Source organism: Oscillatoria nigro-viridis PCC 7112, from assembly GCF_000317475.1.
GTDB classification, from domain to species: domain Bacteria; phylum Cyanobacteriota; class Cyanobacteriia; order Cyanobacteriales; family Microcoleaceae; genus Microcoleus; species Microcoleus nigroviridis.
Genome location: NC_019729.1, coordinates 1 through 115,343, shown reverse-complemented (window position 1 = coordinate 115,343; position 115,343 = coordinate 1). Strand labels below are relative to the sequence as shown.

Annotated in this window: 100 protein-coding genes and 4 pseudogenes; 48 read left to right on the top strand and 56 right to left on the bottom strand. The window is 45.7% G+C overall.

All coding sequences use genetic code 11. The annotated features are described in order from the left end of the window. Positions 1 to 177: 177 nt before the first annotated feature. The 4 genes from OSC7112_RS00495 to OSC7112_RS00480 all read right to left on the bottom strand — a co-directional run bounded on the left by OSC7112_RS00495 (position 178) and on the right by OSC7112_RS00480 (position 10,273). Positions 178 to 2,184 carry an HlyD family secretion protein gene (locus tag OSC7112_RS00495; RefSeq protein WP_015174077.1) on the bottom strand — a complete coding sequence of 669 codons (2,007 nt, stop codon included), beginning with the start codon at positions 2,182 to 2,184 and terminating at the stop codon, positions 178 to 180. Positions 2,185 to 2,236: 52 nt separating this feature from the next. Further along, positions 2,237 to 5,245 (bottom strand): peptidase domain-containing ABC transporter, encoded by a 3,009-nt coding sequence (locus OSC7112_RS00490; protein ID WP_015174076.1) that lies wholly within the window; start codon positions 5,243 to 5,245, stop codon positions 2,237 to 2,239. 132 nt (positions 5,246 to 5,377) lie between these two features. Beyond that, positions 5,378 to 6,127, bottom strand: coding sequence for a peptidylprolyl isomerase (locus OSC7112_RS00485; RefSeq protein WP_015174075.1), 750 nt, complete (start codon positions 6,125 to 6,127; stop codon positions 5,378 to 5,380). 240 nt (positions 6,128 to 6,367) lie between these two features. After that, a complete protein-coding gene (locus OSC7112_RS00480; protein WP_015174074.1) occupies positions 6,368 to 10,273 on the bottom strand; it encodes a glycosyltransferase in 3,906 nt (1,301 codons plus the stop codon). A 369-nt stretch (positions 10,274 to 10,642) separates the two neighbouring features. Between OSC7112_RS00480 and OSC7112_RS00475 the strand changes: the two genes are divergently transcribed. From OSC7112_RS00475 to OSC7112_RS00460, 4 genes and pseudogenes are all read left to right on the top strand, one after another. Continuing rightward, a complete protein-coding gene (locus OSC7112_RS00475) occupies positions 10,643 to 12,316 on the top strand; it encodes a methyltransferase domain-containing protein (protein WP_015174072.1) in 1,674 nt (557 codons plus the stop codon). Between the two features lie 75 nt (positions 12,317 to 12,391). Further along, complete coding sequence (locus tag OSC7112_RS00470) at positions 12,392 to 13,261, top strand: hypothetical protein (RefSeq protein ID WP_015174071.1); 870 nt, start codon at positions 12,392 to 12,394, stop codon at positions 13,259 to 13,261. A 40-nt stretch (positions 13,262 to 13,301) separates the two neighbouring features. Then, positions 13,302 to 13,766, top strand: a pseudogene (locus OSC7112_RS00465) (Uma2 family endonuclease); the annotation flags it as partial. A gap of 190 nt (positions 13,767 to 13,956) precedes the next feature. After that, entirely contained in the window at positions 13,957 to 15,168 is a 1,212-nt protein-coding gene (locus OSC7112_RS00460; protein ID WP_015174069.1) for an RNA-guided endonuclease InsQ/TnpB family protein, read from the top strand. Between the two features lie 11 nt (positions 15,169 to 15,179). Here the strand turns inward: OSC7112_RS00460 and OSC7112_RS00455 are convergent, their stop codons facing one another. From OSC7112_RS00455 to OSC7112_RS00445, 3 genes are all read right to left on the bottom strand, one after another. Then, the gene (locus tag OSC7112_RS00455; RefSeq protein WP_015174068.1) at positions 15,180 to 15,989 is read right to left on the bottom strand and encodes an MOSC domain-containing protein; all 810 of its coding nucleotides are present in this window, start codon (positions 15,987 to 15,989) and stop codon (positions 15,180 to 15,182) included. A gap of 113 nt (positions 15,990 to 16,102) precedes the next feature. Next, positions 16,103 to 16,402 (bottom strand): putative quinol monooxygenase, encoded by a 300-nt coding sequence (locus OSC7112_RS00450; protein WP_015174067.1) that lies wholly within the window; start codon positions 16,400 to 16,402, stop codon positions 16,103 to 16,105. 335 nt (positions 16,403 to 16,737) lie between these two features. Next, a complete protein-coding gene (locus OSC7112_RS00445; protein WP_015174066.1) occupies positions 16,738 to 17,415 on the bottom strand; it encodes a hypothetical protein in 678 nt (225 codons plus the stop codon). A gap of 448 nt (positions 17,416 to 17,863) precedes the next feature. Between OSC7112_RS00445 and OSC7112_RS00440 the strand changes: the two genes are divergently transcribed. Together OSC7112_RS00440 and OSC7112_RS39180 are read left to right on the top strand one after the other, a co-directional pair. Next, positions 17,864 to 18,343: a hypothetical protein gene (locus tag OSC7112_RS00440; protein WP_041622830.1), complete on the top strand. Its 480-nt coding sequence runs from the start codon at positions 17,864 to 17,866 to the stop codon at positions 18,341 to 18,343. Between the two features lie 12 nt (positions 18,344 to 18,355). Next, positions 18,356 to 18,529: a hypothetical protein gene (locus OSC7112_RS39180; RefSeq protein WP_190274307.1), complete on the top strand. Its 174-nt coding sequence runs from the start codon at positions 18,356 to 18,358 to the stop codon at positions 18,527 to 18,529. A 54-nt stretch (positions 18,530 to 18,583) separates the two neighbouring features. Here the strand turns inward: OSC7112_RS39180 and OSC7112_RS00435 are convergent, their stop codons facing one another. Then, positions 18,584 to 19,087 (bottom strand): hypothetical protein, encoded by a 504-nt coding sequence (locus OSC7112_RS00435; protein WP_015174064.1) that lies wholly within the window; start codon positions 19,085 to 19,087, stop codon positions 18,584 to 18,586. A 438-nt stretch (positions 19,088 to 19,525) separates the two neighbouring features. Between OSC7112_RS00435 and aroA the strand changes: the two genes are divergently transcribed. Beyond that, complete coding sequence (aroA, locus tag OSC7112_RS00430) at positions 19,526 to 20,881, top strand: 3-phosphoshikimate 1-carboxyvinyltransferase (RefSeq protein WP_015174063.1); 1,356 nt, start codon at positions 19,526 to 19,528, stop codon at positions 20,879 to 20,881. A gap of 141 nt (positions 20,882 to 21,022) precedes the next feature. On the opposite strand, the gene OSC7112_RS00425 is transcribed toward aroA, so the two are convergent. Together OSC7112_RS00425 and OSC7112_RS00420 are read right to left on the bottom strand one after the other, a co-directional pair. Beyond that, entirely contained in the window at positions 21,023 to 21,460 is a 438-nt protein-coding gene (locus OSC7112_RS00425; RefSeq protein ID WP_015174062.1) for a CAAD domain-containing protein, read from the bottom strand. 196 nt (positions 21,461 to 21,656) lie between these two features. Further along, positions 21,657 to 22,664 (bottom strand): 2-hydroxyacid dehydrogenase, encoded by a 1,008-nt coding sequence (locus OSC7112_RS00420; RefSeq protein ID WP_015174061.1) that lies wholly within the window; start codon positions 22,662 to 22,664, stop codon positions 21,657 to 21,659. A gap of 385 nt (positions 22,665 to 23,049) precedes the next feature. On the opposite strand from OSC7112_RS00420, the gene OSC7112_RS00415 reads away from it, so the two are divergent. Further along, entirely contained in the window at positions 23,050 to 24,054 is a 1,005-nt protein-coding gene (locus OSC7112_RS00415; RefSeq protein ID WP_015174060.1) for an ion transporter, read from the top strand. Between the two features lie 115 nt (positions 24,055 to 24,169). Here OSC7112_RS00415 and OSC7112_RS00410 read toward each other — a convergent pair whose 3' ends face one another. The 3 genes from OSC7112_RS00410 to OSC7112_RS00400 all read right to left on the bottom strand — a co-directional run bounded on the left by OSC7112_RS00410 (position 24,170) and on the right by OSC7112_RS00400 (position 26,665). Further along, positions 24,170 to 24,904 carry an energy-coupling factor ABC transporter ATP-binding protein gene (locus tag OSC7112_RS00410; protein ID WP_015174059.1) on the bottom strand — a complete coding sequence of 245 codons (735 nt, stop codon included), beginning with the start codon at positions 24,902 to 24,904 and terminating at the stop codon, positions 24,170 to 24,172. A gap of 182 nt (positions 24,905 to 25,086) precedes the next feature. After that, positions 25,087 to 25,743, bottom strand: a complete 657-nt coding sequence (locus OSC7112_RS00405; RefSeq protein ID WP_015174058.1) for an energy-coupling factor transporter transmembrane component T family protein — start codon at positions 25,741 to 25,743, stop codon at positions 25,087 to 25,089. Beyond that, a complete protein-coding gene (locus tag OSC7112_RS00400) occupies positions 25,736 to 26,665 on the bottom strand; it encodes an energy-coupling factor ABC transporter permease (protein ID WP_015174057.1) in 930 nt (309 codons plus the stop codon). Before OSC7112_RS00400 ends, OSC7112_RS00405 begins: the two co-directional genes overlap by 8 nt. 632 nt (positions 26,666 to 27,297) lie before the next feature. Here OSC7112_RS00400 and OSC7112_RS00395 point away from each other — a divergent pair. From OSC7112_RS00395 to OSC7112_RS00345, 10 genes are all read left to right on the top strand, one after another. Next, positions 27,298 to 27,621, top strand: a complete 324-nt coding sequence (locus OSC7112_RS00395; RefSeq protein WP_223300726.1) for a hypothetical protein — start codon at positions 27,298 to 27,300, stop codon at positions 27,619 to 27,621. Then, the gene (locus OSC7112_RS39175) at positions 27,609 to 27,779 is read left to right on the top strand and encodes a hypothetical protein (protein ID WP_015174055.1); all 171 of its coding nucleotides are present in this window, start codon (positions 27,609 to 27,611) and stop codon (positions 27,777 to 27,779) included. Before OSC7112_RS00395 ends, OSC7112_RS39175 begins: the two co-directional genes overlap by 13 nt. 72 nt (positions 27,780 to 27,851) lie before the next feature. Next, a complete protein-coding gene (locus OSC7112_RS00385) occupies positions 27,852 to 28,325 on the top strand; it encodes a hypothetical protein (RefSeq protein WP_015174054.1) in 474 nt (157 codons plus the stop codon). 116 nt (positions 28,326 to 28,441) lie between these two features. Beyond that, positions 28,442 to 28,876, top strand: coding sequence for a ferritin-like domain-containing protein (locus tag OSC7112_RS00380; RefSeq protein WP_015174053.1), 435 nt, complete (start codon positions 28,442 to 28,444; stop codon positions 28,874 to 28,876). Positions 28,877 to 28,992: 116 nt separating this feature from the next. Then, positions 28,993 to 29,955, top strand: a complete 963-nt coding sequence (locus tag OSC7112_RS00375) for an FTR1 family iron permease (protein ID WP_015174052.1) — start codon at positions 28,993 to 28,995, stop codon at positions 29,953 to 29,955. Positions 29,956 to 30,551: 596 nt separating this feature from the next. Then, positions 30,552 to 31,289 (top strand): two component system response regulator RpaA, encoded by a 738-nt coding sequence (gene rpaA, locus OSC7112_RS00370; RefSeq protein ID WP_039886887.1) that lies wholly within the window; start codon positions 30,552 to 30,554, stop codon positions 31,287 to 31,289. 548 nt (positions 31,290 to 31,837) lie between these two features. Then, complete coding sequence (locus OSC7112_RS39170; protein WP_041622295.1) at positions 31,838 to 32,332, top strand: photosystem antenna family protein; 495 nt, start codon at positions 31,838 to 31,840, stop codon at positions 32,330 to 32,332. Further along, positions 32,329 to 32,535 carry a hypothetical protein gene (locus OSC7112_RS39165; RefSeq protein ID WP_041622294.1) on the top strand — a complete coding sequence of 69 codons (207 nt, stop codon included), beginning with the start codon at positions 32,329 to 32,331 and terminating at the stop codon, positions 32,533 to 32,535. Before OSC7112_RS39170 ends, OSC7112_RS39165 begins: the two co-directional genes overlap by 4 nt. A gap of 353 nt (positions 32,536 to 32,888) precedes the next feature. Continuing rightward, on the top strand, positions 32,889 to 33,191 hold the full coding sequence (locus OSC7112_RS40590; RefSeq protein WP_071883958.1) for a hypothetical protein: 303 nt from the start codon (positions 32,889 to 32,891) through the stop codon (positions 33,189 to 33,191). 124 nt (positions 33,192 to 33,315) lie between these two features. Next, on the top strand, positions 33,316 to 33,831 hold the full coding sequence (locus OSC7112_RS00345; protein WP_015174051.1) for a Fur family transcriptional regulator: 516 nt from the start codon (positions 33,316 to 33,318) through the stop codon (positions 33,829 to 33,831). Between the two features lie 245 nt (positions 33,832 to 34,076). Here the strand turns inward: OSC7112_RS00345 and OSC7112_RS00340 are convergent, their stop codons facing one another. Both OSC7112_RS00340 and OSC7112_RS00335 read right to left on the bottom strand, forming a co-directional pair. Beyond that, complete coding sequence (locus tag OSC7112_RS00340) at positions 34,077 to 34,928, bottom strand: Npun_R2479 family HD domain-containing metalloprotein (RefSeq protein WP_015174050.1); 852 nt, start codon at positions 34,926 to 34,928, stop codon at positions 34,077 to 34,079. Positions 34,929 to 35,146: 218 nt separating this feature from the next. Beyond that, a complete protein-coding gene (locus OSC7112_RS00335; protein ID WP_015174049.1) occupies positions 35,147 to 35,350 on the bottom strand; it encodes a hypothetical protein in 204 nt (67 codons plus the stop codon). A 213-nt stretch (positions 35,351 to 35,563) separates the two neighbouring features. On the opposite strand from OSC7112_RS00335, the gene OSC7112_RS39160 reads away from it, so the two are divergent. The 8 genes from OSC7112_RS39160 to OSC7112_RS34245 all read left to right on the top strand — a co-directional run bounded on the left by OSC7112_RS39160 (position 35,564) and on the right by OSC7112_RS34245 (position 43,243). After that, positions 35,564 to 35,707, top strand: coding sequence for a hypothetical protein (locus OSC7112_RS39160; protein WP_190274306.1), 144 nt, complete (start codon positions 35,564 to 35,566; stop codon positions 35,705 to 35,707). A gap of 99 nt (positions 35,708 to 35,806) precedes the next feature. After that, a complete protein-coding gene (rpsL, locus tag OSC7112_RS00330) occupies positions 35,807 to 36,187 on the top strand; it encodes a 30S ribosomal protein S12 (protein ID WP_006632197.1) in 381 nt (126 codons plus the stop codon). 145 nt (positions 36,188 to 36,332) lie between these two features. After that, positions 36,333 to 36,803, top strand: a complete 471-nt coding sequence (gene rpsG, locus OSC7112_RS00325) for a 30S ribosomal protein S7 (protein ID WP_006632196.1) — start codon at positions 36,333 to 36,335, stop codon at positions 36,801 to 36,803. 345 nt (positions 36,804 to 37,148) lie between these two features. After that, entirely contained in the window at positions 37,149 to 39,221 is a 2,073-nt protein-coding gene (gene fusA, locus OSC7112_RS00320; RefSeq protein ID WP_015174048.1) for an elongation factor G, read from the top strand. A 102-nt stretch (positions 39,222 to 39,323) separates the two neighbouring features. Beyond that, positions 39,324 to 40,553 (top strand): elongation factor Tu, encoded by a 1,230-nt coding sequence (gene tuf, locus OSC7112_RS00315; RefSeq protein WP_015174047.1) that lies wholly within the window; start codon positions 39,324 to 39,326, stop codon positions 40,551 to 40,553. A gap of 175 nt (positions 40,554 to 40,728) precedes the next feature. Next, positions 40,729 to 41,046 (top strand): 30S ribosomal protein S10, encoded by a 318-nt coding sequence (gene rpsJ / locus OSC7112_RS00310; protein WP_015174046.1) that lies wholly within the window; start codon positions 40,729 to 40,731, stop codon positions 41,044 to 41,046. A gap of 408 nt (positions 41,047 to 41,454) precedes the next feature. Continuing rightward, a complete protein-coding gene (locus OSC7112_RS00305) occupies positions 41,455 to 42,096 on the top strand; it encodes an LON peptidase substrate-binding domain-containing protein (RefSeq protein ID WP_015174045.1) in 642 nt (213 codons plus the stop codon). 208 nt (positions 42,097 to 42,304) lie between these two features. Further along, the gene (locus OSC7112_RS34245) at positions 42,305 to 43,243 is read left to right on the top strand and encodes a PspA/IM30 family protein (protein WP_015174044.1); all 939 of its coding nucleotides are present in this window, start codon (positions 42,305 to 42,307) and stop codon (positions 43,241 to 43,243) included. 33 nt (positions 43,244 to 43,276) lie between these two features. On the opposite strand, the gene OSC7112_RS00295 is transcribed toward OSC7112_RS34245, so the two are convergent. Together OSC7112_RS00295 and pheA are read right to left on the bottom strand one after the other, a co-directional pair. Further along, positions 43,277 to 43,921, bottom strand: a complete 645-nt coding sequence (locus OSC7112_RS00295) for a pentapeptide repeat-containing protein (protein ID WP_015174043.1) — start codon at positions 43,919 to 43,921, stop codon at positions 43,277 to 43,279. A gap of 50 nt (positions 43,922 to 43,971) precedes the next feature. Next, the gene (gene pheA / locus OSC7112_RS00290; protein WP_015174042.1) at positions 43,972 to 44,919 is read right to left on the bottom strand and encodes a prephenate dehydratase; all 948 of its coding nucleotides are present in this window, start codon (positions 44,917 to 44,919) and stop codon (positions 43,972 to 43,974) included. Positions 44,920 to 45,127: 208 nt separating this feature from the next. On the opposite strand from pheA, the gene OSC7112_RS00285 reads away from it, so the two are divergent. Beyond that, positions 45,128 to 45,706: a DUF1997 domain-containing protein gene (locus tag OSC7112_RS00285; RefSeq protein ID WP_015174041.1), complete on the top strand. Its 579-nt coding sequence runs from the start codon at positions 45,128 to 45,130 to the stop codon at positions 45,704 to 45,706. Positions 45,707 to 45,851: 145 nt separating this feature from the next. On the opposite strand, the gene OSC7112_RS00280 is transcribed toward OSC7112_RS00285, so the two are convergent. The 6 genes from OSC7112_RS00280 to pgl all read right to left on the bottom strand — a co-directional run bounded on the left by OSC7112_RS00280 (position 45,852) and on the right by pgl (position 50,115). Then, a complete protein-coding gene (locus OSC7112_RS00280; RefSeq protein WP_015174040.1) occupies positions 45,852 to 46,304 on the bottom strand; it encodes an FHA domain-containing protein in 453 nt (150 codons plus the stop codon). Next, complete coding sequence (locus tag OSC7112_RS00275) at positions 46,301 to 46,861, bottom strand: hypothetical protein (protein ID WP_150111462.1); 561 nt, start codon at positions 46,859 to 46,861, stop codon at positions 46,301 to 46,303. Before OSC7112_RS00275 ends, OSC7112_RS00280 begins: the two co-directional genes overlap by 4 nt. Positions 46,862 to 47,030: 169 nt before the next feature. After that, on the bottom strand, positions 47,031 to 47,768 hold the full coding sequence (locus OSC7112_RS00270) for a PRC-barrel domain-containing protein (RefSeq protein ID WP_015174039.1): 738 nt from the start codon (positions 47,766 to 47,768) through the stop codon (positions 47,031 to 47,033). 55 nt (positions 47,769 to 47,823) lie between these two features. Continuing rightward, positions 47,824 to 48,315, bottom strand: a complete 492-nt coding sequence (locus OSC7112_RS00265; RefSeq protein WP_015174038.1) for an FHA domain-containing protein — start codon at positions 48,313 to 48,315, stop codon at positions 47,824 to 47,826. A gap of 82 nt (positions 48,316 to 48,397) precedes the next feature. Beyond that, the gene (locus OSC7112_RS00260) at positions 48,398 to 49,189 is read right to left on the bottom strand and encodes a double zinc ribbon and FHA domain-containing protein (RefSeq protein ID WP_015174037.1); all 792 of its coding nucleotides are present in this window, start codon (positions 49,187 to 49,189) and stop codon (positions 48,398 to 48,400) included. Positions 49,190 to 49,395: 206 nt separating this feature from the next. Further along, complete coding sequence (pgl, locus tag OSC7112_RS00255) at positions 49,396 to 50,115, bottom strand: 6-phosphogluconolactonase (RefSeq protein WP_015174036.1); 720 nt, start codon at positions 50,113 to 50,115, stop codon at positions 49,396 to 49,398. A 471-nt stretch (positions 50,116 to 50,586) separates the two neighbouring features. On the opposite strand from pgl, the gene OSC7112_RS00250 reads away from it, so the two are divergent. Beyond that, complete coding sequence (locus OSC7112_RS00250) at positions 50,587 to 51,954, top strand: hypothetical protein (protein WP_015174035.1); 1,368 nt, start codon at positions 50,587 to 50,589, stop codon at positions 51,952 to 51,954. 300 nt (positions 51,955 to 52,254) lie between these two features. On the opposite strand, the gene OSC7112_RS00245 is transcribed toward OSC7112_RS00250, so the two are convergent. The 7 genes from OSC7112_RS00245 to OSC7112_RS00220 all read right to left on the bottom strand — a co-directional run bounded on the left by OSC7112_RS00245 (position 52,255) and on the right by OSC7112_RS00220 (position 57,089). Next, positions 52,255 to 53,421: an LptF/LptG family permease gene (locus OSC7112_RS00245; protein ID WP_015174034.1), complete on the bottom strand. Its 1,167-nt coding sequence runs from the start codon at positions 53,419 to 53,421 to the stop codon at positions 52,255 to 52,257. An 81-nt stretch (positions 53,422 to 53,502) separates the two neighbouring features. Continuing rightward, positions 53,503 to 54,231 carry an LPS export ABC transporter ATP-binding protein gene (gene lptB / locus OSC7112_RS00240; RefSeq protein WP_015174033.1) on the bottom strand — a complete coding sequence of 243 codons (729 nt, stop codon included), beginning with the start codon at positions 54,229 to 54,231 and terminating at the stop codon, positions 53,503 to 53,505. Positions 54,232 to 54,404: 173 nt separating this feature from the next. Beyond that, positions 54,405 to 54,917, bottom strand: coding sequence for an LptA/OstA family protein (locus OSC7112_RS00235; protein WP_015174032.1), 513 nt, complete (start codon positions 54,915 to 54,917; stop codon positions 54,405 to 54,407). Between the two features lie 384 nt (positions 54,918 to 55,301). Next, positions 55,302 to 55,439 (bottom strand): hypothetical protein, encoded by a 138-nt coding sequence (locus OSC7112_RS39155; RefSeq protein ID WP_190274305.1) that lies wholly within the window; start codon positions 55,437 to 55,439, stop codon positions 55,302 to 55,304. 66 nt (positions 55,440 to 55,505) lie between these two features. Further along, positions 55,506 to 55,994 (bottom strand): SMI1/KNR4 family protein, encoded by a 489-nt coding sequence (locus tag OSC7112_RS00230; protein ID WP_041622290.1) that lies wholly within the window; start codon positions 55,992 to 55,994, stop codon positions 55,506 to 55,508. A 144-nt stretch (positions 55,995 to 56,138) separates the two neighbouring features. After that, entirely contained in the window at positions 56,139 to 56,579 is a 441-nt protein-coding gene (locus OSC7112_RS00225; protein WP_015174030.1) for a DUF309 domain-containing protein, read from the bottom strand. Between the two features lie 147 nt (positions 56,580 to 56,726). After that, on the bottom strand, positions 56,727 to 57,089 hold the full coding sequence (locus OSC7112_RS00220) for a ferredoxin-thioredoxin reductase catalytic domain-containing protein (protein ID WP_015174029.1): 363 nt from the start codon (positions 57,087 to 57,089) through the stop codon (positions 56,727 to 56,729). 104 nt (positions 57,090 to 57,193) lie between these two features. Here OSC7112_RS00220 and OSC7112_RS39150 point away from each other — a divergent pair, with 104 nt between their 5' ends. Both OSC7112_RS39150 and cas6 read left to right on the top strand, forming a co-directional pair. Continuing rightward, complete coding sequence (locus tag OSC7112_RS39150; RefSeq protein ID WP_190274304.1) at positions 57,194 to 57,355, top strand: hypothetical protein; 162 nt, start codon at positions 57,194 to 57,196, stop codon at positions 57,353 to 57,355. Between the two features lie 45 nt (positions 57,356 to 57,400). Further along, positions 57,401 to 58,525 carry a CRISPR-associated endoribonuclease Cas6 gene (gene cas6 / locus OSC7112_RS00215; protein ID WP_015174028.1) on the top strand — a complete coding sequence of 375 codons (1,125 nt, stop codon included), beginning with the start codon at positions 57,401 to 57,403 and terminating at the stop codon, positions 58,523 to 58,525. Between the two features lie 84 nt (positions 58,526 to 58,609). Here cas6 and OSC7112_RS00210 read toward each other — a convergent pair whose 3' ends face one another. Further along, positions 58,610 to 60,046: a DUF2079 domain-containing protein gene (locus OSC7112_RS00210; protein WP_150111461.1), complete on the bottom strand. Its 1,437-nt coding sequence runs from the start codon at positions 60,044 to 60,046 to the stop codon at positions 58,610 to 58,612. Between the two features lie 9 nt (positions 60,047 to 60,055). Continuing rightward, on the bottom strand, positions 60,056 to 61,639 hold the full coding sequence (locus OSC7112_RS00205; RefSeq protein WP_015174026.1) for a DUF2079 domain-containing protein: 1,584 nt from the start codon (positions 61,637 to 61,639) through the stop codon (positions 60,056 to 60,058). A gap of 269 nt (positions 61,640 to 61,908) precedes the next feature. On the opposite strand from OSC7112_RS00205, the gene dxr reads away from it, so the two are divergent. Continuing rightward, entirely contained in the window at positions 61,909 to 63,099 is a 1,191-nt protein-coding gene (dxr, locus tag OSC7112_RS00200; protein ID WP_015174025.1) for a 1-deoxy-D-xylulose-5-phosphate reductoisomerase, read from the top strand. Positions 63,100 to 63,327: 228 nt separating this feature from the next. Here the strand turns inward: dxr and OSC7112_RS00195 are convergent, their stop codons facing one another. Beyond that, positions 63,328 to 63,840 (bottom strand): phosphoribosyltransferase, encoded by a 513-nt coding sequence (locus tag OSC7112_RS00195; RefSeq protein ID WP_015174024.1) that lies wholly within the window; start codon positions 63,838 to 63,840, stop codon positions 63,328 to 63,330. Between the two features lie 54 nt (positions 63,841 to 63,894). Here OSC7112_RS00195 and OSC7112_RS00190 point away from each other — a divergent pair, with 54 nt between their 5' ends. Then, a complete protein-coding gene (locus OSC7112_RS00190) occupies positions 63,895 to 64,644 on the top strand; it encodes a pentapeptide repeat-containing protein (protein ID WP_015174023.1) in 750 nt (249 codons plus the stop codon). 15 nt (positions 64,645 to 64,659) lie between these two features. Here the strand turns inward: OSC7112_RS00190 and OSC7112_RS00185 are convergent. From OSC7112_RS00185 to OSC7112_RS00175, 3 genes and pseudogenes are all read right to left on the bottom strand, one after another. Then, positions 64,660 to 65,870 (bottom strand): annotated as a pseudogene (locus tag OSC7112_RS00185) (RNA-guided endonuclease InsQ/TnpB family protein). A 337-nt stretch (positions 65,871 to 66,207) separates the two neighbouring features. Further along, a complete protein-coding gene (locus OSC7112_RS00180; RefSeq protein ID WP_041622289.1) occupies positions 66,208 to 66,408 on the bottom strand; it encodes a hypothetical protein in 201 nt (66 codons plus the stop codon). A 917-nt stretch (positions 66,409 to 67,325) separates the two neighbouring features. After that, positions 67,326 to 67,523 (bottom strand): hypothetical protein, encoded by a 198-nt coding sequence (locus tag OSC7112_RS00175; RefSeq protein ID WP_015174021.1) that lies wholly within the window; start codon positions 67,521 to 67,523, stop codon positions 67,326 to 67,328. A gap of 1,806 nt (positions 67,524 to 69,329) precedes the next feature. Between OSC7112_RS00175 and OSC7112_RS35075 the strand changes: the two genes are divergently transcribed. After that, positions 69,330 to 69,509, top strand: coding sequence for a hypothetical protein (locus OSC7112_RS35075; protein ID WP_015174019.1), 180 nt, complete (start codon positions 69,330 to 69,332; stop codon positions 69,507 to 69,509). A 324-nt stretch (positions 69,510 to 69,833) separates the two neighbouring features. Here OSC7112_RS35075 and OSC7112_RS42290 read toward each other — a convergent pair whose 3' ends face one another. Continuing rightward, complete coding sequence (locus tag OSC7112_RS42290; protein WP_397319621.1) at positions 69,834 to 69,953, bottom strand: transposase; 120 nt, start codon at positions 69,951 to 69,953, stop codon at positions 69,834 to 69,836. An 866-nt stretch (positions 69,954 to 70,819) separates the two neighbouring features. Between OSC7112_RS42290 and OSC7112_RS00165 the strand changes: the two genes are divergently transcribed. From OSC7112_RS00165 to OSC7112_RS00115, 11 genes are all read left to right on the top strand, one after another. Beyond that, positions 70,820 to 71,683 (top strand): calcium-binding protein, encoded by an 864-nt coding sequence (locus tag OSC7112_RS00165; RefSeq protein WP_015174017.1) that lies wholly within the window; start codon positions 70,820 to 70,822, stop codon positions 71,681 to 71,683. Between the two features lie 277 nt (positions 71,684 to 71,960). Beyond that, entirely contained in the window at positions 71,961 to 74,810 is a 2,850-nt protein-coding gene (locus OSC7112_RS00160) for a tetratricopeptide repeat protein (protein WP_015174016.1), read from the top strand. A gap of 24 nt (positions 74,811 to 74,834) precedes the next feature. After that, entirely contained in the window at positions 74,835 to 78,926 is a 4,092-nt protein-coding gene (locus OSC7112_RS00155; protein ID WP_015174015.1) for a tetratricopeptide repeat protein, read from the top strand. Continuing rightward, positions 78,919 to 80,901, top strand: a complete 1,983-nt coding sequence (locus tag OSC7112_RS00150; protein WP_015174014.1) for a tetratricopeptide repeat protein — start codon at positions 78,919 to 78,921, stop codon at positions 80,899 to 80,901. The genes OSC7112_RS00155 and OSC7112_RS00150 overlap by 8 nt, the downstream gene beginning before the upstream one ends. Before the next feature lie 42 nt (positions 80,902 to 80,943). Beyond that, positions 80,944 to 81,585 carry a Uma2 family endonuclease gene (locus OSC7112_RS00145; protein ID WP_015174013.1) on the top strand — a complete coding sequence of 214 codons (642 nt, stop codon included), beginning with the start codon at positions 80,944 to 80,946 and terminating at the stop codon, positions 81,583 to 81,585. A 229-nt stretch (positions 81,586 to 81,814) separates the two neighbouring features. Then, a complete protein-coding gene (locus OSC7112_RS00140) occupies positions 81,815 to 82,549 on the top strand; it encodes a glutathione peroxidase (protein ID WP_015174012.1) in 735 nt (244 codons plus the stop codon). A 203-nt stretch (positions 82,550 to 82,752) separates the two neighbouring features. Beyond that, the gene (locus tag OSC7112_RS00135) at positions 82,753 to 83,724 is read left to right on the top strand and encodes a sodium-dependent bicarbonate transport family permease (RefSeq protein ID WP_015174011.1); all 972 of its coding nucleotides are present in this window, start codon (positions 82,753 to 82,755) and stop codon (positions 83,722 to 83,724) included. Position 83,725: 1 nt separating this feature from the next. Beyond that, positions 83,726 to 84,037: a P-II family nitrogen regulator gene (locus OSC7112_RS00130; protein ID WP_223300725.1), complete on the top strand. Its 312-nt coding sequence runs from the start codon at positions 83,726 to 83,728 to the stop codon at positions 84,035 to 84,037. 469 nt (positions 84,038 to 84,506) lie between these two features. Then, the gene (gene gap / locus OSC7112_RS00125; RefSeq protein WP_015174009.1) at positions 84,507 to 85,538 is read left to right on the top strand and encodes a type I glyceraldehyde-3-phosphate dehydrogenase; all 1,032 of its coding nucleotides are present in this window, start codon (positions 84,507 to 84,509) and stop codon (positions 85,536 to 85,538) included. A gap of 150 nt (positions 85,539 to 85,688) precedes the next feature. After that, positions 85,689 to 86,054: a DUF1823 family protein gene (locus OSC7112_RS00120; RefSeq protein ID WP_015174008.1), complete on the top strand. Its 366-nt coding sequence runs from the start codon at positions 85,689 to 85,691 to the stop codon at positions 86,052 to 86,054. Positions 86,055 to 86,347: 293 nt separating this feature from the next. Beyond that, positions 86,348 to 87,043 (top strand): CsgG/HfaB family protein, encoded by a 696-nt coding sequence (locus OSC7112_RS00115; protein ID WP_015174007.1) that lies wholly within the window; start codon positions 86,348 to 86,350, stop codon positions 87,041 to 87,043. Positions 87,044 to 87,353: 310 nt separating this feature from the next. Here the strand turns inward: OSC7112_RS00115 and OSC7112_RS00110 are convergent, their stop codons facing one another. Then, complete coding sequence (locus OSC7112_RS00110; protein ID WP_015174006.1) at positions 87,354 to 89,672, bottom strand: protein phosphatase 2C domain-containing protein; 2,319 nt, start codon at positions 89,670 to 89,672, stop codon at positions 87,354 to 87,356. Positions 89,673 to 90,817: 1,145 nt separating this feature from the next. Here OSC7112_RS00110 and OSC7112_RS34240 point away from each other — a divergent pair. After that, entirely contained in the window at positions 90,818 to 91,189 is a 372-nt protein-coding gene (locus OSC7112_RS34240) for a hypothetical protein (RefSeq protein ID WP_015174005.1), read from the top strand. Positions 91,190 to 91,403: 214 nt separating this feature from the next. Here the strand turns inward: OSC7112_RS34240 and OSC7112_RS00100 are convergent, their stop codons facing one another. From OSC7112_RS00100 to OSC7112_RS35060, 3 genes are all read right to left on the bottom strand, one after another. Beyond that, on the bottom strand, positions 91,404 to 91,748 hold the full coding sequence (locus OSC7112_RS00100; RefSeq protein WP_015174004.1) for an NAD(P)H-quinone oxidoreductase subunit M: 345 nt from the start codon (positions 91,746 to 91,748) through the stop codon (positions 91,404 to 91,406). 75 nt (positions 91,749 to 91,823) lie between these two features. Then, positions 91,824 to 92,345, bottom strand: coding sequence for a hypothetical protein (locus tag OSC7112_RS00095; RefSeq protein ID WP_015174003.1), 522 nt, complete (start codon positions 92,343 to 92,345; stop codon positions 91,824 to 91,826). 278 nt (positions 92,346 to 92,623) lie between these two features. Further along, positions 92,624 to 94,651, bottom strand: a complete 2,028-nt coding sequence (locus tag OSC7112_RS35060) for a pentapeptide repeat-containing protein (RefSeq protein WP_015174001.1) — start codon at positions 94,649 to 94,651, stop codon at positions 92,624 to 92,626. A 25-nt stretch (positions 94,652 to 94,676) separates the two neighbouring features. On the opposite strand from OSC7112_RS35060, the gene OSC7112_RS00080 reads away from it, so the two are divergent. Continuing rightward, positions 94,677 to 95,474 carry an ion transporter gene (locus OSC7112_RS00080; RefSeq protein WP_015174000.1) on the top strand — a complete coding sequence of 266 codons (798 nt, stop codon included), beginning with the start codon at positions 94,677 to 94,679 and terminating at the stop codon, positions 95,472 to 95,474. 89 nt (positions 95,475 to 95,563) lie between these two features. Here OSC7112_RS00080 and OSC7112_RS00075 read toward each other — a convergent pair. The 11 genes and pseudogenes from OSC7112_RS00075 to OSC7112_RS00025 all read right to left on the bottom strand — a co-directional run. Next, a pseudogene (locus OSC7112_RS00075) lies at positions 95,564 to 96,230 on the bottom strand (transposase); the annotation flags it as partial. A 15-nt stretch (positions 96,231 to 96,245) separates the two neighbouring features. After that, positions 96,246 to 97,358 (bottom strand): IS630 family transposase, encoded by a 1,113-nt coding sequence (locus tag OSC7112_RS00070; protein WP_015173999.1) that lies wholly within the window; start codon positions 97,356 to 97,358, stop codon positions 96,246 to 96,248. Positions 97,359 to 97,471: 113 nt separating this feature from the next. Next, positions 97,472 to 98,200: pseudogene (locus tag OSC7112_RS00065) on the bottom strand (transposase); the annotation flags it as partial. Positions 98,201 to 98,620: 420 nt separating this feature from the next. After that, positions 98,621 to 99,490: a hypothetical protein gene (locus OSC7112_RS00060; protein WP_150111460.1), complete on the bottom strand. Its 870-nt coding sequence runs from the start codon at positions 99,488 to 99,490 to the stop codon at positions 98,621 to 98,623. A gap of 242 nt (positions 99,491 to 99,732) precedes the next feature. Continuing rightward, positions 99,733 to 101,106 carry a sensor histidine kinase gene (locus tag OSC7112_RS00055; RefSeq protein ID WP_015173997.1) on the bottom strand — a complete coding sequence of 458 codons (1,374 nt, stop codon included), beginning with the start codon at positions 101,104 to 101,106 and terminating at the stop codon, positions 99,733 to 99,735. A gap of 108 nt (positions 101,107 to 101,214) precedes the next feature. Beyond that, positions 101,215 to 102,570 (bottom strand): ATP-binding protein, encoded by a 1,356-nt coding sequence (locus OSC7112_RS00050; protein WP_015173996.1) that lies wholly within the window; start codon positions 102,568 to 102,570, stop codon positions 101,215 to 101,217. A gap of 689 nt (positions 102,571 to 103,259) precedes the next feature. Continuing rightward, on the bottom strand, positions 103,260 to 103,826 hold the full coding sequence (locus OSC7112_RS00045) for a hypothetical protein (RefSeq protein WP_015173995.1): 567 nt from the start codon (positions 103,824 to 103,826) through the stop codon (positions 103,260 to 103,262). 61 nt (positions 103,827 to 103,887) lie between these two features. Continuing rightward, on the bottom strand, positions 103,888 to 105,453 hold the full coding sequence (locus OSC7112_RS00040; protein WP_015173994.1) for a hypothetical protein: 1,566 nt from the start codon (positions 105,451 to 105,453) through the stop codon (positions 103,888 to 103,890). Positions 105,454 to 105,687: 234 nt separating this feature from the next. After that, positions 105,688 to 107,064, bottom strand: a complete 1,377-nt coding sequence (locus tag OSC7112_RS00035; protein ID WP_015173993.1) for an oligosaccharide flippase family protein — start codon at positions 107,062 to 107,064, stop codon at positions 105,688 to 105,690. Between the two features lie 182 nt (positions 107,065 to 107,246). After that, positions 107,247 to 108,035, bottom strand: coding sequence for a TIGR03943 family putative permease subunit (locus OSC7112_RS00030; RefSeq protein WP_015173992.1), 789 nt, complete (start codon positions 108,033 to 108,035; stop codon positions 107,247 to 107,249). Between the two features lie 143 nt (positions 108,036 to 108,178). Then, positions 108,179 to 109,258 carry a permease gene (locus OSC7112_RS00025; protein WP_015173991.1) on the bottom strand — a complete coding sequence of 360 codons (1,080 nt, stop codon included), beginning with the start codon at positions 109,256 to 109,258 and terminating at the stop codon, positions 108,179 to 108,181. 562 nt (positions 109,259 to 109,820) lie between these two features. Between OSC7112_RS00025 and OSC7112_RS41535 the strand changes: the two genes are divergently transcribed. Further along, the gene (locus tag OSC7112_RS41535) at positions 109,821 to 109,946 is read left to right on the top strand and encodes a hypothetical protein (protein ID WP_263053569.1); all 126 of its coding nucleotides are present in this window, start codon (positions 109,821 to 109,823) and stop codon (positions 109,944 to 109,946) included. Between the two features lie 452 nt (positions 109,947 to 110,398). Further along, a complete protein-coding gene (locus tag OSC7112_RS00020; RefSeq protein WP_015173990.1) occupies positions 110,399 to 111,859 on the top strand; it encodes a sensor histidine kinase in 1,461 nt (486 codons plus the stop codon). A gap of 205 nt (positions 111,860 to 112,064) precedes the next feature. Here OSC7112_RS00020 and dnaN read toward each other — a convergent pair whose 3' ends face one another. From dnaN to dnaA, 4 genes are all read right to left on the bottom strand, one after another. Then, a complete protein-coding gene (gene dnaN, locus OSC7112_RS00015) occupies positions 112,065 to 113,204 on the bottom strand; it encodes a DNA polymerase III subunit beta (protein ID WP_015173989.1) in 1,140 nt (379 codons plus the stop codon). A 299-nt stretch (positions 113,205 to 113,503) separates the two neighbouring features. Beyond that, a complete protein-coding gene (locus OSC7112_RS41530) occupies positions 113,504 to 113,626 on the bottom strand; it encodes a hypothetical protein (protein WP_263053568.1) in 123 nt (40 codons plus the stop codon). Next, entirely contained in the window at positions 113,623 to 113,769 is a 147-nt protein-coding gene (locus tag OSC7112_RS39145) for a hypothetical protein (protein ID WP_190274303.1), read from the bottom strand. The genes OSC7112_RS41530 and OSC7112_RS39145 overlap by 4 nt, the downstream gene beginning before the upstream one ends. Before the next feature lie 146 nt (positions 113,770 to 113,915). Continuing rightward, positions 113,916 to 115,289 (bottom strand): chromosomal replication initiator protein DnaA, encoded by a 1,374-nt coding sequence (gene dnaA, locus OSC7112_RS00010; protein ID WP_015173988.1) that lies wholly within the window; start codon positions 115,287 to 115,289, stop codon positions 113,916 to 113,918. Positions 115,290 to 115,343 lie beyond the last annotated feature (54 nt).

Sequence of the window (115,343 nt, the reverse complement as noted above, 5' to 3'; positions counted from 1 at the left end):
ATAACTTACAATTTTAATTGTTATGGTGGGATGGGCGTCCCGCCCGTCCAAAAAGGGCGGGCTAGGAAGGCCCAACCCCTACTCCCCACTTTCAAGAGTGTAAGTTATTTAATTCTCATTCCTTACATCGGTAAGGTGCGCAGTGCGCACCCTGCTTATTTATAGCGGTTAACCGAATTACTTAACAGTCTTGAACGTATCCAATTTGCCAGTAAATCGGTTGATAAACATCTGCAAAACAGTCCGCTTGCCGATATTGATATTAGAACTCACGGACATTCCCGACTGCAAATTCACCTCCACTTGATTCGGCTTGTTCTTATTCAAAACAAACTTTTGATTCTTGAGCTTAATTTTGGTTTTGAAAGCGTAGTATTTCCGCAGTTCGGTAGGAGGCTCAGCATCGCTGCTAATCTCTTTCACTTCACCCTCAGCAGTACCAAACTCCATCGCGGGGAAAGCTTCAACATTCACTTCCACAGGCACGCATTGGTATTTCGTCAAACCCAGTTTCTCTCTGTTAACTTCCTTCTCAGGACACACGCAACTTTTCCCTGGTTCGCAGTCAATCTTTTCTCCATCCAATTGTTTGCCGTGATACGGCTCCAACTTATCCCGCTTCTGTCTCAAAGCATCCAATACCAGAGCCACATTGCTGTTTTCCAGGTAAACAACTGCTTCCAGACCGTTTTCGTCATCCAAAACTTTGAGCAGCTTTTCAGTTTGCTGCGCTTCGTAATAAGCTTCTTCGCAGCGTGCTGGGCGCGGTTCGCCCGGTTTCAGCACCGTATTAATAATGGATTGGCATATCGGATCTTTCGCCATATCCAACTTAGCTTTCTCCTTTGTAGAAGGTTTCAAATCGAAGATAACGCCAGATACCGGAGACTTCATCACTTGAGTGTCGCGGTTTTGTTGAGCCTTTTCTAGCTGAGCGTTCACTTCGGAGAGCTTTTTCAAGTTTTCGACTTTGAAGCGGCTTAGCTGAGAATCGCTGCTGGCAATTTGTTTCTGGTTTTCAGCAATTTTGGTATAAAGTTCTTTCGCCCAGGAATCCTTGGTGTTTTTCAACTGTTCTTCGGCGCGGGCGATGGACTCCTGAATGCGCGCTTGCTCTCCTTGCTGGCGCTGTACTTCAGCACTAATTTTTTGAATGTCACCTTGACGCGCGTTAATTTCGCCTCGGCGCGTATTTATCTCACCTCGGCGCGTGTTAATTTCACCTTTACGGGAGTTGATTTCACCTTCGCGCTGTTTGATTTGATCTTGCTGTTTGAGAACGTCGCTTTGGCCTCTGAAAACATCTTGTTCTTGACGTTCTTTTTGCAGTTCAGCGATGGCTCCTTCCTCCACCAGGGGGGCGAGTCGGCCTAGAATGTTTTGATTCGACTTCAATACTTGTTGCGATTTCGCTAACTGTTCTTGGGCCAAATCTCTCTGAGCCAGGGCGGATTTTACTTGCTCTTGCGAAGAAGCTAACTGCTGCTGGGCATAATTTAATTGGTTCTGGGCAAAACCCAATTGTTGCTGTGCGACTATCATTTGATCGCCGGCAGCTTTCTCAGCATCCTGAGCTTGCTTCAGTTGTTTTTCCAACTCCTGAACTTGGCCTTGAGCGGCAGCGACGCGAGACAGAAATTCCGATCGATAATTAACATAAAGTCCTTGCTGGGCTGCATCAAAATTTCCGCTGGCTCCCCGATTGAGGTACAGTTCGTCAATCAAAGCTTGCAGCACTTGATTTTGTGCCGTGAGGTTCTGTCTGTCCTTGATTGTTGATTCTAGGTTAGAAGGAATAGCGCCTTGAATTTTGCCGCTTACAACATCTTCGTAAAATTTATTTTCCTTTTCCAGAGCTTCTTTAGTTTTCTGAATCGATGTTAAATCGGCACTGGGTGCAAGGGGGTTGAAAGTGAGCAGAGGCTGGTTCTTTTCCACACGATCGCCATTTTCAACGTGAAGTCTCACCACAGCGCCCGTAGCAGGTGCTTGGATGTCTCTAGCACCATCTTTGAGTTCCAATTGGCCGACAGCGGGGACAGCTTGCTCTACGCTAGCAAAATAAGCCCAAACTACACCTGAAGTGGTCATCAGCATGATCATCCACAAAAACAAGTGCGACCAAATCGCTGGTTTTTCTAGAATGACTGGTTGCTCAGAAAGTATTACCGATTTCATGGCCATTTGTTAGTTATCTGTTGTTAATTGTTAGTTATCAGTTGTGAGTTGTTAGATATCAGGTATTCGATGACTCTTGTTGTTGGAAGAGGCAGTAGTAACGCCCTTTAAGAGCCATTAATTCTTTATGAGTTCCCCGCTCGACTACAGAACCTTGATCCATCATAATAATTATGTCGGCGTTTTGGATTGTAGTCAGGCGGTGAGTAATGAAAAACACCGTGCGACCGGCGAAAGCTTCTGCTAAGTTATTGCAAACTTGGCGTTCGGAATGGTAGTCGAGGGCGCTTGTAGCTTCGTCCAAAATCAGCAGTTTCGGGTTTTGCAAAATCGTGCGGGCGATCGCCAAACGCTGCCTTTGACCCCCAGAAAGCGACGCACCCCGCTCTCCAACCACCGTATTGTACCCAGCAGGCAAGCCCATAATAAAATCGTGAGCTACCGCTAATTTCGCAGCTCGCACAATCTCATCCGTACTCGCATCGGGATTGCTCAGAGCAATATTTTCCTGAACAGTACAGTTAAACAGCAAAGTATCTTGCAATACCACCCCAAGTTGGCTGCGAAGCGAGTACAGTTCCACCTTAGAAATGTCGTACCCGTCAACAAAAATCCGGCCCGACAGCGGTGGATAAAGACGCTGCAACAGCTTCATCGCCGTACTTTTACCGGAACCGCTTCCCCCCACAATTCCCACAAAACTGCCAGCGGGAAATTCCAAATTCACATTAGCCAATTGCAGTGGGCCGCTCTCCAGAAATCGGAAGGAAACCTCCTCATAGGTAACCTGCCCTTGAATTGCGGGCAGCGGGATATTGCTGCGGTCTTCATCGCTGGTTTCCGTCGGCGTATCGACCACATCCTTGAGCATATCGATCGACATCGAGACTTCTTGGAAACTCTGCCACACGCTCACAAAACGCAGCAGCGAACCCGTCACGTTCCCGGAAATAATTCGGAAAGCAATCAACTGACCCAAAGTAATCTCATTTCCCAGTACCAAATAAGCTCCCACCCACAACTGAGCCAAGTTACCCACCTGGTTTAAAAAGGCGCTAATCGTACCTGCGGTAGTTCCCGTGATAATTGTTTTAAAACTGGCTGTAATGTATTTTGCGTAGCGGCTCGACCACTCCCAGCGGGATTTCAATTCAATATTTTGAGCCTTAACAGTTTGAATCCCGCTGACTACTTCCACTAGATAAGATTGAGAGTCAGCAAAACGCATATTTCTCTGTTTGATCAGGCGCAGCACCAGCGGATTGATTAGAACAATCATCAGCCCAAGTATCGGTACCACTGCCAAAGATACAAACGTTAGCTGCACGCTGTAAGAGAGCATAACGGCGACATAAACCACCGAAAATACCGCATCGAGAACCACTGTCAGAGCTGTACTCGTCATGAATTCCCGAATCTGGCCCATCATGCTGAATTTGTAGACCAAATCTCCGACCCGCCGGTTGTCAAAGTAATTCTGGGGCAGCCGGAGCAAGTGGTCGATTACCTCCGCACTCAATTTGACATCGATGCGGTTTGAGGTATCTATAAACAAAAAGGTACGCAAACCGTTGAGCAGTCCTTCAAACAGGGCAACACCTAACAGAAATGCCCCCAAAATATCCAAGGTGTCAATGCTGCGCTGACCTAATACTTTATCAATAATTACTTGGCTGATTAATGGGTTGGCAAGACCAAATAACTGTACAAAAAACGAAGCGAGCAACACCTCAAAAAACACTGTCTTGTGTTCCATGAGAGCCGGCACAAACCACCAGAAGCTGAACTGCTCTTTTTGTTCGACTTGCGGAGCTTGCAGCAGCAGGACTTCTCCTGATTCTCCCCAGATTTCTTTAAATTGAGGTATCCGCTTCCGCATCAGCCCCTGTTCCGGGGTTGCCATCACCAATTCTTGCTCGGTGATGCTGTAAATAATGGCAAAACTATCTTGCCATTTAATCATTACCGGGGCTTTGATGCGGTTGATGGCTTCTGCTGGCACTTGCGCCAATTGGGGCGTGAGCCCGATGCTTTGGGCGATCGCCCCGCAAGCTTGCATACTGATAGAACCAGCGGTTTTTAACTGATTTTCTAGAACTTTGCGGATGATATCTCGGCGAAATTTGAGGCCGAAATACTTGCTCAACATCTGGAAGCAAGCTAGCGGGCCGTCAATCTGCCCTTTAGCGCGGAAAACAGGGTATCTTGGCGCATCCTTTGGTTGGTCGGTTTTGGGTTCTGGGGGGCGGTCTGGGCCCGGTAGAATCTCGAGCAATTTTCCGGGCGGATTCTGCTGCCCGGGGTCTACTAGATCTGTCGTGCCATTTAATGGGTCTGTTTCGGGTTGGGGTTCTGGGGGTTCCCGGAAACCTACCAAGCGGGCGCCGAGGCGGCCTTCTACTTTTAAGGATTTGGCTGCGTTTTCCACAGAGAAGCGGCTGCCGGTGGGAAAGTCGCCCAAGACGCCGCTGCTGACGAGCCAAACTCGATCGGCATCTAGCTCTTTGGCGAGGTCTTGAGTTTTTTTGTTGCCGTTTGGCACGTTGACAACTGTCGCGTCTTGCCAAGCTTGCAGGGTAAGTTCCTTGAGATTGGAAGTGCCGTCGGCTTGGCGCTGCAACTCCAGGCTCAACAGTTCAAATACTTCGCTCAAGGAACAGTGTTCGCGAAAGGCTTCTCCAAATGTCGGCTGTTTTTCCAGTACGCTCAGGAAATCTTCGGCAGGTAGGACGATCGCAATTACATCTGTAGAGGCGATCGCCGTTTCGCAGGGAACTCCCCTGAGCAAGCCAGCCCAGCCCAGGATTTCCTTCGACTGCACCAAGCGCAAACTTACGTGGCGCTGCGAGCGCTGGTCAAAGCCCAGCAGCCGGGCCTGGCCTTGATAGATAATTGCCACCTGAGTCGGCATTTTTTCCCGTTCAAACAGGGGTTGCCCCGTCCGGTAGCCGAGGAGTTGGCATTTAGCCACCAAGGCTGACAGAGCCGTCTCTGACAGTCGGTCAAAGGGAGGTGTTTGAGCTAGGAAATCCTGAATTTGGGATAGGGAAACAGCGGAAGAAGTCATCCAATTTTAGATTTTAGATTTTAGATTTTAGATTGAATCCACAGATGAATCCAGGGGCTTTTTGTCAGGATGCTACGCTTTTTCAAGTCTCCACGGATAAATCCGGGGGCCCCTGACCAAATTGCTTGATGGTCATGATATTGAAGACACGGAGGAGAGGGGCTGTAGCGGGCCTATTTGCGATATCTGTTCGGCGAGCCAGCTTTCAAATAGTTCGTTAATCAAGTGCAGCCGCATCGATTCATCGAGCTGGGCCGGCATGAACTTTTCTAGTCGAATAATTACCATCCATTCTGCCAGAGGACGCGGCGTCCAGAGTTGATTTGGCTGGCTGACGGACAAAAGTTTGCTGATTGCCGGGTGGGGCTGGCTGAGGGGTACTGGGCCCAACAAGCCGCCTGACTTGGACTCGGGCCCTTCGGAATAGTCGCGGGCCACTTCAGCAAAGGTTTGTTCCCCTTCGAGGATGCGAAAGTAAAGTTCGTTTGCCAGTGCTGGATTTTTGGTGCGTACCAGGGAATAGACTACGTGGTCTAGGCTGGCTTTGCGGGTTAAAAAATAATTATCTACTTTAGGTCTCCAAGTGGCTTGCTTAAATTTTTCGATCAGCAAGGGCCTGACGGCCATCTCTTGAAGTTCTTCTTCCGTCATGTTTTGGCCGCGCAGCCAAGCTTCTTTGGCTTCGGGGGCTGTCAGTTGGTTTTGTGCCAGAAAATTCTCGACGGCGGATTGGCGTTCTTCGTCGCTGCAACTAAAGGATGCGATCGCTTGGTCTACTATTACACCGCGCAAGAATTGCGGCATCAACTGGTACCGCTTCAGGAGCGATGGCATATCCTGAGCTTGCAGTAATTTATCGCCTATTTGAAAAAGTCCTGTCATTTTTTTATCTCCAACTGACTTGCGCTTCCCCTTTTAATTTAGCTGTGGCAGGAAAAGAGCGACAACCACTAACCCCTCAATTTCCCGATGATAGCAGACCGTCAGCGGGCTAGCGCTATTGCTGTCTATTTCTTGACGCTCTACCTAGCGAGGGGTTCCCCGCGGGTCTCAGAATGGTAGTGCCAGAAGGGGAAAGTAGGAGAGTGGGAAAATCTTTCTTCTGCCCTCTTCCTTCTTCCCTCAACATCCATCCGTTAAATCCCGTACACTGCTTAGTTGCTGAACTTCCTTCTTCCTTGACTCTCGGAATAGTCTTTCAAAGAGTGTTCCGAGTTGGGTCGAGCAAGCCCGACTGTCGAGATATTTGGGGTTGGCCGCCATTTTTTGCAGGATTCGATCGCGGTAGTGCTGGCGCAGTTCTGGGTTGGTTCCCAGTGCTGTACTCAGATCTAAATAAGAATTCTCGCTGTCTGCTACCATTTCCGGAAGTAGCAGTTCTTCGAGCACTGCGGCTGATTGTCGCGATCGAGTTGTTTGCCCTTTTCTTGCCACTACAGGCAACCCCACCAACAGCGGTTCTGCTAAGGAGCAGGCACTGCTGTATGGATAGGAGTCTAAATATATATCAGCCAATTCCAGACATTTTATGCAATCTGCGCGAGATGGCAGCGCCTTAATCACAACTAAGCGCTTTTTGTCAATACCGTATTCGGCAAAAAGCGCTCGAATTTGGTTGTAAAAAGGAACCGTCGGATAGTTTTCTGAGCGGGAACTAAAGGGATACAAAACTAAAATAGAATTCGGTACAGCAGCAATAATTTTTGCCCAAGTTTCTCTCAATTCTGGGGTAATTGTCAAAGCTTGAGCGCCGGACACGAACACTACAGATTCGTCGGTGGCTCCCCAACTGCTGCGAGTCGGTTCAACTTTGGCAGGTGCCGACCCTACAGTATAGCTTAAACAAACTCCCGACCCTTCTAAACTAATTAATTTTTCGCGATAATCTGCTGCTGCACCTGCAGGCAATGTCAAATCTCCCGCAATGAAATAATCGATATTTCGGGTTCCGGTGGTGGCGGGGGTTGATGCACCGGTAGCTATTTGCACCCGCGCTAGTCGGTGCAGGCACAGCAGCGCGCTTGGTTGGGAAGTGTCGGTGGTATTGGTGCAGATTAGCAGAATATCTAAATCGTGCGATCGCATTTCTCGAACTTGATTCGGCAAATCTTCTGACAGTTGCACCAGTTTGTCGGCGCAATTTTCGCAATATTTCCCCAGTCGCTCGTCTTGTACCTGGAAATGGTACACGATAATTTCAAATTTGCTTCTGTCTAAATATTCAAAACTCGGAATTGCAGCACGAGTTTCGGATTCATCACTAATTTTATCAAGCAAAAAGCCAACTCGGATTTTATTTCTTTCAGCTTGTCTCTGAGAAAAACTCCATTCTATTTGACAGCCGATATTTTTCAAATAAAATTCCAGAATATCAGCTCGCTGACTCAATATCTCGATCGGATTTCCCTCGCTCAAATACAAAGCTTGGAAGCTCACATTTTTCGCAATAAAAGCCGCCAAATAACGCCAAACTTCTGAATCGGGAAAACTGGCGATATTAGCTGCGACGTACTTGATTAACTGCTGGAAATATTCAGAGTACCTTTCTACTTCCCAGTTTTGTTTAAAATAACCGGGAGACTGAAATATAAATTTCAAAAAATCGTCAAAAAACCACTGGGGAATCGCTGCATTATTATACTCAAGCGGCAACTGATAAGCGTCGCCGTACAGCATCGCCGCGAGGAGATATTGCATCTTCTCAGCAATTTCCCCTCCTTCAGCAAGTTTCGAGGATAACTGCTGGACAAAACTTTGTTCTTCCTCAGTTAAAGTTTCATTTTTGAGGGCGCTATCTAGTAGCAATTTATGAGCTTTACCCATGTCTTTCGAGTAAGCTGTTTCTAATTTTTTCGCTGGCAAATTCAGCCAATATTCAGCTAGCTGTTGGCGGTATAGGCGCAGCGCTAGAAGAGGCTGTTTTGAGGGTAATTTATTGTATTGCTCAAGCAGTGCTGACAATTCCGATAAACTCGGCTGGGTTCTCAATGCCAGCTTTTGGCGGATTGTCTGTTTGATTTGTCGATCCAGGAAACTGTAATCAGGACTATTTAGTAGTTTTTTGTAAAATCTTACTACATCCTTATGATTTTCCCCAGCCGCGAAGTTTTTCCAAGTTTGTTGTTCGGGATGAATCCGCAGTGAGGACAGTTTTTCATCTACAAATCCGATGTGATAGTTCCCCATGATTCGCCACCACATATCTAAGTCTACATACTGAGATAATCCCGAATCAAACAATCCTATTTCTTCAAATACTCGCGCGGCAATTAAGACGGTACTCGGTTCGCCAATTTTGTTGATCGGGTTGTTCAAGCAGTTAGTATCTGCCAGTAATTCTTTTCCTGGCTGAATAGATTTTAAATTCGACCAACTTTTATGCAAATCTTTAATTGATTGGGCTGCTCTCCGCAAAATCGGGTTAGATTCATTGTCAGCTATGGTGATACCGCGCGGGGAAAAAACCATACCTATTTTTTGGTTCTCTTGGGCGAGTGCGACCATTTTTTCAATACATTCGGGGGCGAGCAAGTCGTCTTGAAAGAGAAATTTAATGTATTGACCTTTTGCTTGGGATATGCAGAAGTTCCAGTTTTGTGATAAGCCGTAGTTGCGGTGCAGTACGATGCGGAAATCGACTGATGTTTCTGATTGGAATGATTGGGCGATCGCAATTGTGCGGTCTGTGGAGCCGTCGTCGGATATAATCAGTTCTATGTTAGCGTAGGTTTGGGCCAAAGCACTTTTGATTGCTTCCCCAATAAATGCTTCTCCGTTGTATGTCGGAATGCAGATGCTAACCTTCGGCTGCTCGTTTGGCAGTTCTCCTTTTGATTGACTTTGTTGCTTTGATTGTGGCAAGTTAGCCCTTATTTTGGCAGACTTCGCTGTGGCTGTTCCTGACAGAGGTATGCTTTGAAAGTTATCGGTAATCTCGGCAATATATTCGAGACGTTTTCTAATTTTATTACCTGTAAATTGCGGGTTGAGTAAAGTCTTAATTTCCTCGGCCGCTATCGATCCAATTTGTTGAGCTTCCCGGTAATTGTTGAAGACGTACCGCATTAAGTCAGCAGCGTGTTCGACATCCGCTTGGGCCCAAACATTGCCTTTTTTGTAAGGCCCGCAATCTTTCTCAATTGGGATTAACTTATACTTGACTAAATAGCTGTTGCCGACATTCATAAATTCTGTATTTGATGAATAGCCTGTGGCAATTACGGGTTTGCCGTAAAACATGGCTTCAGCCATTGTTAAGCCAAATCCTTCGCAGCGGTGCAGCGATACGTAACAGTCGCAATTATACAGCAAACCGTTAAGTTTATTTTTGGACAAATACCCGTCTAGATGTTTGATATTTGAAGAATTGGCGATGGCAGACTTTAATAAATTTTGCTGCTCTAAATGTTTGTTGGAATTAGAAGATTTGACAATCAATAATACGCTGTCATCTTCGCCAAAAGCTTGTTTAAATGCTTGAATGGTCGCTAAAGTATTTTTGCGCTCGATGCGGCTGGAAAAGTCGAATACAAACAAGAAAATAAATTTATCTTTAGGTAAATTCAGTGCTTCTCTGTTCAGGGAAGGTGCGGGGAGAGCAATACTGGGCATGATTTTGATAACGGGAATTGGCGAGACTGCGGAAATGGCCTCGGCGCAATAGTTGCTGTAAGTCCATATTTCGTGAAAGTTATTAAATGCTGGCTGCCATTCTGGGGGAAATGCGGGAAGTTCCCAGGCCCAAAAGCCGATATTGTATTTGTTTTCAAAATAGGTGGAACCTGTATGTTTGATAAAGGTTGCAACTTCATCGGCGTTGACTTGAATTAAGTTTACGGGATGGGGATTGTCTTGGCTAAAATTTTGATAGGTGGTGTCTTGTTTGCGGTGGGGACTGCGGGTAAAGTTGTTGATATTGAAGGGAATGTTGGCGGCTTCGGCAGCTCTGATGTTGGCTCTGACACCTTCTCCTACGCCAAATTCGCCGTTAATGTAGCCGGCGATGTTCATTCCTAGATTTGGGTTCATAGTTGATACTGTATTCAGTAAATTGTTGTGTTGATTTTTGGGAAAAAAGCAGAATTAATGGAGTTCCTCAATCGCGCTAAATGAGGGTATGGGTTGAGAATAAATTATAATTTTGCTCGATAGTTGCTAAGATATAGCAATCCTTGTAGGATGGGTGAATAAGATTAAATGAACCGCAGAGGGCGCAGAGAACGCAGAGGAAGAGAAGAGAGGGAAGAGAAAGAGTTGGCAACAGAAAATTTGGTGCTTGACAAATGTGCCGATCGCCATTGTATACTGGCATCGCAATGCTAACCTTCGGCTGGTTGTCTGTCGGCATGGGTTGCTCTGTTTTATTTTACGATCAACTAATCAGGAATTTTAGACAAAGTGATCGATCGCGTCAACCACGACCTGTTGAAGCTGCTACCGCCGGATGCTAAAGTCATTGTTGAAATTGGCTGCGGTACGGGTGCGATGGGCCAAGAGTACAAGCCGATCAATCCTCATTGTCAGTATATTGGCATTGAATGCGATCGAGAAAAAGCTAAAATTGCGGTCGATCGGCTAAACTGGGTGACGGTAGCCGATATTGAAGAAATTGCCATCGAAAGTCTCGACATCGCTCCCGGAACCGTCGATTGCTTAATTTTTGGCGACTTGCTACCCTATCTCAAAAACCCTTGGGAAGTCCTCAAGCAGTACACTGCTTTGCTGAATCCAGAGGGGCAAATTCTCGCCAGAATCCCCAACGTTCAATACTGGCGGCGGATTGTCAATCTGTTGCGGGGACAGTGGGAGAATCCCGACAGTAAGATGCAGCACTGGTTTACCCTAGAAAGTATTAAATCACTATTTGCTCGAGCCGGATTGCAGGTTTATGAATTTCAAGGAAAGGGACACAAAACCGAAAATTTTGTCCGCTTTCAGGAATTGCTCAATCCAATGGTAAATGCTTTAGAGCTCACATCGAGCAGCTTTGCTACGGAAACAGGTGCTGAACATTATATCGCGCGATCGACCAAATCGGCCGTACCTGCGCGCAGACTGCTGATTCAGACTATCATTATGGCTCCTACAGGGTGCGATCGCGTGCGAGTTTTGGAACCGGACAAATTTAGCGCTACAATTCCCGGTGTCCGCACAGTATCCGCCGTGAAAACAGCAGAATTAGTTCCGCCGCTGTCTGGAGAAGAAAAAGTCTTCATCTGGCAGCGGACAATCATGCAATATCCCGGCTATATTCCCCAACTCAAAGAACTCCTGCAACAAGGCTATTTAATAGTAGCTGAAATTGACGACAATCCCGTCCGCCGCCGCGAATACGCCGACAATAATTACCTCAGCTACCGCGGCTGTCACTGCGTTCAAACTTCTACGGAACCGCTAGCAAAAATTTTGCGACAATACAATCCCAATGTTGCCGTATTTCCCAATCAATTAGCCTATCTACCTCCGCCGCGAATTTACCCGGCAGAAGATACCGTCACCATCTTTTTTGGCGCGCTCAACCGCGAAAAAGATTGGCAGCCGATTATGGCAGCGCTCAATCGAGTTTTAATCGCACACAAGCACCGGATTCGAGTTAAAGTAATCCACGACCGCAGATTTTTTGAAGCGTTGGAAATACAGCAAAAAGAATTTGAACCATTTTGCAGTTACGAACGGTATCAAGAAATTATGTACAGTTGCGATATAGCTTTGCTCCCGCTTGTTTCCAACCCGGTTAACGAAACGAAATCCGACTTAAAATTTATTGAATGTGCAGCGCGGGGAGTAGCGGTTTTGGCAAGTCCGACCGTGTACGAACATTCGATTGTCGAAGGTGAAACCGGATTGATTTATAGATATGAAAAAGAGTTTGAAACCAAACTAAATTCGCTGATATCTGACACTTCTCGGCGCCGGGAAATAGCCGCGAATGCTTACGAATGGGTGCGGGACAACCGCTTGCTGTGCGGGCACTACCGGCAGCGGCGAGATTGGTACTTACAAATGCGAGACGAGTTGCCGCGTTTAAATGCTGAGCTGCGCGATCGCCTGCCGGAGTTATTTGGTGACTAAATGCGGTAAGATTTAGAGGGTTATTGTGCGATCGTTCTGTTTTATTGTTTAATTTCTAATTGTTACTCCACACCAATGCGAATTCTATTCACTATTGCTCACTTTTACAATCCCAGCGGCGACGGGAAACACGCTTCCCAGCGAAACGATCCGCAACCGCGACTAAATGCTTTAACCGCTTGCGTGACATCGCTGCAAGCTTTGTACGGCAAATCTCAGTCCATGATTGATATTAGCGAATGTGCAACTATCCCAGCAAATCAATCTCAACAGCACGAAATTGACATTGTTGTTTGCACTACTCAAGGTTATCATCTGTTGCCTCAACTCCCAGTGCAGCCCAGATGTTTTATGCACCACGCTACAAAATGCGAACCGCTGCTGTTGGGGTTTGAGTGTCAAGCAGTTTTGCGAGCGTGTCTTAACAAATACGATTATTTCTGTTATTTGGAAGATGATTTAGTTCTGCACGATCCGTGGTTTTTTAGTAAATTAAAGTGGTTTACGCATCACGGAGGAAATGCCAATTTGCTGCAACCTAATCGCTATGAAATCTCGCCTAAAGGCGCGGTTTTTAAAGCATATGTTGATGGTGATTTAGCAGACTCAGCGACTTCTCCGTTTCAAAATGTAGAGGAGCAGCGGCAGTTAATGGGAAAAATCATGGAACAAACAATCGCTTTCGAGCGGGCGTTGAATCCTCATTCCGGCTGCTATTTTTTGAATGCGGAACAGATGGCACACTGGGCTAAGCAGTCTCATTTTTTGGATAGGGATACTAGCTTTATCGGCCCGCTGGAAAGCGCGGCGACTTTAGGAATTATGCGGACTTTTAGAGTTTACAAGTCAACTCCTGCTTATGCTAATTTTTTGGAGATTCAACATTTTGGAGCGAGTTTTCTGAACTTGATTGGTAATAAGGTGAGAGTGCCGGAAGCAGGATGAGTTAAAATATTCAGGTAAGCTGCAATACTTGAGAGGTAGCATGACCCCGGCAACTGAAAAGATTGTCCTTCCCTCTCCCTTCCCCGACCACACTCAACTGCCAGAGGAAGATGGCACTTTTGTGAAGAATTTTCAGGAGCATCCCCAGAGCATTATTTTGACTGATTCTATCGGGTCGGTGTTGCAAGGGCTTCATCCCGATGGGCAATATGCTATAGGGCAAGACTGTGGCATCTACTGGCGAGAAACTGACCCGCTGGAAAAGGGAGCAGAAGCTCCTGATTGGTTCTACGTGCCGAACGTGCCACCCAGACTAGGAAATCAGATTCGTCGCTCTTACGTGCTGTGGCGGGAATTCATGGCTCCGATGATTGCTTTGGAGTTCGCATCGGGAGACGGTTCACAAGAGCGGGACACAACCCCACTATCGTACTCAGAAGTCGAATCGGCGCAAAGGCCTGGGAAGTTTTGGGTATATGAGCGGATCGTGCGGATTCCGTATTATAAATAATACCCTGAAAACCCCGAGACTTTAGTCCGGGGATGAAAGGGACAAGGAGGCTTTAGCCTCCCAGTCTATTTTCTGAGCTCTCAGGATGGCGCTGTCAAGTAAAACCATGTAAATCTGGGTGAACAACTAGAGGGATATTAAGCCGACTCTGGTAGCATAAGACTATCGTGATGAGGTCGAAGTCATGTTAGTTTTTGAGTTCAAAGCATACGGGAAAAAACAGCAATTTGACGCTGTAGACGAAGCAATTAGAACAGTGCAGTTCATCCGAAACAAAGCACTGCGGTTTTGGATGGAAAACGAAAAAGTTGATAAATACGCATTGAACAAGTATAGCGCTGTTTTAGCTAAGGAATTTCCGTTTTGCGACGAATTGAATAGCATGGCTCGACAATCGAGCTCAGAAAGAGCGTGGTCGGCAATCTCCCGATTCTACGACAACTGTAAAAAGAAAGTCCCAGGAAAAAAAGGATTCCCGCAATTCCAGAAACACAACCGCTCCGTCGAGTACAAAACTACGGGCTGGCGTCTGGCAGACGACCGGAAATCAATCACTTTTACCGACAAGCAAGGAATCGGAAAGCTCAAGTTAAAAGGAACGCGCGACTTACATTTCTCTCAGCGCAGTCAAATCAAACGAGTACGTTTGGTGAGACGGGCAGACGGATATTATGTCCAGTTTTGCATTCAAGTTGACCGTTCTGAAAAGATTGAAATCACGGGTAACACCATCGGGTTAGATGTAGGACTTAAAGAGTTTTACACTGACTCAAATGGCGTTGCAGTTGATAACCCGCGTTTCCTCCGCCAGGGAGAACGCAGGTTGAAGAAATCCCAAAAACGAGTTTCAAAACGAGTCAAGGGTTCGCAAAACCGGAAAAAAGCTAGAGCGATTCTAGGGAAGCGCCACCTCAAAATCAGCAGACAGCGTAAAGATTTTGCCGTGAAGTTGGCAAGATGCGTCATCCAGTCTAACGACTGTGTAGTCTACGAAGATTTGAGGATTAAAAATATGGTGAAGAATCACTGTCTGGCAAAATCGATTAACGACGCTTCTTGGTATATGTTCCGAATTTGGCTGGAATATTTTGGCAAAGTATTCGGAAGAATTACGATTGCCGTACCAGCTAACGGAACAAGTCAAGAATGCTCTAGTTGCGGAACAATTGTTAAGAAAAGTCTCTCAACGCGAACCCACGCTTGTCGGTGTGGATGCGTATTAGATCGTGACTGGAACGCAGCTAAAAATATCCTGAGTCGGGGATTGAGTACGGCGGGGCACGTCGGAACTTGGATCTTAGATCCGAACGCTTGTGGAGAATTGACCGCTACCGATGTTGAAGTAATTCTGCACCGGCAAGTCGATTCTGCGAATCAAGAATCTCCTCGGCTTTAGCCAGGAGAGTGTCAATAATCAGAAGTCAAAACATCGCCGATTTTAACAGTGCCGCTGTTGATAATTTTGGCTAAAACTCCAGTTTGTGCGTGACCGAATTCCTTTTGGAGTAAACTGAGTAGGGAAATATCTCGATCGCCCGTTTCTGGATTCACTTCTATATTGACACAGCGACCGATTCGTGCTGTAACTTCTATGCGCGCCGTGCCTAATTGAAACTGTTTTCCGATCAACTCAAATTCTGACCAAGCTGCCATACCTTCTAACACAATGTTCGGGCGAAATCGGCCCACGTCAATGTTTTGAACAGCAATTTCTGTTAATTGGTCTAATGTGGCTTGACTGAGTAAAGAAATGTGTACTGGTTCTCGATCGGGATAACGAGTTTCGCCGCTGGTGTCGCCGACTAATTGCAAAGGTGCAAACTGCGGGTGTCTCGCTTCTTTTGTGGGTTCAATTGCCGCCAAATATTCTGTGAAAAAACTGCCGATGCGATCGCGCCCCGCTGTTGTGTTCGTTTCTGCCGATAACACTGCAACTCCTTCACGCTTGACTGTTAAAACGGCCGTTTCCGGTTGATAATCACATTCTAAAGCTGCTAACAGAGGCCAATCGTTTTGAACCGCAAAATTTTTTTTGCTCATCCAAGGGACATTTTGGGCGGGCATCTTTGCAGCTTCCAGATTATCTGCAAACATTAAGGCAAAAGCTCGATCGCCCTTAATTCCGTGTCCTGCTGTTAAAGCAAACTCCGACATTTCTTGCGGTGTCAGCCCTTTAATTGGATAAATAAATAACTGTTTTATTGTTGCTAATGTCATAAAATTTTATGAATTTACTACAATTTTAACTTTCACTTTTCCCCCCATTACTAAGGGGAGCTAGGGGGTCAAGCTAATTCAAAAACCTTAATCAAATTGCTATAAAAACCCGATTAAGCTAACAATTCATAGCGGCGGATATCTGGAGGCCCAACGGCCAAACCGTCTAATTTCTGCACGGCGTCTTGAATGTGAGTTGAACCGAGATGTAGATCGAGCAAATCTGCACTTTCCCACTCTTCAACAAAGGTAAAATCTGTGGGATCGGCTTGATTTTGCAGGAGTTCGTATTTAATGCAGCCTTTTTCTTTGCGAGTTGGTTCTATAATGCTCAGCAGCAGAGATTTAAGTTCTGCTACTTTGTCGGGAAACGCCACGAGGCGGGCGACTACTCGCAAGGTTGTTTTGGACATAGGAGAAAAAAGTCACCGATAGGACGATCGAATTTACCGATTTTTGTTTGGCAGACTCAGCAAAACACGATTTTACTTAAAATAACCTACACAGGTCGATCGGTCAATCGATTTTAGATTTTAGATTTTAGATTTTAGATTTTAGATTTTAGAATTAACCCCACGGATGAATCCGGGGGCTTGTATCCTGGATGCTAGCGGTCAACCGCAGTAAAATTAGTCCAGGACGCGCTCATATTTCAGAAACCCGCTTTCTTCCCAAATTCTTCGTTACTAAGCGCAGAGCGTCGTATAAACCGGGTTTCTTGAGATATTTTGGCGAATACCGGAGGAACTCAATCTTTGGGATAAAATCGCTTTTTTTCTGTAGAATATTCCCAGGCGAGATCCTCTGGATCTTTTTCCCGGCTCCACTGAGCAAACTCCGGCTTAAGTTTCCACTTGCCGATCGTAGTTGCGTGAACTTTGAACCTGCGGGAGAGTTCCGTCTGGGTAAAAGAGATTTTGGGCTTTTCAGGAGTCTTGGTTTGAGGAATGGGGAATAAATTTGGTTTTTTATCTTGTGCTTTTTCCCGATTTGTGGCAGGCTCTTGAACAGCTATTCCCGCATTAGGTGTTTCGCTGTGATTGACAGTTGGAGCTATTTGAAAATAATACAAAATTCCGCCTTGTTCCGTCACTTCAAAATCTGCGGCAAACTCAGAAGCTCGTTCGTCGAGATACTCTTGAACCTTTTCTCCGGGGAGTTTCGCATTCATCGCCAAATCCAAAGCCGTCACTCGCCCTTGATTTTCCTTGATCAACTTGTAGAAAACCGAGTCTAAATGAGCGAGTTTATGTTTTTGCTGCTGCTGGTAGAGCCTGCAAGCCCAAGCAATGCCCGCTGTGGTGGCGATCGCCCAAAACATCCTTCCCGACTCGAAACTGGCAACCGCCGTCAAGGAAATAGGCAAAAGCAGGGTAAGATATCCCCAAATGCTTCCCTTTTTTAGGTTATTGCTGTTTTTGACCATAGTTCCTAAACAGGTACGTAGTTTAGCTTAGTAGAGCGTGTCTGAATGCCGCGAAAGTTTTTCGACAGTCGATATATCGATCGACCCGCTGACACACCCAAAAACGGATACTGTGCCGCGTACACTCGCCTTGTGGACAATCCCTAATTTTAGACCAAAGTTCCAGCTCCTTTGATTCTATGTCCCAAGTAAATCGACAATCGACAATCGACAATCGAGTAAAGTTTTTCGACAGTCGATATATCGATCGACCCGCTGACACACCCAAAAACGGATACTGTGCCGCGTACACTCGCCTTGTGGACAATCCCTAATTTTAGACCAAAGTTCCAGCTCCTTTGATTCTATGTCGCAACTAAATCGAAAATCGACAATCGACAATCGACAATCGAGTGACGCACTCTACGACAAAATCCCAGAATCTACTTTTTTTTGCAACCGAGGATTCATGTACTTTTTTCGCAAACAGATTGCCATCCTGCTGATAGTTGTTGCTTGCTGTACGCTGACGGTTAGTTGCAGCGATAGCCGAGCTGTCCAGTGTACTAAGTTTACTAAAATTGTCAACAAAGGCAACGCTCTCATTGATGTTGATAAAGACAGGAATGATGCTGCAACTACCGACAATTTAGCTAAAAATTTTAACCTGATAGCGAATGAACTTGAGGCTCTGCGAATAACAGATCCAACCCTCAAAGAAATTCAGAAGCCATCGGTTAAATCCTTCCAGGAAATTAGTCAAGCACTCGGCGACATAAGCAAAAGTCTTCAGGCTGGAAATCTCGCTTCTACAAGTATAGAAGGTCGAGAGCAAATCCAAACAGCTCAAGCAGATATTATTAGAGCCGGCCAACAGGCGAATCAAGCAGCCGCAAATCAAGACGCTTTGACTAGCAAACTGATTAATTATTGTAAGAGCAATCGCTAAACGCTAAGAGTTTTGAGTTTTGAATGCGTGAGTTTTGAGTTTGAGGAAGGCATCGCCTTCATCTATAGCGGTATTCAAGGAAGTGAGGTACGCGCTATAGAATTCGGAGAAAGACAAGGAAGCGCCGATGCCCTATTTGGCCGATGCCCTATTTGGCCGATGCCCTATTTGGCCGGGAACACCTAATTTACCTGAGAAAGGCTATAGCATCTACTAATTCCCCATTACCCATTACCCAGTTTAGTGATGAATTTCTAGATTCAAAATATAGCGACCGAGTTGCACTTTCTCCGACCACAACTCATATTCTAACCGCAAGTGTTCCGGTTCCGGCTTTCCTGTCAGCGTCAAGTTGCGAGTGAAGTTGCGGAGTCGCAACTGTTCGGGAGTCGCCAGCGATTCGCCCTGAAGCCAATAACGGCTCAGCCCGTACATTCCTCGTTCCCAGCAGTGGCGGTAACTGTATTTGCCGTTTCCTTGCATGGTCATAATGACTCGATAGGGCGAAACTTCTAGCCAGAGCAACCGGGGTTTTGTAGTTGGGGGCAAGATTGTAACTTGCTCGGCAGATTCGTCGGAGCCATCGGAAAATTGGCGATCGATTATTGCTGGTTCGTGCAACAACAAGTGAAAGCGATCGCGGTCTTTTTGATAAAGCGTACCAGCGGTTTCAACAACTGACCACAACGGTAAATCTGTGGATACCAGCGATAAACTTACAGGCTTGCGGTGATGCGTCAGCATAAACAAAAGTGTAGGAGTTGTTGTGGATCGGGCGGTTTGAGATTTTAAGCTTTAGATTTTAGATTTTAGATTAGCTGAGTTCCAAATTCCGGAGCTTTTGCTTAAAAAAATGCAAAATCTACAACTGGCAATCGAAAATCGAAAATTGTTTAGTCACAATTCAATCATCTGGTCGATAACTGAGAGCGGTAGATGAAATCTAAGCAGATACACGGATAATATTGGTAAAATTAAGATGAAATTAAAGTGAAATCCGTGCCGTTGCGTCCGCACTCCCGTGTCGCCGACAAGTGACAGCCGAGTCTCCGGGCGAGTTTAATCAGCCTTTAAGTTAACCGGGCACATTGGGAAAAAACCCGCCTGCCGTACAAAAGACGACTGACTTAGGACTGGGAAAAAGGTAGGATAGCTAACGCCATCCAATCATAGTTTATCTCAATGCAAGCTGACATTATAACTACTACGCTTCTTGACAAAAGCCAAACTTTAAGAATTCAAAAACCTGCCTCGGGCTTGTCGCTGGCGGGGAGGATTCGAGTTCCGGGCGATAAGTCGATTTCTCACCGAGCTTTGATGTTGGGTGCGATCGCCCGAGGTGAAACTACAATTGAGGGACTGCTGCTAGGAGAAGACCCCCGCAGCACGGCTAAATGTTTCTCGCTTCTGGGAGCCAAAGTTTCTGAACTCAACGCGGAACGGGTGACAGTCCGGGGCGTCGGAATTGGCGATTTAGAGGAGCCTGTGGAAGTCTTGGATGCGGGCAATTCCGGCACGACGATGCGGCTGATGTTGGGAATTTTAGCCTCTCATCCGGGGCGTTTTTATGCGGTAACGGGTGACAGTTCTCTGCGATCGCGCCCCATGTCGCGCGTCATTAAACCGCTGCAACAAATGGGAGCGCAAATTTGGGGCCGAAAAAGTAATTCTTTAGCTCCCTTAGCGATACTGGGACAGCAGTTAAAACCGATTCACTACCATTCTCCGATCGCCTCGGCTCAAGTTAAATCTTGCATTTTGCTCGCCGGTTTGATGGCAAGCGGAGAAACTACAGTCACAGAACCCGCTCTGTCGCGGGATCACAGCGAGCGGATGCTGCGAGCGTTTGGAGCCCAATTGAGCGTCGATCCAGAAACTTGCAGCGTGACAGTTACTGGGCCGACACAACTGCAAGGACAGAATGTGATTGTACCGGGGGATATTAGTTCGGCGGCATTTTGGCTAGTTGCTGGGGCGATCGTCCCCGGTTCGGAACTCGTAGTCGAAAATGTCGGCGTCAACCCAACTCGTACAGGCATTTTGGAAGCTTTGGAAATGATGGGCGCCGACATTGAACTGCAAAATCAGCGAGAGGCCGCCGGAGAACCTGTAGCGGATATTTTGGTTCGCAGTTCCGGCCAATTGCGGGGATGCACCATTGCGGGCGACTTAATTCCCCGGCTGATTGACGAAATTCCGATTTTGGCCGTAGCGGCGGTCTTTGCGTCCGGTACTACAATAATTCGAGATGCGGCCGAGTTGCGCGTCAAAGAGAGCGATCGGCTGGCCGTGACTGCTGCGGAACTCAACCGCATGGGAGCTCAAATTTCCGAGTTACCCGACGGTTTAGAAATTACCGGGGGAACTCCTTTGACCGGCGCGGATGTTGACAGCTACACCGACCACAGAATAGCGATGAGTTTGGCGATCGCAGCCCTCAATGCCACAGGTATTACTAACATTCACCGGGCAGAAGCTGCTGCCATTTCCTACCCCGACTTTACCGCCACTTTGCAACAAGTTTGCCATCCAAATTGAGAGCGGGAGAGTGGGAGAAAGGGAGAGGGGGAGAGGGAGGAGTCCGAGATTTGGAGAAGGGAGAGCGGGAAAAATCCTCATTCTTCCTTCTTCCTTCTTCCTTCTTCCGTCTTCCCTCTTCCCCCTTCCTTCAACATCCGTTTAAGAATCTTTACCTACAACTTGTTCTTTTAAAGAATCAATTTCCGTTAACAACTCTTGGCGATCGGAAGCCTTGAGCAGATAGCGGTAAACAAACCAACCCGTATATCCCATGCCAATCAACTCAAAAATTGGAGCTACCAAAGGGACATCGTTAAGAGCACCTAAAACTCCCAGCATTACCTTAATACTAATACCGCCTGCCAAAATTAAACCAACAGTTATGAGGGGCCTTTGGTAGTCAGCAAAAAAATTAGAGAGATAGGCTGGAAGTTCTGACAAAATTGTAATAACTTGGTCTTTAATATCTTGGAACTGGCTCGTCGGTGTTTCTGTGGTTGTCACTGTAGTCATGACCCCCGGTTTGTCCTCCACCAGATCTACTCTCACCACTTCAGTGATTGTTTGTGTCTCGTCCGAAAAGTTAGCTTGTGTCATTGGATACTTACTCCGTTGTCAGGTAAAATTGCAGGCTGTGAATTGCTGCCAGTATAATTCTCCGGCAATTAGCACAGCATCCGCGCTGCAGGGACTAATTGATGAGACTAAGGCAGAGTCTCACAAATTGCAAGCAAAAATAACGATATGACTTGATTGTAAACAATTGCCTTCGCTGCCAAATCGGTCTTTTGACTCATTTTTTCAGTCGATCGAGGTCGATTTGATTGGGGCAAGGGCGTCCTTGTTCAAAGTCGGTGATGTTGCCGATCGTGGTTTCGGCGATATTTTTCAAAGCTTCCTCGGTAAAAAAAGCTTGGTGTCCGGTAATCAGGACGTTTGGAAAAGTCAGCAAACGCTGAAAAACGTCGTCTTGAATGACGTGATTTGACAAATCCTCAAAAAACAGATCCGTCTCTTGTTCGTAAACATCTAAGCCGAGGTAGCCAATTATACCAGATTTCAGTGCTTTGGTAACAGCTTTAGTGTCAATCAACTGACCGCGGCTGGTATTGATCAGCATCATCCCCGGTTTCATTTGCCCGATCGCCTCTGCACCGATTAAATGGTAAGTTTCCGGTATCAGCGGACAGTGGAGGCTGACAATATCAGAGGCGGCGAACAGTTCCGGGAGTGCGACGTATTCCATGCCTAGGGCGAGGCAATCCGGATTTTGGTAAACATCGTATCCCACCAGGCGACACCCGAATCCGTGCAGAATTTTGGCAGTAATTGCGCCAATTCTGCCTGTTCCGACAATTCCCACCGTTTTGCCGTGGAGGTCAAAACCCAACAGGCCGTCTAGGGCGAAATTGCCTTCGCGGACGCGGTTGTAGGCCCGATGGATTCTGCGGTTGAGGGACAAAATCAAAGCGACTGCGTGTTCTGCCACTGCGTAGGGAGAATAAGCCGGAACTCGCAGTATAGTTAGGTCTAAATCCCTCGCTGCTGCTAAATCGACGTGATTGAATCCCGCCGATCTCAGGGCCAGCAAGCGGACGCCTTTTTCGGCAATGCCCAGCAGCGTTTTCGCGTCCAACGAGTCGTTCACGAACGCGCAGACTGCCGGAAATCCAGCAGCCAAAACGCTGGTTTCCAGGTTCAGACGCGGTTCAAAAAAAACTAAATCGTGTTTGCCGCCGACATTCGCTGCTTCCAGAAATGTGCGATCGTAGGATTTGGTGCTGAATACGGCTACCTTCATGATTTTTGCCTGCAAACCCAGTAATAGTTGGAAATTCTTTCCAGATCAACTCTAAATTTTACTAGAACGCCGTTGCCCCAAACAACCCACTTTCCCTGATAAATATTGAATTTCGTAACAAGAGCCTCTCTGAAGAAACCAATTTTTAACTTTAGGCTAACGGGAGCATCTCATATTTGTAAAAATACTGATTCTGGCTCCTGACTTCTGACTTCTGACTCTTTTCTCCTGGCTTCTGACTCCTGACTCCTAACTCCTATTTCTAGCGGAGGGCTGCTTTCATTGAGATGCTCCCAGGCTAACTCCTGCTTAATTTTTTGAATCTAATTGCTTAGACTGTAGTAAAGCGCGAGGGTTAATTGTTCATTTTTTAGGAGAAAATCAGATGCCGAAACAAATCAAAAGTCAAATATATGCAATTTTAGAAAAATCCGAACTCGGCAATTTTTACAGTTTAGCCGACGATATTTTTATCACTTGTTTAATTGCGATCAACGTCGCAGCTTTTATTGCTTCTACTTCACCTACATTGTCGCAAGAACAACAGCTAATCTTGGAAAATATCGAAATTGTTTCATCCTTAGTATTTACCATAGAATATCTTTTGAGGTTGTGGGTGTGTACAGTCGATAGCAGATACAGCCACCCGTTTTGGGGAAGATTGAGATACGGTCTTACACCGCTAAGTCTGATCGATTTAATTTCAATCTTACCGTTTTACTCATTGCTGTTATTTCCTAATTTAAGCTTCGTTAATTTAATTCGCCTACTGCGCTTGTTGCGGTTGCTAAAAATGAGCCGTTATTCAGAGTCTCTCAGAACTCTGGGAGCAGTATTGTACGCTAAAAAAGAGGAGTTAATTGCCACTGCCTTTGCAGTTTTTATTCTGTTAATATTTGCCTCTAGCGTCATGTATTTTGTTGAAAACGAGGCGCATCCAGAAACTTTTGCGAGCATCCCCGATGCAATGTGGTGGGGAGTTGTGACATTAACTACTGTCGGTTACGGTGATATTTATCCAATCACTCCTTTAGGGAAATTTTTAGGAGCAATATTAGCATTTTTGGGAATCGGAATTTTTGCTTTACCTGCAGGACTCATTGCTGCGGGTTTTTCCGAGGAAGTGCAAAGGAAAAAGCAGGAAAAAATGGCGGCAAATTTAGAGCAATCTGCGAATTTTCAAGCGGTCAAAAGGCTCGCGGAAATCGAGGTCGGTTTTGAACAAAAGCAAAGGGCGATCGCGCTGCACGTCGAAAGTTCATCCGAGTTGATGAAAATGTGTGTTCAAACGGCGAAACAGAAGTTAGGAAGTGACTTTAAAAATGAACAAATTATTTGCGATTTAGCTATTCATCTGTACAATGAGGCTGTTCGCAAATTCGAGCTTTAATTACAGCTATATATTGCCTTTAATTGCGACAGAATAGTCAGCAAATAGCTCATAAATAAAGCACTAGCTTGCAGTTATGACGGCTTTATTTACGGCAGGAATGACTAATGGCTAATTACCAATCAGGCGGCAAATTGTAATATTCAAGAGTCGATCGATCTTTTAGCAATTCTTGCGTTTCTCGATCGACCTGAATCTGACCGTCAGCCAAAACTAACGCCCTTTGAGTCGTTTTCCCGATCCAATTCAAATTGTGGGACGCGATCAAAATTACCTCGATCGGCAATTGGGACAAAACCTTAGCCAAATGACGCCGCCACGACGGATCGAGTCCGTTAGTCGGCTCATCTAAGATTAAAATTGCCGGCTCTAATGCTAAAATTGCTGCCAAGGCTGCTAATCTTCTTTGACCTCCCGAAAGTTCGTGGGCCGAACGGTTGGCAAATTCTACTAAACCAAATTCGTCTAATAGCGATAAAGCTCGATCGCGCGCAACTCCCGGCGGCACTCCGTAATTGCGCGGCCCAAACATGACATCCTCTAAAATAGTCGGCATAAATAGCTGGTCGTTAGCATCTTGAAAGCAAAATCCAATCTGCCTGCGCGCCTGCGATAAAGTCGCCTCTTCCAGCTTTTTTCCCTGCACTCTAATCTCGCCCGCTTGAGGCATTTTTAATCCGATCAAGTTTTCGAGCAAAGTGCTTTTACCAGCACCTGTCAGGCCTAGTAGAGCAACTCTTTCTCCCGGTTGCAAGCTAAAAGAAATTCCCCGCAATATTGGCTTTTGTTCGGGATAGCCAAATATTAAGTCTTGCACTTCGATTGTTGGTGCGGATTTGAGATTAGTCATCCGATTTTAGATTTGAGATTTTAGATTTGAGATTGAATAATTTCAACTCGTTCCCAGGCAGATCCTGGGAACGCAGATCTGTCGGCTTTGCCTGCAATTTTCCTCCGCAAGAAGCGAGGCAGAGCCACTGGATATCGATTCCCAGGCAGAGCCGGGGAACCAGTTAAATGCCCAATGCCCAATTACGAATAACCGTAAGAAGCTATTGTTAATCCGGCTACTATTAAAATTGTTATTGTCAGCCAGAGTCGCTCTTTAGGTGTCGATTTTGAGTCGGCGGGCAAACTTCCTTGATAGCCGCGAATTAGCATGGCTGCGTGTACTCTTTCTGCCCGATCGAGACTTCGCAAATAAAGCGCTCCGATCATGGAAGCACTGGCGTAACGCAGCCATCCTCCGGTACCGGACAAGCCCCGGAGTTGGGCAGATATTTTCATGCGGTTGACTTCGGCCAGCAGGATTTCTAAGTATTGTCCTGTTAAAAGTACAATCTCTTGCAAACCTGCTGGTAGGGGTAATCCTTTGAGGGCGATTCCGAAACTGTGGGGTGGCAAAGTTAGCAGGAAGCTGTTCATAATTAGCAGGCAAATTAGGGAACGCAGCAACAGAAAACTGGCGCGTTCCCAACCTTGGGGCAGCACTAATAACGAGAGAAAAAGCAATTCTGCTCCCAACAGTTGCGCTAGGGTTCGCACCGGAGCCCTGAGCCGAAACGACCAAAAAAGTGCGATCGCCCCATAAATTCCCAGCCACAGCCAAGCGCCTGTCTTCAGAAAGCCCATGCCAATCACAATTGTGAGAGACACTCGCAATCGAAAAGGTATGGAGAGTTTAGACATCTTTAGGTTTTACCACCAACTGAGCAATTCCAAAAGCCGCGCCGAAGCTGAAGGCAGATCCTAAAAGTCCAGCAATGCTAGTACCAATAGGCTGTTCTTCTAATCCTTTAACTGTGTAATCTGCTAAAGGAGTGGGATTTTCGATCGCCACAGCTTCTTTATCTTTAAAGCCGTATTTTTCGGCTACCGCTTCTAACCCGTCAGGCCAACTTGAAGCGAACAGCGAAAGCACCCCGGAAATTAATAACACTCCGATTACTGGCACTACCCATTTCTGCAATTGCGGCTGTTCTCCCGGCAGTAAATCCGGCCGCACTTTGACGAGATAAGTTAAAACGCCGCCTGTAATTACCCCTTCGCCAATGCCAATTAAAATATGTACGCCTACCATTCCTGGCAATGCGATATTGAGTCCTACTGTACCAGAAATTGCCAGTTCGATCGCCACACAAATCGAAGCAGCCACGACGCTGAGGGCGGCGGCGAGGCCCGCGGCTAGGGGCAAACGATTTCTGGAACCTCCCAAGAGTTGCTGCAATGGCTGCAACAGCCACCAGCCCACCCAAATCCCAACTAGCCCCATGTTAAAAATATTGGCTCCCAAGGCGGTGATGCCCCCGTCGGCAAACAAGACGCTCTGAATTATAAAAACTGTGCTCATCGCTAAAGTTGCCGCCCAAGGGCTCCCCAACACGACGGATGCGAGCGCCCCTCCCAACAAGTGGCCGCTGGTGCCGCCGGCTACGGGAAAGTTGATCATCTGGGCTGCAAACACGAAAGCTGTAGTTAAGCCCATGATTGGGGCTTGTCGAAGTCCAAGACTGGCGCGGGTTCGATTTAAGGCAACTGCAATTACTGCTGCACTTGCTATGCCGGTGGCAATGGCTACTGGCGGTGAAAGGAAACCATCAGGTATGTGCATTCATGTATCCCAAACGAGAGAACTTCCAACTCTTTAGTCAACTATTTTTTACAAAAATTTAAAACCCCCTCTGGGGGCATTAATGCGATCGAGCGATCGGGGGATTGGCGGCGGGCGATCGCTTATTCCATATAGATTAGCGCCTCAAAAGCAGAATTTTGAGGATGAGAAATTTTACATTAAATCATCCTGAAGAATTATTCGGATATTTTACAAACAACTCGCACATTCAAGCTTTTTGATAAAAATTATCAATATTTGTTTACGGATTCAACTGCAAAATTGAATTCACCGTCAAGCTCAAACAAAAGTATTAAAAAAATATAAAGAATTTACTGAAATTCTATCATTGGCTTTACACTGAACTGTTGATAATAAATAGCATTAAATTTTTAAAGATCGCAGCAGTGAAATTAGCAGATAGCCAGTAAAACCCAAATAATTGCGTGTTGTAGAAACTAAAAAGTGCGAATTATTGCGACTCAATATACTTAGTAGTAGGTTGGCAGTTGTCACTCGCGCCAAAGTGTGATCGGCTTTGCCCGCACGATCTGCATTATCAAGAAACTCAAAATACTAATGCGCTTATTCTCAAGTAATTTTCCGCACAACCGACAGGAGGTTTGCCAGTGGTGCAGCACTCAACCCAAGACTCAACTACCGATTTAGTTCCATCTGAATTTCCCAAACAGTTAGATATCGATCAAGTGTCTGTCTACGGACTTAGCTTTTTATCCGCTGGTTTATTTCTGTTTTTACCTTTAGTTAACCTACTGCATCCGAGCCCTTGGCAGCGCTGGATGGGAACCCTTCACGGCATGGGTGCAATGTTGGCATTAGTGGTAATGGTTTATACGGGACACTTGGCTTTTCCCTTGCAGCAGGTTGCCGATAAAATCTTGCCACAAATGCGTACTTTAGCCTTTTGGTCAACGCCAGAGAGATGCACAAAATAGTTTGGGTTAGCGTCGGAGTTTTAACTCTTTTCTTTATGGCTTTTCCCATCGCAATGTGGCGCGTTAGCCAAAAAGAAAAGTTTCGCGGTTTTCACCTCAAGTCTTTGATAATTGAGGGGCAAAATCCCGCTAATGCTGTTGCTAAGGGGGTGGGCTAACCAGCTATTGCGAGTAACAGTGCGGTTCCGGCTGCAAATAATTCCAGTTTAGCTGTTGACAACCCCAAAAATTTGCCTGACAAGTCTCCAGACGTTGTACGTTTCACTAATACCTCTACTGAAACGGCTATTGCGAGTAGCCCTACAGATTATAATCTCCAAGCTGTACTTCTATCAGCAGGCCAGCAGGAAGTTCAGGCGGTGGATGCAACAAATCAGACAGCAGAAATTACGGATCGCGTAAAACTAGATGAGTTAGATCTAAAAGTCTACGATCGCATCGATCGAAGTTGGCAAACTAGCCCTAAGTTCAATCAAAATCTAGTCTATCGAGTCAGTACAAGTCAAGATGGGGCGATGGCGTTCCGCCCCGCAAGCTACGGCAATTTCGAGCCGCTCAATCAACCAGCCAAGGATTACACCAAAGAAACTCCTTTGCCAAATCTGCTGAAATCTTCCGAAACTAGCAGCAGTAACAGTGCAGCACCAGTCGCTAAGTTTACTGTAGTCTTTGATCCTACGGGAACCTTAGAATTTAACCCCTAGCTCACATACAACATCTCTCCGGTAAAGCGCGCCATCAGCACCTTACTTTTCATTTTTAACTTAAATGTGATATTATAAAAAGCGCCCTCTAAGGCATTCTACATCTAAAACAACAAATGAAAGAACTTGACGAAAAAAGAACTCAGGAACTGCTATGCACCATCATGGAATGGGAACTAGCAGGTGTCGTGCGCTACACTCACTATGCACTAATGGTGACTGGACCAAACCGGATTCCCATCGTGCAGTTTTTTAAAGCACAAGCAACGGAATCCCTACTCCACGCCCAACAAGCAGGAGAAATTCTCACCGGTTTAGAGGGGCATCCCAGTCAGAAAATTGCTCCCATCGAAGAAACCTACAAACACTCGGTGAAAGACTTGTTGGAAGAAAGTTTAAATCACGAGAAAAAAGCGCTCAAAAAGTATAAATCTTTACTTGAAGTTGTGACTGACTCCAGCGTTTATTTGGAAGAATATGCCCGCAATCTAATTGGACAAGAAGAATTGCACCAAGTAGAATTGAAAAAAATGCTGCGGGATTATAGTTGATTTAATCATTGTTATTGGTTGTTGGTTAGTGGTGAGTTGTTATTTCCAATGACCAATGACCGAGGCCCCATGCCCATCCCCCATGCCCCATGCCCCATGCCCCATAATTATAAAAAATGAATTTTAGCGAAGCTGTACCGACTTTTGTAATTACCCTGCGCGAAGGCGTAGAAGCCGCCTTAGTCGTCGGGATTGTACTAGCTTGCCTCAAAAAAGCCGAGCAAACTCACCTCAATTCTTGGGTTTATGCAGGTGTCGCAGCCGGCATTGCTGCTAGCGGTTTTGTGGGCGCTCTATTCAATGGATTGCTGGCAGCACTATCAACATCAGAGCAGCCTTACGCACCAGTAATTAAACAGCTATTAGAGGGCGTGTTGGGGCTTGTGGCGATCGCAATGCTAAGCTGGATGCTAATTTGGATGACTCAGCAAGCTCGCTTTCTCAAAGCAGAAGTTGAAGGAGCAGTTACAGCAGCTTTGACAGAAAATAGCAAGGCCGGCTGGGGCGTATTTGGCTTAATTTTTATTGCGGTACTGCGCGAAGGTTTTGAAACAGTTATATTTGTCAGCGCTCAATTTCAACAAGGTTTGAGTCCCGCTTTGGGAGCTTTGGGCGGTTTGACTGGAGCGGCAATCATTGGCGCGCTACTGTTCAAGTGGGGTGTCAAAATTGATATTCGCCTGTTTTTCAAGTTTATGGGGATTTTGTTGCTGTTGATCGTGGCAGGTTTGGCAGTATCTGCACTCAAACATTTTGACCAAGCGGCTGGGATTTTGTCGCAGATGAATAGCAAGTATGCAGCGATTTGTTTTTATTACGATCGCCTCGCACCAGTCCACTCTTGTATTTTAGGGCCTATGGTGTGGAATGCAGCCGCAATTTTGCCCGATCGACAATTTCCGGGAGTGCTTCTCAAAGCACTGTTTGGATACAGAGATCGACTTTATCTCGTCCAAGCAGCCGCTTACACAATATTCTTAGCCACCATCGGCGGTCTTTATTTCCAAAAACTAGGCTCTAAGGCGAGTGTTCCCAACCAAAATACTCAGCCAGCTCGATCGGAAACTCGCCCTCAGTAGGTATGCAAGCTGTTTTTATCGGTTATTTTGGTGCTTCCAGGGCGAGAAAAAAATTAGCCCCACAGGCAAAAAATTGACCAAAAATTTTCAGGTTGCGGGATTGATTATTTGACTTTTATACGACCGCATTAAATGCTCGCAATACTATTTATTTATTTTATAAATACTTCTATTAAGATTATTTAATAATACCGTCAATACCCCAAAAAAGCAAGCGCTACCCCTCAAAAAGCACAAAAATTTTTTAAGCAAAATTAACTCAATTAAAAAATTTACAGTTAACGGTTAACAGGGTCATGGAAGACGCGGACTACCGTTAGGGCGATCCTGTGAAGCCCCAGGCGCACCCTGCAAAAGTTAAGGCTGTTCTTGCCGACCGAGAATCTGCCCCCAGCAAGATTTGGGGCAAACTGTTTTCTGATATTCGCTCTTATGGCTTATAATTAGTACAAGAATATTTACAGAGCACCGAAAGTTCTTAATCAACCTTATAATCCTTAATGAAGCTTAAAATTACAAAATTGTTCGTTAAAGTTACCTGGAACCCCCAGAAGGCTGTAGGATCTGCCATTCGGTTAGCGGTGAGATAAATAATGATGCCCCGGATACTTGTTATTGATGATGACGCGGCGATCGCCGAACTCGTAGCCGTCAACCTAGAAATGGCTGGCTACGAAGTCACCCAGGCAGAAGACGGCATCAAAGGTCAGGCACTAGCAATACAACTGCTCCCCGACCTGATCATGCTAGACCTCATGCTGCCTAGAGTAGACGGATTCACAGTATGTCAGCGTTTGCGGCGTGACGAGCGCACCTCAGACATTCCCGTCTTGATGTTGACAGCCTTAAGTCAAACTCAAGACAAAGTAGAAGGGTTCAACTCCGGCGCCGACGACTACCTGACCAAACCCTTTGAACTAGAAGAGATGCTAGCCAGAGTGCGAGCTCTACTAAGGCGCACAGACCGCATCCCCCAAGCTGCCAAACACTCCGAAATTCTGAATTACGGCCCGCTGACCCTTGTCCCCGAAAGGTTTGAAGCTGTTTGGTACGCTCAGACAGTCAAACTGACCCACCTAGAGTTTGAGTTGCTGCACTGCTTGCTTCAGCGCCACGGTCAGACAGTCTCTCCCAGCGAAATTCTCAAAGAAGTGTGGGGTTACGACCCCGACGACGACATCGAAACTATTCGCGTACACATCAGACACCTGAGAACCAAGATGGAACCCGATCCCCGCCATCCTCGGTACATCAAAACCGTATACGGGGCTGGGTATTGCCTGGAGTTACCCAACAACGAGCAAGTAGCTGAAGAAACCAAATCCTCTGCTTGAGCTAGAGTGCCAAATGCAACAAGCAGTTAAAAATTCCGCTAGAAAAGCCTGAGAGCAAATGCTCTCAGGCTTGGTTGTTTGGAGTTTGAGATGAATATGTCAACAAGTAGGCATTAACTCTCTTGATTCGGAAAAAAACAATCCCGCACCCCCTCTAACCGTACTTTTAGAGAAGCTTGTCCATGGGAAAGTACCGGATTTCTTTTTCTACCTAGTCTTTTCCGAGAGGATTGGATCGCTACTTAAACAATACTCTAGCCATCATACTCCTTAATAAAATTATTTATCAATAAATTGAGAGCTATTCCTTTAGCTGCTATTTTTGCTAACGAGAAGCAAAATTCCGGTCAAGCGCCAAAAACAGCCATAATCGTGATATGACGATGTTTTTTCCTACTCGTTTACATACCTGAACTCAAATCAGTGAAAATTTTTCTCAAATACCCCTTGACGAAAGCACTAAAATTGTTGATTATCTATATCAATAACCTGTAATTGCTTAAAACTCCCCTGGCATCTTTTTCAAGAGGTAAATCGCCGTGACCAGCATGGCAAAAAAATCCTTCCCAGCCGAAGGAACATCATTTCCCTGGTGGGTGGACAACGCCCGCTTAATCAACCTTTCCGGCCGTTGGCTCCGTACCCACGTCGCCCACGCCGGCTTCATAGTCTTGTGGGCGGCAGCCTGTACCCTATTAGAGCTTTCCCGCTTTAACCCACCATTGCCCATGTACGAACAAGGCTTAATCCTGTTGCCAAACCCAGCCAGACTCGGCTTGGGCGGGGGTGCGGGAGGCAAAATTGTCGATACCGATCCGTACTTCGCCGTTGGCGCGATTCACCTAATCAGCTCAGCCTTTGTCGGCTTCGGCGGCATCTTTCACTCCCTCAAAGGGTCAGCCACCCTCGAAGCAAGAAATTCTTTCTTTGGCTACACATGGGAAGACGCAGACACAATGACCACCATCTTGGGCATCCGCCTAGTTTTGCTGGGTGTCGCTACCTTCTTGTTGGCCAAAGCTATGTATTTCGGTGGTTTATGAGTTTAGCTGACGGAGATTTCCTAGTAGGATCAGTTGCCGCGTTGATTCGGTTGCAGGAAAAAGGGTTGACACGGCTGACGGGTTTGCTGGCGACGCTGGCATTGATTTTGATTTGGGCGATCGCCCTTTGTGTTGGCGATCGCCCAAATCTGGAACAAGACAAGTCATTCTATTGGCATAAAACTCCCGAATATGGGAGTTGATTCCCGAGTGGTTTTGCCATCGGTGGCATCTCTGCTGCTTTTCTCGGCTATTTGCTGCTAGAAAATTTTTTTGGTATAGATGCCATTGTTCGAGGTTTTGTCAATTAACTGCTCGGCTTGCCGTTGACATCGGTCGATCGCCAGCCCGGAGAATTAGAAATTGCGAAACAGACTTTCATCCGCCCAGTTGCTGAAAATCTTTCGTCGCTGTTACAGCGCAGTTACACACAGAAAATCGATGGTGCAATTCCTATTTTTCACCTCCAAACGCCGTTCAGATTTCGGTCAACCTTGAGACAATAACCGTATGACTGTCTTTTTCTAATATTTATGTATCGCCACTTTCATTATTTTTGTGGAGTCTGTCAGTAACATTGCCAGAAGGAGTGCATCAAATCAAGCGCTTGTATCAAATTCCTTGTTATTGGGATTTTTTTACTAAGGACTACCGCCTCACATTTACAGTGCGCCCGTGCGTTGCTTGTATTGAAGATGCGATCGGTTGCACTGACTTTGAACCTAAGACTTGTTTTACCAAGGCCGATCCGCAACATTGCTCTAAACTTCACAAAAATTACGCATCAATACCGAAAACAACTTTTTCAGTTCCACTTTTAGCAAGAGGGATAGGTGGCTATCAGATTACCCTGGACTAAAGGGGGAGTCCAAAATTAGATAGATGATCGCGAAAAATATACTTGAGGAGAATCTCAAAAATATCCCGAATAAATAACAGATAATCCATGACAATCATCGTTCAACTTTTTTATTTTTTCCGACATGAATTTATACAGTGCTAACTCACTCAAAGTCGAACTCAACCAGAGAGGTTGCCGCCTAACTCCCCAGCGAGAAACTATTTTGAGCGTCTTTCAAAATCTGCCACAAGGCAATCATTTAAGTGCGGAAGAGTTATACAGGACTTTGCAGAATAAAGGAGAACGAATAGGCTTGTCTACTGTCTACCGAACCCTGCATTTATTAGCAAGAATTGGAATTTTGCGTGAACTAGAATTAGCAGAAGGGCACAAACATTACGAACTGAATTTTCCCGAATTGCACCACCACCACCACCTGGTTTGCATTCAGTGTCACAAAACCTTTGAATTTAGCGATGAATCCATTTTAAAAATTGGCAAAAAGCAAGTTGAAAAAGCTGGGGTCGAACTGCTTGACTGTCAATTAACTGTGCGAGCTGTTTGTTTGGAAGCGCTGCGGGAGGGATGGCCTTCTTTGGTGCCGAGTAATTGGTTGTGTCCGAGATATCATTCAAAAATTGAGGAGGAAATTAGTTGAGTTGGATGAAATACATTTGGGTAAGGGGGAATTAGTAATTGGTAATTGGTCACTATTGAACTCAGGTAGGGAAATCGCGTTGCAAGTAATGCTAGCAAAGTGATTCTTAGGAAACCAATCTCACCCATTAAAAACTCGCCGTCTTTCGCTTCCCCTTAATACCGCTGCAAGGAATGTTAGCGAAGAAATTATTAGGAAAGCAATCTCACGCATTCAAAACTTGCTGCATTTCCCTTATCCTTCCGTCAAGCAACCTCAGAATCGCCACGTTGGTGTTCCATCCGGAATATGTTAGCGTACAAACTAGCCACAATCTGTTTGCCTTCCTGCGTCAACTGCAAGTAACCTAGAGATTCGCTGATGTGAGGATAAATGCCACTCCAGTAAAACTTAGAGTAGCTTTGCAGCAAATCGCCCGGATGTCGATAGCCCAAAACTTTAGTAGCACCGCTTTCTTCCAACTCGTAAAACAGCGCGCCAATTTTCTGCAAATATTGCGGGTTGCTTAGCTGACCGATCAAATCAGCACCGCGCACTAAACTAGAGTAATTAACTGCATCATCGTCAGTGTTACCGTCAAGCACCGAGAAACGAGTCTGTTCTATATTCTGTTTAATTATCTCCGCATTAATTAGCTTGTGGTTGCCGAAGCGCTCGTCAATGAACAATTTAGCTCTGTCAACTCGGTAAGGAGCTAAGCTAGCCGCGGTTGCACCGGGAGCAAGTGCAATTCTCATGCCATCTTTTCCCGTAGCATACAATCCTTCTGATTCTTGGTCTTGCCGGCAAACTCCTTTGACATATCCGATGTCTTGACACAGCAAAGAAATGATGAAGTGCAGCCAATCTTCGCAGGAAACTCCGCCCTTGCGAATGTGTTTTCCCCGCAAGATTTCTTGACCGACTAAGCTAATGCAAATGGCGTGTTCTACATTGTGATAAAGAGCGTCGCTGTTGGCAATGTTTTCTAACGCCATTGCCCCCACCCAGGCAATAATGTCAGCATAGTCTGATTTGTAGCCTCCATAAGTGCGGCTGTAACCGTTCTGAAGTTGTTCTATGAAAGCCTCAATCAGCAGTTCTGTAGAATTAAACATACCCTGTCCTTTTACCTTAATATTTACTTTTAAGAGCGGTGCATCTATTGGGGAGTCCTCTCATTTTATGGAGGATATTTTAGCTTACAACTCATGCACCCCCTGTGGGTTGTGCTCTGTGGGTGGCAGGTGGGTGGCAATCTCAAAACTCATTGACGCAGCTACGCCCGGGGAGTCACGCAGCAATCTCTCGCCATGACTCAAAATTTCCAAGTAACTCAGTCCATCACTGACACCCATCCCCGCCGTACTGCATACAGCAGCCTGCTGACAATTTTTCGCTCCTCTGAACTTTTTAAACTGTGAGAATTAATTGCGTATTGAATTTGTTGGAACACAGTCCGATCGATCTTACCGGATTTCCAAATGTTCAAGTAAAGTTCGGAAATTTTATATTCAGGAATATAAGCTTTGGTTGTCATCTGCCGTCAACTCAATGTAGATTTCTTATTATCCGGCAATTTTAGATAACTTTATGTGATGTAGATCGGCTATAGACTGTGATGCGATCGCAGGCTGGAGTTAATGCGCCTCTCCTAAACAATGGTAATTCGATCGAAAAAGCGCGATATGGCGATCGTCATAAATTTTTCTGACGGCTGTGACAATCATCATAGTTGCGCCTAAATTATAGGATGTCACATACCATTCGCCCGTTGCGATCGCCCCCGGACAACTGGCAGCAAGAAAGGAAGTTTGAGCGCGGGTCGCGCAAATTTCTTGCCAAAGAAACTCGCGTCGTGTACAATACAGAGTCTGGTATCCTCACTTACCCATAACTATTTTCATTCATCCCGTCCCCCCAGAGGGGAAGGGACTTTCAGTGCGGATACAGCCAAATCACTATATTCAGCAAAAAGCTAGAAATGCCGTAACTCATGCCCACTATTCAGCAACTCATCCGTTCAGCACGGGAACAAACGCAGAAAAAAACCAAATCGCCAGCTCTCAAGAGTTGCCCCCAGCGCCGCGGAGTTTGCACCAGAGTGTACACGACCACCCCGAAAAAACCTAACTCGGCGCTGCGGAAGGTGGCTCGGGTACGGCTGACCTCTGGTTTTGAAGTGACCGCCTACATCCCTGGGATCGGTCACAACTTGCAAGAACACTCGGTAGTAATGATCCGGGGCGGTCGGGTAAAAGATTTGCCCGGAGTTAGATACCACATCATTCGGGGTACATTAGACACCGCTGGGGTGAAAGACCGCAAGCAGGGTCGTTCCAAATACGGGGCCAAGCGTCCTAAAGAGAAAAAATAACACGGAACTCGTCCGCTCGTCGGGGTTGGGAAGCAAAAATAAATCCGATCGCGCCGCTCAATTGCACGCTCGATCGTCATAAATCGAGATGTGATCCCAAAACCCCAAACTCAGTCATTCAAAATCAAAAATCCCAAGTAGAACTATGTCTCGCCGCACAGTTATTCAAAAACGTCCAGTTCCACCAGATCCAACCTACAACAGCCGGTTGGTAAGCATGATGGTGAGACGGATCATGCAGCACGGCAAAAAATCCGTTGCCTCCAGCATCGTCTACGACGCCCTCAAAACCATCCAAGAACGGACAGGGGCTGAACCGTTAGACTTGTTTGAAAAAGCAGTCAAAAACGCGACACCTCTGGTCGAAGTCAAAGCCCGCCGGGTAGGTGGCGCTACCTACCAAGTGCCGATGGAAGTGCGTTCCGATCGCGGTACCACCCTCGCCCTCCGCTGGCTGATCAGATTTGCCCGCGCCCGCACCGGCCGCTCGATGGCCGCCAAGCTAGCCAACGAACTGATGGATGCAGCTAACGAAACAGGCAGTGCTATTCGCAAGCGCGAAGAAACACACCGCATGGCCGAAGCTAACAAGGCTTTTGCTCACTACCGGTACTAACTGCAAAATCGGGCATGGAGAAGAGCGCGATCGTGCGGTATAAAAGCATCGGGTGAGAAATTGGAAAGTGTAAGTTTTGAGTGTTGAGATTGCTTCTCTTGGCGCAGTTGCGATTCGTGAAGCAAACTCAAAACTCCCAAAATCAAAATTGACGCACTCAAAATTCACGCACTCTCTAAATCCTCCATGTCGCATCCTTAATATTTTTGTAAACAAATCTTGCAAAAAATATTAAAATGTAACAATAAGCTCCAGAGACTTTTGTAAGTCGCTGGGGAGTGCAAAATAGGGTTACTGTGTAGTATAGTAGTATTATAACAGCAACACAAGATTAAGGAGGTAGCTGTGGCACGTACCGTCCCGCTAGAAAAAACTCGCAACATCGGCATCGCAGCCCACATAGACGCGGGCAAAACAACAACAACTGAAAGAATTCTGTTCTATTCAGGCATGGTTCACAAAATGGGTGAAGTGCACGAGGGAACAGCAGTCACTGACTGGATGGAGCAAGAGCGGGAGCGGGGAATTACGATTACTGCCGCTGCTATCACCACCAGTTGGAAAGATTACAAAATCAACATCATCGACACTCCCGGACACGTAGACTTCACGATCGAAGTCGAACGCTCGATGCGAGTGCTCGACGGAGTGATCGCAGTGTTCTGCTCGGTAGGGGGAGTGCAGCCGCAATCCGAGACAGTTTGGCGACAAGCCGATCGGTACAAAGTACCGAGGATCGTGTTCGTCAACAAAATGGATCGGATGGGCGCAAACTTCTACAAAGTCTACGCCCAAATTCGCGATCGAATGAGAGCGAACGCCGTACCCATCCAAATCCCGATCGGCAGTGAAGAAAACTTCCGGGGAATTGTAGACTTAGTGCAAATGAAAGCCTATATCTACAACAACGACATGGGAACCGATATCGAGGAAGTAGAAATCCCCGATGAAGTAAAAGAGCTAGCAGCAGAATACCGCACCAAGCTGATCGAGTCCGTAGCAGAAACCAACGACGCCCTCACGGAGAAATACCTTGAAGGCGAAGAGTTAACCGAAGACGAAATCCGCTTGGCCCTGCGTCACGGCACTGTCGAAGGTACGATCGTCCCCATGCTCTGCGGTTCGGCTTTCAAAAACAAAGGCGTTCAGTTGTTGTTGGATGCAGTCATCGACTACCTGCCGTCGCCCTTGGAAGTTCCCCCAATTCAAGGACTCCTGCCCAACGGCGACACCGCAGAACGATTTGCAGACGACAGCGCGCCCCTGTCAGCCCTGGCATTCAAAATCATGGCTGACCCCTACGGCCGGCTGACCTTCGTTAGGGTCTACTCGGGTATCCTCAAAAAAGGCACCTACGTTCTCAACTCCACCAAAGACAAAAAAGAGCGGGTTTCTCGCTTAATTGTCCTCAAAGCCGACGATCGGATAGAAGTTGAGGAACTGCGCGCCGGAGACTTGGGAGCAGCCTTGGGTTTGAAAGACACCTTCACCGGCGACACCCTCTGCGAAGAAGGAGCGCCAGTGATTCTGGAATCTCTGTTTATTCCAGAGCCAGTCATCTCGGTGGCTGTCGAACCCAAAACCAAACAAGACATGGAGAAGCTCTCCAAAGCCCTCCAGTCGCTCTCGGAAGAAGACCCCACCTTCCGAGTCAACGTTGACCCTGAAACCAACCAGACAGTCATCGCCGGTATGGGCGAACTGCACCTGGAAATCCTGGTAGACAGGATGCTGCGGGAATTCAAAGTAGAAGCGAACGTGGGTCAGCCACAAGTAGCCTACCGCGAAACGATTCGCAAATCCGTCCGCGCCGAAGGTAAATTTATCCGCCAAAGCGGCGGTAAAGGTCAGTACGGTCACGTCGTGATCGAACTAGAACCCACCGAAGTCGGCAGCGGCTTTGAATTTGTCTCCAAAATTGTTGGTGGCACTGTACCCAAAGAGTACATCGGCCCGGCAGAACAAGGGATGAAAGAAGCGTGCGAATCAGGTATTGTAGCAGGATATCCCGTGATTGACCTCAAAGCTACTATGGTAGACGGGTCTTTCCACGACGTAGACTCCTCAGAAATGGCATTTAAGATCGCCGGTTCAATGGCGATCAAAGAAGCCGTGATGAAGGCGTCGCCAGTGCTGCTAGAGCCTATGATGAAAGTAGAGGTTGAAGTTCCCGAAGATTACATCGGGAACGTCATCGGAGACCTCAACTCGCGTCGGGGTCAGATCGAAGGTCAAGAGACGGATCAGGGGATAGCCAAAGTTTCTGTAAAAGTTCCACTAGCAGAAATGTTTGGTTACGCCACCGACATCCGCTCGAAAACCCAAGGTCGAGGCATCTTCACAATGGAATTCAGCCATTACGAAGAAGTGCCGCGAAATGTGGCTGAAGCCATCATCGCTAAGAACAAAGGTAACTAACGATTTTGAATTTTAGATTTTGGATTTTGGATGAAATCCAAAGTCTAAAATCTAAAATGTTAAAATCTAAAATCGCTAAAAGAAACAAGGAACAAATCGAGAATGGCACGCGCAAAATTTGAACGGAATAAACCCCACGTAAACATCGGCACGATCGGTCACGTTGACCACGGCAAAACAACTTTGACCGCTGCGATTACGATGACTCTCTCTGCACTAGGTCAGGCAAAGGCTAAGAAATACGACGAAATTGACGCCGCACCTGAAGAAAAAGCACGGGGTATTACGATTAATACTGCTCACGTCGAATACGAAACCGCAACTCGGCACTATGCCCACGTTGATTGCCCCGGACACGCTGACTACGTGAAAAACATGATCACCGGTGCAGCTCAAATGGACGGCGGTATCTTAGTGGTATCAGCAGCAGACGGCCCCATGCCTCAAACTCGCGAACACATCCTGCTGGCTAAACAAGTTGGCGTTCCCAGCTTGGTTGTGTTCTTGAACAAAGAAGACATGGTAGACGACGCAGAACTACTAGAATTGGTGGAACTGGAAGTCCGCGAACTCCTGAGCTCTTACGATTTTCCAGGCGATGACATCCCCATTGTGACAGGTTCTGGATTGCAAGCTCTCGAAGCTATGATTGCTAACCCCAAAATCCAGAAGGGCGAAAATCCCTGGGTTGACAAAATTTACAAGCTGATGGAAGAAGTAGATTCTTACATCCCCACCCCAGAACGCGAAGTTGACAAGCCTTTCTTGATGGCTGTAGAAGACGTATTCTCGATTACTGGTCGGGGTACTGTTGCTACTGGTCGGATTGAGCGCGGCACAATTAAAGTCGGCGAAAATGTGGAATTGGTGGGTCTTAAGGACACTCGCAGCACTACGGTGACTGGTGTGGAAATGTTCACCAAGTCTCTGGAAGAAGGCATTGCCGGCGACAACGTGGGTCTACTGCTGCGGGGGATTTTAAAGACGGATATTGAACGCGGAATGGTGATTGCCAAGCCGAAAAGCATCATGCCTCACACTCAGTTTGAATCTGAAGTGTACATCCTCAAGAAGGAAGAAGGCGGCCGGCATACGCCCTTTTTCTCTGGCTACCGCCCTCAATTCTACGTCCGTACCACTGACGTGACCGGCACGATCGCACAATTCACCGCTGATGACGGTAGCGAAGCAGAAATGGTGATGCCCGGTGACCGGATCAAAATGACTGTTGAGTTGATTCACCCGATCGCGATCGAACAAGGAATGCGCTTCGCTATCCGCGAAGGCGGCCGCACCGTCGGCGCCGGCGTTGTTTCCAAAATCCTCAAGTAGGACTCCGATAACAGCTTAAATAGCAGAAAAGCCGCCAAATTTAATCAGGCTTTTCTGCTATTTAGTGATTAGTCATTACTCATGAGTCCGAAGTTAGCAGTTAGCCCAAAAACAACTGCAAATAGAGGACAGACAACAGACAACAAACTGAACCTCGAAAATTCAAGAAACTAAAATGGCAGCTATCCAACAACAAAAAATTCGCATCCGCCTCAAAGCTTTCGATCGGCGCATTCTAGACGCATCCTGCGAAAAGATTGTAGATACAGCAAATCGGACAGCCGCCACTGCGATCGGCCCGATTCCCCTACCGACAAAACGGCGGATTTACTGCTTGCTGCGATCGCCCCACGTAGACAAAGATTCTCGCGAACACTTTGAAACCCGCACGCACCGCCGCATCATCGACATTCACCAGCCATCGGCCAAAACAATTGACGCTTTGATGAAACTGGATTTGCCCGCCGGCGTAGATATCGAAGTCAAGCTGTAGATTGACTTATCGAAAACTCGGAAAGAAGGAACAAAGATTAAATAAATTGTTCCTTCTTTTTGTTGAAATTTTCCTAGTCATTAGTTATGAGATATTAGTTATTACTTAATAATCAGCAATAATTTCTGCTCCGGCACGAACTTAAATAATTATTCTTAATTAAGGCGAGATCGCTACAAAAACCATCCTTTAGCAGTCGCTATCATCGCCTTCAGGAACACTGAGTTTAGCAAAAAGGTATATTTAACATTTTGACGAAATAACGCCTTTGTCAAGCTGCCAGCACCGGAGATAGCTCGCCGTCGCTCCCGTTGCGAGCGAAAAAGCCCGATCGCTCCTGCCCCGGAATTGCCTTTAATCAGTTAAAGTAAGAAAAATAAGCGCAAGTACCGTCACTTTTGAGCGACAATGGCATCCTCTTCCTCTGTAGCAGTTCGCGAACTCCCCTTATTTCCGTTGCCGGAAGTGGTTCTATTTCCAGGTAGGCCACTCCCGCTGCAAATCTTCGAGTTTCGCTATCGAATCATGATGAATACGATTCTGGAGGGCGATCGGCGTTTCGGTGTACTCATGTGGGACCCCAACCAAAACAAAGTCTCTGCCGTTGGCTGTTGCGCCGAAGTGATTCACTGCCAGCGCCTCCCCGACGATCGCATGAAAATTATGACTCTCGGCCAGCAGCGGTTCCGAGTGCTCGACGCCGTTCGGGAAAAACCGTATTTAGTCGGTCTAGTAGAATGGATCGAAGACGCACCGCCGCAACAAGACCTCAGACCTTTGGGAAAAGATGTCGAACAACTGCTCAGAGATGTAGTTCGCCTCTCCAGCAAATTGATGGATCAGCCGATCGACCTGCCCGAAGACATTCCCAGTTTGCCTACAGAATTGTCCTACTGGGTAGCCAGCTACCTTTACGGCGCAGCGACAGAACAGCAAACTCTTTTAGAATTGCAAGATACTGCTGCGAGATTGGAACGCGAAACCGAAATTTTGACTTCTACTCGCAATCACTTGGCAGCCAGGACTGTACTTAAAGATACCCTCAAGTAGCCAATTTGCCTAGGAAAAAGCACGATCGGTTTGACCTGCATTGAAAAAAGAATTACACGCAAATCATTCGATTTTCGATTTTCGATTTTCGATTGACTGATGAACTAAGGGTTTGGATCGCGCGCTTACAGTTCCATTATTTTTTGGAACTGGTATCTGTTGAATTCTTAACTTCCAACAGGTTCGGATAGGTTCCTTATAGCAGTAAATGCTTGTGTTAGAAAATCACGACCAACCGAAACCATACGATGCAGTTAGAGGCGGTCAACTGCCACCTCCTGTGGGCGGTGTAGTGCTCGGCGGACTAGCAGGAGTGAAACATCGGCTGTCTAGTTCTGTCAGCGAACATCGAATTGCCGCCCTGAGAGAGACATTGAATTACGGCGATGCCGGCTTAAAAATAGTCATCAAGATTTGTCAAAGCGAAACAGGGCCAGTGCAGCGGGCGGCCTGCGATTTGCTTCGACAAAAGCTGAATTCGATCGCCCGCGAAAAATTACAGGCATTTGTAGCTTCAAGTTCAGATTCAGAAGCTGAGTTAGACAGCGCGGAAAAAATATTAAAGCACTCATCCGGTGCAGTCTCAGAAAAAAATTACGATCGGCAAATGTCCGAAGCACAGTTAATATTTGAGACAATTACGCAGCAAATGCAACCAAATTTGTTGCTGTTAGAAGCACTGGTAGCCTCTGTAGAACGGGAAGAATTTACCAGCGAACTGATGAATCTTTGGGAATTATTAATCTTAGAAATTCAGGAACCTCTCAAAGAACTGCGTCAGGCTGTTGGCAGTGCGATTTCCGCCCAACTGCGGATTCAGTGGCTGTACAATCAAGCTGAATCTCAAGCCAACCAGTGGCAGCAGCGAGCTTTGCTAGCTCTTCAGACACAGGATGAAAATTCAGTCCGCCTCGCCGCGGTTCGCAAGCAGGTTCAATTCGATCGCGCTGCAGAACTAAAAATTGACTTAGACTACCAAACTGTGCGAGTAGAAAATCTCAACCGCAACTTGCTGGCTTTGGAAAGTAAGATTGCTCAAGCTAATTCCAAGAAAGAGATCCTCAAGATGCAGCTTCATTTTGCTAAGGTACAGCAGCAAATAGACTTCACTTTCAGCCAAGTAAATAGTATATTTTTTAGTCCTTAGTTGTCTGATTCTGCGGTTATATATTGCGAGATCTCAAACTTGTCTGACGCAAAAATGTATTGTCCCACTGAAAATTGTTTTCTGATCTCGCTTAGCTCCTTCGAGATTAGCGCCGCACAAAAATGCCCCGCTCAAATTAGCACCCCTCAAGTCAGCTCCTCTCAAGTCTGCGCCCTCAAGGTTACTTTCACACAAAAAAGCGTTTCTCAAGTTAGCTTCGATCAGACTCGCTCCCCGCAGTTTAGCCTCGGTTAGATTGGCTTTTTCGAGGTTTGCATTCTCCAAGCAAGCATCTAGGAGATTCGCTTCCATCAAGTTTGCGGCGTACAAGGAGGCTCCGCTCAAATTAACACCAATCATTTTGGTGTCGCTCAAGTTGGCTTTTTCCAAGTTTGCTTCAATCAGGTCAGATCCTGTTAATCTTGCGAAAGTTAGATCTGCATCCATCAGGTTAGCCCCATTGAGGTTTGTCATCACCAGGCAAGCATGCTTGAGCTTGGCACCTATTAAGTTTGCCTCTTTTAGGTTTGCCATAGAAAAATTTATTTCTTGGAGATTCGCGCAGGCTAGATTAATGTGAATTAGGAAAGCTTCTCGCAAAGAAGCCTCTTTCAAGTTGGTTTCATGAAAATTTCTTTCTCCGGCTGCGTATCGCTTGAGAAGTTCATCAGCATTCATCTCCCCAGCCTCCTAAGTTTTACTTAAAAAGTATAGTACATAAAAAGAAATTATACTACCGACAGTAAGCTGTAGCAGCCAAAGATTTTTAAAGTTTCGGTGTGATTTTTTAACTCTTCCAGTGCCGATCGCACAAATGCTTCGCAGGCGTTAGCCTCAACGTCCATAAAGAAAATATATTCTCCGAGCGATCTTTTAGTCGGTCTAGATTCAATCCGACTTAAATTAATACCGCGACTGGCAAATACTTGCAAAGGTTTTACCAGCGCTCCCGGCCTATTGGCAGGTACGCTAAAAGCTAGTGAGGTATGGGTGCAATTAGACGGTGAAGCATCGAGGATCAACTTAGAAGCAGATTGTGTAATGGATTTAAGGGATGAGCGCTCCCCTGGTTCTACGTTGGCGATTTCTCCAAAACTCCTGCTGAGTACCCAAAATCGAGTGTAATTATCGGGATAATCATTAATGGGTTGAGCTAACACTGGCAAATGGTAAAGTTCAGCAGCTCTTGGCGAAGATATCGCTGCTACATTTCTATCTTCCAGATATTGCAATGCTTCCGTGGTAGAATTCGCCGGAATTAATTGAGCTGAGGGAATAAACTGCCCCAACCATACCTGACACTGAGCTAGCGCTTGCGGGTGAGAGTAAACTTTGTGGATCTCGTTAAAATTTTTAGCCTTAGACACTAGCGCGTGGGAAATTGGCAAAACTAAGGCGTGTTGAATGCGGAGTTGATCCAGTCGCCAGAGTGTATCTAAGGTGACAGTCACGCTGCCTTCGATCGAATTTTCGACGGGCACCACTGAGTAGTCAACCTGCCCTACGGCAGATGCCTCTAGTGCTTGAGAAATGGTGGAATAAGGACACAGGGTGCATTCCAAGTTAGTTTCCAGGCTCAACCAATTGACATAAGCTAGAGCCGCTGTTTCTGCATTTGTACCAACAGGGCCGAGATGTGCGATCCTCTTCGAGGGCTGCGCTAACGAAATTTTCATTTAGAGGCAATTTTAGGTTACAAATGTTTGCTTTACTCTCATCAGCTAGGAAGTATGATGAAAAATTATCTATGTCCCGAAAGCTTTTATCGGTGATTTCTCGGTTGACATGGCTGGGTTCGTGACTTAGGGCTCGACGTATGTCACCTTAAAAAAGGTGATACTTTATTAAGATATGCTTAGGAATCCTATATTTTGATATTTTCTCATGTATACCCGCTTTAATGCTTCCCAATTCGTTGAACTCGCCGTACCAGAGGAACGGGTTCCCATTCAACATTATCTGCGCCAGCCGAGGCGACTGGTGAACGCCCTTGTCGATCGAAGTCGCACACAACAGCTAAGCGATGACTGTTTCCGCCTAAAAATGCGACCGTTACAATTTATGATGCTGAGCATTCAACCCACAGTAGACATGAGGGTGTGGGCACAGGCGGACGGCACAATCAATTTGGAGTCCGTCGCCTGCGAAATTCGGGGCGTGGGTTATATCAACGATCGCTTTGCTCTCAATCTCAAAGGAAAGCTTTGTGTACACCAAAGCAGCGGGGTAGCATACTTGAAGGGAAAAGCGGATTTGGAAGTGCAAGTAGAACTACCGCCGCCGTTTTGGCTGACGCCCAAACCCATTTTAGAAACAACGGGGAATGCTTTGCTCAAGAGCGTACTGCTGAGCGTCAAACAGAGGTTGATGTACCAGTTGCTCTTAGATTACCGCCGCTGGGCAAGCAGCGAAAGTGAGCTAATATCGATCGCTCTCCCCCCAATCTTATCTTTAGAAGGGTAAAATCCCACTAGAGGAGCTGTTAATTAATGTGTAGGGATATTTAGGCACAAATCAGGCCACTTACCACAATATTAGTTAGACGCTCGAATTGGGCATCTGTCGCTTTGTTGGAACTAGCCAGCAGGGATAGATAGATAGCTGCCGGTCAGTCAAGATCGATTTGAGTCAGCCCTCCAAGTTCATCGTCTTCGATTATTCCCACGCCCCCAGGCCAAGCTGTTGACCTGTCTTTTGAAACTTCGTCTTTTTGGCGGAGTTCGCGCTGCGGTGGCTTGATTATTTTACCCGGTTGATTCGTTGCGCCCACCCGAATCCTGATTTTTGGCCCGGAATTGCCCAAGCGAATTGTCATCCCGTCCACCAAGGACACCTGAGCGATCGGTCTATCATCTACATAAGTGCCGTTAGCACCAAAATTAATAATTTCCCAGCCATGAGCGTGATTCCACAGTTCTACGTGGTGGCGGGAAACTACAGCGCTGTAAATAATTACATCATTGTCGTTCGATCGACCGATCCGAACCACCGGTTCTGACTCAAAACACCAACTTTGAACCGGGACAGACTGGATAGGATGTAAAAGAGTTAAGGTAATCACTGATGTTTTGACACTCCACCGCCAGACAGAAACGGGGATACTTCCAGAGAGATTTTTTGGTACAATACTGCAATAAATTTGCTTTTTAAAGGCGTCGTCAGTGCGCCACTATCCCATCGCTCTACCGTAAAAGTCGAACTTTTGGCTGCTTGAGGCATTTGAACAAACTTTTGACGGTTAGCTTTTGGCCCAGGCGCAAATTTTTGCTGTCCTCGGTAACAACCAAACACGATGTTATTAATCGGGTGAACTTCCCAGTGATGGACAGCGGTTAAAACCGCTTGATTAATTTGGTCTGTGAGGGAACGATTGTGCCGATGGATGAGCCGCTCAATTCGATCGGCTAAATAATCCTTTTCCCGTTGACGAACCAGAGAATTTAACTCAGACCCGCGCTGGTTGCTCCGCTGATTCGACTTCTCGATCGGGCGACAGTTACTGCTCAACGACTCGCTGTTTATAAAGAAAGAAGTTAACCAATTATTAATCCTGGCGTCTCTCGATAAAATACTTGTTGATTGTATCAAACAGCATAGGTCGTTTTGAGTTGCTAACATTTTCCTTATTGATGCGATACCTTTAAAATACAATGCTTTGAGCAGCACTGGAATTTTGAGCGACAACGCCTCAATCTCTCATAGGGAAAATACCGATCGACCTTCCTCGCGCGCGCCGCCCCAAAATGCGATCGGCAATTAGTCGCAGGGCGAGCGGGAAGGCCAAACTTCAGCTCAAATCTGACTCGGGCGGCTCCGGGTTCGGCTCTGGCGGGACAGATTCTTGCCTTTGCCGCTTCAACTCTGCAACTTTTTCTTGAGCTACATCCCTGACTTCGAGAGCTTTATCTTGAAATTTTTCCGCCAGACTTTGAGCGCCCCGCTTCACGCCTGCCACATTTTTGAGAGTTCTGTCGAAATCTTCATGTAAAAACTCTGCTACCAGACCGACTTTTTTGTGCAGCCCCTCCGCGTACTGCACTGGCTCCGATACAGCAGCTTCAGAGACGATCGCCCGCTTGCTGCCGATGGTCGAAATAGCTGCCACAGGTAACAAGTAAATTCCGTCTAAAACACCGCGCCAGCCGCTCGATTTAAATAGGTAGTGGGTGACTGAACCCGTGCGGACATCAAATAGGTAGTCAACCACTGCACCTGCCTGATTCCCAGCGTCCGTGAGCACCTCAAGCCCGATCGGACAAACAGCTTGTTCCGGCTGATGCAATTCCGGCAGTTCCGGGTTAATGGTGACAAAAACATTTTCCCCCACCGTATCAACTTGCGCCCAAGCGAACCAAGTTTTTTTGCTGCCCAAAAGTCCCGACTTGCAAGTAAAGCCGATCGCCCGTTGGGAGTGAGCATCGAGCCAAATCCGATCTACCCTGCCGACCTCTTCCGCCGTTCTGCGGTCGATCGTGCGGCGGTTGAGCAGTTCGCTGCGCCTAACAATCTGTGGTGATGTACTCATAAATAAACTCCTGAGTGCCGCCTTTGAAAAATGTCGATCGTCCAAAGAAGCCGATTTAATATTCTTCTTCCGAATAATGGCGAGTATTATCTGCCTCGGTTAACTCCTCCTCTTCCCTGGAAGTGCCAACTTCTTTGTGGTCGGGAACAGGAATCGTGCTAATGTGCACGCCGCCCGAGGGAGCGTGAATTTCCTTAGCCTCCCTTGGCTTGACGCTAATTTGTCCTAACTGGACTGAGGACTGATTCGGGCCTACGTTGATTTGAATTTTCGGACCTGAGCGAGCCAAGTGAACGATCAGACCGTCCACAACGGGAACCTTAGCGATCGGCTTACCATCGAGGTAAGTGCCGTTGGTACCTAAATTGATCAGTTCCCAAGTTATGCCGCTGCGCCGCAATTCGATGTGGCGACGAGAAACCACAGCGCTAAAAAGAACGACGTGGTTTTCGGTCGAGCGCCCGATCCGCACGACCTGCTCGTCTTCAAAGATCCAACTGCGGACGGGTATAGACTGGAGTGGATGTAGCAAGGTCAGCTTAATCACATTGGCAGCATTGAGTTTTGGTAGAGCGCCTCAAGATGCGATTTTAGATTTTAGACTTTCGATCGCCCAATCCAAACTCGCTCTAAGAGATTTGAAATAAAAACGTAACCAGGTCTCCTTTGCCCAGAGAGATCCGGTCTCCCGGTCGCAACCGGTGGCGGTTTCCCTTGGGTAGCGGAGTATTGTTGACGTAAGTGCCGTTGGAACTGCCTACATCTTCTAGGTAGCAAGCATCTCCCTCCACCCGGAGATTTGCGTGTACCCGAGAAACTATCTCAGAATTAGCAAATCCCGAAACATCAATATCCGGCGGCACTAAGTCATTTGGCTTGCCTATGTGAACCACAGACAGACTGTGAGGCAATTCCATCGGCGTATTTGTCTGAACGTGCAGCAGGCGCGCCGACTGCTGTTGCAGTTGAGTTTTAGCTACACCTGCTGGCTGTGGGCCCGGAACCGGAGGAGAGATATTTACTGGTGTTGCCACCGATTCAGTTGTAACAGGAACCGAGGGCGAAGGCGGGGGATCTGGAATCGTCGGAATGCTGGCGGGACTTTTTTCCAAGTTGAGCCCCTTATTCAGGGTAACTAGAGGTTCCATTGCCATCAGGGGATCGGGTGGCACTAAATCGGGCGCCGGTGACGATACCACTGTGGGGCCTACAGGCGACGGGGACGGTACTGTTACCTCAACTTCTGGAACTATGGAACCCGGACGCAAGTTAAAGCCACACTGGCCGCAAAATGCTGCATCTGTCTGAACTGCTGCACCGCAGTTCGAGCAACTTGCGGTAACAGGTAAAGGCGTGTAGCAAGCCTCGCACTGGCTGGCCCCGTCGGGGTTCTGGTGATTGCAATTGGGACAGACAATCATCGATTTCTCCTTGCTATCGGCCAGATTTTCAAATCAGCCTCATAAAAATACTCGTGTATATGGTCAAATTTTAACTTTAACCGCCACAATTCTTATATTGCTTCGCTAATACTAGCAACTGAGCTGACGCCGTGACGTTAGCTGTGATGGGCAAGATTGAGTTAGTGATAATGCTGACTGTGTTGGCACGCTTGCGGCCCTGTCGGCTATTTTACTGCTTCGCCAGCCGCCGCATCGAGCAGCCACCAAAGCTCGCCATCTGGTTGAACGAGTCTGGCTGGATAAGTCATTTCGTCGGCTGCGGGGGCAAAAATTTGAGCAAGGGCGGGTTGTTTGCTGGCTCCTGCGACCATGAAGATGACGCACCGGGCCCGGTTGATTAAGGGGACTGTAAAGGTAATGCGGGGTTGACCGTCTTTGTTGCCGACAGTTACTAGGGCGTCGCGGACTTCCAAGGCTGCTGTGCCGGGAAATAGAGAGGCTGTGTGGGCGTCGTCTCCTATGCCCAATAAAATGATGTCGAAAGCAGGAAACTCGCCGTCGGATACTTTGAAGAACTGCTGCAATTCGGTTTGGTGCGCCGCAGCGTCGGCTGCGGGGTCGCCGGCGCCTGTGGGCATGGGGTGGATGTTGCTGGCGGGGATATTCACTCGATCGAGCCACGCGAGGCGCGCCATTCTTTGATTGCTGTCTGGGTGTTCTGGGGGAACGTAGCGTTCGTCGCCCCAGAACACGTGAATTTTGTCCCAAGGCAGGTCTTGGGCACAGAGCGCTCTGTAGAGCGGTTCGGGTGTGCTTCCGCCCGCTGCGGCGATCGTACAAAGTCCGCGTTCTGCTATGGCTTCTGAGATTTTCGACAGCACAATCTCCAGCGATCGATCTATTAGTTGTTCCCGATTTGCTAATACTTCAACTACTTTTTTCATTAATTTCCTCTCAACTTTCCTTGGGTGTTATTCTCAGCAATTGCCAATTTTAGCTTGACATTTTGGTTTGACATTTTGGTTTGAGGTCGATCTGCTGACAGACCAGGCAGCCCGAGCTCCGCATCCCATAATATTTTATCATCTTATGCCCCTTGATTTAAGGAAAGCAAGACATATTTCTACCAGTGCTTTATGGCTTTTCACCAGTTGCATTGAGCTTTCGCAACTTTCAATCAAAAGTTCGATCGGACTCGGAGCATCTCTGCAGAAAGTAAAAAGCGTTTTTTGGGACTCCGATCCGTCCCGCACAGCAAAGTCTATAAATATAGCGAGCCGGACGATCGCACACCGACAGTAAAAGCCGAGATGCTCCCGATCGCCCTTACCCCGGGCTAGCAAAAATAATCAAGATTGATGTGGTAGACTAGGAAAAATAGTTTTAAATCCGCACGATCGGATAGAAGCAAAACTATGTCAATTTTTAAGCAATTTCCTACATCTGTCCGCTATCTAATAGCGCGGTTGCGCCACTGGACGCAACCAGCAGTTTGGGCTCCCTTAGCCGTGCTGTGTGCGGGGGGGTTATTTATCTGGGAGGTCTCTGTAAATCCAGAAAGGTTGAGCATAGATGGCGAAGAAGAACCAGCCTCAAACACTCCAGCTTCGCTATCGGGGCTATCTGCTGAAGATACAGCCATTGCGGCTGAAATCGACAGCTTACCAGTGCTAGTCAATAAGTTTAATGGCTCTACTGCTTCTGAACTGAACGTGTTAAATTCATCAGTAGTAAAAAGCAAAGGTTTATTCGAGGAACTTCGAGATCGGGACTTAGAAACTCCTCAGCCATCTTCAGCCCCCAAGCGGGTAGGAAGCAGCGGATTTTTGCCCTTGCCAAATTTAGCAAATCCTGCTGTCGAGGCCGGAAACAATAACCCCCAAAATTCCAGCTTGCCAAGTTCAAACGCAACATCAGCGTTGAGTTTACCTGGCAGCGGGAGACTGACTTCCGGGATAAAAAAGATCCAGCCTGAGTCTGGGGGTACAGCGACAGCAACTTTATCGCAGGCGTCGAGTGATGCTAATTCAGATAAACAAAACGAAAATTCTCTGCCTGTGAGTCCGCTGCAAGCAGCTATGAAAAAATACGTCGTTGCTGACACTTCGGCAACAGCGACTTCGCCTGAGAAAACAGCAGACTCGGCTACATTGCTCGATCGACCCGCTTCCGATCCGGCTGCCGTAAATGCGACAAATTTGCTCCCAACGACCGCTACAGCTCAAGGTGAAGCAAATCCTGTGAATGTTCCCACAGCACTTCCCCCAATTGTGGCTCCGACAAATACTGCGAGCAAGGAATCTCAAGAATTCTTAAAACCGACAGCTACAGTCCCTGAATCATTGGCCGGGTTAAATTCCAGAGTACCGAACCTCCCCGAAATTAATGCAGGGGCTGCAACGGTGGCTTTGCCGAAAAATCCCTACCAAACTAATTTATCTGGCTCAGGCTTGGCACCTGAAGTTCAACCTGTGGCGCTTCCAGTAGCCATACCTTCGCCAACACCTCTACTTCCAAATGTCGGTCCATCTCCCTTTCCAAGTGGGATTGGGGGAAGCAAGATAATTAGCCCTCAATTCTCTCCCAATTCAGCGAATTCTCAATTTCAAACACCTCCACCGAGTCAGCTTAATTTGCCGGAGCCACCTAACTTTGGAGTTGTTCCCCAAAACACCAATCAGGGCGTGCAGCCCATTCAACCTCAACCTTTTTCTACACCCCGCTCCCTGACTCCGGGACGCTACATTGGCGGTGGCCAAATCAATACTTTTTCTAATCCTTAAATGAAGGAAGTTCGGCCACGAAAACGATATTATCAATTCCCAATACTTAGGCTAGGCGGTTTTTGCCCTTCGACTTCGGTTCTCCTCAGCGTAGTCGAAGGGCAGGGAGCAGAAGGCAATGATATTATGTCCGCTCGATTACCAGAAATCTGGTAGGGGCGGGTAAACCTGCCAATATCTGCCAATAATTGACTATCTCAAAAACCCGCCCGGCCGAGATATTACGGTCAATCGATCTGACATGATATGAAAGGGCAGTACAAGTTCCGAATTAGCCATTTCCAATGTTAGCGGTAAAACTTACCTAGCGGCTGCCCGCACCAACAAAAATCCCCCGATTCCCAAGCCAAACACGATCGGCAGCCAAGCCGAAAGAATCGGAGTCAAAACAGCTTTCACGCCCATAGAACTGGTGATGAAAGAAAATACGTAGTAAGTAAAAATCACAACTACGCTAATACCAAAACTCGTTCCTCGGCCGGAGCGGCGCGGTTGAGTTCCCAAAGCTGCTCCCACTAAACCAAATACCATGCACACGAAAGGAAAAGCATATTTTTCTTGTATTCGCACCTTTAATTTGCGAATTTGCGGTTCGTCGCCGCTGTTTTTAATGATATCCAAACGCTCTAAAGCTTGGGCAATGTTCATTTCCTTGAAATCCCGCGCTCTAGCAGCTAAATCTAAGGGCGTGCGGGGGAGTTGCAATTGCTGGTGTTGAAATCTAACTATATTGCGGTAAGAGCCGTCAGGAGAAACTATATAAGCGGTTCCGTTGAAAAAATCCCAGGTATTTTCTGAGGGATTCCAAGTAGCTGATTCTGAAGAAACGATTTGATTGAGGCCTGGGGTGGAGCGATCGATAATTGTTAAACCTTTCATTTTCTGGCCGTCAAATTGTTCTGCATAAAAAAAGCGGGCGAGGATTTCGTCGCCGCCTTTTTCGGGTTTGCTAAATTCTGTGTAGATAATATTTTTATCTTGAAATGTCGGTTTTTCTCGCTTCAGGGCTCTGTCTAAAGTCAGAGTTGCTCTGTAGCTGGCGGCGGGTACAACTAACTCTTGCAAAGCAAAGGTGAATCCTGCAACAATTAAACTCATTATCACAGCAGGCAGTATCAATCGGTAAACGCTAACTCCGCAACTGCGGAGGGCGATGAGTTCGCTGTCGCTGGACATTCGGCTGTAGGCCATTAAGGTTGCTAGCAGCATTGACATGGGGAAAGCCAATACTACGAAGTAGGGAATTTGCAGGAGAAAAATTTCTATGGCTGCGCCGTAGGGGAGACCGGATTCTGCTACTCTGCGGACTAATTCAAATAAAGCTCCAACTGTGACGGCGACGGAGGTAAAGAGTCCGACGCCAAATAAAAATGGGCCGATTAGTTCTTTGGTAATGTACCAGTCCATTACTGAAATTCTCGGCAGCCAGTTGATGGGATTCAAAGAATTGGATCTTGCTATTTTCATAGTGGCGCTTTCTCGCAGATTGCTCCTCAATTTAAAATCTAAAATCTAAAATTCGGCCGTTTGCTGAATGCCTTCAAAAGACTATCGCACGAAGTTGTCACCTAAGTAATACTGTCGCACTAAAGGGTTGCTGTAGAGTTCTTCTTCAGCCCCGGAGGCTAAAATTTGGCCGTCTCGCATGATGTAGGCTCGATCGGTAATTTCGAGGGTTTCTCGGACGTTGTGATCGGTGATGAGGATGCCGATTTTACGATCGCGCAGTTTGGCAATAATCGTTTGAATTTCGTCTACGGCGATTGGATCGACGCCTGCAAACGGTTCGTCTAAAAATAGGAACATGGGCCCGTCTCGCCCAGCGGCTAATGCTCTCGCCAGTTCAGTCCGCCGCCTTTCGCCCCCCGATATTTGAATTCCCAAACTGGATGCTATTTTTTCTAAGCGAAATTCTTGCAATAGGAAATCGACTCGCTCGCGCCATTCCCAGCGCGGCACTTGAGTTTGTTCTAGGACTAACAAAATGTTGTCCCGCACGCTCATGTTTCGGAAAATGCTTGCTTCTTGAGCGAGATAGCCAATTCCCAAATGCGCTCGCTGGTGCATCGCCAATTTAGTGATGTCTAAATCGTTTAGCCAAACGGTGCCTTGATTGGGTTTTTCTAATCCGGTTGCTATGTAAAATGTTGTGGTTTTGCCTGCACCGTTGGGGCCGAGCAATCCTACGATTTCTCCTTGGGATACCGACAGGTTGACGCGACTGACTACATTGCGTTTTCCGTAGGATTTGTGAATATTTTCGAGTACAATTTTCATTTTCGCTCCCGGCAACCTCTACAAGCTAAATTTCAGACTGCAGCTTTGTGCGATCGAGTCTCAAGTTGATATTTTACTATCTCCAGTTTTTTAATTTACAAAAAAGGAAATTTCGCATCTATCCCAAGTAGTATGTTTTCACCGATGCGAAATTTGGCTGCCACCAGCTATTTTTACCTGGGAGCTGTTCGGGGGCTTGCGGGCGGTTTAATAGCGGGCTGAGGATTTACTGGGGGACGTTGGGAGCCAACTGCATTTTGGGCTGCCGCATCTTGTTCCGGGGCAACCAGATAAACAGATTCTACCTGTCCTGGGTTGTCTGGCAGGGCAATAAACCGCCCTTCGTCGATGAGGTATGTTATGGTTTCGCCGCGCAGGCTGTTGCCCTGCTGCAATACGTAAACATCTCCGCTGAGAATGATCCGGCGCTCGCGGCTGAAATATTGAGCTTGAGCCGCAGTTGCTTGTATTTGGCGGGCTGGATAGTTGATTTGGACGTTGCCGCGGGCTGTCACGATGCCGGTTTTGGAGTCGGCTTCTTGAATGTCCGATCGCACGCTGAGAGTGCGGGGGGGGCCGGCTTGCGGGTAAGTGGGAGAGGCGATCGCGCCTGCCAGAGTGAGGGGCAACAGCAGCGATAATCCTTTGAATATTCGGGAATTGAGTAGTTTAGCGGAGGGCATCATAGCTTACAAGCCTCAAAATTTATAAAATTGCTGAAGGGCATTATCTCACCCCCAGATTTTTCTCTATGGAGATTAGATCTCCCACAGGCGAGAGTTAGGTATTTTATCTTAACGGCCGTGAAAAATTCCCGTGAGGTCGATCGACCTGCCCGAGAGCGTCAACCAATTATCCTAGCAAGACAATAGCCATTTTCACGACGTGTTTGGCTGATTTGCTGGATTTGCAAGTTTTTTGACGGTTGCTCGCCTCGGGAAGTTTCTGGCAAACTCTCTACGTACTAAGGCATTAGCTGTCCCCAGTGAGTTCGGCAAATTTTGATTTATTAGGTTCTTTCTTTAAATTAGTTTCCATCTCATTTGAGCATTCGCGGGGGCTGTATTTTTCTAGGATAGGGAAAGCTGGCGATCGATCGTCCGAAGTTGCGGGCGATAATGCTCCGCATCCCTAGCGCGATCGCATTTCACCTGTCGGTGAAAAATGCAACGTTGTCCATCGCACACCGCAGATAGACTTTGCATCACAACCGATCAACTTTCGGGGGTTGGTGTGCATGAGCGTTATTGTGTGGCGATCGTTCCCACCTTTTTTCAGATATCATCATAACCGTAGAACTTATAGGGAGGTTGCAAATCATTAGATCTTCGCAAATAGAAATCACAGAGTTCCTGAAAAGAGTGAACAACAATGGCTTCCTCTCCTTCATGAGGCAAAATGAACCAACGATTTAGGTCAGATGGATGGAACAGAATATCGTCACCGCTAGAGCTATCAAAGAATGGGACACACTCAATAGCTTGAGCTTGTGTAAGTACATCGGGATTTTTAGCCCAGAACCAGTCCCCAGACAATCTACCACGAACCTCACTAAGATAGCTATCCAAAATTTCCTGTGGAGGAAGTGTTCTTATGCTCAGGTCGGTTTCGCCCAGTCCTAATGTATTCACGAACGCACGGTAATCTTCCGGAAATAGAAAGCCTAGACAATCCTCAATCGCAGATAAATCTTGAATAGAGATGGGCTGTAGCGGTGGAGTCGCTACAACAAACGAAATGCCTCGAAATTCAACTATATCCATACTTTTTAAACTTGATTGAAACCGCTTCAAGGCAACCTCAAAACTACTGAAATCAACAACCTAAGCAGCACAACTTATAATTGTATCGCATCTGCTGTACAACATATGGTATAACCTGAAAATACCGCGATTTTCCCACCCTTCTTACCTACCGTTGGAATCTCCTTTTCTCAATCGGGTTTCACCTTCTACTTTGATAATTCGTGGCAATTGCAAGCCTGCAACTTCTGTACCTGCGAACAACGGCACAAATTCTGCTACTTTTTCCGGGCCAGCTTGTTGCAAAGCGCTCAAAAGTTTAGCACTTTGTCCGAGCAAGTCTTCAACAGCAATTCCAGCATAACTGGGCTGATAATAACTGAGCCGATTTATTCCTTCTCCCAGCAATATTACTGCACCGCGCCAGTTTTGATTTCCTAAGTGATAAAGCGCCACTGCAATTTGCAATATTCCCTGATAAAACCTTTTTTCCGGCTCGTCGGCTTCCATCCACAAAGCCTCTAAAGTATCGTGACAAGCGTAAAATTCTTGGCAGTTAAACTGTTCGATACCTTGGCAAAATTCGAGCGGGATTTCCTCTGTCATTCGATTGGAGATTGGGGATTTTCGAGGGCGGATGTGTGTTTGAGTAGGCGGCGATCGATTGTTTTTTAATAGCTAAGTCTTAAAAATAGGAAAAATAACGACCAGTTTTCAAAACTACTGCCCTTTCACGACCGCCTACTTAACCAATTACATAGTCTCTCTGACCGCTTGAATCTGATCCATTCCTATTTCCTGAGTCGTTCCAGCGAAATCGTTATCTGGCGTCAGAAATAACATACAGTGACACTCTTTGCGCTCGCGCATGGGAATGCAGGGACAGTTCCAGTAGGCGGCTTTTACTTCGGCTTCTTTATCTTCGTAATGGCGACAAGGGCATAAGGGAGCGCCTAGTTCATCTTTGTGTTTTGCTAGTCCTTCTATCACGACAGCAGTGACGGAAGGTTCGGAACAAAAGTAAGTTCCCGTGCGCTTGGCGTAGGTTTCGGAGAAATTCTTCATCGCCTCCAAAGTTTTTTCGTTGGATAGTTTAGATTTTTCTGTTGTGTTCATAGTTTAGGATCGGAGTTGAGGATGCTACGAGCTTTTGACAATTGTAGCGCAGAAGGTGATTTTAAACGCTGGTATATTTCTGTTTAGTTACAAGGAAGAAAACCTTGACAAAGATTGAGTTTTACGGTGTTGGTTTTTTAGTGGTTTTTGTCGATCCCGGAGGCTGCGGGAAACTTGCAGCAGGGCGGGTTTTTGGAGCTACCCAAAGATTTGGGCGATCGATCGCCCTCAACAATCATCCCCCAAAGGGGATAAAAATCGGATAAGATAGCACGGCGCTCTTTCTGTGACGGCTATAGGCACGGCATCTGATGGCAACTTCCCCGAACCGCACCCACACCAAAAAATCTCTTCCTTCTGGGCTGATTTGGCCGGCTGACACCGAGTTAGTCGGATTAGTGTTTGAATTGACTCCCCGCGCTGCTAGCTATCTGTACGCGCAGTATGCTATAGGTTTGCACGCTTGGTTTTTAGGTCAAGTACAGCAAACTGACCCGGATTTATCGCAACTTTTGCACGATGAACAATCAGAAAAAGCCTTTACTATTTCGGGATTGGAAGGTGATTTGCTTCCCGGTGGCAAAGAATTTCAGCTTTTGGGCGATCGAATTTATCGCTGGTACGTAACAGGACTTTCAAAGCCAGTAGTGCAGTGGCTGAGTCAGTGGCTGCAAAATTTGCCCGAAGAGATAGATTTGCGAAATGCTCCGCTGCTAATTCGCTCTTGGGATATTGCTTTTGCTCCCACAACTTACCAGCAATTATTAACAGCAGACCCCCCTTTTTCGCCCACCATCAAACTTAGTTTTGTGACTCCTACAAGCTTTCGCAGCAAAGGCCACCACTTCCCTTTGCCAGTTCCCGAAAATATTTTTCACAGCTATTTGCGCCGCTGGAATAACTTTTCTGGGCTGAATTTTGACCAAGCAGAATTTTTGAATTGGATTGATGAAAATGCAATTATTAGCCGCCACAAATTGGAGTCGCAAAAGGTAGCGGCGGGCAAAAAAGGCATGGTAACGGGATTCACTGGGGCTGTGGAATTTGGGCTAGGGCGATCGGCTCACAATCGCCCTGATTTTGTACAATTATTTTATGCTTTGGGGCGGTTAGCGCCTTACTGCGGCACTGGCCACAAAACAACTTTTGGATTGGGACAAACGCGATCGCAATGGTTGACAGAAGCGCTACCTGAAGTGTCGATACAAAGCGTATTGGCGGCGCGAATAGATGAATTGACACAGAAGTTTATGGCACAAAGAAAGCGTACAGGTGGAAGTCGCGCTGCTGAGATTGCTGAAACTTGGGCGACGATTTTGGCGCGCCGGGAATTGGGGGAATCTTTGTTTGATATTGCGGCTGATTTGGAAATGCCTTATGCAACTGTGAAAACTTACGTGAAGTTGGCCAGAAGGGCTTTGAAAGTCGAGGATTAGCGCGAATTTGTTGACAGTTGACAGTTGACAGTTGACTGCTGACAGTTGACTGCTGACAGTTGACAGTTGACTGCTGACTGCTGGCTAATGATTTTTAGTAAATAGGTATATGTCGTCTCGCTGATATTTTAGTTGAAATTGAGGGGTATTTTTTAGTTGAGTTACTAGGTTTTTAACAAATTCTCGATCGCTCATCCAGCCAGGATATCTGAAGTTCAGCAATACATAATCAAATTCTGCGAGATTTGCAGGCGGCGCGTTAGCGTGAGTTAATTTTACTACAGGGCGATGCGCTAAGTGCGGAGCAATCTGAGCAGTTGTTAAAACACTGCCTTTGGTTTCAACAAGAGAAATTGCCTCTTTGGTAGCTGGCAAAGTGTCGATCCCATTTAAATAAATAGTCCAAAAATAGCCGTATTTCGCTAAAGCTAAGAAAGCAATTAACGACCAAATTACAATGACTCTAGGCAATGGATAATTAGGAATTGGCAATCTATCAAATATAGTCTTTCCCTTGTGCTGATTGCTAGCTGCTAAACTGGAAATTACGGCAACCAACAAAAACGGCAATATCGGCACAGAATATTGATGAATTAAATCCCGCTGAGCGGGGATATCGGAAAGAATATTCATCGCCCACATCGGCACAGCACTAATTAAAGATGACAGATGACGCGGGGACAGCCACCAAATTACTGGTAATAGCAATAAGGCTAAATATTCAAAAGTATCTACAGAAAACAAACGCCCTAAAACTAAATTGGGCTTGACTATTAAATTAATAGCAATTTCAAAAACCGAGTTTCCCAAATATTGATATCGCCCGATCCCCGCGTGTTCTCTTCCCTGATTAAAATACGGTATAACTGCCTGAGTAGCTACCAGGAACCAACCCGCGCCTAGAAATAGAGCTATGAGTCCACACTTGCGTTTTTTGTCAAAACACAACAGCCACAAACCCATCGCAGCCACAGTTAAAGATAGCACGGCTTTGCAGCTCAAAACTAATACAATAGCAGCACAAAACCATAAGGTTTTATTCAGCCTCGCGGCTAAGATTGCTGCTAGCAGTGCTGGTAAAGCAATTACTTCTGGGTGGAAGTCGAAGAGATTGACATTAAATACTGCGGGATAAAGCAGATATAGGGCTGAAATTGCAATTGCTTTTCGTTCGTTTAATCCCGCTTGACGTGCCAAACTCCAACTCGGCCAAGCACCTAAAGCTAGAGAAACAGCTTGCACTAATAAAAGCCAGTGAACATCTGGATATATTTTGTAAAGTAAAGCTAGTGGATAGAAAATAAAAGCGGCATGATCGCCCCAAATATTTATTGCCATTAAAGAGGAAAATGGCGTTTGATTTTGGGATATTAAATAAATTGCTTGGTCAAAAATTGCTAAGTCGAATGCTGTTGACTGAAACAAAGCGTGCCGCGCGCTGCTGGCGGTAAATAAGACTATCGCTGTCGCGCCAATCATTAAAAATACTGGATGAAATTTTAGGGATTTTAAAGTTAGCATTTTATTGGTTTAATTAGCGATTCGTTTAAATAGCAGGACTTCGTTTTTTTGATAAGTTAAGTGAAAATCTGGAGAATTTTTAAGTTGATTTGCTAAGGTCTCACCAATTTTTTCAGTATCGGGCCAGGGATGGCGCAGGTTTAATAATATGTATTGAAATTCAGCTAAATTTGTTTGGGGCGAAATTTGTGAAAGCAATTTTACTATTGGGCGGTGGGCAAAGTGAGGGGCAAGTCTATTATCTGTTAAAATACTGCTTTGCGGTTGAACTTGTGCGGCTGCTTCGCGTGTAGCTTGCCAGGTATCTAGTCTATTTAGGTACAGATAAAAATCTTTATATTCGCCCAGAAATAGGAAAATTAGTAATGACCAAATTATCATGATTCTCGGCAATTGAATTCCCCGCCAAAGTTGAGAAATTCGGAAGTTTTTAATTTGTGGCAGATTGACCCCTGTTAAAAAATGTTGCTTGTTTGCTTTATCCTCTTCCTTGTTGCCTTTTATTTCTTCTCCGTTCCTTCTTTCTGCCTTCGCTATCGCTGCTAAAAATAAAAAGGGAATTACAGGTACTGAATACTGATAGGCTAAGCTGCGTTGAAATGGCAAGTCAGAGAGGATATTGATCAGTAGGGTAGGGAGGGCAGGAATTAGCGCTGTTAGATATTGTAGCCGTAGTTTGCCAGAGAATGGCAATAGCAGCCAAATCACAGGTAAGGTGAGGAGAAATAAATATTTGAATGTATCGAAGGAAAGAATTTTTCCTAATACTAACTGTGGTTTTAATATGAGATTGATGATAATTTCTAGTACGGATTTGCCTAAATAGCTGTAGCGCCCGACTCCAGCGACTTCGCTGCCGCTAAAGAAGGGGATGATTTTCTGGGAAGCTATCAAAAACCAAGCTGCACCGAGCAAAAGTGCGATCGCCCCGTACCGTTGCTTTTTTTCGCAAAAAAACAGCCAGAAACCCATAGCAACAACGGTTAGAGACAACACCGCCTTGCAACTGAGAACTAACAGAATAGCGGTACAAAACCACACAATTTTATTTAAACGCGCCGCCAAAATTGCTGCCAAAAGTGCGGGTAAAGCGATTACTTCCGGGTGAAAATCAAATAAATTGATGTTAAATACCACCGGATAGAGCAAATAAATCAATGCGATCGCACGGGATTGTTCTTGATTTAAACCTGCCAAACGCGCTAAACTCCAGGTAGGCCAAGCGCCAAGGGATAATGCAACTGCTTGTACGAACAGCAGCCAATGCACATCCGGGGAAATTTTGTACAGCAAAGCTAGCGGATAATATATTACCGCTGCGTGATCGCCCAAAATATGCATCCCCATTAAAGAAGAAAAAGGCGTTTGGTTTTGGCCGATCAAGTAAATTGCTTGGTCAAAAATTCCCAAATCGAAAGCAGTTGATTGGAATAAAGCGTGCCGCAAACTGCTACACAAAAAGAAAATTGCCGCAGCAGCAGCGATCGCCCAAACCAAACTCGACGGTAGCTGCGATCGACCTTCCTCTCTATTTTCGGCGATCGAGACGCTGATGTCCTCACTGTCATCAGCAAAATTTTCCCTATTCTGCATGAAATCTGGCACGCTAGTGGTCAATCGATTTTAGATTTTAGATTTTAGATTTTAGATTTTAGAGGCGACCCCACGGATAAATTCGGGGGCTCCTTTCTCGGATACAGGTTTTTTATTTCTGGACGGATGAATCCGGGGGCTTGTATCCTGGATGGTTTCGGTCACTCAAAATATGATTCCATCGAATGTGCTTTCCACGCAATAGTTAACCACTAATTTTTATCCCCGCAATCGTAATATTAGAATAATCCACAAAACATTAAAAAATTGTGAAAGCAATAACTCTTCTCGGCTCCACAGGCTCCATCGGCACTCAAACTCTGGATATTGTAGCTCAATACCCCGATCAATTTCGGATTGTCGGGTTAACCGCCGGACGAAATGTAACGTTGCTGGCCCAGCAAATTCGCCAGTTTAGACCGGAAATTGTCGCGGTTTGCGACGAAGATAAATTACTGGAATTGAAGGATGCGATCGCAGAGCTCGACCCTCAACCTATTTTACTTGCTGGCGAGTCAGGCGTTGTCGAAGTTGCCCAATACGGCGACGCTCAAGCCGTCGTCACCGGCATAGTTGGCTGTGCCGGTTTGCTGCCAACAATTGCGGCTATCAAAGCAGGTAAAGATATCGCCTTAGCCAATAAAGAAACATTAATCGCAGGGGGCCCCGTTGTCAACCCCCTCATCGAAAAATACGGCGTTAAAATATTACCGGCCGACTCGGAACATTCAGCAATTTTTCAGTGCCTGCAAGGTGTTATGGTTGGCGGGTTGCGGCGAATTATTCTCACCGCTTCGGGGGGTTCTTTTCGAGATTTGCCGATCGACAAATTAGCAGGAGTAACAGTAGCCGATGCTTTGAAACATCCGAATTGGTCGATGGGGCAGAAAATCACGATCGATTCTGCTACTTTGATGAATAAAGGATTAGAAGTCATCGAGGCTCATTACTTGTTCGGAATGGATTATGACGACATTGATATTGTCATCCATCCCCAGAGCATAATTCACTCGTTAATTGAGTTGCAAGATACCTCGGTTTTGGCGCAATTGGGATGGCCGGATATGCGATTGCCGCTGCTTTACGCTTTGTCTTGGCCCGAGCGAATTCATACAGATTGGGAACGGCTGGATTTGGTAAAAGCTGGGGATTTAACTTTCCGAGAACCAGACCACGAAAAGTATCCTTGTATGCAGTTGGCTTATGCGGCGGGACGTGCGGGCGGTTCGATGCCTGCGGTGCTGAATGCGGCAAACGAACAGGCGGTAGCGCTATTTTTGCAGGAGAAGATTCAGTTTTTGGATATTCCGAAGTTGATAGAGAAAGCCTGCGACAAACATCAAGTCGATAACTGTGAAAGCCCTGCTTTAGACGATATTTTGGCGGCGGATCGGTGGGCGCGACAGGAAGTTTTGGCAGATAGTATGGAATTGGGCGATCGTATTCTTTCGGTTCGCTAACTGTATCAGCAGACTTGCACTTACCCACAAGCCAGCCGGGGAATTAATTCCCCGTCTCATAGCTAAAGTCGGTTGAAACCGACTGCCCAACCTTGATAAATATCCAGTCCTCTTTCAGAGGACTTTAGCTATGAGACAGGGGTTTTTAACCCCTGGCGGACTAGGCCAAAAAGTGCAAAATATCAGCAAAACCTATAAAAAATTGACCTGATTTTAGTTTTTTATAAACTAACTCCCAACTTTCGCCGCAAAATCAGCCGCACTCATCTTTTCGTACCTTTCAAAAGGTTGGTGAATCCAAGGATTGTCAGCCAAATAATCTACATAATAATCCGGCTTTGCAACAGAACAAGCCTTGTACCAGAGTACAGCAGTCCGAATTTCCTGAATATCCTCGCCGTAGCGACTCTTGAGCCAAGCGATACCTTGCTCTAAACTAATTCCCGAATCTACCAAATCGTCAATCAGGAGAATGCGGCTGCCCAAATTATCGCCCACCATTGTCAAATCGCGGGCAAACTCGATCGCACCCCGGACTTTTCCCTCTGCCCCACCATAGGACGAGGCAGCTAAAATCGCCAGAGGTTTGTCGAAAATCCGCGACAGAGTATCCCCAACCCGCAGCCCTCCCCTCGCCAGACAGACAATTCGATCGAATTTCCACTGAGATTCCTCAATTTTTACAGCCAAATCCTCAATTTTCCGATGGTACTCAGCCCAAGAAACGTAAAGGTCGCTCATTCCTAATATTATTGAAATATCAAAGGTATTATTAATTATTTTGGGGAAAATGACATGGATGCAGAAGAACTTCTCAGACGGTATGCAGGCGGAGAACGGGTTTTTCACAAAGTAGACCTGAGCGGTGCCCATATGTCAAGGACAAATTTGCGCGATATTGACCTGAGTCACGCTAATTTAAAAGGTGCAAATTCGATCGGTCTCACCCTCTACAGAGCTAATCTGTATCAAGCAGATATCAGCCAAGCCAACCTCTCCCAAGCCAACCTCATGTCCGCTAATTTTGGCGAATGCGAAGCGGTGGGAGCGAACTTGAGCGGAGCCATATTGCGGAGTGTCGTCTTCAGCGGGGCCGATTTAACGGGGGCGAGTCTCAGGGGTGCAGACATGAGAGATGCAAACCTTCAGGGGGCAATTTTGATTCAAGTTTATGCAGTTAACGCTAACTTGCAAGGTGCAAACTTGACAGAAGTAAAGCTTTGCGGAATCAACCTGAGCAAAGCAAATTTAACCGATGCGAACTTAACACAAGCTGACCTCAGCCGTGCTAACCTAACTCAAGCAAATCTGAGTTGGGCAAATTTAACGGAAGCAAATCTGGAAAAAGCTGATTTGAAGGGAGCGGATTTGAGCGGAGCTAACTTGAGCTGTGCAAATCTCCATCAAGCAGATTTGAGCGGAGTTTCCCTTAAGGGAGCAAATCTCCGGGGAGCAAACCTGCATCAAGCTTCTTTGCGCGGGACAAATTTGGATGAAGCGAATCTGAGAGAGGCCATGATGCCTGACGGCACCATCTCTGACTAATTGACACTCTCCTGGCTAAAGCCGAGGAGATTCTTGATTCGCAGAATCGACTTGCCGATACAGAATTACTTCAACATCGGTAGCGGTCAATTCTCCACAAGCGTTCGGATCTAAGATCCAAGTTCCGACGTGCCCCGCCGTACTCAATCCCCGACTCAGGATATTTTTAGCTGCGTTCCAGTCACGATCTAATACGCATCCACACCGACAAGCGTGGGTTCGCGTTGAGAGACTTTTCTTAACAATTGTTCCGCAACTAGAGCATTCTTGACTTGTTCCGTTAGCTGGTACGGCAATCGTAATTCTTCCGAATACTTTGCCAAAATATTCCAGCCAAATTCGGAACATATACCAAGAAGCGTCGTTAATCGATTTTGCTAGAGAGTGATTCTTCACCATATTTTTGCTCCTCAAGTCTTCGTAGACTACACAGTCGTTAGACTGGATGACGCATCTTGCCAACTTCACGGCAAAATCTTTACGCTGTCTGCTTATTTTGAGGTGGCGCTTCCCTAGAATCGCTCTAGCTTTTTTTCTGTTTTGTGAATTCTTGACTCGTTGTGAAACTCGTTTTTGGGATTTCTTCAACCTGCGTTCTCCCTTGCGGAGGAAACGCGGGTTATCAACTGCAATACCATTTGAGTCAGTGTAAAACTCTTTAAGTCCTACATCTAACCCGATGGTGTTACCCGTGATTTCAATCTTTTCAGAACGGTCAACTTGCACGCAAAGCTGCACGTAATATCCATCTGCTCGCCTTACCAAGCGTACTCGTTTGATTTGACTGCGCTGGTAGAAATGCAAGTCGCGGGTTCCTTTTAACTTGAGCTTTCCGATTCCTTTTTTATCGATAAAAGTGATTGATTTCCGGTCGTCTGCCAGACGCCAGCCCGTAGTCTTGTATTCGACGGAGCGGTTGTGTTTCTGGAATTGCGGGAATCCTTTTTTCCTGGGACTTTCTTTTTACAGTTGTCGTAGAATCGGGAGATTGCCGACCACGCTCTTTCTGAGCTAGATTGTCGAGCCATGCTGTTCAATTCGTCGCAAAACGGAAATTCCTTAGCTAAAACAGCGCTATACTTGTTCAATGCGTATTTATCAACTTTTTCGTTTTCCATCCAAAACCGCAGTGCTTTGTTTCGGATGAACTGCACCGTTCTAATCGCTTCATCTACAGCGTCAAATTGCTGTTTTTTCCCGTATGCCTTGAACTCAAAAACTAACATGACTTCGACCTCATCACGATAGTCTTATGCTACCAGAGTCGGCTTAACATCCCTCTAGTTGTTCACAAAGATTTACATGGTTTTACTTGACAGCGCCATCCTGAGAGCTCAGAAAATAGACTGGGAGGCTAAAGCCTCCTTGTCCCTTTCATCCCCGGACTAAAGTCGCGGGGTTTTCAGGGTATTATTTATAAGCGGAGAAAATAGAAGTTAAAACCGCAGGGTGCCTGTGGCGCACCCTACATTTAGGCGAATGCCTGATTTTTATAAGGGGATTTAATTCTGCCTTCAAGTGACAGTGCATTTAAAGAGTAGCGGCAAAAATTTAGCACCGAGTTTAATCTACAACTTTCAGCCAGCCCCGGCGAACGGCGTGGAGCAAGCGGTTGATGGCTGTTTGATCTTCTTCGGTAAGACAGTCATTTAACAGGGCTGTCTTGAGCTGTTGTCGGTGAGTGGGAGTCAGCAGACCAGAGTGATATACCTGAAAGACTAGCTCTGCAATAGTAAATTGAGGTAAAAGCGTTTGGGTTTTCATCATCTGTTTTTTTTTTTGAACTCACTCTTGACAGTATTGACTGATTTTCCCAATATTTATGTGATTCAACTACGGGAGTAAATGTGATCGATTGGCTCTTGATGAGTGATTTGTGTCAGCCAGACTTGGGGAGCGGATGTTTCCTCGATAGCCCCGCAACTTGAAACACTAACCCCGTCCCGATTTTCGCTTTTGGCAAATCCGAAATCTCTACTTTTTGTCAAGAGAATGCAACAAATTTATTAATATTTATCTATTATATAGCAATCCTAAATCATTTGTGAATTTCTTACTCCCTCCCCGAACCCGCGGGGAGGGTTGGGGTGGGGTAAAAATTTTACAACTCCTGCAAGAATTGCTATATACAGCGGTTCTCAAGCGTGGTGAGGTATGCCCACTCCAGCCCGCGGAGGCCACTCCAGCCCTATACCCACTCCAGCCCGCGGAGTACCTCATATGAGAGTTCGAAAGGCTATAGATTACTAATGACTGCTAGCTAAATCGATTGGCTTAATTCAACGTAAAACTTTTAGGGTGTTTATAAACACGCTTTACCTACATTTACCTAGTTTCTTGGTGCGGTATTTGTTCCGTGGATATACTTAATAACCCGCCCAAAAACCGATACAAGTTTCCGAAAGGAGCGGCCATCCGCCCCAAATTTTAAGCTCTTGTTCGTGGTTACAGATTCATCTGTGAAGTCAATCTAAAATCTAAAATCTAAAATCTAAAATCGACTGACTGCTTCAAATCAAAAATCCCGGCTTCTTCAAGAAACCGGTTCGAGCTTTTCGATCGCAGTACAATTTTTTTGGAAGAGGGTTAATGGAGCGACCTACTCACGAAAATCTTATTGTTGGCAAAGCTTGACAGGAGAGAAAGTAGAAATACTCATCTCAACTTCCTGTGTGAGGGGACTAATCAGAAATCCTCACCCATCCGCGGCGGATGGCGTGCAGCAGGCGGTTGACTGCATCTCGCGCGTCTTCGCTGAGAGCGCTGTGGCAGAGTACGCGCAGTCCCTGGCTTTCAGTGCGAGTCAGATTGCCTGAATGGGTGACTTGATAGAACAGTTCAGCGATCGCGCCATCAGATTTTAAAGTCAGAGCTTGCATGAAATCTCGTTAAACTCGACTGTTATAATATCGAGCATTTGACAACAGAGTAGGGTGATTGCAGTCGGGTAAGCTGTGCGATCGTTCTTGGCTCGATTTGTGACCGAAGTCTGCCAGTATAGGTGATTTAAATCACAGAAAACTAAAGATCTCGATCGCATAAGCTATGATTGGGGTGGTAGCCTCAAGGTTTGACAAAACCTCAAAAAGTCCTGAGTGCAAGACTTTTAGCGCCCCGCGCCACTGGGCTGCGGGAGTAAGTCCCCTCAACATCGCAGACTGTGGACTTGGATAGCTGTGAAACTTTTGGTCTTAGACAATTGCAGCTTGCAGCTCAGGGCATAAAGTTGCGATCGGCGAGCCACGGCCTGAGATACAATAGTTATAAATACTTCTATCCCATCTACAGGCAGGCAGGTAAAAAAATGATAGTAATTAGCTACTTTTCGATTGCCTTAATCGTTTTTCTTGTGTGGTTCAAAAGTTTTTTGAATGATACAGCGACATCTAAAAAAGACGTGATATCTTGGATAGCCTTAATAATGGGGCCTCTGTTTTGGCCTGTTGTTCTGCCCCTATCCCTTTTGCAAATTACCAGCAAAAAGTCTGTTGTAAAAACTGCTCAATGCGAGCAAGAATTATAATAAATTGTGGAAGTAACTGGCTTCAACACAGTGGCTTATCTCGTCCTAAATTATTCGGCGTGCATCGCTCCTGGCAGCGAGTAATTTATCTTGTTTCATAGTAAAAAATGCAGTAAGAAGGTAGAATCCCATAAAAATTCTGAATCCTAAAACAGTATTTTTTGACCGATATCCAATTCTGCCTTCTGCTTTGTGACGCCGCCCAAAAACGGATACAAGTTTCCGGCAGGAGTCGGCAGCAGCCCAAAATTTTAGGCTCTTATGCAAGCTCTCAGATTCATCTGTGGAATAAATCTCAAATCTCAAATCGTTCCACTGAGCGAGATAGACTCAGCCCTCGCCGAAGGTCTCACGCCGAAGTCTCCCATCGAATGATACCTAATTTTCTGTCACATCGTGAATTAATGGTGCGGCTCAGTCAATCGATTTTAGATTTTAGATTTTAGATTTTAGAATTGAAGCAATGACTTGCGCGAGATAAATACGTTCGGCTCTTTGTCGGATACAGGTTTTTTATTTCTGGGTCCTGAGTCTGGTTTCGGAATGAATCCGGGGGCTTGTATCCTGGATGCTTGATTGTCAAAATTGTTCAGGCAAAATTGTCAGAGTGAAATTGTCGGACAGCAACCACAAGTTTTTTTTCTCAGAAAAAATTATCTGCTACCTCAACCAAGCTCAAAATTAATATGGAATGTAACATGGCCTGTTGCTTGCAAAAATATAACTTCAGACATATTTTCGCCGGCTGCTGACCAATTTAAGAATTTTTATTACCTCCGGCCACTGCGTACAATTCATCGAAGGTGGGAAAATCCTGACGAGGCGTGGAAAAACAGCTAGGATCTTTGCCCTTTAAGCTTTTCCAGCTCCCTTTCTTCAAATCGTAGCAGCTCTCAACAGGAAATTGTAGAGTTCGTTTGCGCCCAAAGTGCCTAACTCTTACCGCAGTTAGATAGACAATTCAAAGGAGAGACTGCAATATAAAATAGGCAACAAAAACTGTTTCAAATCTCAAGTACGACTTATTTTTGGCGATCGGGCCTCAGGAGTGTATAACGGGAGCCAGCTAAATTTTTAGAGGTGCGAGATGTTTGGGAACTTCTAAAAAAAACTGCCGTCACGGTATCCAAATTCGTTATTTGCATAAAAAGTAGGAGTCAAAATGAACGAAGTATCTGAGAAACCAATTTATAGAGTTCTTAATCTATTGTCGCTGCTAGCGCTGACCTACTATGCAGCTACTTCCATCATTTATATTTTCGAGAGTGACGCTCACATCTACAAGTACGACAGCCAGAGCAATTCCAACGCTTCACCAGCGCAACTTACAGCACACCGCTAGGAATAAATAGTACAGATTTTATCTGAATGAATGCCGAACCAAATTTCGGGTAATTTGCTAATCGTTAATGATCGGATATAATTTAACAACAATTAGTAAAAAAATGCTAAAAACTTAATATTTTCACTCACAGGTATTAGCGATCGCATCTACCACAAAAATGAACTATTTAATTGGTTTTCAAAAGAGACCAGAGTGATGAAAGGATCGCCAAGCATTTTCATCATTAAAAGCATTAATAGCTTTAGTAATCGCTTCATCGAGAAGATTTGAAGGTGGATACGCTTCAGGACGGAAAATCGCTTTGATTTTTGCCCACTACAACTAGATGGGAGATAAATCCGGCGAGTATCGAGGTAAGAATTTTACTTGGGACCCGATAGATACCATCAAAAAATTGACGGCTTCAGCATGATGAACAGGTAAATTATCCATAACTACAATTGTGCCAACCCATAACTGCGATTCATCTGTGGACTAAATCTAAAATCTAAAATCTAAAATCTAGTGACAGTACCGTCACAAATCTACCGGCCCACCCTTCATCCCAACTTCACCAAAAGACGATCGCTGCATTGTCTGATTTTCCGGGTGGATGTGGCTCATGGTTGAAATGACGGATTGTGGTTGAAAAACAGGGTTTTTTAGCCAAAATCCTGCATTGAGCGTGAGGGATTTGGCTGGAAACATCCAGGTGATGAGGCTCAAAAGCCCGTCCGGGACTGTGTTGGGACGCAGTTGCGATTAAATAGGGCCTCCAGCGTGCGCGGGCTTGCTGTAAAAGCCAGTTAAAAAAAATTGATCTCTGGGGAACTATTGGCGAAAATCAAAAGTCTGGTCAACTACAGTGTACTTAAAAAAAATCGCAGATCAGTTCCAGCTCCATTGCGGGCGATCGAACTCTCCGGCGATCGACAGTGCCCGCGGGCCCGGTGCAACTTCTCAATCTTGAGAGCATACTCCCATTAAAAATGGTCTCTGTGTATCTTCCGGCTATTGTTTTAATAATGACTAGCCACACCGACGGTCATTATGGTAAACTCGCAAACGTTTAACTGGAATATTTTCGTGTTAGAGGAGGCAGTGGTGGAGTCGAGAGTCAAAAGCAGGAAACAACCGAGATTTGCTGCTCAACGAATACAGGATTCAACTCGCGCTCCGAGGCTCGCTGCTGACAATTTAAATTACATGACAGCTTATAGCAGCCGGGTCAATTAGGGTCTCAACCGATGTCCGGTTTCATTTATTGAATCCCTTTGGAGGGAAAAGTGTATTGTAGAAAAATGATTGATCTTTTAGGAGGAGTGTAAATGACACAGGTAACTAATCCAACACAACCAGCAAGTTCACTACCAGGTGGTGGTGGTGGCGGTGGCTTTACCGTTATCGGCACCACCGGCGACAACAGGTTGAGCGGCAGCCCCGGCAACGATATTATCCTGACTTTTGGGGGCAATGATGTCGTCGCTGGTGGCAGTGGCAACGAGCTGATTATTACCGGAGGCGGCAATGACACTATCGGCGCCGGTGATGGCAACGATACTGTCTTTTCAGGCAGCGGCGCCGATGTGGTCGCTGGCGGCACCGGCGATGACTTCATTTTTGCTGGTAAAGGTGATGACCTGGTAGACGGCGGCGATGGCAATGACTTAATTTCTGGCGACAGAGGCAACGACACCGTACTTGGTGGCTCTGGCAACGATACAGTCTTTGGCGGCCAAGGCAACGATGTTGTCAGCGGCGGGGACGGCAACGACAGCCTGTTCGGCGGTAAAGACAACGATACGGTCAATGGTGGCGCTGGCAATGACTTTATCTCTGGCGACAGAGGAAGTGATGTGCTGACGGGCGGTGCTGGCAGCGATACGTTCTACTTCTTCTCCAGCGGTGGCGATTATGGCGTAGACACGATCACAGACTTTACCCCAGCCGAAGATAAGATCCGCTTGAAATCGGGTGGTGTGTTCGCTGGTTTGGGCACCAGCTTCGAGGCCAGCGAGTTTGTCGTCGTTTCTAATTTCAACGAAGCTACTCCAGGAACAGCCACGACGAACAAGTTGGTCTACGACCCAACAAGCGGTAAGTTGTTCTTCAACGGCACCAACGGAGTGCTAACTGTTGCTCAGTTGCAGCCTAACCTGACGATTACCTCCAACAACTTCGAGTTGTTCTAAAACAACTGGCTGTTGTGGGGCAGCACCGGATAAGATTCGGGGCTGTTCTCACAAAGCCGGTAGTTTTAAAGGATTTCAACCTCACTCTGCCACAAGCGGGGTGAGGTTGAAATATTCAATGCAGGAACTACAGCAGGGGCAGTCAAAAAAGTCGATCGACAGTTATTGATAAAATTAATCGATCGCCCGATCGGGAAAAATATAAATACCAAGTTTTTAAATTAGAATTTCTAGGTTTTACTGAAGCGGTAAAGAAACCGCAACTGCACCGCTAGCAATGAGCACTGAAGAATATATCCGGCAAGCCCGAATTTATTTGAACCGGGGGAAGTTAACTGAGGCGATCGAGTTTTGCAACAAGGCGATCGAACTTCAACCGTTTTCGCCCTCGGCTTACACGACTTTAGGCGAAATTCTCGAAGCTCAAGGCGATCCGACGGCGGCAAGAGACGCTTTTGTGCAAGCTTTGGAGATTTCGCCCCAGTTTTTTCTGGCTCATGCTTATTTGGGTCAACTTTACAGCGACTATGCGTGGCTGGATGAGGCGGTTTTTCACTACCGACAAGCTCTGGATTTGAAACCAGATTGGGCGGCAGTTCATTATAACTTGGGAAATGTTTTTCACAAGCAGGGTAATTTGTTGGGGGCGATCGACTGTTACCGAAAGGCGATCGCCCAAAAACCGGATTATCTCGATGCTTTATACAATCTGGCTGTGGTTTTAGATGAAAATAGTCAGCTCGAAGCGGCAATGGATACCTACCGACAGGCGATCGCTTTGAAGCCGGATTACGTGGAAGCTTACAGCAATCTGGGTGTGATTTTGCTAAAGGAAGATCGGGCTGCTGAGGCGATCGAGGTTTACCAGCGGGCGATCGAGATTAAGCCGGATTGGGCGACGCTGCACAATAATTTGGGTCAAGCTTTGCTGGACAAAAGTCCGGAAAGGGCGATCGCATCTTACCTCACAGCTATTGAATTGGAGCCGGACATGGTTTTGGCTCACTACAATCTGGGGAAAGCGTGGCAATTACAGGGGGAACATTCGGCGGCGCTTGCTTGTTTCGAGCGGGCGATCGAGATCGATTCCGACTATATTTCGGGCTATACAGACGCGGGGTTTTCTTTGATGGTTTTGGGCAAAATTGCTGAAGCCATGCCTTATTTTGAGCGGGCAATAGCTCTGAAGCCTGATTTTGTTGAGGCTTACTGCCGCTTGGGAGACAGGCGGAGAGTTGCGGCGGTAGAAGATGATGAATTGTCAAGGGCGATCGCTGCGTGCGATCGATTTCTCACAGCACTAACTGGAAGGAAGAAGGAAGAAGGAAGTTCGGCAACGGATTTTGTAGCGGATGTAACGGATGTAAAGGATAGAAGGAAGAAGGAAGAAAAAGAAACTATTCCCAATGCCCAATTCCCAATTCCCAATTCCCAAGGTCCTATTCCCAATGCCCAATTACCAATTGCTGAAATCTGCGATAATTTAGCCGAAATTTACTTGCATTTGGGAAATGCTTTAACAGAGTACGGCGGACACGAATCTGCCGCCGCTTATTATCAAAAAGCTTTGCAAATTCAGCCACAGAATGCAGAGATTTACTGGCGGCTGGGAAATTCCTTAGCCCAGCAACAGCGCTTGGGCGCAGCAATTGCAGTTTACCGCATGGCTTTGACGATTCAACCTGCTTTACCGCAGGTTTATTTTGAGTTGGCAAAACTGCTGGAAAAACAGGGGCGCTGGGAACGGGCAATCGATTATTATCAAAAAGTTTTAGAGTTGCAATTGCAGGGGTATGGAGAGCAGAAAGAGTGGAAAAAACAGAGTTTTATCTTGCCAGATAACACTTCTATAAAACCTCCTAAAGGTATTTATTTATCGAGTTGGGATTGGCTGGTTAATGCTAAATTGGATGCTGACAATTATGTGGAATTTTTTTGGCAACCTGCACCAGAAGCAAGTGCAGAAAATATTCCGAATTCCCAATTTGCGAGATCCAATTCCAAATTGGCAAATTCCGATTGTACCGGTTTAACTTGCGGGCTGTGTTTGCAGCGACTTTCTAAGTGGTTCGATCCGGTGCATTTGGGTTGGGGAGTTTGCCGTTTGTCCAACTCGCAACCGATACCTGTGCAGTCGCCCAAGACTTTTGTGGCGGCAATTCCCAACGGGCGAGTTTGGATTGTTCCGCAGGAAAATTATTGGCTGATTTGCAAGGCGATCGCTGTAATTACTCCTGACAATTATTTGTTGGCTGATGTGTCGAGAGATTATCCGGGGTTTTTACCTGGATGCGAAAAGCATGATGTTAGAAAACACAGCGTTTTTCAGTTAGAATCATTTCCAGCTTTAAAGCAAATTGACGGCAGCGTGGCGGTGCTTTCTGGTTTGTCGGGAAACGTCTATTTTCACTGGATGGTTGACGTTTTGCCGAGGATAGAATTGCTGCGGCACAGCGGTAGGGATTTGGCGGAGATTGATTGGTTTTTGGTGAATAGTTGTCAGCACCAATTTCAGCGGGAAAGTCTAAGAATTCTGGGCATTCCCGAAGAGAAAGTCTTGGAGAGCGATCGCTTGCCTCACATTCAAGCAACCGAGTTAATTGTGCCGTCTTTTGCGGGATATTTGGGCTGGCCTTCTGGGTGGGCGATGGATTTTTTGAGGCGCGAGTTTCTCAAGGGAATTATACCGAGTTCGCTCTATCCAAAACGGATTTATATCAGCCGCAGCAAAGCGAGATATCGCAGAGTCTTGAACGAGGAAGATGCGATCGAGGTTTTGGAGAAATTTGGCTTTGTTTCAATTTTGCCTGAGTCGATGTCTTTGGCAGAGCAAATAGCTCATTTTTACCACGCTGAGGTGATAGTTGCTGCCCACGGCAGCGGCTTGACAAATACGATTTTTTGTCGCCAGGGTACTAAAGTAATTGAGTTGGTGTCCCCTCACTATATCAGCCATTATTACTGGGGAATCAGTCAATACTTGCAGTTGGAACATTACTTTTTAGCGGGCGAGGCTTTTGAATGCTATCCTATTAGACAGTTGATGTATCAGAATTCGCTGACTGAGGATATTTTAGTGAACTTGAGTTCGCTGAAAAGGATGGTTGAGGTAGTGGGTTTGAGTTAGTTGGTGTCTGGAGCAAGTTTAATTATGCCCTCGATTGAGAAGATGGAAAAGGCAGCGGTTGATTTGAGTCGGCAAGCAGAAGTTTATTTAGCCGAAGGAAAGTTGAATGAGGCAGTTGCTGCTTGCGAGTCAGCGTTGAAAATTGAACCGAATTTGGGGGCAGCTTGCCAGACGCTGGGAAAGGTGATGCAGGTTCGAGGTGAAATCGAGCAAGCTAAGCAGTGGTATGAAGCGGCGATCGATCGCAATCCAAATTTGCCGGAAGTTTATGCTAATCTCGGCATTTTGTATTCTCAGGGGAAACAGTGGGAAAAGGCGATCGCCCATTGTGAAAAAGCGATTTCGCTAGCGCCGCATTTTGCTGCTGCTTATCGGCAGTTGGCGAGAGTTTGGACGCAGTTGGAGAAGCGAGAAGAGGCGGCAGACTTTTGGTATCAAGCTTTTAATATCGAGCCGAATTGGGCAACTGCTGAGGAGCACGTCACTCTGGGAAATAGTTTTGTTGAATTGGGAAAGTGCGATCGCGCTATGGAGTGTTATTCGCGGGCAATTAAGTTAAACCCGCAACTGGCAACAGCTTATCACAATTTGGGGGAAATGCTGGTCAGGGAGAAACGGTGGGATGAGGCGATCGCCAATTACCGACAAGCCATTGCCATCAATCCAAATTCGTTTGAATCTTACCACAGTTTGGGTAAAACTTGGGCGGAGAGAGGAGAATTAAATCGGGCGATCGCCTGTTACAACAAAAGCCTCGAACTCAATCCCAACTACGCTCGTGCTTACGTGGGTTTAGGTAATGTTTTCGCGCAAAAACGCGACTTTGATGCAGCCATTAAATGTTACCGTCAGACTCTGGAAATTAATGATAATTCCTACTGGGCATACAATTGCTTAGGGGACGCTTTGGCTCAAAAACAACAGTGGCAGGAAGCTATTATTTGCTACCGCAAAGCTATTGCAATAAATCAAAATATTCCTTGGTTTTATGTCAATTTGGGAATTGCCTTAACCTGCGAACAATCATGGGATGAAGCTGTTAGCGCCTACCTGCACGCGGTTCAGCTTGAGCCGAATTTGACGGGAATCAATCAGAGGTTGGGATATGTTTTGCGGAAGCGAAGCGAATCGGGCTTAGACAGCACAATCGCAACTTATTGTCAAGCTATCGAGGTACTTGCCAGCGGGAAAATTTACCACAACTTGCTGGGAATTGAGTTAGATGGAGCAGAGTTTTATATAAATTTAGGCAATAGTTTAGCGAAACAGAAGCAGTTGGAAGGTGCGATCGTATTTTATAGCATGGCAGTGCAAATTGAACCCAATGCTGCGGAAGTTGTCGCCCAACTGAATGATGTTCGGGCCAAACAACAGGAGTTATACGCACAAATTGCCGCTTACCGCCACCAAATAGAAATCGACCCGAGCAATTCTAAAGCTTACAACGATTTAGGAAATATTTTACCGCAATTAGGGGAATTAGAAGAAGCAATTATTTGCCACCAAAAAGCGAGCAAATTGAGGGGTTGGCCTGAGTGTGCGGCGAAAGATTATCAATTTACCCAAGATTGGTTTACCCACAATATTCCTATTTGGCAACGGCATTTGCAGGAATTTACCGGAATTGCGGATTTTCAAGTTGTGGAAATCGGCAGTTTTCAGGGAATGTCGGCTTGCTGGCTGCTGGATAAGATTTTAACTCATCCGACGGCAAAGATTACTTGTATTGATTTGTATTTCCAACAACATTTTAAGGGCAATATTGTTAAAACGGGAGCAGCCGATCGGGTAATTGAATTAGAAGGTTACTCTCAAGATTTGTTAATTAATTTGGCTGCGGAATATTACGATGTTGCTTACATTGACGGCTGTCACAAACCCACCAGTGCTCTGCAAGATGCGATTTTATCTTGGAGGTTGGTGAAAGTTGGGGGATTGATGATTTTTGACGATTACGAGTTTACGTTTCCCGACAGCCCGGAGCAAGATACTAAAATTGGGATAGATGTTTTTTTGGAAATGTTTGGAAGTCAGTTAGAAGTAGTACACAAAGGCTATCAACTGATTGTCAAAAAAATCGGCAATCAAAGTTTGGGCGAAGAGCAAACTCTGTTGTCTCTGGGTTGGGAAAAGTTGGGGGATATTGCGGCAAATGCAGGTTATTTGGATGAGGCGACCGCCCGCTATCAAACAGCGATTAAAATTAAGTCTGGCAACTACTTAACTTACCACAAGTTGGGCAAAGCTCTGCAAGAGAAAAAACAGTTGGACGAAGCTCGGGCCGCTTACCAAGGGGCGATCGAACTCAACCCTAATTTTAGTTGGTCTTACCACTTTTTGGGGGAAACTTGGCAGGCAATGGAGGAACACGACGAAGCCGCTGCTGCTTACCGCAAAGCTATTGAGTTAAATCCCGATTTTTGTTGGACTTACAACAATTTAGGCGATGTGCTGATGGAGCTTTCTGAGTGGGAGGACGCTGCTGTTGCTTACCGCAAGTTAGTTGAACTAAATCCCGATTTTTGTTGGTCTTACGAGAGATTAGGTAAGGCTTTGGTTGCACTGGAAAACTTGGAAGAAGCGGCGGCGGCTTACCGCAAAGCTATTGAGTTAAATCCAGATGATTGTTGGCTGTACAATAGTTTGGGAGAAGTTCTGGAATCACAAGAAAATTGGCCGGAAGCAGCAGTTGCTTTTGGTCGTGCTATCGCTCTAGAACCGGAGCATAGTTGGCTGTACAAAAAGTTGGGCGATGCACTGCGAAATCAAGGGGAATTGGAAAGGGCGATCGCCATTTATGAAAAAGGCATCAATCTCGATCCAAAATCCTGCTGGTGTTACGAAGGATTGGGTTTGAGTTTAATGGCAAAACAGCAGTGGGAACCTGCGATCGCTAATTTAGTTCAAGCCCTGCAAATTAAACCGGATTTGTTTGAAGCTTACGATAATATAGGTTATGCTCTGGAACAACAAGGAGAAGCCGATGAGAGCGATCGGGCAAAATGCAGGAATCAAATCTTACCCTTAAGTGTTCTCAAAAAATACTGTGGGTTTACAGAAGATTTGACCGTTGCAGCAGAATCAAATCCGCACCTCACCTGCATTGACATCCATCCTGCGAGTCAAATCAATTTATCAGATTCCAAAACAATCGACAGCAGCCGCAGATTTTGGGAACATCAAAGTCATTCCAGAAAAGCTTTTGTTGCCGTATTGCCAAACGGACGAGCTTGGGCAGATGTTGTGACTACCGCCGTCATTACTTCAGACAATAAACTTGTTCCTGATATTTCAATGGGTTGTGCTGAATTGGTAATCACTTCCGACAAATTGCCTCCCGCTGAACACCTCGATGGAAATGTGGCTTTTTTGTCGGCTCGCTGGGGTGGAGCTGCTTATTTTCATTGGATGTTTGATGTGATGACGCGATTTGACCTTTTGCAGCGGAGCGGATTGATAGAAACTATAGATAAGTTTGTTGTCAATGCCAGGGATTCTTCCTATCAAACAGAAACTTTAGATACTTTAGGAATTTCTCAAGATAAACTTTTAGAAAGTCGCTGCAATTTACACATTACAGCCGATAAATTAATAGTTCCGTCAATATTTTATGACGGATCGGGAGCCGTTTCAAAATGGAAGTGTGAATATCTCAAACAGACCTTTTTCAATGAAAAACAGCTCCTAAATACAGACTATTCAGAGCGAATTTATATCACCCGCCAACAAGCATCCTATCGGCGAATCCTCAACGATGAAGAGGTAATTAAATACTTAGAAAAAATTGGGTTCCGCAGTGTCAAATTGGAAACGATGTCGGTAGCGGAACAAGCATCGTGTTTGGCTGCTGCTAAAGTAGTTGTTGCCCCTCACGGAGGGGGATTGACTAATCTAGTTTTTTGCAGTCCGGGAACTAAGGTAATTGAGATTTTTTCCCCTCTTTACGTTCCGCATTGTTATTGGATGATTAGCAATTTATGCAATTTGGAACATTACTATTTACTTGGCGATTTGGTGGATGACCAAACTCAGAAATATCCGGGACATAAAGATATGCGGGTGGATTTGAACTCGCTGGAAAAATTACTGACTATTGCAGGAGTTTTGCATGGATAATGACTACCACGATTTGGGTAATTCCCTGCAAGAAAGCGGTCGGTTTGATGAGGCTGTTGCTGCTTACAAAAAAGCTATTGAATTAAATCCAGATTTTTCTTGGTCTTATCACTGTTTGGGCGATGTTTTGCTGAAACTTGAAAAATGGGAGGAAGCTGTCGCTGCTTACAAAAAAGCGGTTGAGTTAAATCCAGATTTTTCCTGGTCATATCACAATCTGGGCGATGCTTTGCTGAAACTTCGGCGATGGGAAGAGGCTGCTGCTGCTTACCGCTGCGAGATTGCACTCAACTCGGATTTTGCTTGGTCTTTTTGCAATTTAGGCGACGCTTTAACTAAACTAAAACAGTGGGATGAAGCTATCGCTACGTATTTAAAAGCTGTTGAAATTGACGGAGATTTGCCGGGAATTTACGATAAGTTGGGATACGCTCTCAGACAAACTGAGTCGGATTTCAACTTAGTGTTAGAACAATCGCAATTGCAAATTACACCGAAAAATGGGGAGTTTTATTTGCAGTTAGGAAAGAATTTAGCCAAGTACGATCGCCCAAAAAGCGCAATTATTATTTACAATTTTTTATTGACAAATATGCCGAGTTGTGCAGGACTGTCAGGGGAATTAGAGGAGTTGTTGCAGCAGCAAGAAAAGTGCGTTAGGGAAGCCCTCGAAGAGGATCGCGCATTAGCCTCATCTCGCGCAACTGTCGCCCAAAAACCTGATGATTGCTGGTCTTATTACAATTTAGGTGCTGTTCTGAGCCACCAAAAATATTGGGAGGAAGCGGCGGCGGCATTTTTCCAAGCACTAAAAATAAATCCCGATCTTCCTTGGTGGTTTTATTACAATTTGTGGGAAGTTTTTGTTAGGCAAAACAAGCTAGATGAAGTTGAGAAATTGTGCCGCGAAGTTGTTGCAGCTAAACCGGAGGCTTTTTGGCCTTATCTGAATTTGGGGGAAGCTTTGACGAGGCAAGGTAAAATTGCCGAGGCGATTGATTTTTATCGAACTGTCAGTTACAAACAAAGTTTTGCATCTATTATCAGTAAGAGAACAGGCAAGATGCCTGTTCCACAAGCAGATACAGGCAAGATGCCTGTTCCACAAGCAGATACAGGCAAGATGCCTGTTCCACAAGCAGATACGGGCAAGATGCCTGTGCCACAAGCAGATACAGGCAAGATGCCTGTTCCACAACAAGAGACAGGCAAGATGCCTGTGCCACAAAATTGGAACTTAAAACCAGTCAAAGTTCCTAACTTTATAATTATTGGTTGTCAGCGGTGCGGCACGACTTCTCTGTATACTTATTTAGCTCAACACCCGCAAATTTTGACTCCGATTAAAAAGGAGATGGATTTTTTTTCGTGGCACTTTGACAGAGGGATTGATTGGTATTTGGCTCATTTTCCGCCCATGCCTTCGGGAGAGCAATTTGTAACTGGCGAAGCAAGTCCGAGCTATTTTGACTCTAGGGAAGCACCGGAACGTCTCTACAGCCTGTTTCCAGAGGCGAAACTGATTGTACTTTTACGAAATCCGGTCGATCGGGCGATTTCTCAATTTTACCGCTTGACTGGCTTAAATTGGGAAGCGCGATCGCTCGATCGAGCAATTAGCGATGAAGTTGAACGGTTGAATCAAAATCCAGAATACATCATCGGCGAAGAACCGGGGAATTATTTAGCTCGCGGTAGGTACATAGAATTTATCAAAAAATGGCGCACTTTCTTTCCCCCAGAACAGTTGTTAATTTTGAAAAGCGAAGATTTTTATGCAGGTGCGGCGACAACACTCAAGCAAGTTTTAGAATTCTTAGATTTGCCGGAATATCAATTATCTGAGTACCAAAATGCTAATCCCGGTTCTTACCAGCCTGTCAATGAATCGGTTCGCGATTGGTTGAGCGATTATTTCCGACCTTACAACCAGGAAGTAGAGGAATATTTGGGGAGGCAATTTGATTGGGAATAAACTTGAGCTAAGATTAGAACAACTTGTAAGGAGGTAATACCGATGCTGACGAGCGAGCTAGATACGCTACTTAAGGAACAAGCACTCCAACGCCAAGATCCTGAAGATCGCTACATTACCGATAGCGCCAACTGGGAACAATACGAGACACTGCTGAATCGGATTGGAGATACAGCGGGATATCGAGTTACTTATTTAGATGGAGTTTTGGAAATTATGTCGCCTTCTCGCCGCCATGAAAGTCGCAAAACTGGCATTGGAAATCTGCTAGAAATTTACTTTGTAGAAGCTGAAATAGAATATTTTCCTTTTGGGTCTACAACTCTGCGACAAGAGGAAAAAAGTGGCGGTACGGAACCGGATGAAGCTTACTGTATTGGGACAGATCAAGAATTTCCCGATTTGGTAATTGAAGTGATTGTTACCAGTGGCAGTATCAATAAACTAGAACTGTATAGAAGGTTGAATGTGCGAGAGGTTTGGTTCTGGCGAAATGACCGATTTTCTATCTACCATTTGCGAGAAGAAATTCCGGTTGAATTCGCGCCCAACTGCGGTTATGAATTAATCACACAAAGCGAATTGCTACCGGGAATTGATATCGATATGTTGAGAGAATGTGTAAAAAATCCTCACCCGTTAGCAGCAGCAAAGGAATGGAGGCAGAATTGCCGACCTACTTAAACTGCAAGTTTTAAATCTGCTAGCTGTCGCAAAGACAATGAACTGAGTTCGCGCCCGCCGTGAGATTGATTCGGACTATGATTCAAACTGTCGTCGCAAAGACAATGAACTGAGCTCGCGCGCGCCCAAGTCCGAGAAAAAAACTCGCCTCCCTTGACAAGTCATACTCGTTATGAGTACGCTATAATAAGCAAAGGAATGGAACCCAAGTACCCAAAAATTTAAAATCATGCTGACGAACCACGAAGGTCAAAGAGTACCCAAAGTCACCTTTCGCACTCGCAAAGACAACGAGTGGGTCGATGTCACCACGGATGATATATTTGCAGGCAAAACCGTAGTAGTGTTCTCGCTACCAGGAGCCTTTACTCCTACTTGTTCGTCAACGCACCTCCCCGGTTACAACGAATTGGCGAAAGTTTTCAAAGAAAACGGCGTAGATGAAATCGTTTGCATTTCCGTCAACGACACCTTTGTGATGAACGAGTGGGCAAAAGACCAAGAAGCAGACAATGTGACGTTAATTCCCGACGGTAACGGCGAGTTTACCGAAGGCATGGGAATGCTGGTAGACAAAACAGATTTAGGCTTTGGGAAGCGGTCTTGGCGTTATTCGATGCTGGTAAAAGATGGCGTGGTTGAAAAAATGTTTATTGAGCCAGAGGAACCGGGAGACCCTTTCAAAGTGTCCGATGCCGAGACGATGCTCAACTACATCAACTCCGCAGCAGCCAAGCCCAAGGTCGTTTCGCTGTTTACAAAAATCGGCTGTCCCTTCTGCGCTAAGGCTAAGGCAATGCTGAGTAAACATGGCTTGGATTATGAAGAAATCGTCTTGGGCCGGGAGATCACAACCCGATCGCTCCGGGCTATGACTGGGGCTACAACTGTGCCGCAAGTATTTATCGACGGCAAGTTGATCGGTGGTTCCGAAGCCCTAGAGTCTTATTTGACTGTTGCTTAGTTAAACACAAATACTTAACCTGCGGGTGCGAAGTGCACGCCTTACTGGTTGTAAGGTGTGCACTTTGTGCCTTTGCCGTATTTGGCGGTATTTATCCCGATCGAGCTTTCGCGTCCAAAGTTCGATCGCTCTATTGATCCATTCTCGTGCCACAATTACTGGGGAAGTAATATTAAAAACGCAAGAAATGGGAGTGAACGATCGTGGATTTGAGTTTAGTAGCGTCAAATATCTTAAATCCACCCATATTAGCTTTTTTCATGGGAATGCTGGCAATTTTTCTCAAATCTGATTTAGAAATTCCAGCCCCCATCCCCAAACTGTTTTCGCTGTACCTGCTGTTTGCGATCGGATTTAAAGGCGGTGTCGAACTGTCCAAAAGCGGAATTGACCAGCAAATCGCCCTGACAATTGTGGCCGCCATGCTGATGTCAATGCTAGTACCAATTTATACTTTTTTAATTCTGAGGATAAAACTCGACTCCTACAATGCCGCAGCGATCGCAGCCACCTACGGTTCCATCAGCGCCGTCACATTTATCACTGCAACCTCCTTCCTCACAGCACAGGGAATCGACTTTGACGGTTACATGGTAGCCGCGCTAGCATTAATGGAATCCCCGGCAATTATAGTCGGTCTCATTCTAGTCAGTGTATTTGGCGGGGAAGAAGGAAAACGCGAAATAGTTTGGCCAGAAGTGTTGCAAGAAGCATTCCTAAACAGTTCAGTTTTTCTGCTGATTGGCAGCCTAATTATGGGCATCATGACAGGAGAACACGGTTGGCAAGTTATGAGTCCGTTTACTCAAGACTTGTTTTACGGAGTTTTGACTTTTTTCTTGCTAGACATGGGGCTGGTTGCAGCCAGCAGAATTAAAGATTTGCAAGAAGCAGGAATTTTTCTGATCTGCTTTGCAATCCTAATTCCGATAGTCAACGCAGTAATTGCTTTGCTAATAGCCAAATTAATCGGAATGCCGCAGGGAGACACTTTGCTGTTTGCCGTATTGTGCGCGAGTGCTTCTTATATAGCAGTACCAGCAGCCATGCGCCTAACTGTTCCCGAAGCGAACCCAAGTCTTTACATTTCAACTGCCTTAGCAGTGACATTTCCATTTAATATCATTGTAGGCATTCCCCTGTATCTATACGGAATCAATATGTTTTGGAGGTGAGATGATGGAGTCAGTCAAAAGAGTAGAAATCATAGCCCACTCAGTAGAACTAGGCAAGATTTTAGACGGTTTAGACAAAGCTGGCGTACCCGGTTATTCAGTGATTCGTGATGTCGCTGGAAAAAGCACTAGGGATCACGTTTCCCGTGATTCATCAATGACGGCGCTGGATAACATTTATGTGCTTGCTTTTTGTTCGCCAGCTCAAGTTTCAGCAGTTGCAGAAAACATTAGACCTGTGCTCAATAAATTTGGTGGGTCGTGTTTTATTTCTGATGCGGTGGAATTGCTAATTACTAGGTGCGTCGGGTAGTCATTAGTGATTAGTCATTAGTCATGATTAATTAGTGATTATACCCATTCGGAAAAGTAGAGCTACATATAGATTGTACGCCATATGTGTATGGACACGGCAATGCCGTGTCCTTGCGCGTATCTGCGACTTTAATCCTAGGCTTTGGTTCCGACAATCGCCACTGGTGATAATGCCAATCCGTTTCGGCTTTTGGATAAGTTTTTTATTACTTTAGCCTGATTTAAAAAAGGCAATTTTGAAAATAATTTCTGTCTATTATAGCACTTTTATACTTTGACAAAAATCAGCCATTAGCCATTAGTCAACGGTTGTTTCAGGATTAATTGCCCTTCCCAGCCGGGGCAGAATTCAGAATTCTTAAGAGATAGAAAAGAATCAGTTGCCAAAATCCGTTAGCGTGGTAAGTTCTAAGCCATAACAGGCGATCGCCCGATCGACTAACGATATTTTCAATAGGAGTTTAAACATGGCTGCATTAAAAGTTGGCATCAACGGATTTGGTCGCATCGGACGGCTAGTCATGCGTGCCGGCATCAACAACCCCAACATCGAATTTGTCGGCATTAACGACTTAGTTTCGCCAGAAAACCTGGCTTATCTTTTCAAATACGACTCCACCCACGGCATTTACGACGGCGAAGTTGAAAGCAAACCAGACGGGATTGTCGTTGACGGACGATTTATCCCCTGTACAGCGATTAGAAATCCTGCCGAATTGCCCTGGGGTAAATCCGGCGCAGATTATGTTGTAGAATCTACCGGATTGTTTACAGATTTTGAAGGCGCATCAAAACACTTGACGGCAGGAGCAAAACGAGTAATACTTTCAGCACCGACAAAAGACCCGGAAAAAGTTGCAACTTTTCTAGTAGGCGTCAACCACCACAAATTTGACCCGGCAAAAGATACGGTTGTTTCTAATGCTAGCTGTACGACTAATTGTTTAGCACCAATTGCCAAAGTTATCAACGATAACTTCGGATTGGAAGAAGGTTTAATGACGACAGTTCACGCCATGACAGCTACTCAACCAACTGTAGACGGCCCCAGCCAAAAAGATTGGCGGGGAGGACGCGGTGCGGCTCAAAATATTATTCCATCTTCGACCGGTGCAGCAAAAGCTGTGACTTTGGTGTTGCCAGAATTGAAAGGAAAATTGACGGGAATGGCTTTGCGCGTGCCAACTCCCGACGTGTCTGTAGTTGACCTTACTTTCAAAACGGCGAAGGAAACTAGCTATAAAGAAATTTGCGAGGCAATGAAAAAAGCTTCGGAGGGCGAACTCAAAGGCATTCTTGGATATACTGAGGATGCGGTGGTTTCGACAGATTTTAAGGGCGACGCGCGATCGAGCATTTTCGATGCAGGTGCGGGAATTGAACTGAATTCTAAGTTTTTCAAAGTAGTTTCCTGGTACGACAACGAGTGGGGTTATTCTAGCCGCGTGATTGACTTAATGCTGTCTATGGCCGAGAAAGACGGAATTTTGAATAATTAATTTTTTGGGGTGTGGCATTTGGGGCGGGCTCGCGTGTCCACCCCACAAACAAATTCCTAGGATTTTTTGTGGAACGGGCCCCAGAGCCCGTTCCTGATCATGTTACTTAATGTGAGTTAAACTTTTTTTGTTTCCGATTCGATCGCGCTCATGTCTGAATTACCACCGCTGAATAACGAAACTATTTGGGCTATCCTCAACGAAGAAATCGACGATGCTGCCGTCAACCGATTAGTGTGGCAGTATCTGGGCTACCGCTGCGATGCCGAGACTGGCAAGTGGAACAGTGCAGGTGTTGCACCCGAGTGGCGTCAAGAATACCCGGAACCGCCGGATTTTATCGATTCTAGGCCGGCGACGGTGAAATTGACTCGATCGACTCCTCCAGAAAACAAGCAGTTGCTGAAGGAAAAATTGGGCTTTAAAGGCTACAAAATTGGGGAATTCGGGCCCCGACAGACTCGCAGGGCGACGATGGCTAATTGGTTGATGGGTTTTATCGAATCTGGGGCGTAAGAGGAATTTTGGATGGCTGTGCGGTTCTTGCCGGCGTTAGAGTACAGAGATATGAGATTTTTTGGCAGGAAAACCCCTAAATCCCTATATAACGATTGAAAGTTTGATTAAACTCTTCCTCTGTTTCTCTGAGTTCTCTGCGTCCTCTGCGGTTAATTCACAAAAATTCCGCCTGTAGAACGTCAAAAAACACTAAAATCCGACAATTCCAACCTCCTCACCCCCAACCCTGACATCGGGCTGTTCCGTAAAGTATTCTAGAGTCGGCACAACACAACTGTGAGGAAAGCTTTATGAAAACAACCACTATATCTCGCTTAACCAGCATTTCTCTCGCTACCCTAATGTTAGCAGGCGTTTCAGTCAACGCTACCGCCACGCCAGCCAGCACCCAACCCCCAACCCAACTCGCCCAAGCTACTGCCAAAAAGCGCCTCGTCGTCATGGATTTCGACTACGGCACCACCAACAGCTATTACACTTCCTACAGGGGAGTCGGCGCGGCCAAAGGCATCAGCGAACTGCTAATCAACGAACTCGTCAACAACGGCACTTATACAGTAGTCGATCGCAGCAAACTCGAACAAGCGCTCAAACAGCAAAATCGCAGCGGCGCGATGGATGCCGGGACAGCAGCCGAAATTGGCAAACAATTAGGAGTTGACGCCGTGCTCATCGGCACCATTACCAAGTTTAATATCGACAAACAATCCGGCGGCGGCAGTTTCATGGGAATCGGCGCCGGTTCACAAAAAACCAAAGCTACCGTTCAAATAGATGTGCGGTTAATCGGTACAGCTTCGGGAGATATTCTTGCCACTGCCAAAGCAGTAGGAGAGGCAGATCAAAGCGATTCTAATATTTCTGTCAGAGGTATCAGCGGCAATTCTGGCAACAGCAATGAAGACTCACTTTTGAGCGCGGCAGTTGACAAAGCCGTATCTCAAATGGTGACTAAACTGGCAGAAGTATCTAAGAAATTAGGTTAGAAATTTTGAAACCTTGTTAGATTTGAGATTGGGAATTTAATAATTTTCCCTCTCAAATCTAAAATTAGGCCAGCTACTTGACCACCAATGGTATCAGTTATATCATGTCCGATCGATTAACCGTAATATCCCGGTCGGGGCGGGTTTTTGAGATTGGAGATTGTTGGCAGGTATTGTTGGTGAACCCTTCATACAAAAATCGCGGTTGCTCGACCGGACATGATATTAATCTTAGTTTTGTTGAGAAATCTGCGTTTTTATTTCTACTAAATGAGAGCAAACTTGCTCAACATACTCAAGCATTAACAGTTTAATTAGCATTGGGATTTGAGTCAGAATTAACAAGGCATTTCCCCTGTTGAGTTGGGTTTAAGACTAGGTTAGGCACTACCTTAGAAATGGCATCTTGTTCTTGAATCCATCCGATTTCCCCCGCTTGCAGCTTGGCGCTTTCTACTTCAACTGTTGGCTTAACCGCCGGGGAAGGCGAGGGAGTGGGAGTTGCCACAGCGGGAGATGGATTCTGTGGGGGTTTTGAAACTGTAGAAAAATCTTTATTTGACTCAGGTTTGGGAGAGTTCGATCGCACACTTTCAGGAATCGAACAAACTTTCAATTCCAACCAATTGCCTTGAGGCGTAAGCTGTTTGTTTGTCACCTGCAAAAAGCTGCCGGCTGGGACTACTCCTTTGACAGTCAACTCACCGATTGCGACTCGCAAATTCAAGCTCTCGCCCTCTTTTTCTACTTTCCCAGCCCCAGAACTTTTAATCTCTATAAACGAGCCGGTTTCTAAAGATTTGACCGGAGAAGGTACAGATTCAACAGTTTTTTCTGGCGTGCTTCTAGCATTAATTAAACCGCGTTTCCCGAAAATCGATTCCCCGGCAGTATCGATCGCGCGACCCACCGGAGGGATGAAAAAATAAGCAAATACACCCCCCAAGCCTAATAAAAATAAAATTTTCAACAGCAGCGAAAATGAACTTTTGCTTTTTTCCTGCTGTAACAACAGCGTTTTTCCTGGAGAATTCCCCTCCCCAAGGCTTGTGCTCTCGGTCAAATCCGTTGGCATATCCTCGCTATCGGAAATTAGTTCGATCGGCGTATCTAAAGGTGCGACAGACAGTTCTGTAAAAGTATTGCCGTCTTCCCTCAAATGTGCTTGACAGTGAATTAAAGCAACAGTGACGTTATCGTGACCGTTTCTAGTATTAGCAATCTCAATCAGTCGATCGCGCGCCTTAGCCAAATTAATACTACCGTCGAGAATTGGCAAAATCTCCGTTTCCCAACATTCCTCAACCCGGTCTTTATCACTCAAACCGTCGGAACACAGCAGCAAAACGCAGTCTTCATCCACCGGAAAACGCTGCACAGTCGGGTGCAAAGTGTTGGACGAAGTAATCCCCAAAGCTTGAATCAGAGCTCCGGCGGCCACTTGTTCCAAAGCATCCCGGTAGAGAGAGTAGCCCAAACGCACCTCGCGGCAAGCCACATTATCGTCGAGAGTAACTTGATAGCAGCCGGTGCGGGTAATCCAGTAAGCCCGACTGTCTCCGACGTGGGCGACGTAGAGTTCGTGAATGTGGGCTAAACCCATAACTAGCGTAGTTCCCATCCGCTGGCGGCCTTGGCGGTGTTCGCTGTCGTTGCGACTGGCTATCTTGTCGTTAGCAGCACAAGCAGCCCGTTCCAGCTTGGAAGTCAGGCTCAACGGGTCCCAATTAGCTTGATGTAGGGGCATTTGCTGCAACTTGTCGCGCAGCACACCAATTGCTTCTTCCGAAGCGACTTCGCCGCCGTCTTGTCCGCCGATGCCGTCGCAGACGATCGCGCAAGCTTCCGCACCCGGGCTTCCTGCGAACAGCGTACCGCTGGGCGGATAGCAAGCATCTTCGTTGTGAGCCCGGGATCTGCCTACATCCGTGCCCGTGGCAATTTCAACGTGACGATCGTAAAATCGGCCGCACTTTGCCAAAGCTTTATCCAACTGGCCCATCAGTTGTTCGCCGTGGCGCACTTGACCGGCAACCATTTGCTGGCAAAGTTGCCTCAAAAAATTGGCAATAGCCGGGTGAGCATCTTCGAGCCACTGCTGCCACAATTTCCCCAACTGCGACAAATGAGGCGGTTTGCGATCGGGCTGCAATTCCAGAAACCGCACCAATTGACCTTCCACCCGCAGCAGTTCCGGAGTCAGCAGTGTCGAAGCCACGCCCTGAGCGATACACGGCTGCCACAACTGGGCCATTTGCCACAGCCAATTGAGCTGGCGCATCGCTGCCGATCCTTTCCAGGAATCCGCCAATTCCGGCATTAAAGATTCCGTCACCTTCAAAATCGGCCCGTTTTCCAGCAGCCAGATATCTCCCGAGAGCTTGCTCATCTTGGAGGATACCAGCCCGTATACTTGAGGTACGTGCAACTGATAGGCAAACAGTCTCAGATAAGGAGTGACAACACTCGGAATGTCTTCGGGCAGTTCCGGCAAGTGTTCGGGTTGAGTATCGACCAGAAGTCGATCGCGCTTGACCAAGTAGCGACCAGCGATCAGATCGCCTGGCTTACACCCTTTGATCCCTTCACCTAAAGCCCATAAGTAGTGTTTTGCCACAGAGTTTTGCATAAGGGTTCCTGACGCCTTTGGGCAAGCGTGCTGATCTGAATTATTTTAGCGATTGAACCTCGACGGGTTGATACGTGGCGATTATTTGACACCCCCGCTTTCTCAACAGACGGAGATTCTTAAGACTTCGCAGTCCTAATATCCTGATTTTTCAGGTTCCCGGGCTCACCACGTTTCCACTGTTATGTGCGTAGCGATATCTCCTGACAATGTTTTAGGCGTGACTTTCCCCCTGTCCAGGGGTAGGTTTTCATGTCTTGTACTGACACACATAGTCTACCATTTTGTTGACCCGCCGAGGAATCTTGCTAGGAGCTTTCACTGTTGGACGATCGCGCGACGCCCAAGTCCTAGGCGTGAAATCACGCTGTTTTCAGCATATTCCTGATAGCGGCGATTTCCGAAGAAATCGCAGCACTCAAGGGAATTGAAATTTTAGACTAACTATAATGGTATGATGCTGCCAGGTAGAAATCACCTGAGCCGACAGGTATAAATAAATATCAATTCTCGGTTTTCTCGCCAACGGTGTTCATTACCTCGTTCCCCAGTTTGGCAAGTTAAGTTAAATTTAACTTGACCCAAAGACGGATACAAGCTCCCAGATTCATCTGTGGAGTACATCTAAAGTATAAAACAGACAATCTCACATCTCACATCGACTGGCGGATGCCAGCCCCCGACAGGAGTCGGGGAGAGCCAAAAACATTAGATATTAGTTCAAGCCCGCAGATTAATCTGTGGAGTCAATCTCAAATCTCAAATCGACCGATCCAAAGACGGATAAAAGCCCCCAGATTCATCTGTGGAGTCCATCTAAAGTATAAAACAGACAATCTCACATCTCACATCTACTGAGGGACCCAAGCCCCCGACAGGAGTCGGGGAGAGCCAAAAAAATTAGATACTTAGTTAAAGCCCGCAGATTCATCTGTGGAGTCAATCTAAAATCTAAAACCTCAAATCTCACATCTACTGAGGGATGCCAGCCCCCGACAGGAGTCGGGGAGAGCCAAAAAAATTAGATACTTAGTTAAAGCCCGCAGATTCATCTGTGGAGTCAATCTAAAATCTAAAATCTAAAATCTAAAATCTAAAATCTAAAATCGACTGACCGGCCTCTGCAAGCTGTTGAGTATTGAACCATGCCCCCACATGATCCCAGCACCTTTCCCAAGAATTTGCCCGATCCGAAGCTGCTGCCTGCTGTTGAAATAGACGAAATACTTACTAGCATTCAACATTCTCACAGTTTCTATTACAAAGTGATGAATCTTGAGGTTTGGGCGCTGGTGGAAACCTTGGATGGGCTGTTTCCCGGCGCTTGGGGTCAGTTTATGGCCAACCGCCAACTTGCAGTTAAACAGTTTTTGGAACGCGAGCGCGTTCCAAAAACTCAGGTTGATGCTGGGGAGGCGGGGGAGAAGTCCGATCGAAGTTGGAAGAAGGAAGAAGCCGGGAATCAGGAGTCAGGGAGTCAGGAGTCAGAAGTCACAAACAAGCAGGAAGAAGAATAAAAGCAGATTTTCCCAATTCTCCCCATCTCCACTTTTCCTCTGTATCCAAGTCTAAATCCCCCTCAATCCCCAAAGCGAGAGAGGCAACAGAACCATCTTTCCCCCCGTACTCCCCTGATTAAGAGCAGTAGGGGGGATCGAAACTCAGCTACAAGCGACATTTATTATGGGTTTCAATCTTAAGTTGACATAAATGCCGATCGCCCGATCGCCCTTACAGGTGAACTTTGGAATCAACTTGAGGCAATCCCATGCTGTAGTTGACAGCGCGGCCGTTGAGATTGTAGCTGATTTGGCCTTTTTGGAGGAGCGATCGTACCAAGTGCTCCAACTCCGAACCGATGCGGCGGAGATTGTACTCGGTCAAATCTTCGCCCTCGTAAGCGTCTACGAGTTGGTCGAATTTGGCCTGTACCTGTTTGACTGACTCGTCGTTCCAGTTAAGTTCGTTATCTGGGTCAATGTCGAGGGTCAAAAGGTCATTGCTGGGTACGAGTTCGTTATCTTCGAGGATGGCGGTGTATATGCGAATATGGCGGGTTGTTGACTTGAGCTGCATGAGTTCTTATGTGTAAAGATTTTTTGCTGAATTAATTGTAATAGCACAGAGATGCGCGGGGAGGGCGGGCGATCGTCAATTTCTCGGAATCCCGAAATATTTTAGTTGTTCGGCAGTCCAATTTTTGTAATATTCAGTTTTCTCTAAAGCATCGGAAGCTGGCTTCAGCTTAGAATTTACTTGAACGGTGAAGCCCGGATAGGGCATCCTCCTAGTATGAAGCCCGTCAATATTAAAATCTTCTTCGGGATGAGTGTGAAAAGCCAGCAAGCCCAATTCTGAAATCCGATCGTTCAATTTGTCTATCAATTCTTTCGTTTGTGGCGCACTAATTGCAGTTTTTTCTGGATTAATTACTAGCATGATTTCATATTCCGAATTGTAAAATTCATAAATTGATTTCATTATGGCAGAATCGCGATCGAACTCAGTCAGCGCTGAAAACCGCTCGATTTTGAATAAAATTTGATTGGCCAAGCGGGCTTTTTTAGTGAAGGGACAAATCGGTAAATCGCTGAAAACTGGATGTGGCAACTCGACAAACTCCGTCATCCATCTGAGGGTAGATTCTATAATTTCCGTGTCGGATTGATTCATGGAAAATCTATGTATTTGATATTTAATACTAATCATAATCTATTTTTGGGGTGAGCCATGCCAGCCATAGGTGTCAATTTAACGCTATTTCCCTCAGTCCGGCAGGGAATGAATTCCCGGCCTCATAGCAAAAGTCCTCTGAAGAGGACTGAAGAACTCATTAGTCCTCTTCATAGGACTTAAGCTAAAAGCCCCGTGGAATTCATTCCCTGGCGGACTTTCGGTTAAATTCACACCAATACATTGCCCGCCTTGCTGTTTAATATTTGCGATCGAATTCATTCGTGAATTGTGCCATCTGGCATAATTGCGCCTGCGAGTTTTGCCTTTTCCAGATTTACCACCCCACTTAGATTCGCTCCCTTTAGGTTGGCTTTTTCTAGGTTTGTACAATTCAAATCTGTACCGCGCAAATCGGCTGAGCTAAGTGTTGCCCCACTCAAATCCACCTGCACTAGACTTGAGCCGCAGAGATTAGCCTCAGTCAAATTAGCCCCACTCAATTTTACTGAGTAAAGCTGTACTCCCACCAGATTTACGCCTGTCAGGTTAGCACCGCTTAAGTTTGCATTGGCTAATTTTGTATCTTTCAAATCGGTTTGGCTCAGGTCGGCCGCAACTAGGTTAGCGTACTCTAAATTTGCCTGTTTCAGATTTGCTCCACTCAAGTTTGCCACAGCTAGTTTTGCACCTCGAAGGTTTGCTTTACTCAAGTTAGCTTCACTTAGGTTTGCTGTAGTTAGATCAGCACCATTCAGATTTGCTTGACTCAAATTTGCTGCACTCAGATTCGCCTGAAGCAGTTTTGCGGCCTCCAAATTGGCTTTGGTTAAGTTTGCACCGCTCAAGTTAGCTTCACTCAGGTTGAAACAATTTAAGTCAACACCAGCTAGGTTTACGTTGGAAAGTGAAGCATCAGCAACGATTAAGTAAGCACCTGCTTTAACAGGGTCAAACCCTGTGGAGAAAATAGTCTGTACGTTGCACAGCGCTTGTTCAAGTTTTGCTCCCTCAAGGTTTGCCCCTTCAAGGTTTGCCTCGAATAGGTTAGTATTACTTAGGTTTGCATTACTCAAATCAGCATTCATCCATTGTGTTTGCCTCAAATTTAAGCCAGTCAAGTTTGCTTTACTGAGGTTAGCCATACTGAAATTCGTACCCGGTGACAAATTAACATCGCTGAGATTTACTCCACTCAAATTAGCTTCACTTAGGCTTGCATAAAGCAAATTTACTTCACTTAAATTTGCATTTATGAATTGTGTTTTGCCTAATTGTGCTGAGCTGAGATTCGCTTTGTTAAGGTTGGCATCACATAAATTTGCCTCAGTCAGGTTAGCACCAGATAAGTTTGATTGATAGAGTTCTGCACCCCTGAGATTAGCGCTACTCAGGTTGACTTGAATCAGGGATTTCCCGCTCAGATTTACTCCAGCTAGATTAACTCCCGTAAAATCTCGTTCTCCCTGATTATACCTTTGCCAAAATTCCTCAGCAGTAATAGGTGGTTCCAGATTTTCTAGTGCAGAATTATCTATTTTTTCCTCTTCCTGAGATTGCACAGTATCTGCATTTACAGGAGTAGCAGCCGGCTGTTCTACTGCTTCGCTAGATACTGGAATCGGTGTCTGAGCGATCGCCTCTTCGCGCAATAACCGATCGACCCGATCGCTAAACCGCCTCACAACCTCAGCATCATCAACCTTTTCACCAGCATTCGAGCTTTTCAGGGCCGCATTCTCAACATAATACTTGTCTACAAAACTTTGCAACCCAGCATTATATCCCTGTCCTACCGCTTGAAACCTCCATTCGCCATTCTTCTTATACAAACGTCCAAATTCTAAAGCCGTTTCTTGGGAAAATATCTGATTTAAATTGTACCGAACCAATTCGCTAAGATTCTCTGAATTGTAAAGCCGGATAAAAGCATTTGTAACTTGACTAAAACTTTGATTCTTTTGCTGTCCCTCGTGAATAGTCACCACAAACACAATTTCCTGAATCGCCGAATTGATTTTACTCAAATCCACATAAACCGTCTCATCATCTCCGTCTATTTGCCCAGTCGCGCTGTCTCCCGAATGCCGCACCGCACCGTCCGGCGAGGTCAGATTGTTGTAAAATACAAAATACTTTTCATCAGGAATGCGACCGTCTGCCGCTAACATAAAAACAGATGCGTCAATGTCGCAGTTTTGTGCTGTCTGGCTGACTTGCCAACCCAGGGCGATCGCAATTTTACTGAAATTAGGAGTTTCTTTAGAAAGATTGAACCTTTCACCCTTAGTTAATTCGATACTCATATGCGATAATTCCCTTACCTCATAAATGGTATTAATTCTCTCATCTATGTTAACCCGATCGCAAATTGGATTTTATCTCGAAGATATCGAAACTCCTATTGGCCGAACCGTAAATTTAACTCTTACCGGACTAATTCTCCTCTCTTCGACCAGCTTCATCGCCGAAACTTACCCGATTTCGGAAACTGTTAGAATTAATTTGCAAACTCTCGATACAGCGCTTTTAGTTGTTTTTGTGTTTGAGTATTTATTGCGGCTGTGGTGTGCCGAAAATCGAGTAAAATTTATTTTTAGTTTTTTTTCAATTATTGATTTGCTGGCAATATTACCATTTTTGCTGGGATTTGTCAACGTTAGTTTTATCCGAATTTTTCGCTGGTTTAGAATTCTCCGACTCATCCGCTTTCTGGAATTGAAAATTTCTATTTTTCGCATCAGCAGCGAAGATGGGGCGATTTTTGCTCGGATTTTGTTTACTTTGCTGGCAATAATTTTTGTTTATTCTGGTTTGATTTATCAAGTCGAACATCCGGCAAATCCCGAAAGTTTTGGAACTTTTTTGGATGCTGTTTATTTCTCGGTTGTCACGATGACCACCGTGGGATTTGGCGATGTTACTCCGATTTCGGAATCCGGCCGTTTTCTGACTATTTTGATGATCTTGACGGGAATTGCTTTGATTCCTTGGCAATTGGGGGATTTGATTAAACACTTAGTTAAAAGTGCTAATCAAGTAGAAGCTGTTTGTAAAGGTTGCGGTTTGTCTGTACACGATACTAATGCTAGATTTTGTAAAATGTGCGGCAGTCAGTTAGATATCTAAGTTGCATAATTAGGGCTTGCTGAAAAAGTTAGAAAACAGCATTTAGAGAGATGAGTGAATTCGAGTTCTCCTCGGCAATATAAGTTTTGTCAATTGTGTGATGGCGAAACATAGCTTTTACCAATGATTGAAGCCAAAAAACATGAAAAAAGGTTTTTGTTATGAAATAGACCGAAAAAAAGCCAAAAAGCCTGCCGTAGCAGGGCAGAAAGATTCATCACCAGAAAAGTTATTGCGATGCTTGTTTCAGAAGTATTATCAAGTTTAGCCATCACTCTACCGAGGCTAAATCTTCTTTTAGCTTCTCCAAATTTCCCTTCAATTAAGTTACGAATTCTCTCGTCTGATTGAGCTTGTTTTTTCAGTGATTTGCTCAGATTTTTGGGAGGTATTCCTAGACGGACACCGCTCATTCTTATGCCGAGTTCTTTGCACCAAGCTCTATTTTCTTGTGTTCGATATATCCGATATACATGAATTGATTCAGGGTAAAATCCGGTGAATTGTTTAAATGCTTCTACTTGTCTTTTAAGGTCTCCTGATTCGTTGAAGTTATCCCAACTAATTCGGTCTAAAAATACGTACCCATTTCGACAACTGGCTGACAGTTTTGCCCCAAATTCAACGGATTTCCCGGCTTTCCCTCTGACGATGGGGCGGATATGTGGTTGCTTAAAACTTACCCCAACTGTCGGGAATACTATGTTCTTTCTTTTCATACATTGACAACTGTTGACGGTAGACTTCTGCCACTACTAAGCTGTTCGACATCTAAACAGCATTAACCAAGTTACCTTTATTTTTTATTTTTCGGTTCCATTTCATAATTAGTCCTCCTTCGTTTAAAAGTTTATGTAACAGTGATTCTAGTTTTTCAATGGATTCAAATAATCTATTAGCAACATATTCCTTGGCAGAATGCCATACTAATTCAACTAGGTTATAGTCAGGGCTATATTTGGGCAAAAACTCTATGATTAGATTCGGCATTTCTGACGCTATTTTCTGCAAAGTCTCGGCTTTTTTATGAAAACTAGCGTTGTCCAAAATTATCACAAACTTACAGCCCTTATCTTTAAAGTCTTCGGCTAAATTTCCTTGCAATATCCACTCGGCTTTTAAATCTTCATAAAAATTTTTTAGCACTGCATAAAAATTAGCAGAATTCCCAGATGGAATAAAATCTACCCATCTTTTTTTATCTGAATATCTCACTCCACCCATGACATTAATACGACCTTTTCGTCGCTCTCCTCTTTTTTTACTTCGAGTCCCTTTTTTACACCAGTTCTTCCTTCTGATTACTCTTAAACTAAATCCACTCTCGTCCCAAAACCATACCTGTAAAAGGTTAGGAGATTCTTTTTCTATTTTTAGATATTCAGCTAATTTATCTTTAAATAAACCCCTCTCTACGGTATCTTGTTTATCCTCTAAGCTATATTTTGCCCAAAGGTAAACATACTTTTTTGACTTTAAAATCCTCCTTACTTGAGTGCTACTCAGTTCAATTCCTGTCTTTTTTCCTAAATATATGGCAAGTCTAGCTGTTGTCCATCTCCCGAATTCATAGCCATATTTCTCAGGTTCTACTTCAATTGTCTCTAGAAGTAAATCAATGTATTCTTCTGTGGCTTTTCGGTAGTTACCCTTCATCCTATCATCTTTAAAACTGTCTAAATTCTCAGGATCACCATGAATACTCCAATAAGCAACTTTTCTTAGAGAACATCCAATTAGTTCAGCAGTTTGAGCTTGTGTATTTCCGTTATTTAGTAACAAAAAAATTAAGGCTCTTTGCCGAATATCTGGATGCTCATGCTCTTTTAATACTTGTTGAAGATTTTCCTTTGTTTCGGAACTTAGAAAGTTTTTAGCAGGCATTCACTTTTTCTGAATATCATTATGTTATATTATACCAATATGCGTTTTAAATGCACAACAGCTTAACAGCATTTTATAATGAGATGTAGCAGTAACTTTAGCTCACCCATTCCCTCTATATTCGTCAAATTTCTTTGGATGTATTGCAGTTGTTTTTTAATTGCTTTTCTTCTTTCTTTTCGTCGTGGCTTTCGCTGTGCCGGCTATGGTTAGGTATTCTTTCCAGGCTCGGTTTCGATATGTCCTCGGTTTTTTTTTACGGGTGACTTAATTTGATTGTGCAGAGCATCTATGATTTTTTCAGTATGTTCTCTTGCTTGATTTAATAGTCCTAAGTCTGTCGGATATTTAATGTCGGCTGGCGTACAGGTGGCATCTAATATTAATTTTCCTTGATTTTTGGGTCCACTTATTTCTGATGACTCTTTTTCGACGAGAACTCCTAGCACTTCGGTCTGCTCTTTGACCATTTTTTCCTTGATTTTATTGACTAGGTTGACACCTATTCTCTCCCTAAAATGAACGAACATGGATGAATCAAATGGTGCGGCATCACTATAGGTTGTCATGCCTATAAAGTATTGTAGGTATGGGTTTTCTCTTATTTGTTCTAGCGTTTCTTTGTCGCTGGTTCCTAGCCTTTCTTTAATTATTAATGCCCCCAATGCCATCCTAAATGATTTGGCAGGCGCTCCTGTAGATACTGTAAAATTTTCGGCATATTCATCTTCAAATTCTGACCACGGAATTATTTTTGCCATGATTACCCAACGATTATTCTCTGATAATTGCCCCTGTCCGTGAAGGTCAAAGTTGGAAGGTGGGGTTGGGGCCCTAGTCAACTTTTCGGTACATGAACGAAAGTGCTGCTGTGCATGGCTTTTGACTAATTTTAGCTCATAGTCTTACACGTTGTCAACGCCGAACGCGAGTCAAAGTCTTTTGAGGTAAGGGTTTTAGGCTTATTCAGCAAGCCCTAATTAATGTTTTACCTCCGATTTTAGAAAGGTACAGGAATTACGCATTATCAGGATGTAGCAAGATTTTGAGATTGCTGCACGACTAACGCTTGGCGATAAAAATACGTTACTTTTGCGTAATTACTGAAGGTAGATAAAAAAAATATCAACTAGGAGAAGACTGTAGAAAAAATTGCTAACTCACTTTGCACTCGCCAAAAAACACCCCACGTGGTATCAATATTCCAGTGATTTTGTGGCTGTGGAATTTGGCTAGTGCTAATTAAACGAGTCGCCTTCCCTTTACTGGTTTCTGAAGATTATCCGGCGCCATCGTCCCACAAAGATTTTGAAACGCTCGAGCAGTGGCGGTTTGGGATAGCCGTAATACAGATCCCAAGGGTGAAAGCCAATCAGTTGGGGTCTACCAGTATTTAGGAATGAACTAATGTCTTTTCTGGCGAGGTAGCGATCGCGAATCTGTCGCAGTTGCTCTCCCCATACATTAACATGAAAAACAGTCCATTCCGGCGTTTCCCAACGAACTAACATATATCGCTGATTCTTTTCCAAAAAACTCTCGATCGCGGCCTCATTAGCAAATCGAAGACTTTCTTTAGTGTACAGAGCATTTTTTGCTACAGCACCGTCGAAATTTTTACCCACATAGCTATCAATTACCTCTATCCATTCAGTCCCTCGGAAAATTGAAAAATTGTTGCTGAACTTCTGAGTTTTTGAGTAACCAGGCTCTAGCGACTGCATATCTGGCGAAGGAAAAGAACCTGTAAACCCAAAGCAGTTGTATTTTTGAACTGTTTGCATTACCTCATCCAGCCAATTCTCGTGACCCTTGCGATAGGGCAGAGTATCGAGTTTAGCGAGTAAAACCCAATCTGTTTTAGCCGCCTCGATCGCCACGCGTATACCCTCTGCATCTGTCTCGCCCACCGATCTCCCGCGCAAGTCTACATACACGAGCTCGTCAATCAGCCCTTCAGCCAAAAGTTCCTGATAAATCGGGGGCGGTTTATCAGCAGGCGACACAGCGAAAATTACTTGTTTTGGCCGCCCCCCCAGAAAAGATAGCCAGTCTTCAAGCACTTCGCGCACCATAATCTGACTGGTACTGAAAGTGCAGAAGGTAAGATTGTTAAAAATAGATTGATTCATTACTTCACCTTAATCATTGGCTACCGCAACGCTATTCGATCGGCAATTGCTGTTTTTCCTAGGTCATAGACCAGCAACAGTCACAGCTAGTCTTAGCTGATCTTAGTATAGACTTACAAATAGTATTTAGCTATAGCAGCAAGCTATTGAAATAGACAGATGGTTGTCTGTGCTTTACGCTCAATATAAATATCTGCTCGATCGCACCTGAATCCAGGCATCTGGGCGCTCGCACTGCGGGATCATAAGGGCAACAAAATTTCAAACTCGGTGCCAATTCCCAACTCCGATCGCATTCTGAACGCACCGCCGTGTTTGCCCGTCACAATTTGATAGCTAACTGCTAAACTGGTTTCTTTGAGGGCGCGTTTTTCAGTAGAGAATGATTCTATGATTTTTTTGTACTTGCTAGGTGACATTCCTGGCCCGTTATCTGATATGCAAATCGAAACCCAGCGAACATGAAGTTTGTCTAAATCCGGCGCAGGTTCGGGGCAGCAGACTTGAGTTGTGATTTCAATTTTAGGCTGGCGATCGGCGTCTCTGAGTCCTCCACCTTTGAACTCTTTCGCCAATTCTTGACCGACTGCTTCGTTAATTAATGTATGAATAGCATTGGTCAATATATTCATAAATACTTGGTTTAGCTGTCCTGCATAGCATGGGACTGGTGGCAGGTAGCCGTAGTTTTTCACTACTTGGATTTCCCTGGTCAAACGACTTTTGAGCAGCAAAAGTATGCTGTCTATGTTGGCGTGCAAGTCGGTGGGTTTGGGATAAATATCGTCGATGTGGCAGAAGTTTTGCAAGCTGGTTGCCAACTTGCTCAAACGTTCTGCTCCTGATTTGATGCTGGCAACAGTTCGGAGGAAATCGTTTTGCAAAAAGTCATAGTCGATCTCTTCTTTGAGCCGTGCTATTTCCGGCGGGGGGTTGGTACAGTATGCGTCGTAAACTGAGAGCAATTCCATCAAGTTTTTGCTGTAGTCGCTGACGTAGGTTAAATTCCCCCAGATAAAGCCTACCGGATCTAAAATTTCGTGGGCGACTCCGTTGACTAAACGCCCTAAACTAGCCATTTTTTCGCTTTGAATCATTTGAGTTTGGGCTCTTTCGTAGCGGACTTGAGTTTCGATGCCGCGAATTTGCCAGTAGGCGATGTTTAGCGCGTGAGGGTCTAAGAGGCGGTAAGATTGGGAGTCTATTTGGACGACGATTGGTTCTGACTGCAATTCGGGCGATCGACGCAGAGCTTGTGGGGCTGCTGCCAAAATGGTTGTACTCTCTGCAACCAATAATATTTCGACGCGAGCGTAACTGTAGAGAACTTTTAGCGGCAGGTGCAAAAATAGCTCGGGGCCTTGGGGTTTGAGCAAATATTCCAGCAGTTGCCTGCGGGATATCATGCCCGCAAACTCTCCTGCTTCCATCAAGACGACTCCCGGCACTAGGGGATGCTGTTCAAACATTTCGGCAACTGCCACGGCCAAGCAGCTCGATTTAACCTGAAAGTCATACAGGGGCAAATCCCAGAGGGTAGACTCTAGCGAAAGGTCTTGATGGCTGCCTTCGGAGAGTGAAGGGCCAATGAGTTTGGAACTGAATTTATTTGCCACTGGAACTTTTAGTTGCCGAAATGCTGGGAAAGTGAAATGAGAACCTACTACTAAGCTACCCTATCATTTCACCGCAGGAGCGAACAACCGAGAATATTCTTAACTTAATCATGTTGTGCCAACTATAGGCAGGAGAATTTCAAATTCAGTATTCTTACCTGGTTGGGATCGCATTCTCAATTGGCCGCCGTGCTTTTCTGTGACGATTTGATTGCAGATAGCCAGCCCCATACCGGTGCCTTTGCCTGCTGGTTTAGTGGTAAAAAAGGTGTCAAATATCTGCTGGTGATTTTCTGGGGGAATGCCGGGCCCGTTATCGGCAATGCAAATTGCGGCCCGCTTGCCGTGTTCGGTTTCTATAACTTTAGTGGTAATTTCGATTTGGGGCTGCCAGTTGTCCCCGCACTGGGCCTGTATTTCTCGATCGGCTGCATACTCTGTCAGGGCGTCTAGAGCATTAACTAACAAATTCAAAAACACCTGACTCAACTGACCGGAGTAGCCGCTAACTAGCGGCAGTTCGCCGTAATTTTTAACTACTTCTATGCTGTTTTTAAAGCGGTTTTTCAAAATTAACAGCGTCATCTCTACGCATTCGTGAATATCTGTCTCCACTGGTTTTGTCTCGTCCATGTGAGAGAAGTGGTGCAGCCCGTTAACTATTTTTAGCAATTGCGAGGCTCCCAACTCCATCCCTTCTAAGGTGATCGGCAAATCTTCTTGTAAAAAATCAAATTCAATTTCTTTTTTAAAGGCATCAATTCGGGGACACGGTGCGGAATATTCTTCTTCATAAATCGACATGAGCTGAAGCAAGTGTTCAAAATAGGACAGCAGAAAAGTTAAATTTCCCCAAATGCAGTTCAGCGGATTTCTGATTTCGTGGGCTACTTCTGCTACAATCCTCCCCAAACTAGCCATTTTTTCTGTTTGGATGAGTTTGGCTTGGGTTTGTTTGTGGAGTAATTTATTTGTTAATTCGTGAATTCTTGATTGAGCGACCATTAATTGGTGTACGTCTAACAGCTTGTAGGTCTGGGGGGCTATTTCTACTACTACTGGTTCGTAAATTAATTCTGCCGATCTGTAAAGACATTCCTGGGCGGCTTCTACTATTAATTTACTGGCGGGAAGTACGAGTTCTTCTGGCTTGGCAAACTTGTACAGCACCTCTATTGGTCGCTTGAAAAACATTTCTACTCCGTAGCGGCAGTTAACTTTTTCAAAAAATAGACGCCTGGATATGATGCCGACAAAATTACCCCCATTTGTCAAAATGACGCCGGGAAGCATGGAATTTTCTTCAAAAGCCTGGGCTACTTCTTTTGCCTGTTGAGTTAATTCAATTTGGCAGTTGGAGAGTGGCAGGTCTAGGAGAGTTGATTCTAAGGAGATGTTCCAAGTACAAAATTCAGGTATATGCAACACTGATAACTCCGAGCTAGTCTCACGCACAGCAAACATAGATGAAACCCCTGTTAAATGTTGTATTGATGGATAACTTAAGTTGCTATTAATTGGTAACGGGTAATTGGTAGCGGGTAGTTGCTAATTTGTCAAATTACAACAGCGCCCGATGGGAAAACCCGATCGCAGTAGCATTGTCTGCTAAAGATTTTGTTTCTAAGTTAATATTAAACGATCGAAGCTTTTGTGGAACTTACGGATCTCTGCTGTAAACTTTTTACCATGATATACCTGCGATCGCGTGTTTTCCGCAAATTTTTAATATTTATAACTAATTATGGTGATAATTTATACCATTTTTCCAGTGATAGAAGGGAATTGGAGAACCGCGAGCGGCTGATCGGTGAATATACGGCGATCCTTTGAGGGTTCGAGGGCCCGGATCGGCCATCGTCCAAGGGGCTGGCAGGCTCCAACTGTCAAGACTGGGGCCCAGACCAAAGGAAGTTCGGCAACGGATTCTCTTTCTTCGGATGTAACCGAATGTAACGGATGGAAGGCTTTAGTTATTCAGGAGAGAAGGAACAAGCAATCTTCCGCAACGGTTTGTGGAATTAAGAACATCCCAACAGTCGGCCGCGGTTGCTATACCCCTCAAAAGAAATGCAACTTTAGGCAAGTTCCGAACCTCGATAGTCATCAGTTTTTTGCAATCTGCAATCTGCAATCTGCAATCTGCAATCGTCTTAGGGTTCCACCTCCGGCCAGAGGCGTTCTAGCTGATACCGCCAAGCCGCGAGAGTGTTTTCGCGAGACTCTCGCCCTAGTTCCATTTCACCCATCAATCCCTCTGCGTAGAAACGGTCTAAAGTCTGAAGGGTAGTTTCCACAGACTGTCCCTGCATCTTCGCAGCTTTGATGATTTGACGGATGCGGCTTTCTATCAAACCGCCGAAAAAGTCGGACAAACCTCGCTCTTGCAAAGCCAGCAGTCTGGCAACGGCGGCTGAGAAATCGGCGGCCGCGAGTGTGGCACAACTGTGCTGAAATACTCCCCACAAAATGTTTTGATGTAAGGCGTAGCGAGTTTCCAGGGTGGTGTCAAAGTTAGCTTCTAGGAGTCGATCGAGAAATGGTTGAGCTTCCTGGGCATCGGCGATCGGCAGCAAAATCCGCAGCCAACTCCCGTCTTCTGAAAGGAGGACTAACAGGCGAAAATTGGGGGTCTCTACTTGCCAAGAAGTGGCGGCAGGCATCTCAACAGTGTCACCAAATAAGTCTTTGAGGCTATTGCTAATTTCTTCGGGAGTCATGATGATTTTAGATTTTAGATTTTAGATTAGTCAGCACTGCGCTCTCAAATCTCAAATTGAGTTAGGGTAGCCAGCGGGGGTGGTAGCCGGCAAAGGGAAGTTCCTCTGGCTGTAGTTTTGCGGGAGAACCGTCTGCAGGTATTTCTACTAAGGGTAGCAGCCAGAGGCGGCTGGTGGCGATCGACTGTCCGCTATCGTTGCGGGGACTGTCTGCTACTGAGGGAGTTGCTGCTGTGACTGATTGGTCGAAAATTAATGCCAGCCCGTCGGGAGATAAACTGATTTGGGTATCTAATTGGTTGGGCAAAATCAGCAGCGGTTTGATGGTTCCTACCAAACGAGTACCCTCTTTTTTGAGGTCGATGGTGGCGATGAAAGGCTGTTCTTTGTAGCTTTCTGTTTTGAGGCGTTGGGCTAAGAAACAGTAGAGACGCTGAACTTGGTTGTCTTGGTTTTTGCGGGGGTCGAAATAAACGGCCATAATGCTGCCGGGAATACGCAATATTTCTTGTTCTACACCTTGGTTATCTAAGATGAAAAGCGATCGAGTAAAGTCGCTGTTGTATTTAACATAGGCGGCGGCGGAGTTGTCGCGGGCCATGCCCAATACTTGTTCGTATTTTGGCAAAAATTCTACTGGGTCTGCTTCCGGTTTGAGGGGGACGATCGCTAATCCTTGTTTTTGAGATATTACCATCGATTTGCTGTCGGGGCGAATCATAAAATCTCCGCCTTGTTCATTTTCCAAGCGTCGGGGCGCCACTTTTTCTTCCACAATCCAAGGACTGAAATCGCCGGGATTGCTGCGGTTGACGCGCTGGACAACTATGATTTTTCCATCGGCTGAGAGGTCGAATTTGAGGTTTTGGTAATCTTTGGAGTCTAATATTTTGTCGATTCTACCGACTGGGTATTTTTGTTTAGTTCCTGAACCCGATTGGGGGTTGAGGCCGGTGGTGACTGTGAATAGTTCTTGATTTAGGGTGCCGCGAGTACGGGCGATCGATCGATCTGTGGCGGAGAATAAAATGCGATCGCTCTCAGCATACGGTTTAAAATCGGTAACGACTAAATCTTTGGGAGTCAGCGGTATGGGTTTCGAGTCGCTGCTGGTGAGATTGACTAGCATTAATCTGCTTTCTGTTTCGCCTTGGACGCCGATGTAAGCAAAAGCTCGATCGCGGCTGCGAAAGGAACTGCTAAACGGTTGCATTGGCGTTCCTTTATTTTGGTTGTTTTCTCCGAAATACTTGTCGGTTGCTCCGGCGAGTTTGACTGTGTAGGTAACGCCGTAGGGTGCTGGATCTTGGAGGGTGTAAGCCATGCGTCTTCCCGCCCAGCTAAATTTACCGGGGAGGGGGGGTTCTAGCTTTAAGTTTTCCTCGACGGTGGAGTGGTTCATCGGTCGAAAGAATGTGAGGATAAAGCCAGTATCTTCGGCGCCGATTTGTTTGTTTTCCCAGGTAAATTCTCGCACTCTGGGTGCTGTGCGATCGCCGCTCAGCAGCAGCAGTCCGATTAAGACGCTCAGCACTAGCATGAGGAAGATGGCCGTGCGGTCGATCGGCTGTTTGAATGGCCCAATAGCGAAGCGTGAAGGATTAATTTTTTTCTTAAAAATACTCACAAATCTTTCTCTCCTACTTTCTGCTGAAAATTCACTCCCAAATTTTCCCTCTTAATTTTTACACTTATGGGCCCATTCCTAACACTCACCCAGCCATTTTTTTACCACAGTAAATGGCTGCAACGAGTTATTTTCCGTAACAAACCTAGTTTTTGAAACTTGTGGTGCCTCCAGGACTGAATGAAACTTAATATCTTAATTAGGTGGGACACGCTGCAGTTTCAACAGGTTTGTTTACTGAAACAGTTGATTGATGGGGATTAAATCCATCGGTGATATTTTATCGATCGGCAGACCCAAACCAAAAGCGACTCTACACCAAAGTAGACTTGCCAGCACCCCTACAAACAGTGCTGTGAATTGCATATCCTGCCAAAAACAAGTTAGTCCTTCTTTCCACAAACCGTAGTTAATTACTGCATAGGTAGGAAGGTCGCCGAGAGCTACAGCAATCACGGCACCTAAATTACCTTTTAAGTGGTATCCCAGCGGTATACTTATACATAGATTCACCAAAGTCAGCAGATTGGCCATAGCTGGGTACTGAGACTTTCCTACGGCTAACAGACAACCACCCATCATACTCGAGATGGTGGTGTGCCAAATACCTAAAGCCAAGATAGGCATCATCCAAGATGCCGCCGCATACTCTTTTCTGTACAGTGTTAAAATTAACTGATCTCCGAAGCTCACAAAAATTGCTAAACCTACGGCTAACGGTATTAGAATTAGCTGGCGGTTGTTAAGTATCTTCGCGCGCAACTCCTCCCGCGGCAACTCTGCCAGCATAGAAATCGAGGGAAAAATCACCCTGCCGCTAAGGGCCATGATGACCTGGCGCGGCATATCGCCGAGAGTAAAAGCGATGCCATAAATCCCCAACATTGTTAAAGTAAAGATTTTCCCAAGGATGAGTCGATCGGCTTGAGAACACAAGAAAAACAAAGCCGTAGACAAAAATATCCATTTCCCATAAGAAAATATTTCTTTAGCTGCTTCTTTATCCCAAGCAAAGCGGTTTGACTTGCCGGGAATCAAAAAATGGCTCCATACTACCTCGATTAAAGCTGAAGTAAAGCCGCCTGCAACGATCGCCCCGATGCTGCGATCGAACCATGCCCAGACAATCATCACTGTAGTAGAAACAATCTGTATGACCAACTCAAAAATTACTACTTTCTTCACTGACATTTTGCGTTCTAGGCTGGCAGTGGCAGTGGATTTAAACCCTCCTATTAGGGAATTTATACCTATTACGGGAATCAACCACAGGAGACGGGGCTCTCCATAAAAACTCGCAACGGGCTGGGTAATTATAAGTAAACCAATCCAAATCAAAAAGCTGCGAATAACTTGCAGTGTCCAAGCGGTGTTGAGAAATTGAGGATCTTCCCCCCGTTTGTTCTGGATAATACTTGGGCCCAAACCTATGTCTGTAAATAAGTTGATCCCTGTTATAAAAACGTAAGCTAGACCTACCAGACCAAATAGTTCGGGCAAAAGCAGACGCGTCAGGATTAAGTTGCTGCCAAATCGGATAATTTGACTGCTTCCATAGCTGGCGATCGTCCAGGCTGCACCTTTGATAGCTAATTTTTTTTTGGATGACATATACTCAGAATTTATTTCGTCATTACGAGTGTAGTTGCTGAATTTGCTATTGGCAACTGCTATAGGATGCTGCTACCACTTTTATACCTGACTGTACAGTATCTTAATTTGTATACGGAGGAGGCGTCTGGAGTGTCCATCTCGCAATCAAGATAAAATTTAATCTCATACTTACTCCCTATCTAATAATCATAAGGGTTTTTTGGTTCAGGAATTTGTTTGAGGGAGGAGGCTTGAATGATTAATTTGCGCTTGCCTTGGAGTTCTTCTACGATCGTTTCTCCTTCTATTTCTAGCCAACTGTCTGGGGCAAAGGTGGTGCGACTTTGACCGATCGCTAATTTTACTGGCAACCCGATCGGATAGGCGTCTGCCGCGCAGCAGGTAATGATAAAACGCCCGATCCACATATATTGTTCTCCTAGGTTCGGGGGATGAATTACAAATCCTTGAACTTTGACTTTTTGACCTCTGTATGTATCCGGTTCGGGGTTGAAATTTAACAGTCGCACCCATTCGACGAGCGATCGCTTTTCTGGTTTTGTAGTATTGCGAAATTCTTGGGGTTGCAGTCTGGTGATGGGCAGGGATTCGGTGAGGCCTCGTTCTAATGCTGTCTGGCTGGTAAATGTGCGTGGCGTTGTTAGTAAACCTATTAATGCGACGCTCAACATTAAGGTGCTGCCGATACTGGGGGGAAACAAAGTAACGTGTTCAACTTCTGTAATTCTGAGAGAGTTATTTGCTGGTGATGTCCGCGATTGCTTTGTGGTGCGATCGAGTTTTACGAGTTCCCAAGTTTTTAACCCGCCAATCACCATTAAGCCGATACCTCCTGCTAAAGTCAAGCCAAAGTAATTGGGGTGAATGAGAATGCTTAACTTGCCGGTGATCCAATATTTAAGAAGCAGTATTCCCCAGGCTAAAATAGCTAGGGCGTCCAGCCAGGGGCTAATTTTTTTAAGATTCATTTTTTAAGAGTGATTGCGAAGGAAGAGGGAAGAAGGACAAGAAAAAAAGCCTATCCGTATATCCGTGACTTCCGTGTCGGGGAGCAAGGTAATTGAAAATCGCCAAGCGAAAATCGTATTACTTCTCTGTTTGAGCTAATTTATTAACCTAAATGCAAGTTGACAGCGAGGGTCATTAAAAAGGTTAACTGAGCTGCCAAGACAATTAAGTAAACTACGGCTCGACTTTTAAAAATTGACAGCATTAAACCGATACCTTTGAGGTCAATCATCGGGCCGAAAACGAGAAATGCTAACAGCGAACCGCTGGTAAATGTGGAAGCAAAAGACAGGGCAAAAAAGGCATCTACTGTAGAACAAATCGATACGACAGCGGCTAATAGCAGCATGGCGAGGATCGAGGAAACCGGGCCTTGACCGAGGTTGAGAATTAGTTCGCGGGGTGCGCCAACTTGAATGATGGCTGCGATCGCACTTCCGATTACCAACACTCCTCCCAATTCGCGCAACTCCTGTACCATAGTATCTAAAAGCAGGCGCAAACGCTCTTTAGAAACGCGGTGGAACATGGATGAACCTTTCGAGGTTTTTTCTGTTTTGCCTGTTTGTAATGGCTTCCAGTCGTCTTTTAGCAAAGATTCGATCGGCACCGCCCCCCCCGGCTGACCTAGCATAAATGTTCCCGACTGCAACAGCAGCGGAGTGTTAGCTTGGACGAGTTCTTTGTCGGAAAACTCTGGTTTTGGCAGGGGGATTGCGCGGGCTACAGAGGGTTGCAGCAGAGGCCGCAAGTCTTTTTGGGCGCTGAACACCCAGCCGATAATTGTGGCTATAGACAGAGAAAATACCACCCGCAAAACTACAATTTCTGGCTGATCCCGAAATGCCGTCCAAGTAGCCCAAATTACCACGGGATTGATGGTGGGGGCCGCAAGCAAAAAGCCGATCGCGGCTGGTGCGGGTACTCCCTGCATCAGTAACCTGCGGGCTACGGGCACGTTACCGCACTCGCACACGGGAAACAAAAAGCCGATCGAACTGCCCATCAAAGCCCCCAGCAGCGGGTTTCGCGGGATGCGCGATACGAGTTTGCGTTCGTCTACAAATCCCAGCAGCAAACCTGAAAATAAAACTCCGAGCAGCAGAAAAGGTATTGCCTCTACTAACAAGCTGAGAAAAAGGGTAAAAGCATTGTTTAACTGATTCGTTAGGCCGGGTTGCATCGATCACCTACTGGTAGATTGCTATTTAGTTATACGTCTTTGGTAGAACTCCGTGTAGATCATACCAAAGCATAGCACTAAGTTAAGAGCCAGTTAATTTTTTTTATTTTTTTTCTTAATTTTTTAGATATTCTCATTTAATTAATGCCGATCCCTTGAAGTATTTGAACTGGTTAAACTTGTTTGAATTTGACTGAATTTTTATTCATGTTCGCCTCGTACTGCCAATCAATAATTGACCGAAAGTATCCAGGATACAAGCCCCCGCATTCATCCGTCCAGAAATAAAAAACCTGTATCCGATGAAACTTCCCCCCCGACTCGGTCCGTGGGGTCAATGCTTTAATTCTTTAATCTCAAATCTCAAATCTCAAATCTCAAATCTCAAATCGATTGACTCTGACAACCGTAGCCGATTTGAGGGATTTTTCGGTTAACAATAATTGATTCTAGAACAAATGCCAAAGCAGATTTTGCAGATTGCGGGCGAGGCTAAATTTTTTATATAACGATCGCTACAAAATAGGTTTGTAGCGATGACTTTAGTCCTCACTACAAACCTATGACGCACTGGCAGGTGTGCCGCTGGCTGACCGTTACGGGGGTTGCGAGTACCGGATCGGGGATATGGGATGACATGGGCTCAAATGCCTTAGCACGGGCGAGGGTTCCCAGCCATCGCGCTTAGCGAGCTAAAACTCAGGAAAGCGACCCCCCGAATTTCTGCTTTTAACTTGTCTGCTGACGGGGTGCATAGCGTCGTGGGCGATCGGGCAATTCCGATTTTTCTCTATTGTCAACTAATTATATTTCTCAGTAGAATAATTATTAACAAAAGGTTAAGACGATAACTTAAGGTTAATAAATAGTTAAATAGTCGAACCAAGCGTTAATACCGCTCAAGTCAGTATAAAATAAAGTCAGGTATAATTACCAGGGCGCATTTATCTCGGCGATCCTTAATCTTGCCCCATTCTTTAAGTGGTAAAATTTTAGTTACTACAATCAGTTTTTTGTGTAATTTAAAATGCAGCTTGCCAGGGGGATGCCGGTCAAAGCACTCAGCAACTTACCCGCTGACCTTTGGTAGCTGAATGTCTGCTGGCAAATAGAACCCCAAAAAAGCGTGATGATGAATTTATGCTAAATACCTCCTGCGTAGAAAGACCAGCCCAAGCAATGTCCCAGGCTTCCATCGGAGAACTTTGTTTAGACTCTACTCTCCAACAATTGTCGCTTTACGATTTTCAGGTAGAAGCTACGGATTGGGGAATGCGAATTTCTCAGATGTTAGAAGCTAATCCGCTGTTACCGGGAGTCATTGTGACCCATCAAGGTGAATTTGCCGGTATGATTTCCCGGCGGAGATTTTTAGAATTTATCAGCCGTCCTTTTGGGCGAGAATTATTTTTAAAGCGACCAGTGAGGGCTTTGTACCGCTTTGCCGAAACTGAGAGTTTAATTTTTCCCAGCAATACTTTAATCGTGGATGCAGCCAGGAAGTCGCTGTTGCGATCGAAAGAACTGCTTTACGAACCGATTGTAGTTCAAGTGTCGCCTCAAACTTATAGTTTGCTAGACGTGCACGAACTGTTAGTAGCCCAATCCAACATTCACGAACTAGCAACAAAATTGCTGAGGCAGCAAACTCAATCTCAACTAATTCAAACCGAAAAACTAGCGAGTTTGGGACAGATGGTAGCTGGAGTCGCCCACGAAATTAGAAATCCCGTCACCTGCATCAGCGGAAATCTCGGCTTTTTGTCCAACTACTCGAAAGACATCATGGAGTTGCTGTCTGCTTACGAACACATTGTGAGTGACAGCGAAAAAATTGACCAACTCAAAAAACACATAGAATTTGATTTCTTGCAAGACGATTGGGTGGAAATTCTCAAAAGTATGAAAGTTTCATCGCAGAGGCTGACCGAACTCGTCACCAGCCTGCACACCTTTTCTCACATGGACGAAACCCACTTGAAACAAGCTAACATCCACGAATGTATTGACAGTACGCTGCTAATTATGAAAAACCGTCTGAAGTACGGGTTTAAAGTAGTTAAAAACTATGGGGATTTGCCTTTGGTTAAGTGTTACTCTGGTCAGTTGAGCCAGGTATTTATGAATATCATCAGCAATGCGATCGACGCTTTGGAAGAGGTAAAAGCAGAAAAAGATTTTATGCCTGCGATTACTATTGAAACCGAGGTAATAGACAGTTCTGACGGAGACTGCGTGAATTCGGAATTAATTCAAAATTATGTTAGGGGCGATGGCGTCCCGCCCCGCAAGCTACGACAAAATGCAAAACAGCTATCATCCGCCAGCCAAAAGGGCGACTTCTGCCCAGAAGCAGCGGAAAAAAATCAAAATAACGCTTGGATAGCCATCCGAATTGCCGATAACGGGCCGGGAATTCCGCCAGAAATTCAGCGGCGGATTTTTGAGACATTTTTCACCACTAAACCTGCGGGGAAAGGTACCGGTTTGGGATTGGCAATTACCTATCAAATTGTTACGGAAAAGCATAAAGGCAAGTTAAATTTGCATTCTACGCCCGGTACAGGTACTGAATTTGAAATTTTGTTGCCATTGATTTGAAGGAATAAGTCATATCAAATCTCTCTTCTCTTTATCTGCGTGAATCAGCGTCAATCCCTTGTCCGGGGCGGTTCATAAATTATCTTTTTTTAACCGCAGATGAGAGCAGATTAACACCGATTAACGCAGATGAATTAGAGCTATTTCGGTTGCAGCATCGGTGATTCTTGACTGTTGATTGATGACTACTGACTACTGACTCTTTTTAAGCCCTTAGCTGAACTGGCATCACCAAGAATGTAGCATTGACTCCGCCCAAAGGCTGAAAAATTACAGGAGCAAGAGCACCGTTTAATTGCAGTTGAATTTCGGGGGATTGAGCAGTTTTCAAAATGTCTATTAAGTATTTCACGTTGAAAGCAATATCTATGCTATCTCCCGAAATCTGTGCGGGCATTGACTCTTTACCGCAGCCGACATCTTTAGCATCTACTGACAAAGTGATTTCCTGATTTTCCTCGTCGATGCTGCATTTGAGAATATTATTTTTTTGGTCTGCAAAAACGGCTATTCTTTCTACTGCGGCTAAGAACGATCGCCTTTCTAAGGTAATTTGCCGCTCAAAGGAGGGCGGAATCAACTGCCGGTATGCGGGATATTGCCCTTCCAAAGTGCGGGTGGTCAGCCGCTGGTCGGCCCATTCAAACACTACTTGACCTTGTTCAAAATGCAGGGTGACAGGTTCAGTCCACTGCCGCATCACCAGCATTCTTTCTACTTCCCGCAATGCTTTAGCGGGGACTGTCACCTCAAATTCTTCTTGGGTTTCTTCGCCTTCAGCTTTTTCATTGGCAGTTTGAACTACTGCCAATCTGTGGCCGTCTGTAGCTGCAAATTCCAGGCAATCTTGCAATACCTTTAAATGCACGCCTGCAAGTACCTGTTTTGCCTCGTCGGGGCTAGTAGCAAATAAAGTTCCTTTGAGTCCTTCTATCAAGGCTTCCGGCGGCAATTTGAGGATTGTTCCGGCTTCGATTGCAGGCAATTCTGGGAATTCTTCCGGGCCCATGCCTCTAACTTGGTAGCTGCCAGAACTGCAAGTGAGATATGCTACGGTGTCCCCCGCTTCGTCTTCTAAAGTAATCTCTCCTTCTGGGAGTCTCGAAACAATATCGTTAAGCAATTTAGCGGGTATGGTAAAACTGCCGCCGCCAGTCACTTCTGCTGCGAAGCTGGTACGAATGCCTAAACTGAGATCGAAAGCTGTCAAGCTAACCCGCTGATTTTCCTCATCCGCTACTAAGAGCACGTTGGCTAGTACCGGATGTGTCGGGCGGGAGGGAACGGCCCGACTTACCAACGAGAGGTTGGCGTTGAGGTCACTTTGGGTGCAAACCAATTTCATGGTAGGAAGGTTAATTAACCGGATTTGAAACAGAAACAAATCGTATCACAGAAAGCCGGCGGGTCTGTTTTTCTGTGTGTAGGGCTTAAGCATGGGGCTAGAAACCGGGTTTCTAGCCAAAATTTTGCCTGTAAAAACGAGAAATCTTCGTAGAAACCGGGTTTCTGAGGTTAGCGGGCGTCGCGAACTAGGTGTGTAGGGTGTGTAGGGATCGCCTGTTTTTTGTAATTTATTGATTTATTTTTGTATCGATCGCCCTGTGGAAACTGTGGAAAAAAAAGCTAACTGCTTGCTGGGCGTCACTTATAGGTAATAAATACCTGTGGAAAACTTGTGGAAAAGCTGGTGCGGTCGATCGCCCATTTTTGTGCAAAACCTGTTTCGGGCGATCGAGTAAAGTTTTCCACAAACAGAGGGCTCATTTTCCACAGGTTTTTCCACAGGCAAGATTGTCTATTATGGGGCATTGGGAATTGGGAATGGGAATTGTTGACGGCGTTGACTGTTGACTGTTGACGGCGTTGAGTGATGACAACTGACAACTGACAACTGACAACTGAGTCATTGGTGTGACAACTGAGTCATTGGTGTGACAACTGACAACTGACAACTGACAACCGACAACTAACAACTGACAACTGAGTCATTGGTGTGACAACTGACAACTGACAACTGACAACTGACAACTGACAACTGACAACTGACTTGTTCTCAAGCTTTGCGGCTGACAACATTAATTCGATCGCTCAACTGACGCAAAGTTTGAGCCAAATTCGGGTCAGTGTTCCGCAACTGAGCAATTTTGTCGCAACTGTAAAGCACAGTCGTGTGATCTTTGCCGCCGAACACTTCGCCAACTTTCGGCAAACTCAAACCAGTATGCTGCCGAATTAAATACATCCCTATTTGACGTGCGAGACTAATTTCTCGCCGGCGGGAAATTCCTTTCAAATCTTCAACAGAAACATCAAACTCCTCAGCCACAACTGCAATTACTGCATCTGGCGTTGCCTCTATGCTTTCAGTTTGCGGATTCAAAACCGGGGCGATATTTTCCACGGTCATCGGCAAACCAGTAATTGAAAGATATGCTACCGCCCGAATCAAAGCACCTTCCAATTCCCGAACGTTGGAAGTGTAACTAGAAGCAATGTATTCAATCACATCTCGCGGCAGCCGCATATTTTCATACTCGGCTTTTTTCTGCAAAATTGCCATCCGAGTTTCCAAGTCTGGCAATTGAATGTCGGCAATTAATCCCATCGAAAATCGGGAACACAAACGCTCTTGCAGGCGGGGGATTTGCTGTGGCGGACGGTCAGAAGCTAAAACTACTTGGTTTCCGGATTCGTGCAAAGTATTAAAAGTGTGAAAAAATTCTTCTTGAGTGTATTCTTTCCCTTCAATAAATTGGATGTCATCTATTAATAAAACATCGGCAGCCCGATAATGGTCGCGGAAAGTTTGCATACTGTCTTTGCGAATGGCGGCGATTAAATCGTTAGTAAATTTCTCAGTAGAAACGTAAAAAATCTTGGCGTTGGGGTCAATTTCCAAGCGATAATGACCGATCGCCTGCATCAAATGAGTTTTGCCCAAACCGACGCCACCGCACAAAAATAGGGGATTGAATTCTCGGCCCGGAGACTCGGCTACCGCGAGGGAGGCCGCGTGAGCCATGCGGTTGTTGGAACCGACGACAAAGCGGGAAAATAGGTATTTTGGGTTTAAATTGGCCGGTTTGGGGGGGTGAAGCGAGTGGCTTTCGGGGACATCGGCGGCGATTGGGGAGGGCCAAACCATCGTGGAGTCGCTGCTGCCGGCTGTTTCGTTTCCCCCGGCAATTGTCAAGTAAATGTCTACGGGATAGCCGAGAATTTCGTAGACAGCATCGGCAATGGTTTTGACGTAATATTTTTGCAACCAATTGCGAGCAAAGGGGTTGGGGGCGCTGACAATCAAACAGTTATTTTCGAGTTGTTCGGCGCGGGCAGTTTTGATCCACGTCTCAAAGCTAGGTCTGCTCAGTTGTACCTGGAGACGTTCAAGTATCTGATTCCACAGACTTTCGAGGGGAATGTCCACTGCTCACCTCTGCCGATCGGCATTCAAGATATTAATTCTACAGTCTAGAGAGTT

Excerpts from the sequence above, each read along its gene's own strand:
- gap (WP_015174009.1), top strand. The coding sequence starts at position 84,507 with ATGGCTGCATTAAAAGTTGGCATCAACGGATTTGGTCGCATCGGACGG.
- OSC7112_RS00130 (WP_223300725.1), top strand. The coding sequence starts at position 83,726 with ATGATGGAGTCAGTCAAAAGAGTAGAAATCATAGCCCACTCAGTAGAA.
- lptB (WP_015174033.1), bottom strand. The coding sequence starts at position 54,231 with ATGAAAATTGTACTCGAAAATATTCACAAATCCTACGGAAAACGCAAT.
- OSC7112_RS00020 (WP_015173990.1), top strand. The coding sequence starts at position 110,399 with ATGCTAAATACCTCCTGCGTAGAAAGACCAGCCCAAGCAATGTCCCAG.
- OSC7112_RS00495 (WP_015174077.1), bottom strand. The coding sequence starts at position 2,184 with ATGGCCATGAAATCGGTAATACTTTCTGAGCAACCAGTCATTCTAGAA.
- OSC7112_RS00335 (WP_015174049.1), bottom strand. The coding sequence starts at position 35,350 with ATGACAACCAAAGCTTATATTCCTGAATATAAAATTTCCGAACTTTAC.
- OSC7112_RS00425 (WP_015174062.1), bottom strand. The coding sequence starts at position 21,460 with ATGACACAAGCTAACTTTTCGGACGAGACACAAACAATCACTGAAGTG.
- OSC7112_RS00115 (WP_015174007.1), top strand. The coding sequence starts at position 86,348 with ATGAAAACAACCACTATATCTCGCTTAACCAGCATTTCTCTCGCTACC.
- OSC7112_RS00405 (WP_015174058.1), bottom strand. The coding sequence starts at position 25,743 with ATGTCTAAACTCTCCATACCTTTTCGATTGCGAGTGTCTCTCACAATT.
- OSC7112_RS41535 (WP_263053569.1), top strand. The coding sequence starts at position 109,821 with ATGACGCACTGGCAGGTGTGCCGCTGGCTGACCGTTACGGGGGTTGCG.
- OSC7112_RS00165 (WP_015174017.1), top strand. The coding sequence starts at position 70,820 with ATGACACAGGTAACTAATCCAACACAACCAGCAAGTTCACTACCAGGT.
- OSC7112_RS00305 (WP_015174045.1), top strand. The coding sequence starts at position 41,455 with ATGGCATCCTCTTCCTCTGTAGCAGTTCGCGAACTCCCCTTATTTCCG.
- OSC7112_RS00050 (WP_015173996.1), bottom strand. The coding sequence starts at position 102,570 with ATGTTTGCTGTGCGTGAGACTAGCTCGGAGTTATCAGTGTTGCATATA.
- OSC7112_RS00415 (WP_015174060.1), top strand. The coding sequence starts at position 23,050 with ATGCCGAAACAAATCAAAAGTCAAATATATGCAATTTTAGAAAAATCC.
- OSC7112_RS00485 (WP_015174075.1), bottom strand. The coding sequence starts at position 6,127 with ATGACAGGACTTTTTCAAATAGGCGATAAATTACTGCAAGCTCAGGAT.
- OSC7112_RS00245 (WP_015174034.1), bottom strand. The coding sequence starts at position 53,421 with ATGAAAATAGCAAGATCCAATTCTTTGAATCCCATCAACTGGCTGCCG.
- OSC7112_RS00375 (WP_015174052.1), top strand. The coding sequence starts at position 28,993 with ATGAATTTTAGCGAAGCTGTACCGACTTTTGTAATTACCCTGCGCGAA.
- OSC7112_RS00225 (WP_015174030.1), bottom strand. The coding sequence starts at position 56,579 with ATGACAGAGGAAATCCCGCTCGAATTTTGCCAAGGTATCGAACAGTTT.
- OSC7112_RS00260 (WP_015174037.1), bottom strand. The coding sequence starts at position 49,189 with ATGATTGTCTGTCCCAATTGCAATCACCAGAACCCCGACGGGGCCAGC.
- rpsJ (WP_015174046.1), top strand. The coding sequence starts at position 40,729 with ATGGCAGCTATCCAACAACAAAAAATTCGCATCCGCCTCAAAGCTTTC.
- OSC7112_RS00035 (WP_015173993.1), bottom strand. The coding sequence starts at position 107,064 with ATGTCATCCAAAAAAAAATTAGCTATCAAAGGTGCAGCCTGGACGATC.
- OSC7112_RS00460 (WP_015174069.1), top strand. The coding sequence starts at position 13,957 with ATGTTAGTTTTTGAGTTCAAAGCATACGGGAAAAAACAGCAATTTGAC.
- OSC7112_RS00155 (WP_015174015.1), top strand. The coding sequence starts at position 74,835 with ATGCCCTCGATTGAGAAGATGGAAAAGGCAGCGGTTGATTTGAGTCGG.
- OSC7112_RS39145 (WP_190274303.1), bottom strand. The coding sequence starts at position 113,769 with ATGACTCAGTTGTCAGTTGTCAGTTGTCAGTTGTCATCACTCAACGCC.
- OSC7112_RS00250 (WP_015174035.1), top strand. The coding sequence starts at position 50,587 with ATGTCAATTTTTAAGCAATTTCCTACATCTGTCCGCTATCTAATAGCG.
- OSC7112_RS00205 (WP_015174026.1), bottom strand. The coding sequence starts at position 61,639 with ATGCAGAATAGGGAAAATTTTGCTGATGACAGTGAGGACATCAGCGTC.
- OSC7112_RS00060 (WP_150111460.1), bottom strand. The coding sequence starts at position 99,490 with ATGAATCAATCTATTTTTAACAATCTTACCTTCTGCACTTTCAGTACC.
- OSC7112_RS00145 (WP_015174013.1), top strand. The coding sequence starts at position 80,944 with ATGCTGACGAGCGAGCTAGATACGCTACTTAAGGAACAAGCACTCCAA.
- OSC7112_RS35060 (WP_015174001.1), bottom strand. The coding sequence starts at position 94,651 with ATGAGTATCGAATTAACTAAGGGTGAAAGGTTCAATCTTTCTAAAGAA.
- OSC7112_RS00195 (WP_015174024.1), bottom strand. The coding sequence starts at position 63,840 with ATGAGCGACCTTTACGTTTCTTGGGCTGAGTACCATCGGAAAATTGAG.
- OSC7112_RS39170 (WP_041622295.1), top strand. The coding sequence starts at position 31,838 with ATGGCAAAAAAATCCTTCCCAGCCGAAGGAACATCATTTCCCTGGTGG.
- OSC7112_RS00160 (WP_015174016.1), top strand. The coding sequence starts at position 71,961 with ATGAGCACTGAAGAATATATCCGGCAAGCCCGAATTTATTTGAACCGG.
- OSC7112_RS00025 (WP_015173991.1), bottom strand. The coding sequence starts at position 109,258 with ATGCAACCCGGCCTAACGAATCAGTTAAACAATGCTTTTACCCTTTTT.
- rpsG (WP_006632196.1), top strand. The coding sequence starts at position 36,333 with ATGTCTCGCCGCACAGTTATTCAAAAACGTCCAGTTCCACCAGATCCA.
- tuf (WP_015174047.1), top strand. The coding sequence starts at position 39,324 with ATGGCACGCGCAAAATTTGAACGGAATAAACCCCACGTAAACATCGGC.
- aroA (WP_015174063.1), top strand. The coding sequence starts at position 19,526 with ATGCAAGCTGACATTATAACTACTACGCTTCTTGACAAAAGCCAAACT.
- OSC7112_RS00190 (WP_015174023.1), top strand. The coding sequence starts at position 63,895 with ATGGATGCAGAAGAACTTCTCAGACGGTATGCAGGCGGAGAACGGGTT.
- OSC7112_RS00275 (WP_150111462.1), bottom strand. The coding sequence starts at position 46,861 with ATGTTAGCAACTCAAAACGACCTATGCTGTTTGATACAATCAACAAGT.
- cas6 (WP_015174028.1), top strand. The coding sequence starts at position 57,401 with ATGGCAACTTCCCCGAACCGCACCCACACCAAAAAATCTCTTCCTTCT.
- OSC7112_RS00140 (WP_015174012.1), top strand. The coding sequence starts at position 81,815 with ATGCTGACGAACCACGAAGGTCAAAGAGTACCCAAAGTCACCTTTCGC.
- OSC7112_RS00435 (WP_015174064.1), bottom strand. The coding sequence starts at position 19,087 with ATGCTGACGCATCACCGCAAGCCTGTAAGTTTATCGCTGGTATCCACA.
- OSC7112_RS00100 (WP_015174004.1), bottom strand. The coding sequence starts at position 91,748 with ATGCAGCTCAAGTCAACAACCCGCCATATTCGCATATACACCGCCATC.
- OSC7112_RS00230 (WP_041622290.1), bottom strand. The coding sequence starts at position 55,994 with ATGGATATAGTTGAATTTCGAGGCATTTCGTTTGTTGTAGCGACTCCA.
- OSC7112_RS00410 (WP_015174059.1), bottom strand. The coding sequence starts at position 24,904 with ATGACTAATCTCAAATCCGCACCAACAATCGAAGTGCAAGACTTAATA.
- OSC7112_RS00345 (WP_015174051.1), top strand. The coding sequence starts at position 33,316 with ATGAATTTATACAGTGCTAACTCACTCAAAGTCGAACTCAACCAGAGA.
- OSC7112_RS34245 (WP_015174044.1), top strand. The coding sequence starts at position 42,305 with ATGCTTGTGTTAGAAAATCACGACCAACCGAAACCATACGATGCAGTT.
- OSC7112_RS00400 (WP_015174057.1), bottom strand. The coding sequence starts at position 26,665 with ATGCACATACCTGATGGTTTCCTTTCACCGCCAGTAGCCATTGCCACC.
- OSC7112_RS35075 (WP_015174019.1), top strand. The coding sequence starts at position 69,330 with ATGAACGAAGTATCTGAGAAACCAATTTATAGAGTTCTTAATCTATTG.
- pgl (WP_015174036.1), bottom strand. The coding sequence starts at position 50,115 with ATGAAAAAAGTAGTTGAAGTATTAGCAAATCGGGAACAACTAATAGAT.
- OSC7112_RS00210 (WP_150111461.1), bottom strand. The coding sequence starts at position 60,046 with ATGCTAACTTTAAAATCCCTAAAATTTCATCCAGTATTTTTAATGATT.
- OSC7112_RS41530 (WP_263053568.1), bottom strand. The coding sequence starts at position 113,626 with ATGAGCCCTCTGTTTGTGGAAAACTTTACTCGATCGCCCGAAACAGGT.
- OSC7112_RS00380 (WP_015174053.1), top strand. The coding sequence starts at position 28,442 with ATGAAAGAACTTGACGAAAAAAGAACTCAGGAACTGCTATGCACCATC.
- OSC7112_RS00080 (WP_015174000.1), top strand. The coding sequence starts at position 94,677 with ATGGTATTAATTCTCTCATCTATGTTAACCCGATCGCAAATTGGATTT.
- OSC7112_RS00285 (WP_015174041.1), top strand. The coding sequence starts at position 45,128 with ATGTATACCCGCTTTAATGCTTCCCAATTCGTTGAACTCGCCGTACCA.
- OSC7112_RS00270 (WP_015174039.1), bottom strand. The coding sequence starts at position 47,768 with ATGAGTACATCACCACAGATTGTTAGGCGCAGCGAACTGCTCAACCGC.
- rpsL (WP_006632197.1), top strand. The coding sequence starts at position 35,807 with ATGCCCACTATTCAGCAACTCATCCGTTCAGCACGGGAACAAACGCAG.
- OSC7112_RS00150 (WP_015174014.1), top strand. The coding sequence starts at position 78,919 with ATGGATAATGACTACCACGATTTGGGTAATTCCCTGCAAGAAAGCGGT.
- OSC7112_RS00120 (WP_015174008.1), top strand. The coding sequence starts at position 85,689 with ATGTCTGAATTACCACCGCTGAATAACGAAACTATTTGGGCTATCCTC.
- OSC7112_RS00340 (WP_015174050.1), bottom strand. The coding sequence starts at position 34,928 with ATGTTTAATTCTACAGAACTGCTGATTGAGGCTTTCATAGAACAACTT.
- dnaN (WP_015173989.1), bottom strand. The coding sequence starts at position 113,204 with ATGAAATTGGTTTGCACCCAAAGTGACCTCAACGCCAACCTCTCGTTG.
- OSC7112_RS00455 (WP_015174068.1), bottom strand. The coding sequence starts at position 15,989 with ATGACATTAGCAACAATAAAACAGTTATTTATTTATCCAATTAAAGGG.
- OSC7112_RS00070 (WP_015173999.1), bottom strand. The coding sequence starts at position 97,358 with ATGCCTGCTAAAAACTTTCTAAGTTCCGAAACAAAGGAAAATCTTCAA.
- OSC7112_RS00295 (WP_015174043.1), bottom strand. The coding sequence starts at position 43,921 with ATGAATGCTGATGAACTTCTCAAGCGATACGCAGCCGGAGAAAGAAAT.
- OSC7112_RS00420 (WP_015174061.1), bottom strand. The coding sequence starts at position 22,664 with ATGAAGGTAGCCGTATTCAGCACCAAATCCTACGATCGCACATTTCTG.
- pheA (WP_015174042.1), bottom strand. The coding sequence starts at position 44,919 with ATGAAAATTTCGTTAGCGCAGCCCTCGAAGAGGATCGCACATCTCGGC.
- OSC7112_RS39160 (WP_190274306.1), top strand. The coding sequence starts at position 35,564 with ATGTCACATACCATTCGCCCGTTGCGATCGCCCCCGGACAACTGGCAG.
- OSC7112_RS00445 (WP_015174066.1), bottom strand. The coding sequence starts at position 17,415 with ATGGTCAAAAACAGCAATAACCTAAAAAAGGGAAGCATTTGGGGATAT.
- OSC7112_RS00470 (WP_015174071.1), top strand. The coding sequence starts at position 12,392 with ATGCGAATTCTATTCACTATTGCTCACTTTTACAATCCCAGCGGCGAC.
- OSC7112_RS34240 (WP_015174005.1), top strand. The coding sequence starts at position 90,818 with ATGCCCCCACATGATCCCAGCACCTTTCCCAAGAATTTGCCCGATCCG.
- OSC7112_RS00175 (WP_015174021.1), bottom strand. The coding sequence starts at position 67,523 with ATGCAAGCTCTGACTTTAAAATCTGATGGCGCGATCGCTGAACTGTTC.
- OSC7112_RS39175 (WP_015174055.1), top strand. The coding sequence starts at position 27,609 with ATGCACAAAATAGTTTGGGTTAGCGTCGGAGTTTTAACTCTTTTCTTT.
- OSC7112_RS00180 (WP_041622289.1), bottom strand. The coding sequence starts at position 66,408 with ATGAAAACCCAAACGCTTTTACCTCAATTTACTATTGCAGAGCTAGTC.
- OSC7112_RS00480 (WP_015174074.1), bottom strand. The coding sequence starts at position 10,273 with ATGAACCCAAATCTAGGAATGAACATCGCCGGCTACATTAACGGCGAA.
- OSC7112_RS00095 (WP_015174003.1), bottom strand. The coding sequence starts at position 92,345 with ATGAATCAATCCGACACGGAAATTATAGAATCTACCCTCAGATGGATG.
- OSC7112_RS00220 (WP_015174029.1), bottom strand. The coding sequence starts at position 57,089 with ATGAACACAACAGAAAAATCTAAACTATCCAACGAAAAAACTTTGGAG.
- OSC7112_RS39165 (WP_041622294.1), top strand. The coding sequence starts at position 32,329 with ATGAGTTTAGCTGACGGAGATTTCCTAGTAGGATCAGTTGCCGCGTTG.
- OSC7112_RS00440 (WP_041622830.1), top strand. The coding sequence starts at position 17,864 with ATGTACTTTTTTCGCAAACAGATTGCCATCCTGCTGATAGTTGTTGCT.
- OSC7112_RS00490 (WP_015174076.1), bottom strand. The coding sequence starts at position 5,245 with ATGACTTCTTCCGCTGTTTCCCTATCCCAAATTCAGGATTTCCTAGCT.
- OSC7112_RS00450 (WP_015174067.1), bottom strand. The coding sequence starts at position 16,402 with ATGTCCAAAACAACCTTGCGAGTAGTCGCCCGCCTCGTGGCGTTTCCC.
- OSC7112_RS00045 (WP_015173995.1), bottom strand. The coding sequence starts at position 103,826 with ATGACTCCCGAAGAAATTAGCAATAGCCTCAAAGACTTATTTGGTGAC.
- OSC7112_RS00235 (WP_015174032.1), bottom strand. The coding sequence starts at position 54,917 with ATGATGCCCTCCGCTAAACTACTCAATTCCCGAATATTCAAAGGATTA.
- OSC7112_RS00030 (WP_015173992.1), bottom strand. The coding sequence starts at position 108,035 with ATGAATCTTAAAAAAATTAGCCCCTGGCTGGACGCCCTAGCTATTTTA.
- rpaA (WP_039886887.1), top strand. The coding sequence starts at position 30,552 with ATGCCCCGGATACTTGTTATTGATGATGACGCGGCGATCGCCGAACTC.
- OSC7112_RS00110 (WP_015174006.1), bottom strand. The coding sequence starts at position 89,672 with ATGCAAAACTCTGTGGCAAAACACTACTTATGGGCTTTAGGTGAAGGG.